The sequence below is a fragment of the Pontibacter sp. GD13 genome, from assembly GCF_058216355.1.
Genome location: NZ_JBYZMQ010000003.1, coordinates 115,344 through 230,686 on the forward strand (window position 1 = coordinate 115,344; position 115,343 = coordinate 230,686).

At 51.4% G+C, this 115,343-nt stretch carries 90 protein-coding genes (1 of these 90 only partly in view); 49 read left to right on the forward strand and 41 right to left on the reverse strand.

Features of this window, described 5'->3' with window-relative positions; genetic code table 11:
* The 5 genes from AC4BAN_RS06960 to AC4BAN_RS06980 form a co-directional block, all read left to right on the forward strand.
* Positions 1 to 2,372, forward strand: partial view of a DUF8696 domain-containing protein gene (locus AC4BAN_RS06960; protein WP_490563665.1) — the 3' portion only. It extends 1,297 nt beyond the left edge of the window; the window shows 2,372 of its 3,669 coding nt (coding positions 1,298-3,669); its start codon lies off the left edge, out of view; its stop codon occupies positions 2,370 to 2,372.
* Positions 2,373 to 2,374: 2 nt separating this feature from the next.
* Complete coding sequence (locus tag AC4BAN_RS06965) at positions 2,375 to 3,334, forward strand: PorP/SprF family type IX secretion system membrane protein (RefSeq protein ID WP_490563666.1); 960 nt, start codon at positions 2,375 to 2,377, stop codon at positions 3,332 to 3,334.
* A 687-nt stretch (positions 3,335 to 4,021) separates the two neighbouring features.
* Positions 4,022 to 9,730, forward strand: coding sequence for a T9SS type B sorting domain-containing protein (locus AC4BAN_RS06970; RefSeq protein WP_490563667.1), 5,709 nt, complete (start codon positions 4,022 to 4,024; stop codon positions 9,728 to 9,730).
* A gap of 5 nt (positions 9,731 to 9,735) precedes the next feature.
* A complete protein-coding gene (locus tag AC4BAN_RS06975) occupies positions 9,736 to 10,698 on the forward strand; it encodes a PorP/SprF family type IX secretion system membrane protein (protein WP_490563668.1) in 963 nt (320 codons plus the stop codon).
* Between the two features lie 91 nt (positions 10,699 to 10,789).
* Positions 10,790 to 12,679, forward strand: a complete 1,890-nt coding sequence (locus AC4BAN_RS06980) for an OmpA family protein (protein WP_490563669.1) — start codon at positions 10,790 to 10,792, stop codon at positions 12,677 to 12,679.
* A 375-nt stretch (positions 12,680 to 13,054) separates the two neighbouring features.
* On the opposite strand, the gene AC4BAN_RS06985 is transcribed toward AC4BAN_RS06980, so the two are convergent.
* The 11 genes from AC4BAN_RS06985 to AC4BAN_RS07035 all read right to left on the reverse strand — a co-directional run bounded on the left by AC4BAN_RS06985 (position 13,055) and on the right by AC4BAN_RS07035 (position 27,126).
* Positions 13,055 to 14,872: a hypothetical protein gene (locus AC4BAN_RS06985; RefSeq protein ID WP_490563670.1), complete on the reverse strand. Its 1,818-nt coding sequence runs from the start codon at positions 14,870 to 14,872 to the stop codon at positions 13,055 to 13,057.
* A 9-nt stretch (positions 14,873 to 14,881) separates the two neighbouring features.
* Positions 14,882 to 15,385 carry a DUF1905 domain-containing protein gene (locus AC4BAN_RS06990; RefSeq protein WP_490563671.1) on the reverse strand — a complete coding sequence of 168 codons (504 nt, stop codon included), beginning with the start codon at positions 15,383 to 15,385 and terminating at the stop codon, positions 14,882 to 14,884.
* 221 nt (positions 15,386 to 15,606) lie between these two features.
* The gene (locus tag AC4BAN_RS06995; protein ID WP_490563672.1) at positions 15,607 to 17,772 is read right to left on the reverse strand and encodes a DUF4175 family protein; all 2,166 of its coding nucleotides are present in this window, start codon (positions 17,770 to 17,772) and stop codon (positions 15,607 to 15,609) included.
* Positions 17,769 to 19,274 carry a BatA domain-containing protein gene (locus tag AC4BAN_RS07000; protein WP_490563673.1) on the reverse strand — a complete coding sequence of 502 codons (1,506 nt, stop codon included), beginning with the start codon at positions 19,272 to 19,274 and terminating at the stop codon, positions 17,769 to 17,771. Before AC4BAN_RS07000 ends, AC4BAN_RS06995 begins: the two co-directional genes overlap by 4 nt.
* Before the next feature lie 30 nt (positions 19,275 to 19,304).
* A complete protein-coding gene (locus AC4BAN_RS07005) occupies positions 19,305 to 20,039 on the reverse strand; it encodes a class I SAM-dependent methyltransferase (protein WP_490563674.1) in 735 nt (244 codons plus the stop codon).
* 60 nt (positions 20,040 to 20,099) lie between these two features.
* The gene (locus AC4BAN_RS07010) at positions 20,100 to 20,993 is read right to left on the reverse strand and encodes a DUF58 domain-containing protein (RefSeq protein ID WP_490563675.1); all 894 of its coding nucleotides are present in this window, start codon (positions 20,991 to 20,993) and stop codon (positions 20,100 to 20,102) included.
* Between the two features lie 34 nt (positions 20,994 to 21,027).
* Positions 21,028 to 22,023, reverse strand: a complete 996-nt coding sequence (locus AC4BAN_RS07015; protein ID WP_490563676.1) for an AAA family ATPase — start codon at positions 22,021 to 22,023, stop codon at positions 21,028 to 21,030.
* Positions 22,024 to 22,435: 412 nt separating this feature from the next.
* Positions 22,436 to 23,053 (reverse strand): DUF4159 domain-containing protein, encoded by a 618-nt coding sequence (locus tag AC4BAN_RS07020; RefSeq protein ID WP_490563677.1) that lies wholly within the window; start codon positions 23,051 to 23,053, stop codon positions 22,436 to 22,438.
* 104 nt (positions 23,054 to 23,157) lie between these two features.
* Positions 23,158 to 24,474 (reverse strand): TldD/PmbA family protein, encoded by a 1,317-nt coding sequence (locus tag AC4BAN_RS07025; protein WP_490563678.1) that lies wholly within the window; start codon positions 24,472 to 24,474, stop codon positions 23,158 to 23,160.
* 147 nt (positions 24,475 to 24,621) lie between these two features.
* Positions 24,622 to 26,268, reverse strand: coding sequence for a TldD/PmbA family protein (locus AC4BAN_RS07030; protein ID WP_490563679.1), 1,647 nt, complete (start codon positions 26,266 to 26,268; stop codon positions 24,622 to 24,624).
* Positions 26,269 to 26,487: 219 nt separating this feature from the next.
* Entirely contained in the window at positions 26,488 to 27,126 is a 639-nt protein-coding gene (locus tag AC4BAN_RS07035) for a septal ring lytic transglycosylase RlpA family protein (protein ID WP_490563680.1), read from the reverse strand.
* 348 nt (positions 27,127 to 27,474) lie between these two features.
* Here AC4BAN_RS07035 and AC4BAN_RS07040 point away from each other — a divergent pair, with 348 nt between their 5' ends.
* Complete coding sequence (locus AC4BAN_RS07040; RefSeq protein WP_490563681.1) at positions 27,475 to 28,383, forward strand: DUF72 domain-containing protein; 909 nt, start codon at positions 27,475 to 27,477, stop codon at positions 28,381 to 28,383.
* Between the two features lie 129 nt (positions 28,384 to 28,512).
* Here AC4BAN_RS07040 and AC4BAN_RS07045 read toward each other — a convergent pair whose 3' ends face one another.
* The 8 genes from AC4BAN_RS07045 to AC4BAN_RS07080 form a co-directional block, all read right to left on the reverse strand.
* Positions 28,513 to 30,597 (reverse strand): M16 family metallopeptidase, encoded by a 2,085-nt coding sequence (locus tag AC4BAN_RS07045; RefSeq protein WP_490563682.1) that lies wholly within the window; start codon positions 30,595 to 30,597, stop codon positions 28,513 to 28,515.
* Positions 30,598 to 30,707: 110 nt separating this feature from the next.
* Entirely contained in the window at positions 30,708 to 32,042 is a 1,335-nt protein-coding gene (locus tag AC4BAN_RS07050; protein ID WP_490563683.1) for a M16 family metallopeptidase, read from the reverse strand.
* Positions 32,043 to 32,236: 194 nt separating this feature from the next.
* On the reverse strand, positions 32,237 to 33,604 hold the full coding sequence (gene dgt / locus AC4BAN_RS07055) for a dGTP triphosphohydrolase (RefSeq protein ID WP_490563684.1): 1,368 nt from the start codon (positions 33,602 to 33,604) through the stop codon (positions 32,237 to 32,239).
* Positions 33,605 to 34,197: 593 nt separating this feature from the next.
* Positions 34,198 to 36,327: an IPT/TIG domain-containing protein gene (locus AC4BAN_RS07060; RefSeq protein WP_490563685.1), complete on the reverse strand. Its 2,130-nt coding sequence runs from the start codon at positions 36,325 to 36,327 to the stop codon at positions 34,198 to 34,200.
* Between the two features lie 195 nt (positions 36,328 to 36,522).
* Entirely contained in the window at positions 36,523 to 38,592 is a 2,070-nt protein-coding gene (locus AC4BAN_RS07065; protein WP_490563686.1) for a M56 family metallopeptidase, read from the reverse strand.
* Positions 38,589 to 38,972 carry a BlaI/MecI/CopY family transcriptional regulator gene (locus tag AC4BAN_RS07070; RefSeq protein ID WP_490563687.1) on the reverse strand — a complete coding sequence of 128 codons (384 nt, stop codon included), beginning with the start codon at positions 38,970 to 38,972 and terminating at the stop codon, positions 38,589 to 38,591. The genes AC4BAN_RS07065 and AC4BAN_RS07070 overlap by 4 nt, the downstream gene beginning before the upstream one ends.
* 213 nt (positions 38,973 to 39,185) lie before the next feature.
* Entirely contained in the window at positions 39,186 to 40,265 is a 1,080-nt protein-coding gene (locus tag AC4BAN_RS07075) for a site-2 protease family protein (RefSeq protein WP_490563688.1), read from the reverse strand.
* A gap of 65 nt (positions 40,266 to 40,330) precedes the next feature.
* Positions 40,331 to 41,992, reverse strand: coding sequence for an alpha-amylase family protein (locus AC4BAN_RS07080; protein ID WP_490563689.1), 1,662 nt, complete (start codon positions 41,990 to 41,992; stop codon positions 40,331 to 40,333).
* Positions 41,993 to 42,101: 109 nt separating this feature from the next.
* On the opposite strand from AC4BAN_RS07080, the gene arfB reads away from it, so the two are divergent.
* Both arfB and AC4BAN_RS07090 read left to right on the forward strand, forming a co-directional pair.
* Positions 42,102 to 42,512 carry an alternative ribosome rescue aminoacyl-tRNA hydrolase ArfB gene (gene arfB / locus AC4BAN_RS07085; RefSeq protein WP_490563690.1) on the forward strand — a complete coding sequence of 137 codons (411 nt, stop codon included), beginning with the start codon at positions 42,102 to 42,104 and terminating at the stop codon, positions 42,510 to 42,512.
* Positions 42,513 to 42,601: 89 nt separating this feature from the next.
* Positions 42,602 to 43,162: a hypothetical protein gene (locus tag AC4BAN_RS07090; protein WP_490563691.1), complete on the forward strand. Its 561-nt coding sequence runs from the start codon at positions 42,602 to 42,604 to the stop codon at positions 43,160 to 43,162.
* Between the two features lie 571 nt (positions 43,163 to 43,733).
* On the opposite strand, the gene AC4BAN_RS07095 is transcribed toward AC4BAN_RS07090, so the two are convergent.
* From AC4BAN_RS07095 to AC4BAN_RS07105, 3 genes are read right to left on the reverse strand one after another with little or no spacing between them, the layout of a single operon-like run.
* Positions 43,734 to 43,877: a hypothetical protein gene (locus tag AC4BAN_RS07095; RefSeq protein ID WP_490563692.1), complete on the reverse strand. Its 144-nt coding sequence runs from the start codon at positions 43,875 to 43,877 to the stop codon at positions 43,734 to 43,736.
* A gap of 32 nt (positions 43,878 to 43,909) precedes the next feature.
* Positions 43,910 to 44,074 (reverse strand): hypothetical protein, encoded by a 165-nt coding sequence (locus tag AC4BAN_RS07100; protein ID WP_490563693.1) that lies wholly within the window; start codon positions 44,072 to 44,074, stop codon positions 43,910 to 43,912.
* A 34-nt stretch (positions 44,075 to 44,108) separates the two neighbouring features.
* Positions 44,109 to 44,294: a hypothetical protein gene (locus AC4BAN_RS07105; RefSeq protein ID WP_490563694.1), complete on the reverse strand. Its 186-nt coding sequence runs from the start codon at positions 44,292 to 44,294 to the stop codon at positions 44,109 to 44,111.
* 341 nt (positions 44,295 to 44,635) lie between these two features.
* On the opposite strand from AC4BAN_RS07105, the gene AC4BAN_RS07110 reads away from it, so the two are divergent.
* Positions 44,636 to 45,502, forward strand: coding sequence for a sterol desaturase family protein (locus AC4BAN_RS07110; RefSeq protein WP_490563695.1), 867 nt, complete (start codon positions 44,636 to 44,638; stop codon positions 45,500 to 45,502).
* A 109-nt stretch (positions 45,503 to 45,611) separates the two neighbouring features.
* Positions 45,612 to 46,469 carry a cyanophycinase gene (locus AC4BAN_RS07115; protein ID WP_490563696.1) on the forward strand — a complete coding sequence of 286 codons (858 nt, stop codon included), beginning with the start codon at positions 45,612 to 45,614 and terminating at the stop codon, positions 46,467 to 46,469.
* A 39-nt stretch (positions 46,470 to 46,508) separates the two neighbouring features.
* On the opposite strand, the gene AC4BAN_RS07120 is transcribed toward AC4BAN_RS07115, so the two are convergent.
* The gene (locus tag AC4BAN_RS07120; protein ID WP_490563697.1) at positions 46,509 to 47,402 is read right to left on the reverse strand and encodes an NAD(P)/FAD-dependent oxidoreductase; all 894 of its coding nucleotides are present in this window, start codon (positions 47,400 to 47,402) and stop codon (positions 46,509 to 46,511) included.
* Between the two features lie 291 nt (positions 47,403 to 47,693).
* Between AC4BAN_RS07120 and AC4BAN_RS07125 the strand changes: the two genes are divergently transcribed.
* Complete coding sequence (locus tag AC4BAN_RS07125) at positions 47,694 to 48,935, forward strand: OmpP1/FadL family transporter (RefSeq protein ID WP_490563698.1); 1,242 nt, start codon at positions 47,694 to 47,696, stop codon at positions 48,933 to 48,935.
* Between the two features lie 15 nt (positions 48,936 to 48,950).
* Positions 48,951 to 50,276 carry an SGNH/GDSL hydrolase family protein gene (locus AC4BAN_RS07130; protein WP_490563699.1) on the forward strand — a complete coding sequence of 442 codons (1,326 nt, stop codon included), beginning with the start codon at positions 48,951 to 48,953 and terminating at the stop codon, positions 50,274 to 50,276.
* A gap of 76 nt (positions 50,277 to 50,352) precedes the next feature.
* Here the strand turns inward: AC4BAN_RS07130 and polA are convergent, their stop codons facing one another.
* A complete protein-coding gene (polA, locus tag AC4BAN_RS07135) occupies positions 50,353 to 53,205 on the reverse strand; it encodes a DNA polymerase I (RefSeq protein ID WP_490563700.1) in 2,853 nt (950 codons plus the stop codon).
* Between the two features lie 626 nt (positions 53,206 to 53,831).
* Here polA and AC4BAN_RS07140 point away from each other — a divergent pair.
* Together AC4BAN_RS07140 and AC4BAN_RS07145 are read left to right on the forward strand one after the other, a co-directional pair.
* Positions 53,832 to 54,050 carry a hypothetical protein gene (locus AC4BAN_RS07140; RefSeq protein WP_490563701.1) on the forward strand — a complete coding sequence of 73 codons (219 nt, stop codon included), beginning with the start codon at positions 53,832 to 53,834 and terminating at the stop codon, positions 54,048 to 54,050.
* A gap of 190 nt (positions 54,051 to 54,240) precedes the next feature.
* Entirely contained in the window at positions 54,241 to 55,611 is a 1,371-nt protein-coding gene (locus AC4BAN_RS07145) for a sigma-54-dependent transcriptional regulator (protein WP_490563702.1), read from the forward strand.
* 5 nt (positions 55,612 to 55,616) lie between these two features.
* Here AC4BAN_RS07145 and AC4BAN_RS07150 read toward each other — a convergent pair whose 3' ends face one another.
* On the reverse strand, positions 55,617 to 58,244 hold the full coding sequence (locus tag AC4BAN_RS07150; protein WP_490563703.1) for a hybrid sensor histidine kinase/response regulator: 2,628 nt from the start codon (positions 58,242 to 58,244) through the stop codon (positions 55,617 to 55,619).
* Positions 58,245 to 58,492: 248 nt separating this feature from the next.
* Here AC4BAN_RS07150 and AC4BAN_RS07155 point away from each other — a divergent pair, with 248 nt between their 5' ends.
* A complete protein-coding gene (locus AC4BAN_RS07155; protein ID WP_490563704.1) occupies positions 58,493 to 59,107 on the forward strand; it encodes a hypothetical protein in 615 nt (204 codons plus the stop codon).
* 8 nt (positions 59,108 to 59,115) lie between these two features.
* Here the strand turns inward: AC4BAN_RS07155 and AC4BAN_RS07160 are convergent, their stop codons facing one another.
* The 3 genes from AC4BAN_RS07160 to AC4BAN_RS07170 form a co-directional block, all read right to left on the reverse strand.
* Positions 59,116 to 59,898 (reverse strand): TPM domain-containing protein, encoded by a 783-nt coding sequence (locus tag AC4BAN_RS07160; RefSeq protein WP_490563705.1) that lies wholly within the window; start codon positions 59,896 to 59,898, stop codon positions 59,116 to 59,118.
* A 7-nt stretch (positions 59,899 to 59,905) separates the two neighbouring features.
* Positions 59,906 to 60,343, reverse strand: a complete 438-nt coding sequence (locus tag AC4BAN_RS07165) for a TPM domain-containing protein (protein ID WP_490563706.1) — start codon at positions 60,341 to 60,343, stop codon at positions 59,906 to 59,908.
* A 71-nt stretch (positions 60,344 to 60,414) separates the two neighbouring features.
* A complete protein-coding gene (locus tag AC4BAN_RS07170) occupies positions 60,415 to 60,993 on the reverse strand; it encodes a LemA family protein (RefSeq protein ID WP_490563707.1) in 579 nt (192 codons plus the stop codon).
* 234 nt (positions 60,994 to 61,227) lie between these two features.
* On the opposite strand from AC4BAN_RS07170, the gene AC4BAN_RS07175 reads away from it, so the two are divergent.
* The 5 genes from AC4BAN_RS07175 to AC4BAN_RS07195 all read left to right on the forward strand — a co-directional run bounded on the left by AC4BAN_RS07175 (position 61,228) and on the right by AC4BAN_RS07195 (position 66,507).
* Positions 61,228 to 62,229 (forward strand): sugar phosphate nucleotidyltransferase, encoded by a 1,002-nt coding sequence (locus tag AC4BAN_RS07175; RefSeq protein ID WP_490563708.1) that lies wholly within the window; start codon positions 61,228 to 61,230, stop codon positions 62,227 to 62,229.
* Between the two features lie 158 nt (positions 62,230 to 62,387).
* The gene (locus tag AC4BAN_RS07180; RefSeq protein ID WP_490563709.1) at positions 62,388 to 64,580 is read left to right on the forward strand and encodes a prolyl oligopeptidase family serine peptidase; all 2,193 of its coding nucleotides are present in this window, start codon (positions 62,388 to 62,390) and stop codon (positions 64,578 to 64,580) included.
* Positions 64,581 to 64,715: 135 nt separating this feature from the next.
* The gene (locus AC4BAN_RS07185; protein WP_490563710.1) at positions 64,716 to 65,183 is read left to right on the forward strand and encodes a DUF5362 family protein; all 468 of its coding nucleotides are present in this window, start codon (positions 64,716 to 64,718) and stop codon (positions 65,181 to 65,183) included.
* 72 nt (positions 65,184 to 65,255) lie between these two features.
* On the forward strand, positions 65,256 to 66,026 hold the full coding sequence (locus AC4BAN_RS07190) for an acyl-[acyl-carrier-protein] thioesterase (protein WP_490563711.1): 771 nt from the start codon (positions 65,256 to 65,258) through the stop codon (positions 66,024 to 66,026).
* A 10-nt stretch (positions 66,027 to 66,036) separates the two neighbouring features.
* Positions 66,037 to 66,507, forward strand: coding sequence for a GNAT family N-acetyltransferase (locus AC4BAN_RS07195; protein ID WP_490563712.1), 471 nt, complete (start codon positions 66,037 to 66,039; stop codon positions 66,505 to 66,507).
* 70 nt (positions 66,508 to 66,577) lie between these two features.
* Here AC4BAN_RS07195 and AC4BAN_RS07200 read toward each other — a convergent pair whose 3' ends face one another.
* The 3 genes from AC4BAN_RS07200 to AC4BAN_RS07210 form a co-directional block, all read right to left on the reverse strand.
* A complete protein-coding gene (locus tag AC4BAN_RS07200) occupies positions 66,578 to 66,910 on the reverse strand; it encodes a DUF4286 family protein (RefSeq protein WP_490563713.1) in 333 nt (110 codons plus the stop codon).
* 153 nt (positions 66,911 to 67,063) lie between these two features.
* The gene (locus AC4BAN_RS07205) at positions 67,064 to 67,573 is read right to left on the reverse strand and encodes a hypothetical protein (protein ID WP_490563714.1); all 510 of its coding nucleotides are present in this window, start codon (positions 67,571 to 67,573) and stop codon (positions 67,064 to 67,066) included.
* A 219-nt stretch (positions 67,574 to 67,792) separates the two neighbouring features.
* Positions 67,793 to 69,037 (reverse strand): MFS transporter, encoded by a 1,245-nt coding sequence (locus AC4BAN_RS07210; RefSeq protein ID WP_490563715.1) that lies wholly within the window; start codon positions 69,035 to 69,037, stop codon positions 67,793 to 67,795.
* A 134-nt stretch (positions 69,038 to 69,171) separates the two neighbouring features.
* Between AC4BAN_RS07210 and AC4BAN_RS07215 the strand changes: the two genes are divergently transcribed.
* A complete protein-coding gene (locus AC4BAN_RS07215) occupies positions 69,172 to 69,798 on the forward strand; it encodes a YdeI/OmpD-associated family protein (protein ID WP_490563716.1) in 627 nt (208 codons plus the stop codon).
* 138 nt (positions 69,799 to 69,936) lie between these two features.
* On the opposite strand, the gene AC4BAN_RS07220 is transcribed toward AC4BAN_RS07215, so the two are convergent.
* Positions 69,937 to 70,500: a hypothetical protein gene (locus tag AC4BAN_RS07220; protein WP_490563717.1), complete on the reverse strand. Its 564-nt coding sequence runs from the start codon at positions 70,498 to 70,500 to the stop codon at positions 69,937 to 69,939.
* 64 nt (positions 70,501 to 70,564) lie between these two features.
* Positions 70,565 to 72,949 (reverse strand): TonB-dependent receptor, encoded by a 2,385-nt coding sequence (locus AC4BAN_RS07225; RefSeq protein WP_490563718.1) that lies wholly within the window; start codon positions 72,947 to 72,949, stop codon positions 70,565 to 70,567.
* 273 nt (positions 72,950 to 73,222) lie between these two features.
* Between AC4BAN_RS07225 and AC4BAN_RS07230 the strand changes: the two genes are divergently transcribed.
* From AC4BAN_RS07230 to AC4BAN_RS07240, 3 genes are all read left to right on the forward strand, one after another.
* Positions 73,223 to 73,513, forward strand: a complete 291-nt coding sequence (locus AC4BAN_RS07230) for a hypothetical protein (protein WP_490563719.1) — start codon at positions 73,223 to 73,225, stop codon at positions 73,511 to 73,513.
* A gap of 215 nt (positions 73,514 to 73,728) precedes the next feature.
* On the forward strand, positions 73,729 to 75,552 hold the full coding sequence (gene htpG / locus AC4BAN_RS07235; RefSeq protein WP_490563720.1) for a molecular chaperone HtpG: 1,824 nt from the start codon (positions 73,729 to 73,731) through the stop codon (positions 75,550 to 75,552).
* 203 nt (positions 75,553 to 75,755) lie between these two features.
* Positions 75,756 to 76,676, forward strand: a complete 921-nt coding sequence (locus AC4BAN_RS07240; RefSeq protein ID WP_490563721.1) for a toxin-antitoxin system YwqK family antitoxin — start codon at positions 75,756 to 75,758, stop codon at positions 76,674 to 76,676.
* Here AC4BAN_RS07240 and AC4BAN_RS07245 read toward each other — a convergent pair.
* Positions 76,673 to 77,035, reverse strand: coding sequence for a YraN family protein (locus AC4BAN_RS07245; protein ID WP_490563722.1), 363 nt, complete (start codon positions 77,033 to 77,035; stop codon positions 76,673 to 76,675). The genes AC4BAN_RS07240 and AC4BAN_RS07245 overlap by 4 nt on opposite strands.
* 61 nt (positions 77,036 to 77,096) lie before the next feature.
* On the opposite strand from AC4BAN_RS07245, the gene AC4BAN_RS07250 reads away from it, so the two are divergent.
* The 11 genes from AC4BAN_RS07250 (at position 77,097) to porN (ending at position 88,250) form a co-directional block, all read left to right on the forward strand.
* Positions 77,097 to 78,092, forward strand: a complete 996-nt coding sequence (locus tag AC4BAN_RS07250) for a bifunctional phosphoglucose/phosphomannose isomerase (protein ID WP_490563723.1) — start codon at positions 77,097 to 77,099, stop codon at positions 78,090 to 78,092.
* A gap of 7 nt (positions 78,093 to 78,099) precedes the next feature.
* Positions 78,100 to 78,822 carry a lipoyl(octanoyl) transferase LipB gene (lipB, locus tag AC4BAN_RS07255; protein ID WP_490563724.1) on the forward strand — a complete coding sequence of 241 codons (723 nt, stop codon included), beginning with the start codon at positions 78,100 to 78,102 and terminating at the stop codon, positions 78,820 to 78,822.
* On the forward strand, positions 78,819 to 79,223 hold the full coding sequence (locus AC4BAN_RS07260) for a hypothetical protein (RefSeq protein WP_490563725.1): 405 nt from the start codon (positions 78,819 to 78,821) through the stop codon (positions 79,221 to 79,223). Before lipB ends, AC4BAN_RS07260 begins: the two co-directional genes overlap by 4 nt.
* Positions 79,224 to 79,401: 178 nt before the next feature.
* A complete protein-coding gene (locus tag AC4BAN_RS07265) occupies positions 79,402 to 80,451 on the forward strand; it encodes an MraY family glycosyltransferase (RefSeq protein WP_490563726.1) in 1,050 nt (349 codons plus the stop codon).
* Positions 80,435 to 81,598 (forward strand): DUF4271 domain-containing protein, encoded by a 1,164-nt coding sequence (locus AC4BAN_RS07270; protein ID WP_490563727.1) that lies wholly within the window; start codon positions 80,435 to 80,437, stop codon positions 81,596 to 81,598. Before AC4BAN_RS07265 ends, AC4BAN_RS07270 begins: the two co-directional genes overlap by 17 nt.
* A gap of 57 nt (positions 81,599 to 81,655) precedes the next feature.
* Complete coding sequence (locus tag AC4BAN_RS07275) at positions 81,656 to 82,459, forward strand: uroporphyrinogen-III synthase (RefSeq protein WP_490563728.1); 804 nt, start codon at positions 81,656 to 81,658, stop codon at positions 82,457 to 82,459.
* A gap of 163 nt (positions 82,460 to 82,622) precedes the next feature.
* On the forward strand, positions 82,623 to 83,582 hold the full coding sequence (locus tag AC4BAN_RS07280; RefSeq protein ID WP_490563729.1) for a PorP/SprF family type IX secretion system membrane protein: 960 nt from the start codon (positions 82,623 to 82,625) through the stop codon (positions 83,580 to 83,582).
* 227 nt (positions 83,583 to 83,809) lie between these two features.
* Positions 83,810 to 84,829 carry a T9SS ring complex lipoprotein PorK/GldK gene (gene porK / locus AC4BAN_RS07285; RefSeq protein ID WP_490563730.1) on the forward strand — a complete coding sequence of 340 codons (1,020 nt, stop codon included), beginning with the start codon at positions 83,810 to 83,812 and terminating at the stop codon, positions 84,827 to 84,829.
* 76 nt (positions 84,830 to 84,905) lie between these two features.
* Complete coding sequence (gene porL, locus AC4BAN_RS07290; RefSeq protein ID WP_490563731.1) at positions 84,906 to 85,706, forward strand: type IX secretion system motor protein PorL/GldL; 801 nt, start codon at positions 84,906 to 84,908, stop codon at positions 85,704 to 85,706.
* A 55-nt stretch (positions 85,707 to 85,761) separates the two neighbouring features.
* Positions 85,762 to 87,360: a type IX secretion system motor protein PorM/GldM gene (gene porM / locus AC4BAN_RS07295; RefSeq protein ID WP_490563732.1), complete on the forward strand. Its 1,599-nt coding sequence runs from the start codon at positions 85,762 to 85,764 to the stop codon at positions 87,358 to 87,360.
* Positions 87,361 to 87,380: 20 nt separating this feature from the next.
* Positions 87,381 to 88,250 (forward strand): type IX secretion system ring subunit PorN/GldN, encoded by an 870-nt coding sequence (porN, locus tag AC4BAN_RS07300; protein ID WP_490563733.1) that lies wholly within the window; start codon positions 87,381 to 87,383, stop codon positions 88,248 to 88,250.
* Positions 88,251 to 88,319: 69 nt separating this feature from the next.
* Here porN and uvrC read toward each other — a convergent pair whose 3' ends face one another.
* From uvrC to porW, 3 genes are read right to left on the reverse strand one after another with little or no spacing between them, the layout of a single operon-like run.
* On the reverse strand, positions 88,320 to 90,131 hold the full coding sequence (uvrC, locus tag AC4BAN_RS07305; protein ID WP_490563734.1) for an excinuclease ABC subunit UvrC: 1,812 nt from the start codon (positions 90,129 to 90,131) through the stop codon (positions 88,320 to 88,322).
* Between the two features lie 12 nt (positions 90,132 to 90,143).
* Positions 90,144 to 92,459, reverse strand: a complete 2,316-nt coding sequence (locus tag AC4BAN_RS07310; protein WP_490563735.1) for a penicillin-binding protein 1A — start codon at positions 92,457 to 92,459, stop codon at positions 90,144 to 90,146.
* A 3-nt stretch (positions 92,460 to 92,462) separates the two neighbouring features.
* Entirely contained in the window at positions 92,463 to 95,342 is a 2,880-nt protein-coding gene (porW, locus tag AC4BAN_RS07315) for a type IX secretion system periplasmic lipoprotein PorW/SprE (protein WP_490563736.1), read from the reverse strand.
* A 313-nt stretch (positions 95,343 to 95,655) separates the two neighbouring features.
* On the opposite strand from porW, the gene AC4BAN_RS07320 reads away from it, so the two are divergent.
* The 11 genes from AC4BAN_RS07320 to AC4BAN_RS07370 all read left to right on the forward strand — a co-directional run bounded on the left by AC4BAN_RS07320 (position 95,656) and on the right by AC4BAN_RS07370 (position 104,978).
* Positions 95,656 to 95,895, forward strand: coding sequence for an AtpZ/AtpI family protein (locus AC4BAN_RS07320; protein ID WP_490563737.1), 240 nt, complete (start codon positions 95,656 to 95,658; stop codon positions 95,893 to 95,895).
* A 5-nt stretch (positions 95,896 to 95,900) separates the two neighbouring features.
* A complete protein-coding gene (locus AC4BAN_RS07325; RefSeq protein ID WP_490563738.1) occupies positions 95,901 to 96,290 on the forward strand; it encodes a hypothetical protein in 390 nt (129 codons plus the stop codon).
* Positions 96,291 to 96,328: 38 nt separating this feature from the next.
* Positions 96,329 to 97,363, forward strand: coding sequence for a F0F1 ATP synthase subunit A (atpB, locus tag AC4BAN_RS07330; RefSeq protein ID WP_490563739.1), 1,035 nt, complete (start codon positions 96,329 to 96,331; stop codon positions 97,361 to 97,363).
* Positions 97,364 to 97,399: 36 nt separating this feature from the next.
* A complete protein-coding gene (atpE, locus tag AC4BAN_RS07335; RefSeq protein WP_490563740.1) occupies positions 97,400 to 97,660 on the forward strand; it encodes an ATP synthase F0 subunit C in 261 nt (86 codons plus the stop codon).
* Between the two features lie 140 nt (positions 97,661 to 97,800).
* Positions 97,801 to 98,295, forward strand: a complete 495-nt coding sequence (locus tag AC4BAN_RS07340; protein WP_490563741.1) for a F0F1 ATP synthase subunit B — start codon at positions 97,801 to 97,803, stop codon at positions 98,293 to 98,295.
* A gap of 50 nt (positions 98,296 to 98,345) precedes the next feature.
* Positions 98,346 to 98,903, forward strand: a complete 558-nt coding sequence (atpH, locus tag AC4BAN_RS07345; RefSeq protein WP_490563742.1) for an ATP synthase F1 subunit delta — start codon at positions 98,346 to 98,348, stop codon at positions 98,901 to 98,903.
* Positions 98,904 to 98,905: 2 nt separating this feature from the next.
* Entirely contained in the window at positions 98,906 to 100,486 is a 1,581-nt protein-coding gene (atpA, locus tag AC4BAN_RS07350; RefSeq protein WP_490563743.1) for a F0F1 ATP synthase subunit alpha, read from the forward strand.
* Between the two features lie 67 nt (positions 100,487 to 100,553).
* Positions 100,554 to 101,441 carry an ATP synthase F1 subunit gamma gene (gene atpG, locus AC4BAN_RS07355; RefSeq protein ID WP_490563744.1) on the forward strand — a complete coding sequence of 296 codons (888 nt, stop codon included), beginning with the start codon at positions 100,554 to 100,556 and terminating at the stop codon, positions 101,439 to 101,441.
* A gap of 172 nt (positions 101,442 to 101,613) precedes the next feature.
* Complete coding sequence (pafA, locus tag AC4BAN_RS07360) at positions 101,614 to 103,329, forward strand: alkaline phosphatase PafA (RefSeq protein WP_490563745.1); 1,716 nt, start codon at positions 101,614 to 101,616, stop codon at positions 103,327 to 103,329.
* Between the two features lie 44 nt (positions 103,330 to 103,373).
* The gene (locus AC4BAN_RS07365; RefSeq protein ID WP_490563746.1) at positions 103,374 to 103,952 is read left to right on the forward strand and encodes an inorganic diphosphatase; all 579 of its coding nucleotides are present in this window, start codon (positions 103,374 to 103,376) and stop codon (positions 103,950 to 103,952) included.
* 117 nt (positions 103,953 to 104,069) lie between these two features.
* A complete protein-coding gene (locus tag AC4BAN_RS07370) occupies positions 104,070 to 104,978 on the forward strand; it encodes a UbiA prenyltransferase family protein (protein ID WP_490563747.1) in 909 nt (302 codons plus the stop codon).
* On the opposite strand, the gene AC4BAN_RS07375 is transcribed toward AC4BAN_RS07370, so the two are convergent.
* The gene (locus AC4BAN_RS07375; protein ID WP_490563748.1) at positions 104,968 to 106,482 is read right to left on the reverse strand and encodes an NAD(P)H-hydrate dehydratase; all 1,515 of its coding nucleotides are present in this window, start codon (positions 106,480 to 106,482) and stop codon (positions 104,968 to 104,970) included. The two genes, AC4BAN_RS07370 and AC4BAN_RS07375, sit on opposite strands and share 11 nt — an antisense overlap.
* Positions 106,483 to 106,661: 179 nt before the next feature.
* Between AC4BAN_RS07375 and AC4BAN_RS07380 the strand changes: the two genes are divergently transcribed.
* Positions 106,662 to 107,573 (forward strand): DUF2167 domain-containing protein, encoded by a 912-nt coding sequence (locus AC4BAN_RS07380; protein ID WP_490563749.1) that lies wholly within the window; start codon positions 106,662 to 106,664, stop codon positions 107,571 to 107,573.
* A 40-nt stretch (positions 107,574 to 107,613) separates the two neighbouring features.
* Here AC4BAN_RS07380 and AC4BAN_RS07385 read toward each other — a convergent pair whose 3' ends face one another.
* From AC4BAN_RS07385 to AC4BAN_RS07395, 3 genes are all read right to left on the reverse strand, one after another.
* The gene (locus tag AC4BAN_RS07385) at positions 107,614 to 110,028 is read right to left on the reverse strand and encodes a DUF5686 and carboxypeptidase-like regulatory domain-containing protein (protein ID WP_490563750.1); all 2,415 of its coding nucleotides are present in this window, start codon (positions 110,026 to 110,028) and stop codon (positions 107,614 to 107,616) included.
* Positions 110,029 to 110,104: 76 nt separating this feature from the next.
* Positions 110,105 to 111,031 (reverse strand): phosphatase PAP2 family protein, encoded by a 927-nt coding sequence (locus AC4BAN_RS07390; protein ID WP_490563751.1) that lies wholly within the window; start codon positions 111,029 to 111,031, stop codon positions 110,105 to 110,107.
* A gap of 86 nt (positions 111,032 to 111,117) precedes the next feature.
* Complete coding sequence (locus AC4BAN_RS07395; RefSeq protein ID WP_490563752.1) at positions 111,118 to 112,323, reverse strand: NADH-quinone oxidoreductase subunit D; 1,206 nt, start codon at positions 112,321 to 112,323, stop codon at positions 111,118 to 111,120.
* 286 nt (positions 112,324 to 112,609) lie between these two features.
* On the opposite strand from AC4BAN_RS07395, the gene AC4BAN_RS07400 reads away from it, so the two are divergent.
* Both AC4BAN_RS07400 and AC4BAN_RS07405 read left to right on the forward strand, forming a co-directional pair.
* The gene (locus AC4BAN_RS07400; protein ID WP_490563753.1) at positions 112,610 to 113,293 is read left to right on the forward strand and encodes a type II restriction-modification system restriction endonuclease; all 684 of its coding nucleotides are present in this window, start codon (positions 112,610 to 112,612) and stop codon (positions 113,291 to 113,293) included.
* The gene (locus AC4BAN_RS07405) at positions 113,293 to 115,062 is read left to right on the forward strand and encodes a hypothetical protein (RefSeq protein ID WP_490563754.1); all 1,770 of its coding nucleotides are present in this window, start codon (positions 113,293 to 113,295) and stop codon (positions 115,060 to 115,062) included. Before AC4BAN_RS07400 ends, AC4BAN_RS07405 begins: the two co-directional genes overlap by 1 nt.
* Positions 115,063 to 115,343: the final 281 nt, after the last annotated feature.

Consider the following 115,343-nt stretch of genomic DNA (forward strand, 5'->3'; position numbering starts at 1 on the left):
TGGTAGATAAAAATTTAGGGGAGAAGGTTACGGTGGCAGTAAGTATAAAAGGCCCGAAAAACTTCTCCCAAACCTTTAGCTCAGAAAGTTTCAACTTCAATTTTAACTTTGATATTCCGGGCCGCTATGTGCTAACCGTGGTCGCGGAAAACGAGTGCGGCAATTCAGACCAGATTACCGGCGGGCAGTCCACACCCATCGAGTACGTGATCCTGAAACAACCCACCACCCCATCGGTGCAACCTCCCGGCATCGTGTGTGCAGGCGATGTAGTAACCTTAACCCCCACAGGAGGAGGTCCGCTTTTTGCCTGGTTTGATACCAACGTGCCCGGCGCACAACCTGTGGCCATAGCCCCCACCTTTACCACACCTGCACTTGCAGGCGGAGAGGTGTTTTACCTAGCCGCCCTCGACACTGCCAACGGGGTAACGTGCCTTAGCCCACTGCGCGAAATACCGATCACGGTAAGAGAGAGAATTGCCAACAATACCATAGAGGGCAACGCTACCCGCAACGTTTGTAAAGGCGGCGTGGTGGCAGAGCTTAAAGGGAGCATGCCGACAGGAGGAGACACCAGCACGCCTTACAACTATACCTGGCTCCAGAGCACCACAGGCCCCGATGCAGGCTTTACAGCTGCCAGCGGCACCAACAACAATCAAAACTATACCCCTGCCCCAATTGCCGCAACCACCTGGTTCAGGCGTGTGGTCAGTTCGGGCAACTGCTCGGCTGATACGAGCAGTGCGGTACAGGTAGTGGCCGTAGACCCCGTGCCGGCTTCGGCCAATACCATTGGTCCGCCACAGGAGATATGCGAGGGCGATACCCCACAGCAGTTAGTGGGCAGTCAGCCTTCAGGGGGGGCTGGGCCACCGTATACTTTTTTATGGGAAATAAGCAGAACAGGGCCGAACACCGGCTTTATTGCTGCCCCGGCGCCAAACAACATGGCAAACTATACCATACAGAACCTACAACCAGGCGAAACCTGGTTCCGGCGACAAATCACATCGGGTGAGTGCACAGCGCCTTCTGCCCCGGTCAAGATCACTGTTTTCCAGCGGCTGGCCAACAATACCATTACACCGCCCAACCAGGAAGTCTGTTCCGGCGGCATTCCTGAGGCCCTTACAGGCTCGGCCCCAACGGGCGGATCAGGCACTTATACGTATGAGTGGCTGAGCAGCAGCACCGGTACGGCAGGGAGCTTTACCCCAGCTGCTAACCCAAACAGCACGCAGAGTTATACCCCGGGGCGCTTAACGCAAACTACTTACTTTAAAAGGGTGGTAACCTCTGCTGCCTGCGGGGCCGATACCAGCGCTACAGCCACCGTGCGAGTCAATCCACCGATTACGGGCAATAGCATTGCCGCCAGTCAGGAGGTATGCTCCGGTGAAACGCCGCAGGCCTTAACAGGAAGTATACTTCCGGGTGGGGTTACGTACCGCTGGGAAAGCAGCATAAGTGGACCAGACGCTGGCTTTACGCCTGCCCCCGGACCCAACACCGGGCCAGTTTATTCGCCTCCGGCCTTAACCCGCGATACCTGGTTCCGGCGAGTTGCTATTCTGCAGAAGTGCGAGAGTGCCTCCGAAGCTGTTAAGATCACGATCCTGCCCTTGCCTACCGCCCCGGTACTCACCGTAAAAGATGCGAGGGCTTGCGTAGGTGGCTCGGCTACCCTAACGGTGACCAATGCGGACGGCAACACCTACCAGTGGTTTACCTCCGCTACAGGAGGGGATCCGATCTTTGTAGGCCCTTCTTTTACCACACCGGAGCTGTTTCAGAACACCACCTACTATGTGGCTGCAGTAAACAACAGGGCCTGTGCCAGCGCTACACGCACAGTGGCCATGGTAACGGTAGTTACCCCCGAAGCGAATGCAGGCGAAGACGTTACCATTATCCAGGGCAGGACTACCGAGTTGCGGGCTACAGGGGGCACAACGTATGTATGGGAACCGGCCGCAGGGCTGAATAACCCGAACATCGCTAACCCGATTGCCCGCCCGGATGAGACGACTACCTACACTGTAACGGTTACGACCGCCGAGGGCTGCGTAGCCACCGACGAAGTGACGGTGGAGGTGATACCCGCACTGTTTATCCCCAATGCTTTTACCCCCAACCGGGATAATGTGAATGAAGTATGGGAACTAGGCAATGTGGAGAACTATCCGGAAGTGCGGGTGGAAATATACAATCGTTGGGGCAACCTGATCTTCACGTCTGAGGGGTATGGCACGCCCTGGGATGGCACCTACAAGGGGGAGAACCTGCCGGTGGCCACCTACTATTACATGATCTACCTCAGCAAGTCAGAGAAGCCGATTGCCGGGAACGTGACCATTATCCGTTAAAAATGAACCGAATACTATTAACCATATTAATCTTTGCGACTTTGGCACTGCAGGCAAATGCCCAGCAGCGCCCGCAATACAGCCAGTACATGCTCAATAATTTCCTGCTTAACCCTGCCATTACCGGCATCGAGGATTACGCGGATGTGCGCGTGAGCAACAGGCGGCAATGGGTCGGTTTGGATGGGGCCCCGGTTACCTATTACCTGACGGCGCATACCCCGCTGAACAAGGGTTCCTTTGGCACTAAATACCACAAAGGCGTCGCGCACCACGGGGTAGGCGTCTCGTTCCATACAGATAAAACGGGGCCTTTGCGCCGCTCCGGCCTCACGGGCTCCTATGCCTACCACCTACCGGTTACGCGCTCCATAAACGTGTCGGCGGGCGCTGCGGCAGGTGTCATCCGGAATAGTATAAACGCAAGTGAGTTACAGCTTACGAACCCAGGCGACCCGCTTTTGGGCGGTGGGAGCATTGGTAACAACGTGCTGGACCTCAACCTGGGGATTTGGGTATACTCTCAAAGCCTTTCGGTTGGTGTGGCCGGCGCGCAACTGCTGGAGGATGCCGGTAGCTTTGGGCCCGAAGGCAGCAGCGAGCCTGCGCTGAATTTGCAGCGGCATTACTTCTTAACAGGCAGCTACCGCTTCTCTCCAACCTCCGAGTTGGATGTGGTCCCGTCTGTGATGGTAAAACTGGCCGCGCCCAGCCCCGCCTCTTTCGATGCAAGCGTGCGGGTGCTGTATAACAAGCAGTTCTGGGTAGGCGGGTCTTATCGCCACAACGACGCGCTGGTGGCTATGGTAGGCGTATATGTGAGCCCGTTGCTGGATGTCTCCTACTCTTATGACGCCACTACCTCTAATTTGAACAGGGTAAGTGCCGGTACGCACGAAGTGGTGGTAGGCTTTAAGCTGCTCAATCCGCGTGGGATTGTCTGTCCACAATGGATCTGGTAATACCCCTTCATCATTAAAGTAGCCTTCCTCTCACATCGGCTCCCTACAAGTATGGCCTAAGGGCCGTCCAAAGTTGTACGCAGGCTACCATAAACAGCTTTTGCCCAGATTGCAGGCTCTTGACAAGTGTGCATTGGCCCTTTTGCATTTATGGCAACCAGCTATTAGTTAAGCCTTTGTGCGCCGATCCAAACAACATCCAGTTAAGTCTATAAACTTCCCCCACCTCTTTTTATATTAAGGATTCAAAATATTATTGCATTCCTTTTGCAAGTGTGCGCCCTTATAGTACCTTTGCGCGCCGCTGCTTTGTGATATTGATAAAATTCTATTTATTCTTTGGCAAGTCTGTTATGGGGCAACAAAAATCAGCGTCTGAAAAAAGGGGATAACTAAAGAAAGCCTTATAAATTCAATTTTCGCTATATTATAGGATTTAATATTTTTAATATAATTTGGATTGTATAAAAAATATGTAAATTTTAGTAGCAAGTTTGTGCTGTAGGCGGTCTACAGTCCACTACTGGATGCATTCAGCCATATTCTTATTTTAAATTGGATCAAAAGCATCAGGCTTGTTCCTGGGCATTGTTAAAACGGCCTTTATAATGCAAACACAATTGCAGGGGCGGCCATATCTTTTTACCTGAAAATTAAATCTTTATAACAAACTTTTACAAAACCCTAATGAGAAGCACTTTTGGAAAAGTTATACTTTTGATAGTATACTTTTGCGCTATTACCACGCTGGCTTTCGCACAGAAGGCTCCCCCACTTGGCGCTGCCCGCGCGTATCATGTACTGGCAGACAAAAAAGTAATCAATAAAAAAAGTAAAGTAGCGAATGCCAGACTGGGCGTAGCCAACGGTGCAGTCAGTGGCTTGTCGCGTGAAAGCGCCGCGCGAACAGCCGATGTGAATAACCTGACATCCAGGCAAGCACTACGCGATGCACGGCTTGCTTACAGCAATGCATTCGGACAGGCACCGGCTATCGTAAAATCCGGGGAAAAAGCATTTGCACCCGGGGTGTTTAAAACTACGGGCGATGCGGTTTTTGGGGGTAATATCGTGTTAAGCGATAGAGGACAGGCAAAGCCGGTCTTTATCTTTCAGGTGCCGGGCAACTTAACGATCACGGAGAACACCGTGTTTTCTTATCCGGCAAGTATAGATCCTGAAAACATCTTCTGGGCAGTGGAGGGTAACCTGACGGTTGGGAAAAACGCCAAGCTGGCGGGTACGTTCCTGGCAAAAGGAGAGGTAAACTTACATGCAGGCGCAAAGCTAACCGGACGGGTTATTTCACTCGAGAACCAGGTGGTGCTCAGCCAGGCGGTATTGGTAACAAGTTCTGATCTGCTGGTAACCATAAGCGTGACCCCAAGTACCTCCGGCACAGAGTCGTACTTGAACGGTGAAGTGGTAACCATCACGCTCCTGGCCACCAACAGAGGGCCCGATAACGAAGATGGTGCCATTATCAGCAACATTTCTTTTACAGGAGATCTCATTAGCAGCACTTCCAGCGTGCAGGGTGCTAACTTTAACGCGCAGAAGGGCGAATGGAACATCCGTAACCTGGCTAGCGGCGAAACGGCTACGCTGGAGTTGCGCGTGCGATTAACTACTGCCGGTCTAGGGGTAGCGAGGGCTATTATAGAAGGCAATAACATAGACGAGAATATTGCCAACAACTCTACCTCCATCACTTACTGTGTGTTGCTTCCTTCTACCGGCTTAATATCCGGCGATACGGAAGTATGCGCAGGTAAAACCTATGACTATAGCATTGAGCCGGTAAACGGAGCTACCCGTTATACCTGGAACGTACCAGTAGGCTGGGATTTCATTCAGTTAACCCCCACCAGCATCCGTGTTACGCCAAAAGGCAATTCCGGAGACATCACGGTACAAACGAATAACCTCTGCGGCCAAAGTCCACCGGTAAAGTTGACGGTAACCGCAACAGACGGCTTACCGGATAAACCGGGCGCTATAGCAGGACCGGTTTCCGTATGCGCCAACACGGCAGGTTTAGTGTACACGATTGCTCCGGTTGCAAACGCGACTTCTTATAAATGGGTACTGCCTGCAGGCTGGAACATTACAAGCGGCAACGGTACCACCCAAATAACTGTAACGGCTGGCACCGACGGGGGCGCTATTACCGTGATGGGTACCAATGTATGTGGCGACGGGGAAGCACAGACACTTGATGTAACAACAACACAGGCAGTTCCGGTGGTAAGCGCCATACGCGGTCCGCAGGACGCCTGCGTGGGCAAAAGCGTAACCTACGAGGTGGACGCCATTGCCGATGCGACAGCTTATAATTGGTCAGTGCCTCAGAACTGGACGATCACGGCTGGCCAGAACACAAATAAAATCACGGTAACTATTGGCAGCGACGCCGCGGATGTGTCGGTTATAGTGACCAATGCCTGCGGCGACAGCCAGCCGGCGACACTGATGGTAACGCCTACGCTGGATGTACCGCCAACACCTGGCGCCATCACGGGCCCATTAAATGTGTGCGCCGGGCAAACAGGGCTTACTTATACCATCGAACCGGTGGCAGGTGCCAAAAGCTATGCCTGGACCCTGCCGAATGGCTGGAGTTATGAATCAGGAAAAGACACCAACACGATTACGGTAACCGCTGGCACATCAGGTGGCGTACTTGGCGTGGCCGCTGTAAACAGCTGTGGTAACAGCACCGAGACAACGTTAACGATCCTGGCTGACCAGGGAGTGCCTGTTGCCCCTGGCACCATCACCGGCATGCAGTTGGTATGTGCAGGCTCCACCAACACCTATAGTATTGCCGCCGTAAGTGGCGCGGTATCTTATGTGTGGTTGGTTAACGGCGACTGGAAAGTAGAATCCGGGAACGGCACTACCTCTGTGGAGGTAACAGCTGGTTCTGGGAGCGCAACCCTTTCAGTTATGGCAGTGAACGCCTGCGGCGAGGGCCCGGCAACACAACTCGCGCTGACCTCACAAAATGCGGTACCAACCGTAAGCGCCATTCGCGGTCCGCTAGACCCGTGTGTAGGCAAGAGCGTGACTTATGAAGTTGATGCCGTTACTGATGCTACCAACTATGCCTGGACAGCACCGGGCAACTGGACAATTACGGCTGGCCAAAACACCAACAAAATTACGGTAACTGTTGGCAGCGACATGGGCGAGGTGCAGGTAATTGTATCCAACACTTGCGGCGACAGCCAGCCCGCTACGTTAAGCGTTACACCTACACTGGATGTGCCGCCAGCACCTGGGGCGATTACGGGTAGCACAGTAGTTTGTGCCAGCCAGCAAGGCGTAACCTATTCCATCGAGCCAATAGCAGGCGCCAAGAGTTATATCTGGACACTGCCAGGTGGCTGGAGTTTCGAGACAGGATCAAGCGAAAACACAAACACTATCACGGTAAACGTAGGAACTGCCGGCGGAACTCTCACAGTGGCAGCGGTAAACAGCTGCGGTGCGGGTCCGGAAACTGCCCTTGCCATTCTGGCTGATCAGGGCGTTCCTGCCGCGCCGGTTGCCATTACCGGAAAGCAAATTGTTTGCACCGGCAGCACAGCCACTTATTCCATAGCCGCCGTAAACGGAGCGGCATCTTATAACTGGTCTGTTAGCGGAGACTGGAAGGTAGAAAGCGGAAACGGTACTACCTCGGTGGTGATAACAGCAGGCACTCAAAACGCAGTAGTATCGGTTAGAGCCGTGAATGCATGCGGCGAAGGAGATGCAGCAATGTTCTCGGTAACACCGCAAGGTGCCGTGCCTGCTGCTCCTGCCTTTACTGCTGCTCCTACAGAAGTATGCGAAGGCAATACAGGCCTTGTTTACAGCGTGAACCCTATAGATGGCGTAACGGCTTACACCTGGACCCTGCCTGCCGGATGGGTTTACGAGAGCGGAGAGGGCACAGCCAGCATTACGGTTACCGCAAGCTCCAGTAGCCTGACACAAGGAACAGTTTCTGTTACAGCTACCAATGAGTGCGGAACAGGAGATGCTGCCAGCATAGATGTGAAAATAACTGCATCAGTGCCGGATCAGCCTGTTGCCATAAGCGGTAAATTATCGGCTTGCAGCAACGAACAGAACATAACCTATACAATAGAACCGGTAACAAACGCTACCTCATACCGCTGGAGGGGCACAAACGGCTGGACCGTTGTTAGCGGCCAAGGTACCACAAGTGCCACTTTCACCGCCGGCACAGCAAACGGCACTATCCTGGTAGAGGCAGTGAACGCCTGTGGTTCTAGCAACGAAACAACCTTAGCCGTTGCAGTTACCAGTGCAGCCCCTGCCACCCCGGGGCCGATAACGGGAATGGCGACACCTTGCGTAGGCAAACAGTACACATACACCATTACCAGCGTGACCGATGCCCTGACCTATGCCTGGACGAAACCAGCAGACTGGACAGTAGTTGGCAACAGCGACGGCATTTCCTTTACAGTGATAGCTGGCAGCGATGCCGGCACCATCAGTGTTACCGCCACAAATAGCTGCGGAACAAGTAACGCGCAATCCTTTGCGGTAACGCCTACAACCGAAGCACCTACCGGAATTACCAACATTGTGGGCGCGACGAGTGCCTGTAAAGATGAGGTGCTTACGTTTAGTGTTAGCCCATCCGCCAATGCCGTATCCTACACCTGGAGCGTGCCTGCCGACTGGACAGAAATGACCGGCCAGGGAACAACAGAAATATCCGTAAAAGTAGGAGCGACCACCGGAACAGTTAGCCTGACGGCCGCCAACGAGTGCGGGCAGGTTACCATCGGTAAAACAGTAAAAGTTTCTACGAGCGTTCCGGTTGCACCGGGTACGATCACCGGACCTACTTTGCTGTGCGAAGGTGCAGTAGCTACCTACTTTATTACAGATGTAACGGATGCCGCTTCTTATATGTGGAACTTCCCAAGCGACTGGGTAAAAATGGGTGCACAAACCGCTTCCACTATCCAGGTAACGGTAGGCAAAGCAGCAGGCGTAGTAACGGTGAAAGCAGTAAATGCCTGCGGCGAAAGCACTGAAAGCGACGCCCTTGCCGTAGCGCCACAGCCAGGCACGCTGGTTATTTCATCGGCCATTGTAGCCTCTAATGCTACCTTCTGCCAAAACGCAACAGGCCTGAGCTACAAAATACAGCCTGTAACCGGTGCCACAAAGTATGAATGGAGCATCCCGACAGGGTGGTCATACCTTTCAGGAGAAGGCACAACAGAAGTAGTCTTGCAAGCCGGTTCAGCAGGCGGCGATGTTACCATAACAGCCAGCAACGAATGCGGTGCCACTGTTAGCAAAACACTCGCGGTGCAGCCTACGGCAGCCCCTGCTCAGCCAGCCACAATTACAGGCCCGCTTACACCGTGCAGCGGAACAAGTGTAACGTACAGCGTAGCCTCGCAGACAGGAGTAACATACACCTGGAACTTCCCAACTGACTGGACAAAAGTCTCAGCGCAGGGTGCCAGTACTTTCACTGTTATCCCGACAGCTACTGCCGGCACGGTTAGCGTTGTTGCCAATAACGAATGCATCACCAACGCACCGGTTACCCTACAGGTGCAGCCAACAGCGGGTATTCCGGCTGCTCCGGCTGCCATTAATGGCGGAACCAAGGTTTGCGCCGGACAAACGCTTACCTATTCCACCACCGGTTCTGCTTCTGCCACATCGTATACCTGGACCCTGCCACAGGGATGGTCCTTTGTGCCGGGCACAAGCACAACCACCGCACAGATTCAGGTAGTTGCCGGAAAGGGAGCTGGAACACTTACAGTAGTGGCGGTAAACAGCTGCGGCAACAGTGGCAGCACGAGCCTAAGTATAGACTCCAGGGAACTGGTAACGCCAACAGCTATCCTCGACAAAAGCTCGCCATGTGTGGGACTGGTGTATGAGGTTGCACCAATTGCCAACGCCACCGCTTATAACTGGACAGTACCAACAGGCTGGACTATTACAGCCGGCGCCGGTACCAACAAGATTGCTGTTACAGCAGCCAATGGTGCCAGTACAGGTACTGTGTCGGTAGTGGTGGATAACGGCAACTGCACCAGCCAGCCAGTAAGCCTAATGGCCAACAGCAGCTTAGCCAACAGCGTGCTGGAAATGCCTAACGTCTTCTCGCCAAACAACGACGGCAACAACGACACCTGGGTGGTGAAGAACCTGGATAATTATCCGGACAACGACCTGACCATTGTGAACCGTTGGGGCAACGAAGTGTACCGCGCCAAGACATACCAGAACGGATGGGCTGGCGACGGCTTAAGCGAAGGCACCTACTTCTACATACTTCGGGTGAAGATGTGCGATGGAGCTGATAAAGTATATAAGGGTTATGTGATGATTGTAAGATAATGGTTATGAAAACAAATAAATGGAGTCTCGTTTTGGTGGTGCTCGGCGTGGCGATATCTCATTTCGCCACTGCCCAGCAGGCACCCCAGTACACACAGTACATATTTAATGAATTGGTAATAAACCCGGCTTACGCAGGCAGCAAAGGCATCCTGAATGTGAATGCAACCTACCGTAACCAGTGGACAGGTTTGGACGGTGCCCCCACTACGCAGTTTTTAAGCGTAGACGGCCCCACCGGCAGATCTAATATGGGTTGGGCCGGCCTTATCGTGCACGATAAAATAGGCGCCCAGAGTCAGACAGGGGTTTACGGCAATGCCTCCGTAGCCCTCGACATGAGCGCAACCACTAAACTATCGTTCGGCCTGTCGTTGGGTGCTGTGCAGTATACCCTGGATGGCACGATGCTAAACGCAGGAAGCGAAACCCCCGATGCGGCCATTCCGCCGGGGCGGGAGTCTAAGGTGCTGCCGGATGCAAAGATTGGTGCCTTTCTGCACTCGGAGCGTTTCTATGCGGGCCTTACTGCAGCAAGCCTGATCTCATTTAAAAGTGAGAACATGTACATCGCCTCCCCGCGCCGGCATTACTTCCTGTCCACAGGGTACACCTTCGACCTGAGCAGCGAGTTGCGCCTGAAGCCAAGCATACTGGTGAAAGACGATTTCAAGAGCCCGATGAACATCGACCTGAATACTTTTCTGGTGTACAACGACCGTTTCTGGTTCGGAGGGTCATACCGTACGTCGGCGCCGGTATTTACCGATGTAGAGACGGAGAACCTGAAGAAGCGTAACGCATTTGCTGTTTTAGCGCAGGTGTATGCCACGCCCAGGTTCCGTGTTGGGTACTCCTACGACATTAGCCTTGGCAAAATGAAGCGCTTTAGCACACATGAGATCTCTGTTGGATACTCGTTCTTTAAATCGGAGAATGGCAGAATCCTCAATCCTAGAAATTTATAATCAGGTACTGATGACAAAGTTACGTTTAAAACTTATCACACTATTGTTGGCAGGGTCCTGCGGAGCGCCATTATGCTTACAGGCGCAAAGCATGGACCAGGCAGACAAGCATTTCAATGACTATGAGTATGCCCAGGCCCTGGATGCATACCAGAGCATGTACCAGAACGGGCGTACCGACCTGGCCGTGGTGCAGCACATAGCAGACAGCTACCGCATGCTGAACAACAGCCAGGAGGCGGAGCAGTGGTATGCTAAGGTGGTAGCGTTTCCGAATGCGGCCCCTATCAATACGTACTATTACGCCAAGGCAGCAAAGCAGAACGGTGACTATGCAAAGGCCAAAAAGCTCTTTTTAGAGTACGGCCAGATGGCCCCGGAGCAAGCGGCGCTGGCAACCAGAATGGCTGCGTCTACGGACACAGCTGCGAACTGGCTGGCAAACCCCCGTGCTTTTGAGGTAAGCAAAGTAGAGAGCCTGAGCTCTTTGGCAGCAGACTACAGCCCTGCAAAAGATAAGGGCGGGGTGTTCTTCGCCTCGAACCGGACGCAGATGCCGGGTGCGGCGCAACAGCCTCAGGCTGGGGAGAGCTACATTAAAATGTACTATGCCAAAGCGAACAACGACAGTACATGGGCTGAGCCTGTTTTATTAGCGGGCGGCGTGAACTCCACTTACCATAATGGCCCGGCCACTTTCTCAGCAGTTGACCAAACGCTGTATTTCACCCGCACGCAGGTGGTAAAGCGCAGCGACAGAAAAGCTGTTTCAGACCCTACCAGCTGGTTGAGAGGGAAAATCGGCAATGTGCACACCAACTTCCATGGCATCTATCTAGCCGACAGAAAAGGGGAAAGCTGGGAGAACGTAAGGCCTTTTAAGTACAATAACACAAAAGAATATTCGCTTGGCCACCCGGCTATTACAGCTGATGGGCAGGTTTTATACTTTGTTTCGGACATGCCAGGCAGCCTGGGCGATACGGATATTTATTATGCTGAACGCCAGGCCGATGGCTCCTGGGGAAAGCCGGTGAATGCCGGAAGTGTAATAAACACAAGTGGCCGCGAAAGTTTTCCTACGATCGGCGAGGATGGCAATTTATACTTCTCCTCTAACGGCCATTTAGGCATGGGCGGCCTCGATATCTTTAAAGCGGTTGGCGGGCACAAAGCCTGGAGCAAGGTAGAGAACATGCGGGCTCCCATCAACTCATCGAACGATGATTTTGGTCTGGCGATAGACGCAGCAGGCCAGCACGGCTTGTTTTCGTCGGCACGCACGGCCCAGGGCGGAACGGATAACATCTACAGCTTTAAACCTATAAAGAAACAGCCGTTTTTACTAAAAGGGCAGGTTATTGCGAAGTCAGACGCTGTGGGTAAAAAGGGCAGCGCCATAGACAGTGTATTGCTGCAGCTATCGGAAAACGAAAGCGGAAAATCTGTAGAACTGTATTCGGATAAGAACGGGGCTTTTGCCTTTGAACTGAAGCCTGGTAAAACCTATACCCTGCGCGGCTCGAAAGCAGATTACCTGTCTCAAAACATTACCTTAACGGCAGATGAGGCTGTATTTACGGGCTCTAAGGCAATGGAGCTCGTACTGGAGCAGAAGAAACGCAACGTACCGGTAACGTTGAACAATATTTACTATGCCTTTGATAAAGCAGAGCTAAAACCAGCCGCAGTAGAGGAGTTGGACAAGCTTGTGAAGATGTTAAACGACAACCCGGATGTAGAGATCGAGCTTAGCGCGCATACCGATAGCCGGGGCCATAGGAAATACAACAGGCAGCTGTCGGAGCGTAGAGCAAAGTCTGTGGTGAGTTACCTGGTGTCGAAAGGGGTTGACCTGAGCCGAGTTACAGCAAAAGGCTACGGGGAGAAATACCCGGTTAATAGCTGCACAGATGGCGTGAAATGCGAGAACGAGGCACATCAGCTAAACCGTCGTACGGAGTTCAAGATCATCAAATAACAGCTTTTATAGCAGAGCATATACAAGCGGGGGCTACAGTAGATCTACTGTAGCCCCCGCTTGTTTAGCTTAAAAAGTATCTTATTTGTCCCGAAAGCCATTTTGTAGTAAAAAGCCTCCGGTACTGCCCTAATAAGCAACTGCACTGCGGCAAGTTTAGCGTAAGCTTAATGTGGCTGTCCATGAGGCCAGTTTGTAAAGGTGGAAATACCCAGCCCTTACATGCTTCTTTACAAGCTTGGTTTACATCCGCCTTTACAAACTGGCCCTATACACAACCCCAGTTCCCGCTGTGCCCAAGCTGACGGTTTAAACGGGATTTTTAGACATGACGAATTCATCAGCGAAACAGCCTTCCCGTTACAAATCTCCCCGCTAAAACTTTTCCTCCAGCCACAGAAAGCCACTGCTCAAGGCAAACAGCAAAAAGAACCAGATAAGCGGTACAGGTTCTTCTTTGTAAGCGACAATGCTTTTTGAAGGACTTATACTTTGCTTTGCCAAGTATTCCATTGTAGCCTGCTGCCTGGCCTGAAAAGCAGCAAAAGGCCAGTCAGGAGCAGCATGAACATAAAAGTAATACGGTGCGGCATCCGTAGTCTGAACCTGGTGCCAACCACTGCTGCGTGGCCAGAAGGTGCCCTTATACTTTTCAGGTTGATGGATGTGTTGGGCCAATGGCAGGTTTACAGTGACAGAGTCGGACAGGCTCGTAATTGTAGCGTTGTCGGGTGTTCCAGGCTTCGCCTCAGAAGTATAATCTGTGTAAACTAACTCCATCGGCTGGTCTGGCTGCGGCACCTGCGGTTGCGCTACCATCCAGAATTTTTCCAGCGTCTGCTCCTTTGCCACCCCGGCTAATAAGTTTGCCCAGTAGCTGGCGTATACTTCGTCTTTGCCTTCCAGCTGCCACGGAAACGTTTGCGGCACGAAACTCATGGCCACTTTTCCCCAACCTGCTTTTTTTGCTCCTGCCAGCAATACGTTGCCCTGCTCCTCTACCAAGTTGTTCACAGCAGTAGTGTTTATAAGTGCATAAGGGGCAGCAGTGGCCGTGGCGTTTGTGTTGCCCGACCAGGAGGCGCGGGCACTGCGGGTATCCTGCTGTGAAAGTCGCCTTGTTTGGAACGAGGTAAAGAAGGCGGTGCTACGGCTGTTAGCAGGTGCCGTGGCAATAGTTAAAACACCTAAACCATCTTCAGAAACGGCTTTTTGCAAAGCAGTTCTTTCGGCAGTACTCAGGTTGTCCAGCGCCTCTGGCTCCGTTACCACAACATCAAAATACTTTAACAGCTTGGGTGTTATCCGGGCAAGCTCAGTTTTAGGCATGTTAAGCCACTCCGTTTGGGTAACAGCTTTGCTGACCGTTGTTCGTAGCGCCACTTTGTGCTGCAGTGCTGCCAGGTGGTTTTTCAGGAATCTGAATTCGAAGTTCGGGGAAGATGCCAGCAGCAGGACTGCCAGTTGTTGCGTTGGCTTTACCTGCACCGGCACCTGGCCAAGCGTGTCTGCCTGGTCTCCTGTTTTAGCCAGCAAAGTATAGGTAAAGCGGCCTGCCTGTTTTGGGTTGTAGCGAAGCCTGAAAGCGAGCGTGCTATCGGGCTGTACAGCAATGGAGTCCTGGGCCTTGCCCGCCGCATACAAATAAAGCTTTGCTTGTGCCTGCTTACCAGGATTATATTTACCGGCTACCTCCACCGCTTCGCCAAGCTGTACACTTTGCGGCCACTGTACCCCTTGCGCACCGGCAGGAGTGGCTGAGAGGTGAGGTTGTAACCGGATGCTCTCTAACTGGTGCAGTTCATTTTCATCCAGGCCATACCCCAAAAGGTGCAGCGTGCGAAGGCCAGGTTGTTGCTGACGAAGGCTCTGTAGTGTTGATAAGGAAACAGCTTCATCTGCCGGGGTTGTTTTGTAAGTATACACCTGCGGCTTTGCCTCCAGCCTTCGCAGCAGCGCAGCCAGTGTATCGGAGTCGTAGCCTTTTGTGAGGAGAATAGCCGTACCCGGGCTTATGGCCTGCTGCGTAGTAGGCGGAAACACCAGCAGCACCAGGCTTACACCTGCCACGGCGCTGGCAAGCAGCCGCCACACCAGCCGCTGCCGGTTGGGCCTGCGCCATGCCAGCCATAGCAACAGCAAAACCACAGCGGCTGCTATTAACCAGGGAAAGTACGTTGGTGCGTTTATCATTTCTTTCGTCTATCTCGGAGGGAGCCCCAGTATCGCTCTGAACTCCTCTTTGCCCTCTGGCAACTGCTTCAGGTTTTCTATGAGGGTAATGGCCCTGTCTACGCGCAGCTGTGTGCTCTTTACCGCCCCTACATGATGGATGATGTAGCGCTGCATGCCTGCTGTCAATAAGCCGAACCGCCTCGCCCCTTCATCGTCCTGGCGTAGCAGCTCTTCGAACTCCTCGGGAACAGCAGTGCCATACTTGCTGTCATCCTTCTCCAGCTTCACCCGGGTCTGGTCGCCGCACTGGAGCCCGAGCGCCTGCATTCTTTTCTTGCTGATGCTGATATAAGCCCTGCCTTGCCCCAAAGCCATTAGCCCGCACTGGAATGTAAGGCTGCCGTTTACGGTGCAGTGCAAACGCAGCTTCAGCTTACCACCTAACTGCTGCACGATCTCCTGCGGCACCTCCAGGTAATGCATGCCCGGCAAGTGTGGCAACAGGTTAATATAGGTGTTGAATTCTAACATACTTTCTTTTCCGGGCTTTTCAAGATTTAGTTTGTAGTCCGACTGGGCCGGAGGCCCACGCTATTGTAATTCGCCCATGCCGCAAGTTTAGCGTCAGCGTAACTTGTGGCTATTATTGGTGCCAGTTTGTAACTGGCGTATTCCATAACCATACATCCACCACTTACAAACTGGCCCTATGTCCACCCACCAGTTCCCGCTTCGCTCAAACTGGCGGGATGTTATTTCTCCAGCCGTTTCATGTACTCTTCTGCCAGCTTGCTGCGCACCGTTTGCTGTGGCTGGGGCGTTTTCTCGGCTTCGGGCAGCAGGTTAACCCACGCCCGCTCCACAGCTAGCAAGCATGAGCTGCACAGCTTCTCTCCGACCTTGATCTCTGTAATAAGCATTCGCAGGTCCTGCAGGGCACGAAGGTTTTGCCCCGGTTTGTTCAAAACCACCTGCGCCAACTCCCGCCCGGCCTTCTCCAGCAAAGCCGCATCCGATGGTTTATACTTTCCGGACTGTTTATACTTTGCCAGCCATTGCAGCGCCGTTTGTGTGTGCGGAAGCTTCTGCTCCTGCTCAATTACTTTTCTTTCGGATGGTGCAGTGATCTTATCCAGCTCTCCTGATAGCCTGAGTTCAGGCTCTTTCAGAGGCGGTGCCTCAAAACCGGTTTTGGCTACATAGGCCCGCTGTGACTGCTGTACCTCTTTCAGCATCCGGAGCGCTTTGTACTCATATGGTAAGGCTTCTTTGGGTTTATGCGTGCGCAGCCTTAATTCTGCCCCCCACATCTGAGCCAAGGCTCCTTTGAGCTTCGCCTTTACAGCAGGTTCAAAAATTGTCGCTTCATCCTCCTGGTCGTGCTTGTGGATGTAAGGGTCGAGCAAGGCTTCGGGGCTGTTAGGGTTTTCCTGTTGCTGTCCGTGGTCGTGGCCATCGTCGTCGTGGTGTTCCGCGCCTTCGGGTATGCCGCCTCCCGGACCGATGCCGCTTTCAAACTCCTCGCCTAAAAACTTGCCGTAGCGCAGGCGCAGTAGCTTCTGGTCTACCCCCAGGTTATTGGCGCGTTCCTCAAATACGGTCCGGCTTATACTTTGCTGCTCTTTTAGGAGCTTTTCGGTGTCGATAATGATCTGGCGCTGGCTCCGGAAATACTCCGGCACCGGGTTCACGCCCATCGACATATCAAAAGATGCCTCTACAATCGTGGTGTCCTCTATCTGCACAAAGTATGTTTCGGAGCGAGTATAGCCCCGGTGATTGTCCCAGGCCTGCAGGAAGAAGTATAGCTCATCGCCATAGGTCATGCCCAGTTTCTGCAGGTCCAGGTTTTGGTTGAGGCTGTAGCTGCGGCGGTTGCCGCTTAAGTTTAGCTTGATCTTCTCTTCCCGGAATTTCACGGCTTCCCCTGTTCCCTTGGCCACAGTGGCGATCATGTTGGCCTCCCGGATGCCGTAATCGTCGGTTAGCCGGGCCTGTAGCTTTACGCGCTGCGGTTCGCCAAAAAGGATTTCCGTGTACTGCTCCGGCTTTTGTAGCTGAATGACTGGAGCATTATCCGGGATGATCTCCAACGTATAAAAAGCGGATTTCTGCCCTTCCAGGTTAATGGTGTACAGTGCCGATGCCGTAAAGCTGCGCGATAAAGTATAACTGTTCCCTTGTGCTTTAAAGGAAAGAGGCTTCTGCTCGTTCAGCTCCAGCTGTATCTGTCTGGCAGGCCTGTTGGTTTCGATGCGCCAGGTAATGGTGGCCCCTTCTTCCACACGCAGGTTTGGATTATCAGCCCGGTAAGGTTGCTTGCCGGTATAGGCGGGGGGATTTACCGTGATTTCGATTCGCTCGATCTTAACTGCTGTATCGGCTACGGCTGTAGGCTGATCGGGGAATTCCAGCTCTACCTTAGCTGGCTCAGTCATACTTGCCAGGGGTGCTGCAGGCAAGTATAAAATACCTGCCGAAACGAGAAGGGCCAGCCCCAGCGCCAGGTAGCTGGCAAGGCCGCGGATACGGAAGGTTTTCTGCTGCTCCGGATGAAGTTCCTGAAGTATAGTTGCTATTTTCTTTTGCTGCAGTCGCTCCAGCAGGTTCCGGGGCTCGTGAAGCAACAGGGAGGTACTGTCTTCCAGCTGGGGATATTGCCTGTTCAGGTGCCGCGCCACCTGTTGCAGATCAGTTTTATAAGTGCTTTTCCAGGCAAGGGCAAAGTATAAAATGCCGCAAAGTATAATCGCCAGCGCCGTGACAACCAGCAGGGGCACTTCCCATTGCCAGCGCCAAAGTATAGCCGCGCCCAAAAGTATAATTGCCGAAGCCTGAAGCGCATACAGCCACATCTTCGCCTGCACGTACTGCCTGCGAATGCGCTGAAGGATATGGATGCTCTCTAACTGGCTCATGACTGTATTTTACTGCGCCGGCTTACAATAAACCGCTCCATTAAAAATAACACAACCGCTGCCAACACTACCCAGGGTAAAAGAGGCTCCCGCTGCGTTTTTTGGGCCTCTGCGGTTGCTACTTTAGTTCTTTGGGTGGGCATCAGTTGCTGCTCGTCCAGTGCCCGCAGGTCATAGGCTGCTGCTGGCGCTGGCAATAGTAGGGGCAGTAATAAGTCGGGTAGCTGTGCGCTTCGGCCCAACTCGCTCCAGGCCGGACTAAAGCCGCTCCTGAAAGTATAAATTCTGCCCAGGCCCATTGGCTGCCAGGAAAGTATAGGTTGGCTGTTGGCAGCTGTCCAAAGTGCAGCAGCTTTAGTATTTTGCTGATTCGCCGCACTGATCTGATGAACCTTAACAGTTGTACCGGCAGCGCCGGCTATACTTGTGTTCAGCTTTGTTGGCTCAGCGCCTTGCTGCACCCATAGCTGCTGTCCCTGCTGTACTTGCTTCTCCAGGCTTACAGGTACTTTGGCGTTGCGCAACCAGAATACCCAATCCGCAGCGGCAGTATCGGTTTTTAAGTGGATCGGGAGCCGGGTATAGTTACTGATTGCCTGTATGGCTGCTTTGAAGTAGCGCGCTTCCTGCTTATGGGCTTCGTCGGGGAGTATGGCAATCTGCAACGGCTCTTTTTGCACTTGTACCTTGCTAATAGTATTGCCAGCAACCGCCTGCAGCGAATCGTTTTGCCTCTGCAGCTGCAGCACCTGCTTACCCGGCAGTTTCAGGCTTGGCGTGGCTTTGCCTATACTGTGGCGGTTATAAGTAATGCCGTCGCGGGTGCTGTGCCCGGTGATCAGCAGCAGGCTGTCTGGAGAGGTTTGCACGGCTGCCTGCAGCCAGGTAGCCGTGGCTTGGGTGGCAACAGGTATCCAGTGTATGTTTTCCGGAAGAGTCTCCGGGCGGTCACCGGGAAAGTAGCGCTGCTGATCCGACGTGAAGAGCCAGACGCTATCCTGCGGCTGATCATACTGCTCCGAAAGTGCAGGCAGCAGGCCCCAGTAGCTTGCGCTAAAGTTCAAGGTGCTGTCTGTGGTTCGTTTACTGATTTGCTGCCACGCTTCCGGTGTTATCTGCCTGAAACCGGAAGTATACGCATACAGTGAATAGCCCTGTTGCAAAAGCGAGTCTATGGCGGGCTTTATAGGTTGCAGGGCAGAAGTATAGAGCAGTTCCTGCCCCACGTAGATGGCTTTCTTTGCCTCGGGTTGTTGTGGCTGGTGTACCAAAACCGGCTGTGCCAGTGCCACGGCCAGCAATATAAGTATGAGGCAACGCAGCAGTAGCAGCCATACATCGTTCAGCTTAATGCTGCTCCAGCGCTTGCTTGCCGAAGCCTCCAGCCAGCGCAGACTGCCCACCTTCACCGTCTTCCCCTGCCGCTTGTTCCAGAGGTGAATGGCGATCGGGACAAGTATAGCCGATGCTGCAAAAAGCCAATATGGTGCGAGGAAAGTCAATTCTGAATTACTGAGTTTTAAATAACTGATCTATACTTTGCCTACCCGGGCGATAATGTCGAATACCACTTCTTGTTGCTGTGCATTTCCCCAGGCCTCACGCAGCTCCTGCTCTACCATGGCAACCGGGTTTTCAGAATGCTCCCGTTCGTAGTGCTTCACCGCCGACCAGGTATTCAGGTAACCAACAAGCTGCCCGAAAGTCCAGGTGGCGTTTATACTGAACTGAGGCACATCCAACTCCACAAAAGGAAAAGGAATGGTTCTGTAGTCTTCGTCGATGTAGCGCCGTTCCGGGTCCCAGTAGCTATTCAGAATCCCATCGTACAGTTTCATGATCACTTCGTCTATAGCTGGATTTATTCTGATCAGGCCATAGCCGATGAGGGCAACCACACCTTCCGGTCTTACAACACGCTTCACTTCCTGGTAAAACAACCCGAACTCAAACCAATGCACTGCCTGCGCCACCACAACCAGGTCTACAAATGCGGCTGGCAAAGACGTGTGCTCCGCAGGCTCTTCCAGGTAACGGATGTTAGGCGCCTGCACCGCGTTTTGCAGCTGCTGCTCACTGATGTCAGTTGCAACGACCTCTGCAAAGAACTTGGCCAGCATAACGGCTACCTGCCCGTTGCCTGTAGCGCAGTCCCAGGCCAGGTGATGCGCAGGAGCCAGAGACACCAGGTACGCAATCAGCTCATGCGGATACGTGGGCCTGTAGGTTGCGTAGTCAGCTGCGTGGCCGGAGAAGTTATCTTTCATGGTTTTTAAACAGACGTCAGTATCAGGATGTAAGACACAAGGTATTCATATAATAGCACATTATCCATACAGCAGTCGCTTTTGCAGGAAGGTGCGGAGCGCTTTGTCCAGCGGCTCGTCGGTTACAAAACGGTCATAGGCGATCTGGTGGTCGCGCATATCTTTTTCTGTTTCCTGCAGCCATTCCGCTTGTTTTTCCAGATAGGCTTTGCGCTGCTCTGCGGTGCTTACCTGCAGCGTTTGCCCTGTCTCCAGATCTTCGAAGGTAAGGGTGCCGCTATAGGAAAAATCCAGTTCGTTTCGGCTCATCAGGTGGCACAAGAGCAGTTCGTGCCGCTGTGCCCCCAGCTTGTAAAGCAGGTCCTTTATCTCGCTTTCGTGCTCATACAGATCTGTCAGGAAAACAGTCAGCTCTTTCTGCCGCCTGTCGGCAAACAGGTTCGCGGCTGTTTGTGCATCCGGGAATTTACCCTGCGGTTTTATTTCTGCCAGTTGGTGCCAGAAACGCTGCAGGTGCATATTATCGGAGCGCGGCGTCAGGTTGATAAGCTGGTTCTCGTGCATTACATACAAGCCCACGGCATCGCCCTGCGTGGTAGCCAGGTAGGCGAGTGAAGCCACTAAAAACCGAGCATAGTCTATTTTGCTGATGCCGTTCACATCCTCATGTGCCATTGAGGCGCTGCCATCCAGTATAAACCGCACCGTGATATTGGTGTCTACTTCGGCCTCACGGATGTAATAGCGGTCGGAGCGGGCAAACATTTTCCAGTCGAGCTGGCGCAGATCGTCGCCGGGTTGGTAGCTGCGGTACTGGCTGAACTCCAGCCCCGCTCCACGGCGCAAACTCTGGTTCTGCCCCGTCAGAAAGCCCTCCACTACCGTTCTGGCCAACAGTGGCAGGGCTTTTATGGTAGCCAGTACCCTCGGGTCGATGAATTTGTGGGTAGTCAAGTCTGGATCAGGATTAAACGTTAGCTATACTTTTTTACACCAGAACCTCCTTCGGTAACTGTATACTTTGCAGCAGCTCATCCACTACCCTGTCTGGCGTTACACCCTCTGCCTCGGCTGTAAAGTTAACCAGTATGCGGTGGCGCAGCACCGGGTAAGCCATGGTTCTGATGTCATCCAGAGTTACAGCAAAGCGGCCGTGCAGCAATGCCCGGGCTTTGGAGGTGAGTATAAGTGCTTGCCCTGCTCTGGGACCGGCTCCCCAGCGGCAGTATTTTCTGATAAATTCGAGGTCGGTGCTGTCGGGGCGGGTGGCGCGTACGAGCTGGTTCACGTAAGTTAGCAGTTCGTCGCTGATGCTGACCTCGCGCACCAGTTGCTGTAGCTGCAGCACTTCTTCGCCGCTTATGCTTGGCTGCACCTGTACCCGGCGTGTGCCGGTGGTGCTGGTAAGGATGTTCAGCTCTTCCTGCGCGGTGGGGTATTTTATTTTGATGTACAGCAGGAAGCGGTCTAGCTGCGCCTCGGGCAGTGGGTAGGTGCCAGCCTGCTCTATCGGGTTCTGCGTGGCCAGCAGGAAAAAGGGCTTGGGCAGGAAGTATGTTTTCCCGGCGTAGGTTACCTCATGCTCCTGCATGGCCTCCAGCAGCGCGGCCTGTGTTTTGGGGGGCGTACGGTTTATCTCGTCGGCCAGCACGATGTTGGAGAAGATCGGCCCTTCGTTAAACTTGAAAAACCGCTTCCCCGTGGCGTGGTCCTCCTCAAGTACCTCGGTTCCCAGAATATCGGTTGGCATCAGGTCGGGGGTGAACTGGATGCGACGGAAACCCAGGTCAACGGCACTAGCCAGGGTGCGCACAAGTAGTGTTTTAGCCAGTCCGGGCACGCCCTCCAGTAAGCCGTGGCCGCCGGCCAGCAAGGTGATTAGCACCTCGTCGAGCACTTCCTCCTGGCCTACAATTACTTTCTGTATCTCCTGCTTTAGCTGTGGTAGTTTGCCCAGCAGGTGGTGAATGTCTTGTTCAGTCATTTTATACATTGACTTATATAGCGTTGTAGTTGAGGTCTCTGTTTGTTCAACTTGAACTATTTCATAGCTCGCCTGTCCGGCGGGGACTTACTTTTCTCCTTGATGAGATAAACCACCCCGCCTTCGGCACCCCTCCTTGAAAAAAGGAGGGGAATGCAAAAAGTCAAGACGATTTTGTTTATCGGGGGCCCCTACCCCCACTCGCTGAACGCTCAAACAAAAAATCGTCATCAGCGCACATGGCAAAGGTTATACTTGCATAGCTATAGTAATTAGATATTTTACTATAGAACTTATACTTTAAAAATTTTTGCCATTGTTGGTGTTTTCACCAACAATCTATACTTCTGCAGCCAAAATGCTTGCTGGTGAAAACACGCAGCAAGGGCGGTTTAAATCCATAGATCAACTGCTAACTCGTCAGCGCATACATTATTATATTCACACCAAACTTCGTATTATCCTCGGCCAGCCAACGCTTGTTTCTAAAGTCGTAATCCCATTCGCAGCCGTAGTCTTTGTTGCTGTAGAGCACGGCTATACGGCCGTTCACTTCTATGGCTTTCAGGTAATCGTGCACCAGGTCGTCGCCCCAGCCGTTGAGCTCGAAACTAGTGGTAGGTGGACCCTCCTCAAACGTGAAGAAGCTGCGGTATAGCTTATGGTTGTTCGGGATATTCTTCAGCGCACCGGCTCCAAATATCTGCCGCATCTGCTCTTCAAAAGAACGTGCAAAAAGCCCGTCTATGTCGTGGTTGCAATCATCTACAAACACAAACCCGCCGTTTTTTACATATGTCTCGAAGTTCTGCCGCTCCTTCTGGTTAAACTGCACCAGCTTGTGCCCACTCAGGTAGCTGAAGGGGTATTTAAACAGCTCCGCGCTCTCTAACGACACTACCTTCTCCTGCTCGGTTACCGGCACCGTGGTGTACTGGATAAGCGAGTGCAGCAGGTTGCTCGGCATCCTGGGGTCCGTATCCCAGTTGCCGGAGCGGTATTGCAGGCGCACGAAAGTGAATGGTTGCACTTAATTAGTTAAGAGTTAAGAGTTATGAGTTTGGAGTTAAGCAGTAAAATGAATGCCGCACACAGCAAGCTGTATACGGCATTCAAAGTATAAATCAGCAGCTTTTATACCGCATCTGATAAACTCGTGAACGTGAAGTCGCGGATCTTCATGGGCGGAATCAGGCTGCCGCTGATGCGCTGCGGCTTGCCTAGCGCCTCCAGGTTATTGAGCATGATCACGGGGCTCTCGTTGAAACGGAAGTTCTTGACAGGGTACATGATCTTGCCGTTCTCGATGTAGAACGTTCCGTCGCGGGTCAGGCCGGTATAGAGCAGGGTTTGCGGATCTACGGCGCGGATGTACCACAGGCGCGTAACCAGTATGCCGCGCTTGGTGCTCTTGATCATTTCCTCCAGGCTCATGTTGCCTCCCTCCATGATCACGTTGCCCGGAGGCGGAATAGAAACAGCACCTTTGTTAGAGGCCCAGAAGCGGGTGTTGTAGAGGTTCTTCACCACACCGTTTTCGATCCAGGTAACTTTCTCCTGCGGACGCCCGTCGCCGGCGAAGGGCGCCGATGGCACTTCTAAGTTATTGGGGTCGGAGTATACGTTGATGCGCTCATCTACCAGTTTTTCGCCTACCTTTGTCTTTCCCCCGGCCTTGCTCAAGAAGCTGCGTCCTTCTTCGGCGGCACGCTGGTCCATGTTAAAGAACATGTTCTGCAGCAGGTCTATCGAGGCGGCGGGCTCCAGGATAACGGTGTACTTGCCAGGCTCCAGGGCTTTGGCATTACGGGAGTTGGCGGCTTTCTCGGCGGCTATCTGCGAGGCTTTGCCCGTGTCTAGTTTGCTGATGTCAGCGAAATCCTGGGTTACATAGCCGGAGCCGGTGCCATCTTCGGTACGCATGGTAACCGAGAAGTCCACTACTGTAGACGGATGGTAGCCGAACAGGCCCTTGTTGTTCATTTTGGCGGTGAAGTTGCTGTAATGCTCCAGAAAACCCGCGGCAGTAAGCCCTTTGGCCGTAGCGGCTGCAATGCTTCTGGCGGCGGCATCGGCGCGGTAAGCAGGGTCTACCTTGTTGGTGCTGTCAAAGAACGCTTTGGTGATGGTGTATTTCTGGGGGCCCAGAAAGGCTACGTACTCCGGACTCTCCGGGGCCAGTCGCGCCGTTTCCTCCGATCTCCGGATCACCTTCTCCAGCGACTTGTCGTCGAACTCGTTGATCGTGGCCACGCCTGAGCGCTTGCCAAACCGTGATTCCACCGACATCGACACGTTCTCTTCCGCCCCGCTGGTAGACACCTCATTGCGGGCGTAGCGGATGTTGCCGCCCTGGTTGCCGTTCAGCGTTATCTCGCACTCGTCGGCTTTGGAGTAGCTCAGGGCTTTTTTAAGTATGGCCTGTGCTTCTTCTTTACTTAATATTGCCATCTTTTGATAGTTAAGAGTTGGGAGTTTTGAGTTAAAAGTTATTTCGGAGAGGTCGGTTTGAAGCCATCTTCTCAACAGTTGTTTTAAGGTAAAGAGCTCTTTATCAGCACTCTTTAATATTAATTTTTAACTCTAAACTAAAAATCATTAGATTTTCCGGGCTGTGTTGATCACGTTTACCCCATTAAAGCGGGTGTGTGCCGAGCCATGCGATACCGCGCTTATCTGGCTTGGCTGCCCCTTTCCGTCGAAGAACGATCCGAACAGGCGGTAATCGCTCTCATCGCAGGAGCCAACGCAGGAGTTCCAGAATTCCTGGGTGTTGCTTTGGTACGCCACATCCTCCAGCGGTCCCACAATTTTCCCGTTCTTGATCTCGTGGAAGGTGGTGCCGCCAAACTGGAAGTTATAGCGCTGCTGGTCGATGGAGTAAGAGCCGCGGCCGGCAATGTAAATGCCTTTGTCCACGCCAGCAATTAGCTGGTCTACGTTCATTTTCTCTTTGCCCGGCGCCAGCGACACGTTAGGCATGCGCTGGAACTGCACTGAGCTCCAGCTGTCGGCGTAGCAGCAGCCATGCGACTCGTCTTCGCCGATGATGTGTGCCTGGTCGCGGATGGCCTCGTAGTTCACCAATACGCCGTTCTTGATCAGGTCCCATTTCTTCGTCTTCACGCCTTCGTCATCCCAGCCTACCAGGCCCAGCGAGCCTTTCTGCGTTTTATCAGCGAAGATGTTTACCTTATCGGAGCCATACTTAAAGTTCTTTGATCTCCATTTATCCAGTGTGGCGAAGGAAGTACCGGCGTAGTTGGCCTCGTAGCCCAGCACGCGGTCCAGCTCCAGGGGGTGGCCCACAGACTCGTGAATGGTAAGGCCCAGGTGGTTCGGGTCCAGCACCAGGTCATACTTGCCGGCTGCTACTGATTTAGCCGTTAGCTTTTCGCGGGCCTGCTGCGCGGCCAGCTTGGCATCCTCCAGCATGTCGTAGGCATAGCGGTAGCCCATCAGGCCGGTGCCCTCGGGGCCTTTTATTTTTTCAGCCGCCTTGGGGTTCATGTACTCGTAGCCCATGCCCATTGGGGCGCTCAGGGCCTCGCGGGTTTTAAACTTGCCAGAGGCCTTGTCCACCACGGTTACGGTAAAGTTTGGCCAGATGCGGTGAATGTCCTGGTCAATGTAGGAGCCCTCGGTAGAGGCAAAGTATTTCTGCTCGTTCACCTGAAACAGGGCTGAGTTCACAAAGCTGGCGCCGTTATCCATGGCGGCGGCATTGGCGGCCAGAAGCAAGTCGGCTTTTTCGCCCACAGGCACTTCAAAAGCGTTCTTCTCAATGGGCGTTTGCCAGCTTACCTCGCCAAAGCCCTTCACCGGGGCCAGCTGCACGGGTTCTTTCTGCAGCTTGGCGTTGGCTTTGGCAATGGCCACGGCTTCCCCGGCAGCTTTGGCAACCCCTCTGTCCGACACGTCGGAAGTGGCGGCAAAGCCCCAGGTGCCGTTCGCCAGCACGCGCACCCCCACACCAAACGACTCGGCGTTCACGATGTTCTGCACCTGTTTCTCTCGGGTAAAAATATACTGTTGCAGGTAGCGGCCAATGCGCACGTCGGCGTAATTGGCCCCTTTGGATTTGGCGGTGTTCAAGGCGACATCTGCGAGGCGCTTTTTCAAGGCCGCATCCACAGGCTCCAGTGCTCTTTCCGGGGATATGATATCGCCGAACACGGGTATGGATGGCAGCATCAAGCCACCGAATCCGAGCGCCGACAGTTCAAGGAAGTTTCGTCTTTTCAAAGTATGGTAAGGTTAGTTAAAATTTAACTGGTTTTGTTTGAGTAAATAATAATAGCCATTCTGTTTCTTAAATCAAAGCATCGCCACTGACTATAAGCTTAAAAGCGCTTTTTTATAGATGAACTAAAGCACTGGCGCTATCAAACTTAAAGTGACAAAACGCAAAAAGCGCAGCACCTGATGCAGGCGCTGCGCTTTTATTCTGGAATCTGTAGCAGACTAGGCTTCTTTTACCAGGCCCGAAAGGCCTTCTTCTTTTAGAAGCTCGTTAAAGGCCTCTGCCTCATGGCGGTTGTCAAAGTGGCCCGCTCTGATGCGGTGCACCTTTTTGCCCTTTACCTGATCTTCCGTTAATTCTATGGTCAGGTTCTTATCAAAAGCCTTCAATCTTTCGGTAAGTTGCTGCACGTTTTTGTAGTTGGTGTAAGCTCCTGTCTGGATAGTGAAGAAACCGGCGTGCTCTGAGTCGTTATCGCCGGGCAGGTCGAGTATCTCGATCTTCACGTTGCCGATGCCCTTGCTGCGGAAAGCAAGCTTGCGTGCTGCGGCTTCGGACACATCAATAATGCGGTCGCCTACAAAAGGGCCTCTGTCGTTGATGCGCACGATAACAGATTCGTCATTGTCGAGGTTGGTGACTTTCACCTTCGTGCCGAAGGGCAGTGTCTTGTGTGCGGCGGTCATGTCGTTTTTGTTATAGCGCTCGCCGCTGCTGGTCTTTCTGCCGTGGTATCTGCTGCCGTACCACGAGGCTTCTCCTTTTTGGATGTCTTGGTTCTGTGCGAAAATTGGTTGGTTAATGCCAATTAATAGAAGAATGATTACTGTTAAGAGGTAGCACTTTCTATTATTTATCATATCAAATTTAAGTTGATGAAGCCGCAAAGATACGGAATATTTTACAAACGAGCCCTTTTGCGGCATTATTGTGCCTGGGATGTGGGGGGATACAGGCTGGCGGGGAGAAATCGCTGTAAGTCAGATTTGATAAAAATAGCTGTTTTTAGAATGTTACGGACGATTTTAGCAGGCTGAGGGTATGGTATATGGCCTATAAAAAATAATTAAAAGTTTTTTGCAACGCAAGTCCTTTTATTACCTAGTTTATTTATTTTTCAGTAAATTTAATTCACCTCGGCCCTCGCACCAGGCGCCTCTTATGGACTTGGTTTAAGCTGTTTCGTATAGGGTTTAGACGCATAGCTCATGGATTTTGGAAAGCTACAAGATATAAGCCGCGTAGACTTTACGCTGCCGCCCGATCACCCCGACACGCTGCGGCTGTTGCGGCAGTCGGGCAGCTACCTGAAACCACAGGTGCACATTGGCCTGCCGGTGTGGGTGAACAAGGCCTGGGTTGGCAAATATTACCCCGCCAAAATGCCCGAGAAGGAGTCGCTTTTGTGGTATGGCAAGCAATTTGAAACCATTGAGCTAAACAGCACCCATTACCATATTCCGAGTCCTGACACGATTGACCGCTGGCGCAACGCGGTGCCAAAGGGTTTTAAGTTCTGCCCCAAGTTTCCGCAGCTCATCAGCCACGAGGCCGCCCTGCGCAGCACACGCGACCTGACAGCGGCGTTTTGCGAGGCCATTGCCGGACTGGAGGAGAAACTGGGAACGGCTTTCCTGCAGCTGCCGCCATACTTTGCGCCCCCTCAACTTCCCGACCTGGAAGCCTTTGTGCAGTTTGTGCCCGAAAGCATACCTTTTACGGTAGAGCTGCGCCACCCCGACTGGTTTGTGGATAATGTTGCCAGCCTGGCGCTTTTCGAGGTGCTGGAGAAGTATAAAGTTGGAACGGTGCTGACCGATGTGGCAGGCCGCCGCGACGTGCTGCACATGCGCCTGACCACGCCCTCTGCCATGATCCGCTTTGTAGGCAACGGCCTGCACCCCACTGATTATTCCCGCATTGATGAGTGGGTGGCGCGCCTGAAAGTATGGTTTGCTAACGGTTTGCGGCAGCTGTACTTTTTTGTGCATGAGCCCGACAACACGCTGGCTCCGGAGCTGGCTACTTACCTGATAGAGCAGTTGAACAACGTATGCGGCTTTGATTTGAAACCGCCCCAAAAGATTGTGCAGCCGGTGCAGGGGGAGTTGTTTTAAAACATCTTACCTGGGCAGGTTAACGAACGCCCAAATAAAAAAGCGGGCTAACCACCTGGGTTAGCCCGCTTTTGTTCGGTAGTAAGTATAAACTTTTGGGCTTATGCCTGTCAGTTAAAATCTAAACATCTACAGTTTAAACGTGTCGTCGCTTAGGTTTTTATTAACCTCAATATTCTGCACCTCCGCTTTGATCACCTGCGGGCCAACACTTGTTTCAACTACGTAAGGGAATTTCACGCCGCTTACTTCTTTGTAGTTGCTGTAGTTCTTGGTTTGTGTAATTACCCCCTGTGGCGACTGCAGGTTAGTTACCTCCTTGATTTTCAGGCCCGAATCTGTGGCGAAGTAGTGCGTTGCTTTCTGGCCGTTTGGCAGCGCAACCTCTACTGCATACGCATCTTTCCCGTCCACTTTCTCCATGCCTTTCAGCTCGGTTTTGATACCCAGCTTGTCGTACTGCAGCGAAGGGAACATGTTAGCATCCAGCTTCTGTCCGGCCAGTTCTTCGGCGGTCATGGCTTTGTTCACTCCCTGCATCGGGGCTTCCATTTTACCCTTGTCGCCGTTTATGATCACGCGCTGCATGGGGTTGTTGTTCATCAGCACCTGCACAGCAAACTTATCGTTGCCTTTCTGCTGGTGGATAAAGGTCAGGGGCATGCCCTGAATAGTGGCGTTGCTGGTAATGGTCACGTCCTTCAGCTTCTCGATGTTTGCCTTGCCGCCGATGGCCTTGATGTAATCCGCGATTACCTGGTTGGCGGTCAGGCCGGCGGGTAGGCTCATGGCCGCTCGCACGGCTTTCTCGCCGGTTGTGGTGTAGTAGCTGATGCTGTTGTCGTCTTTATCGAACTTCTGCAGCTTGTCGGCTATTTCGGAGGCGTTGCCTACGGCAATCACGTACATTTTGTCCGGGTTAATGTATTTCTGCGCCACGCGCTGCACATCCTCGGCCGTTACGGCCTCCACTTTTTTCAGGTAATTGGCGTAGTAATCTTCTGGCAGGCCATAACGTGCCGTGTTGATCGCGTACACGGCTACAGTGGCCGGGTTCTCCAGGCCACGTCCGTAACTACCCATCACGTAGGCTTTGGCATCGCGCAGCTCCTCGGCTGTTACACGCTCGTTGCGCATCTTGTTCAGTTCCGTCATAAACTCTACCACGGCGCTGTCGGTAACGGCATTGCGCACGTTGGCGGAGGCGTTAAAGCGGCCCAGTATCTCATCAGGGCTTACAGCAGAGTAAGCGCCATACGTATAGCCGTGCGTTTCGCGCAGGTTCTTAAACAGGCGCGAGTCCATGCCGCCGCCCAGTATGTTGTTCATCAGCGAGGCAGCCACCGCATCCTCCGCCCCTGGCTTCAGGTTGGCGGGGTTGGTAAGTATAAGCGAGCTTTGCACTGAGCTTGGCCTGTCCACGATCACTACCTGGGTTTGCTCCGGGGCTTTAGGCAAGGCAAAATCAATGTCCTTCACGTCGCCTTTCTCCCACTTGGCAAAAGCTTTTTTCAGGAGCTTCTTCATCTCCTTCGGGGTAACATCGCCTACCACAGCCAGGTAACCGATGTTTGGCTTAAAGTAGCTGTTGTAATAGCTCTGGATGTCCTGCAAGGTAATGTTATCCACAGTTTCCTCGGTCATCACCTCGCCGTACGGGTGGTCCTTGCCATACAGCGCCAGGTTGCGGGTGCGGCTGGCAATGGCGTCGGGGTTATCCTTAGACTGTGCCAGGTTGGCCTTCATCTGCTTCTTTACCTTGTCCAGCTCTTCCTGCGTGAACTTCGGGTGAAGCAGTGCATCCTGTGTCAGGTCTACCAGCGTTGGCAGGTGTTTCTTAAGCGACGAGGCATTGAAGCCACTAGCGGAAAAGCCCAGGTTGGCGCCTATAAAATCCACCTGCTCATCGAACTGGTCTTTGGTGCGGTTCTGCGTGCCGGTGCGCAGCATCTGGCCCGCCGCCTGTACGTATCCTGCTTTGTCGCCTTCCAGAATCGGGTCTCTGTCCAGCACAAGCGACATAGATACTACCGGAAGTTTGTGGTTTTCCACCACGTATACTTTCAGGCCGTTCTTCAGGGTGAAGTGCTCGTAATCGCCCAGCTCAATTTTAGGGGCTGGGCCCGGAGGTGGCGGGGTTTGCTTGGTTTGGGCAGGCGCAACCGAAACGAGTGCCAGTGCCAGGAATAGGGTACTATATAGTTTCTTTATCATGATTACTTTCTTTATAAAAGGACAGTATGAGCGATAAGCAAGGCGCTTCAGGTGTAAGAACTGACCGGAATCCGGTCCATGCTGTACCTGCGCCTGCTGGTGTCCGGGTTTTATTTAGGTTGTGCTGATTTAGGAAGGTAATGCAATACCACGCGGTTGTCTTTTGTTAAATACTCGTTCGCCACGCGCTTGATGTCCTCCTTGGTCACGCTCATGTAGCGCTGCAGCTCGGTGTTGATCAGGTTGGCGTCGCCGAAGTATACGGCATAGTTTGCCAGGCTCTCGGCACGACCTGCCACGGTGCTGTTTTGCTGCACAAAGCTGCTTTCGGTCTGGTTGCGCAGTTTCTGAAACTCACGGTCAGTTAAGGGCTCGGTTTTAACGCGTTCTATTTCAGCGTCAACGGCTTTCTCCAGTTCCCCTACTTCTACGCCCATGTTGGCGATGGCAAAGGTCAGGAACAGGCCCGGATCTTCGGTTGGGAAAGGAATAGAGCCTGCGGCTACGGCTTTCTGCTGTTTGTCTACCAATGCTTTGGTTAAACGCGCGCTTTCACCTCCTGACAGTAACGTAGTCAGCATCGAGAGGGCATAATAATCTTTGGTACCCTGCGCCGGGATGTGGTAAGCCTGGATAACGGCCGGGAGCTGAATGTTGTCGTACACTGTTTTGCGGCGCTCCTCTTTTTGCTTGGGCTCTACCACGTTCGGGCGCGGCACCTCTACGGTTCCTTTTGGAATGCCCGCAAAGTATTGCTCGATCAGCTTTTTGGTGTCGTTAATGTCAATGTCGCCGGCGATGGATAGCGTGGCATTGTTAGGCACATAGAAAGTCTTATAGAAATCGCGGAACTCGTTGATGCCCGCTGCATTCAGGTCTTTGAATGAACCGATCGGCATGGTTTTGTACGGGTGCTGCTCATAAGCCAGGGCAAACACATTCTCCCCCATCGACCCGTAAGGCTGGTTGTCTATGCGCTCGCGCTTCTCCTCCTGCACTACCTTGCGCTGTGTTTCCACGCCTGTCTCATCAATTTTGGCGTGCTTCATACGCTCTGCCTCCAGCCACAGGCCCAGAGCCACCTGGTTCGACGGCAACAGCTCGTAGTAATAGGTGCGGTCAAAAGAAGTGTTGGCGTTCAGGGCGCCGCCGGCCTTTTGTACCAGCGAGCTATACTCGCCACGGTCAATGTTCTGGGTGCCTTCAAACATCAGGTGCTCAAAAAAGTGCGCGAAACCCGAACGGCCCGCAACCTCATTCTTCGAGCCCACATGGTACAGCACCGACACGGCCACATTAGGGGTTGATTTATCCTGATGGAGAATTACATGCAGGCCATTCGGAAGGGTGTATTCCGTAAAATCGATCTTGTTGCCCTTGGTTTGTGCTACTGCCGCAAAGCTGGTAACACCGCATAAAAGGCTAACTAATAACTTGTGTTTCATTGGTATATTTTAGTTTGATATGCATTTTTGCCACCTGCTTTTTACGGCATGAGGACCTGTTAACAAGGTTAAAATTAATGCAATTCCAGGCTGGATACCAATTTAAGTAGCATCAACTCCCCCTGATTCGGCAGAACAGGTATGGATGCAGATGAACCCGGCGATTTTGTAGACGAATCAGCAGCAGGCCAGCCTTAATACATCCTGGGCAACTCAATGCCCTTTATTTTACGGTACAAGCCCAGGGCGGCCTGGTCGGTGAGGCTCGTCACAAAATCGGTGATGTGGAGGATGCGCTCGTAGTCCGTGGCTGTTTCGGGTAGGTGAATGTACTGTGGCGGAATTAGTGCCGCCAGCTTGCGGTGATGCTTGGATTCTGGTCTGAAAGCTGCCTTAATGCCTGCATCGAGCAGACCGCCCAATACCTCAAAGCCTGCTGCCTCAATTTCCAGCACCGGGCGGTTCTGGTAAATTAACCTGACAGAGAGGTCCCGGATCTGGTCAAGCACCGGTTTGCAGGGCAGTTCGTTGATCAGGGGCTTGTCGTAGGCGCCGTGCAGGATCTCTTGCTCGTGCTGCAGAAAAACAGCGGTGGTCTCCTCAATAAGCTTGTTGATAATGCGGGCACGCAGGTACCCGATCTCCTCGCGCCAGTCGTAAAACGTGAGGCTGGAGGTGCGGTCCGGGTTGTCGTTGAGTATCTGGCGGAGCAGGTGCATGCCTTCCTCTTGCGGCACCAGGCCCAGCTTCAGGCCGTCCTCAAAATCAATGATGCGGTAGCAGATGTCGTCAGCGGCCTCCACTAAAAAAGCCAGTGGGTGCCGGTGGTAGAACACAGCCCCGTACTCAGTTTTTTGGAGTAGCCCCAGCTCCTGCGCGATGTTCTGAAACCACTCCTTCTCCGTCTGAAAGAAGCCATACTTCTTCTCGCTGGTATTTTTGGTGCCCGACACTGTTGGCAGCGACTCCTTCGGGTATTTGGTAAAGGTAGCGAGAGTGGTGTAGGTCAGGCTCAGGCCGCCGGGCAGGTTGCAGTGGGTGGGGTAAGTATAGGTAAGCACACGGAAACCAGCCGCGTTGCCCTCGTAACGCTGCAGGTCGGCTTTTTCGGCTTCAGCCAGGTTCCTGAGGTATGGCTGGGCCTCGTCGCTCAGGAAGTAGGAGGAAATGGCGTCTTCGCCGGAGTGGCCGAAGGGTGGGTTGCCGATGTCGTGGGCCAGGCAGGCGGCAGCCACCATGTCTCCGAAATCTGCTTCCTGTATGTTCTTTTCCTGGGCCAGCTCGGGGTGGCGCTCTAAAATGCTTTTGCCCACAATACGGCCCAGCGAGCGGCCCACCACCGATGTTTCCAGGCTGTGGGTGAGGCGGGTATGCACAAAGTCGCTCTCAGGCATGGGCATTACCTGCGTCTTGTTCTGCAACCTCCTGAAAGCCGAGGAGAAAACGATGCGGTCGTAATCGCGCTGGAACTCACCACGCACCGACTCGTTGGAGGTATACTTGGTGGCTGTGGTTTCAAAGCGCTTCTTGGAGATCAGTTTGCCCCAGGTGGTAGGTTGCATGGCGTAGAAATAAGGTGTTGGCTACAAAGGTAGTGCTTTAGCTCATTATTACGCTGACCACTACTGTGCCCAATAAGAAAATGGTTGGTATGATGAGGTAGGCGAAACAAATTAGAATATATGCAAGCAGCACCTGTTTACCTTTATCAAATATAGTTTTACAAGGATAAAAGAACCAGCAAAAGACAGTGAGGTTAATTGAGAAGTAGAAAAATGCAGGCCGCGGCGGGTTGTAGATTATAGTACATGTTACAAATCGACTGGATTTGACAGCTTTAAAAACAGCCAGGGAGCGCCTATGCGGCCTTTAGGGTGAGCTATGTAAGCCATTTCAGGGGAAAAATTATGTTACAAAAGCATGTGAAAACATGTTGTTTTAACCCCATAGAAGCGTGAGTTTTGCAAGGCGCACTGTAACCTTATCCAGGCTACTAAAACTTACTTAAAGCCGAAACCCGGTTTTGGCTAAACTACCTTGATTTTTTTGTGCCAAAGGTATTGAATACGAAATGTTTAAGGTTGGCAAAAGGCAGGTGAATGATCCGCTAAGGGTCTATTTCATCTGCTTTTTTGCTTAATAGCCCCTTGCTGCGTTAGAGCCTGATAATTTTGAACTCACCGCTGTTATTTCGCTCCTGCCACTTCAGGATATAGACACCGGAAGCCAGGCCGCGTAACGGGATATCAATCGGGGTGTTCACATCGGATAGGTTAACGGTGTACTCCCTTACCAATTTTCCTGTGGTGTCGTAGAGGTTTAGTGTTAAAGTAGAACTGGCCGTAACCAGGTATAAAAGCCGGAGCGAGTGCCTGCTTGGAGCAATCGGGTTGGGGAACACACGCAACATGCGCAGCGAGGCAGGGTCTAGTACCCGCACACGAGGCGAGAAGCTAGTAGAGCCATCCACATACATTACCTTTAAGCGGTAATAACTGATGTCGGGAAGTGGTGCGGTGTCGGTGTAAGTGTAGTTAAGCGTGCCTGTGGTAGGGCCTTTCGAATTAACCGTGGTTACGTCCACCCAGTCTAAGCCGTTTTCACTGCGCTGTACCACATAGGCGACGACGGCCACTTCGGCCTTGGTTGTCCATTTAAGCACTACCTGCCCATTCTGAAAGGCGCCTTCAAACGTCAGGATCTCGGGAGCCAAGTTGCAATCTCCTTCCAGCTCCGGTATTATGGGCGATTTCTGACAGAAGTTTGGGCCAACGCTACGCGCCATCACAAAATTCCCGCCTCTTACATCAGCTTCGCTTAGGTCGCGCACCAGAATCTCAAACTCAACAGCATAATGCATAACGGCGCGTGGCAGGATCACGTGCCCCAACTGGTGGGCATGGCCCAGTTCATGGAGGGCCACGGTTTCAAAGTCGAACTGCCTGTTAACAGGTGGTCCAGGGCCATACTGCCAGTCTATGTTGCTGTTTATCTCCATGTCAAACTCTGATACCCAGAAAAGCGTGTCTGTGCTATTGCCACACCCTTCATAACGGCTGATGGTGCGTGCCAGCACTCCTTGCCCTGTTTCAGAGGCAGGTGCGAAGCGGATGATGTTTCTATCGTCCTCAACGGCTTTCTCAATAGTGGTAGGGGTGCCAATTTTCCAGTTGACCTGCGTGTTGCAGACCCAGCTGTTCACCGCCCTGCGGAAGCCTTCCTGCGCAGCGTTGCGGCTCTGCATGCTTGGGGCATACTGCATGGTGTACCCCCCCTGGTTATCGGTGCTAATGAGAATGGGTTTAAAAGCCCGGCCACTCAGGCCTACATTTGAGTAGGCGAATTCGATCGTTATCGTTTGTGAGGTAGTAACAGTGGTGCCATCGTTGGCAGTGATTTTAAGCTGGCCGGAGCCGGCGGTGCCATTGTCCACCCCGGTGGAGGGGATATACATCCGGATCTGTGTGTTGCTCCAGCTGATGTATTCTCTGGGTAGGGGGGTGATGAAAGTTTTGCCCCCATCGTCGGCGTTTTTGTATTCCACCTTGCCATTTCCGCGGGTGCTGCCAAAACCAGATCCGTTAATAGTGATAATGGTGCCGGTACCTGCGCTGGCAACGGTTGGCGAGAAGCTGGTGACAACAGGCACTGCAAGGGCGCTTTGCTCCTGCTTTAGGTTGGCACCGGGCTCCTGGCGCAGGCGATCATTAGCTGCTACGGTTGTAAAAGGCTGCCCAATAGTTGCCTTCAGGCGTTGGTATACTTCCTGCACGGAGGCGTAATCGTTAAAAACATCGGTTACAGAGCGGTTGCCTGCCAGGTGATAATCTATAAAGCCCTGCTGGCTGGCGTATGCCCGTGCCGTAAGGCCGGTGTTGCCCGGCGTGTTCTGAATAGGCTGGTTCCGTTCCAGAAAAAAGATGCCCTGTTCTCCTTTCTGTAAGGATAAGGCAGTAGAGAACACGTGTTTTTTTAGCCCGATGGCGCCTCCTTCGGTTATGAGTTCCACTTGCTGGCCTTTTACCTGCCCTTTAAATACTTTGTATACTTTCAGGATGTTGGAGGTGTAGATGTTCTCGTGCTGGCTGTCCCAGAAAGACTGCTGCGATACCACTTCCCCTTCTACAATAACATCGGCCTTGGCGGTACGCTCTTGCAGTGAAATCGGGAACAGGTGCTGCCTGTCGGCCGCGAATCCGCTTGCTGCAAGCAGGAGCAGGCAGGTGAGGAGGAGAACTTTTTTAAGGTACATGGGGGCAAGGGGTGCGAAGTATAGTTTTATCATGTGGTTTGTTGGTAATGCCGTTTTTCGGGTGCCGCAAATCTGGTTATGGGCAGCAGCGAGTTATACTTACGCAAAAGTACACAGTAAGGGATATACAGATTTTGCGATAAGCATTTTAATCAAACCAAATAAACAAAATAACCTGCTGAATTTATACATTTAGCAGGTTATTTACAGATAGGTGCAAATGGAGGATTAATCGTTGTTAAACTGAAAATTAAAGTTCCCCTTGCCCTCTATCTTCACATTCATCAGGTTTTTATACTTCTCATACAGCTCCTGCGACTGTTTTTCGCCATTCACATAAAAGCTATCCTCGGTAATCCGGATGTTGATCTTATCCGACTCCTTTTTTAACAAGCCGTCTTTTACCATTTCCTTTCTCAGGGTTTCCAGCCGCTTTTGATGTTCCAGGGCCATTCTTTCATGCTCCTTGGCCATCTCGGTGTGGCGCAGTGCCATCTCTTGGCTGTGCTGTGCCTGGTTTGCTGCCATGGCGGCATGGCGCTCTACCTGTTGCTGGAAGCGTTGCCTGTCCACAGTGACAACCTGGTGTTGCCTGGCTGCTTTTTGCTCATAGGCTTTCATCTTCTCGTCGTGCCGCTTTAGCTCCTTTTCATACTGCTTCATAGACTCCTTGTAGCGCTTCTGCTCTTTTTTGTCGTTTGAGAACGGCGCAAGTGGCGGCATGGGCGGCATCGGGGGCATGGGAGGCATTGTCGGGAAAGGCGCTACGGCTGTCATGGGCGGCATGGGTGGCATAGGCGGAACCTCCAGTGAGTCGCCAGGCGCGCTGTTAAAGCCGTAGCTGTAGGTTACGTTAACTTGCTGCCGGGTGGGAGCGTTGGCAGCGGCCCGCTGTGCAGCCTTTATCTCCCGCACTACTTCTGCCCTGGTTGCTTTGGGGGCTTTTTCTATGGCTTTCAAACGCTGGTCAACCAAGGCAGTATAGGCAGGGATGTCCTTATCCGGAATCCGCTTGCCGTTAACGTACAGCTCCGTCACCTTGCCTTTTTTGTTTTTGATGATCACCACATCGCGTTTTTGCCCGGTAGAGTCTTGTGCCGAAAGAACAAAGGCGGTTGTCTCCTCTTTGAGCGCGGGTATGGTAACGGGCACTATTTCATTGGCTGCATCCAAAACAAGGGCAGGTTTAACCTGTTCCGGCACGGGTGAGGCAATCAACAAGGCTTCTACTTTACCAGGCATCCCTGCATCTGTTTTAAAGCTGGCCAGCGCCCCGACAGAGAACACAAACAAGCCAGCCACTAACACCAGACCCGCCGCGAAGCCCTCCGAGAAAGTAGGCCTGAACGCGGGCTGCCCCACAAGCCGTTTGATACGGCTCATCAGCGATCCGCGCCCACCCGTCAGGGCCAAGGCGAAAACAGGGGACGCCGGGAGCCGCATGGCCTCCAGCTGGGCCAGGGCTCGGGCGTAGGTCAACTGGTTGCCGCAAACCGAAACGGCAATATCGTCGCAGCAGTTCTCCCGCTCAGCTCGCACCAGGCCGGATATCCACCACATAGCCGGATGGTAGAAAAAGAGAATATCTATTCCGGTCTGGATGATATTGAACAAGTAATCGCGGCGCAGGATATGGGCGAGCTCATGCGCCAGAATAGCCTCTACCTGCACCTGCGAAAGCCCGCTTACAGCACCCAGCGGCAGCAGTATAACGGGTGTAACGTAGCCGATAGCCACAGGCACCTTCACCAGCCCCGACTCTACCAAACGCACTGCTTTAGACATGCCCAGTTTCTGGCGAAGCTGCGAAAGCGTTTGCTGCCATTTGCCTGAGAGTGGCGTGGTTTTATAATGGCGCAGACGCTGGGTATAGGCCAGGCCTCCCAAAAAGCGGATGGTCATGAACGCAAGGCCCAACAGCCAAAGGGTAACTAAAAGTGGCAAATGCTTTTCAAAATAAACCTGCGTTACTGCCACAGGTGCCTCCCAAAACGAAAAAGTACTTGCCTGGGCCATAGGGCTTGCTTGCGGTAAAACCGCCACTACGTTAGAGGCCGGTTGCTCTTTTGCTGAGAATTGGGCATAGTAATGATCGAAGGTAACGGCTGAGAGCAGTACTTGTGCCAGTAAGGCGCTGGCCGCTACGGTAAACCGAACGATGGATGTGTGGCGGTGCAGGAGCACCATGAGCAGGCCAAGTGCCAGGGCCAGCAGAGCCCCTTGCCACAAAGAGTGTAGCAGGGTCCAGCCCAGGGCTTGCACTACGTTTTCCGAGATCATATTCAGGGCTTGGTTCATTTGGTGCCTCCTTCCAGTTTATCTAATAAGTTTCTGATCTCATCCAGTTCCTCCCTGGATGTGTTGCTGTTACCCAAGGCTTGCATCACCAGTTTGCTGGCCGAGCCCCGGAAGGCTGCATCCAGAAAACGACCCAGCAACTGCTGCTGCGTCTGTTCCTCGCCGAGCAGCGGGCGAAAAATATGGGAACGGCTGGTTTTGTCTACTGCCAGCATGTCCTTTTCGGCCATTATCTGCATGAGCTTAAGCGTGGTGGTATAGCCGGTTTCTTTGGCTTTGCTCATTTCCTCGTGCACAAAGCGCACTGTGTTCGGGCCGTGTTGCCAAAGTACCTGCAGTATCTCAAGCTCAGATTCGGTTGGTTTTAGTATTTTCTCCATAGGTGTAAGAAATAGATGGTTAGCATGAAAGCTGTGTTGCATTACAAGTATATACGAATAGTTTCGTAAAAGGAAATTTTATTTACGATTTATTTCGTATGTCAAAGGGGTAGCCAAATTATCCGGGGTAAAACAGCCGCCAGGAGGGGCATGGCCGCGGGAAGTTAGCAAGTATAAAGTATCGAGCAGCGCCTGTACAATGCAAGTGGGGGGTTAATGCATCGTCGCCGATTTTATCAGGATGAACTCATTGATATTATCTGTGTTGATGACGCCGGCCAAGCGGCCATTTTCCAGTACAGGCAACAAAGGAGCGCGTGTTTTCTGGAGTTCGGTATAAGCCTCCGAGAGCTTATCCTGCACATTAAACGTTTTAAATTCCTGCGACATTACATCCAAAACGGGGGTTGCCATTTGTTCCTCTTTAATTGCCTGTATGAGTTGCGAGCGGGTAAGCGTGCCTACTACATGCCCGTCCAGCTCTACGATAAACTCGTGTTCGGAACCCATCAGCAATTTGTCCAGCGCGTCGCGCACCGTGTCGGTGGGTGCCAGGGTAACGAAGTTCGTCATCATGCCTTCGCGCACGCTGTGGCCACGCAAAAAATCCAGGTGCTGCACCATCATGTTTTCGGCATAGGCCCCAAAAAACACAAAGGCCCCGATCAGGATCAGGAAGGGGTTATAGAAAAACCCGACGAAGATGAAAAGAATAGCCAGCAGCTGGCCCAGGTTTGCAGCTATCTGCGTAGCGCGCACGCGCCCCAGTTTAAAGGCAAGCAGGGCCCGCAGCACCCGTCCGCCATCCATCGGGAAAGCCGGAATGGCATTAAACACCACCAGCACCACATTTACAAATAGCAGCAGGTAGAAAAAGTTGGCCGGCGTGATGCGCAGGAAAAAGTCTTCGGTGGGGGCGCTTGGCAGGGCCGGAAGCACCAGCCAGAGCAGCAGCGCAATCACCACGTTCACAGCCGGCCCGGCCACCGCAATCAGGAGTTCCTGTTTCGGGTTCTCAGGCATTCGCTCCAGGCTCGCAACTCCCCCAATGGGCAGCAGGGTGATCATCTTCGTCTGGATGCCATATTGCCTTGCCGTTAGCGCATGGCCGAGCTCGTGGAGCACTACGCACAGGAAAACGGCAAGTATAAACCCAATGGCCAATAAAGTAGCAGTCAGGTCGCTGCCGCGCTGTGCCTCGGAAAAGGCTATCCAACCCAGTAAAAGCGCAAACGTCCAGTGCACCAGTATCTTGATGCCGGCAATTTTGCCAAGGTTTAAAGACCACTTCATAATAAAGGAGCTTATGCTTCCATAAACGCTTGCGCGACAGGTTTGTTCGCAGGTGCCGCCACTACTCAGTCTCCCTGCTTGCCTGCTTCCTGATCCGGGTCAGCCAGGGCATGCAGCCTGAACCAGCGGTAACCGTAGGGGCCAACTTCCACCTCTCCCTGCTTAGGCGCTTTGTAAGCAGCGTTGCTGAAAATTTCCACGCTGTAGAGGCCCTCCTTTTGGAGTAGATCCTCGATCATTACCTGGCATGTTTCGCTGCTCAGGTTGTGCACTGCCACCAGTTTATACCGCAGCTGGCAACTGTGCGCGAAAATGCGGCTGTCGTCAGTGGAGATCAGCTTGCAGTTGCCGTCTCCGAGCTCGGGGCACTGCCTGCGCACGCGTATCACCCGCTCCATCCAGTTAAGCAGCGAGTCGGTTTGATGTTGCTGTTGCACCACGTTCACTTTTTTATAGGAATAAGCTCCCTCGTTTATCACGGGCCGGATAAGGTCTTCCTGCGCCGACCTGGAGAAGCCGGCGTTCGGTTCATCGGTCCATTGCATGGGGGTGCGCACGCTGTTCCTTTCGGGCAGCGAGAGGTCGTCGCCCATGCCGATCTCTGCGCCGTACTGGATCATGGGTGTGCCGGGCAGGCTGAACAACAGGCTGTAGGCTAACTCTATTCGTGAGCGGTTCCCTTTCAGGATAGGGGCCAGCCGGCGCCTGATGCCACGGCCGTATACTTTCATGTCCTCTTTGGGGGCAAACTGCTTAAACACGATCTCCTGCTCGTCCTGCTCCAGGTCCTCCACGTTCAGTTCATCGTGGTGGCGCAGAAAATTAAGCCACTGCGACGTGTCGCCTTTCTCAGGCAGCATTTTCATGCCCTTGGCGATAGAGCTGCCCATGCCGCGGGCCAGGCCCAGGAAAATGTGCTGGTTGAGCAGGAAATTGAACATCATGTGCATGCGCTCCTTGCCCTTGAAAAAACTCCCGACCACATGGGGCGGACCAGAGGCCTCAGCCAGCAGGATGGCATCCTGGCTGTGGGTGGAGATGTAGTCGCGCATGTCTTCTATCAGACTGTAAAACTCATCGTTGTCTTTCTCCTGGTCGCTTTGCACCAGAATATGGGCGGCGTCAATCCGGAAACCCGACACGCCCAGCGCCAGCCAGAAGCCCATGATGTGGTGGATTTCTCTGCGCACCTCCGGGTTCTGGAAATTCAGGTCGGGCTGGTGGGCGTAAAACCGGTGCAAAAAGTAGGCCTCCGCCTCTTCGTCGTAACTCCAGATGCTTTCCTGGTGGCCGGCAAAGGCCGGTTTGTAGGCGGGGTTCTCGGGTTGTTCTTTGCTCCAGGTATAGTAATCATGGTATTTGGAGTTCTTGTCGCGGCGGGCCTCCTGGAACCAGGGGTGCTGGTCTGAAGTATGGTTCACCACTAAATCTACCAACACCCGCATGCCCCGCTCCCCGGCTTCCTTTACAAAACTGGCAAAATCGCCGAGGGTGCCCAGGCGCTTGTCCACGTTGTAGTAATCCATTACATCGTAGCCGTTGTCGCGGTTGGGCGTGGGGTAAAAAGGGAGCAGCCAGATACAGGTGATGCCCAAAGTGGCCAGGTAGTCGAGGCGGCCCGTAAGCCCCTGAAAATCACCGATGCCATCTCCGTTCGAATCCTGGAATGTCTCCACGTCCAGGGCGTAGATAACGGCTCTTTTGTACCATAGGTCTCTTTCTCTCATAGGGGCGTTTGGTTTAGGGGTATGTGCATTACCTACGGCTATACTTTGCAGGATGGTTGCAAATGGCATCAGGCAGTTGCTTATATTTACTTTTTGAGAGACGTACGAGATGAATTTAAAAGACAGGTTTTTTGAGAAGGAGCTCCAGTTCCAGGCTTCCAGAAGCGGGGGCGCCGGCGGGCAGCATGTGAATAAGGTGGCCACCAAGGTAGAGCTGAAGTTTCAGGTGCGGGACTCTGAGTTGCTTTCGGCCTATGAAAAGGAGCTGGTGCTGGCAAAGTTAGCGAACCGCATTAACAACGAGGGGTTTCTGCAGGTGGTTTGCCAGACCGAGCGGACACAGCTCAGGAACAAGGAACTGTGCGTGGCCCGGTTTTACGCCCTGTTGCAGCAGGCCCTGACAAGGCAGAAGAAGCGCGCCGCCACCAAGCCCTCCAGAGCCTCAGTAAAGCGCAGGCTGGAAGGGAAGAAAAAACAGGCGCAGAAAAAAGCGAACCGGGGGTTTCGGGACGATCAGTGATACACTTTATGCCCGGGCAGGCCGTTGTATAGCCAGGCTGGCCATTCGGCAAGCATTCATTTTTACCAGAAAGATCAAAGCACCTTTATATGATGAAGTATTTCCTCACGATTTGTGTGCTGTGCGCGGCTGTTACCTTAGGGCATGCACAGAAGTATAGAACCGCGGCCGGTGTCCGGATAGAGAGTGATAAGTTTGGGGTAACGCTGCAACAAAAGCTGTATGAGCAAGCTACCCTGGAGGGCATCGTGGCCATTGGCGCCCGCGAATACAGCGGCACAGCCTTGTACGAGTGGCATTTTCCGATACTGGGCAAGCGTTTTAACTATTACCTGGGTGCCGGCGGCCACATCGGCAACCTGAAAGATAAGGGGGTTTTTACGGGCGTAGATGCCATGTTGGGCATAGAGTACAAGGTAAACGGCCTGCCTTTCCTGCTTTCCGCCGATATTAAGCCAGCGGTGCACATCAACCACGAAGACTGGATAAACCTTTCTTCAGGCATATCGGTGCGGTACGTTATCCTACCCGAGAAAAAAGAGAAGAAAAGTTGGTGGCCTTTTGGCAACAAGGAGCAGGATACCAGAAAACGCAAGAAGAAGGACGACAAGGGAGGCCTGCTGGATATCTTTAAAAAGCAGAACGACTAAGCAACTGACGCCGCGCAGCGGCACCAGCTAAAAAGATGAAGCCCGGTGGGGGCCGGGCTTCAATAAGGAGAAAAAGCACTGTTTAGCAAAGCCTGTTTGTCTAACCTGTTTTCTGTTTAAGTTTGTTTATGCTCATCTGCTGTGGCTGGGTAACCACGGCAACGTTTTGCGCTTCACAACTCTAAAAAACTTTACTATACAGCTCAAGTTGGTATTTGGGTTTCTGCTCTTTTTCCTATTCTTTGGTTTACAGTCCGTTTAAAAAGGAGGCGCCTGGCAAAATGCCTGAGCATCATCGCTTTATATGCTGCATTATTCGTGCATGGCTGTAAAAATAGAGCAGAAAAACTATAAAATAAACATCTTTTAAGGCCTTTTTGTAACATGGGTTTTGCTGCCCTACCCACTAAAGGAACGGTGCAAAAGTAACGTAGTAGCCTGATTCTGCACTATTATTCCGTTGAAACCAGGACTGTTTGTAACATGAGGGGTTGAGAAATTTGGTGAATGACTTCTGATAAAGAAAAATTTGATTGCGCTGCCCAGGCTACAAAAGGGGTGAAGCCTGGGTTTACACTACAGGGTGTGTTGGGAGGGAGGTTGTGGATGCCAGTAGTTGCCGGCGCTTTGCCAACAAGTCTTTTGCGTCGAAGGTGTGCTTGCATACCAGGCAGAAGCCAAGCAGTACAAAGCATAAATGAGCTAAGATTTTCATAGTTGTATCCGGAGCAATGGTGCGCTTACTTACTAGCTGCGAACAGCTACGATCTCAACTTCCGGAAGTAAGTTAGGGTACGACTGATAGGCCTTGATCTCAGATCTGGAGCTAACCTCCTTCATGTCGTCAGAGGATTTCTTAACAGTGGCACCGAAGCCGATTACGATAGCGATTAAAAGAATGATGAGCTTCATAGTTCTGGGGATTAATAGGTTCAACTTTTTTTAATTAAAGTACTGCGTCGCTTGTGTCAATTCTGCTGGCGACAATCTCTACTTCAGGCAGCAGGTTAGGGTAAGTTTTGTAAGCGTTGATCTCAGTTCTTTGCTTAATCTCCTTTAAATCATCACTGGATTTTTTAACAGAGGCACCGAAGCCGAAAACAAAGGCGAGAAGAAGAATGATAAGTTTCATGGCATTAGGGTTTAAAGTTTTTATTTTAATGACTTTCTGATTTAATAGATAGCGTCTGGCAGGTAAAGGTTGCTTTAGGCTACTATATTTTTTTTATTCCTGTTAGCCACTAATACATCTCTCATGCCAAATTTTATAACTAATTGATTATAAGTTAATTAACTTTATAAAAAGCATTTTTTAAATTGTTATTTGTGTCCGTTGCCGAACAGTTAATTGTTCAGTATCGAACAATCTAAAGAGAGGCCGTACGGCCTACGGAACCTGCCCGCCTTTCAGGTTCCGATTTTGCGCTAAAGCAGCAGGCAACCAAACGCCAAAAGCCGGGGTAGCTATTCCGTATGAAGTTCATGTTTCCTAAATTCGATAAAGTGGGTATGCCCTTGCTCGGCCTTCTGGCTGGGGTACTGTTAGTAGCAGAGGCGAAGCGGCAACTGCGTAAGCAAACGCGGCCTAAAATAAACAGGCTGCTGGAGAACGGAAGCGTTGCTGCGGTTGCCTTGCCAGCCCTGCGCTTGCTGCTGTTGCCAGGTATACATGCTGCTGCACGTTGGGCAAACAACCGTAACTTTGGTGCCCTGGCCTGGCTTCGGCTTCCGTTGCCCGCACGTTATGCGCTGGGCTTTGTTTTGCTGGATTACTCCAACTACCTGTGGCATGCCTTGCTGCACAAAGCAGGCTGGCTATGGCGATTCCATAATGTGCACCACAGCGACCTGGACATGGACCTCTCCACGGCCTGGCGCTTTCATGTGGGAGAGAACATCGCCTCGCTGCCGTTCCGAGGCGCAGCCGCTGCACTTGCCGGCGTGCCTGCCCCCCTGGTGTTGTTCTATGAGGTTGTTTTTGAGGGTTGTACGGCTTTTCACCATACCAACGTGCGGTTGCCCTTTGAACTGGAGCGCCGGCTGTGCCAGATCATGGTAACTCCGCGCATGCACGGCATCCACCATTCCATCGTGGCCCGCGAAACCAACAGCAATTACTCCGTGGTGCTGTCATGCTGGGATCGCCTGCACCACACGCTGCGCCTGAATGTGCCCCAGAGCGCCATCACGATAGGCGTGCCCGCTTACCGCAATCCGCTGGAGCAAACACCGCAGCATTTGTTCATGCTTCCGTTCCGCAGGCAGCGGGCCTGGCAACTGCCCGACGGTACGGTGCCGGAGCGGGAAGAGCTGCCGGGGCAGACATACTTGTTACCGTAATTTCCTGCCTGCCGGGGATAAATAGGATGGGTTGTCTGCCCGGCAATGGGAACTTAACTTAGGGCAGGTTTCTTGAGTATAAGACAGTACTTTAAGAGCAAAGCACCACATGAAAGAAGTAAAGGGAAAATTGATAGCACTTGGAGGGGGCGATGATGACGGGTTGATCAAGCTCATTCGCTCAGAAATATGCACCATTGCTTCCAATATAGAGGTTATAGCCACGGCTGCCACCACAGCATCAGAAGAATCGGGGCTGGCCTATAAAGAGGCCTTCGAGGAATTGGGCTGCAGCAATGTGCAGTTTATGCGCATAGATGAAACGCATGCGGCTGACACGGCAGAAAACCTGGAGCGGATACAGCAAGCCGATGTGATATTTTTTACCGGCGGCGACCAGGTTCGGCTCACGCGCTTCCTGAACGGGACAAACCTGTTGCGGCTTATGCACAGAAGGTACCAGGAAGAGGACATTATCATTGCCGGCACCAGCGCCGGGGCCGCCATGATGTCGGATAGGATGATCTACGATGGCTATGGCCACTACTCCCTGATCAAAGGCGAGATGAAAACGACGGAGGGGTGTGGGTTTACCAGGCACGTTTACATTGATACGCATTTCGCAGAACGGGGCCGTTTTGGACGCCTGGCGCATGCCGTTGCCCATGATCCCGAATATGTGGGAATCGGATTAAGTGAGGAAACGGGTATCATAATTAAGAAGGGAAACCAGGTGGAGGTCTTTGGCCCAGGCGTGATCACCATCATTGACGGAAGTCAGATAAAGTTCTCTAACACCCGGGAGGTAGCCGACAGTGAGCCGATAGCGGTTGAGAACCTGAAGATGCACATGCTGGTGCATGGCTATCGGTACTGCCTGCAAGAGCACCTCTTTCAACCGGTGCCTGCTACAAAGAAAACTTCCAAAATGCTGGCACGCGCTTCCGATGCCGTTCCGGGGGAATAATATCAAAAGCGCGTAAACAGCGTGCTACAACCGTTAAAATTATAGTCTTTCTTCCTGCTGCAGCTCCATGTTGATGGCCACGCCGGCTTTGGCGCCCTCGGCCGCCGCCACGATTACCAACTGCATGTCGCGGGCGGCATCGCCGGCCACAAATAGGCCTGGTATGTTCGCTTGCTGCAACCTGCGGGTCTTTATCACCCCTTTGCTTGTAAACTCACAACCCAGTTCGGCCCCTAAATCTGACTGCTGCCTGGTGCCTGTTGAGAAAAACAGTGCCCCCTGTTCATGGTTTTTGCCATCCTGGGTTACAATAAATTGAAGTTGCCCGCCTTCTCCCTCAAGTTTTACGATCTTAGAAGTAACCAGCTTTACCTTGTTCCTCTCCAGGGTTTCTATATCCTGTTCACTTAGCTCCTCGGTGCCGTCGGTGTAAAGCGTTACATCGGCGCTCCAGTTTTTGAGCGCCAGCGCCAGCCCAAAGCCATCTTTGCCTTTGCCGTAAGAGGCAATGGCCTTGTCGCGGCTTTCCCAGCCATCGCAGTAAGGGCAGTGGTGCACGCTTTTGCCGTACATCGGCATAATGCCCTCCAAATCAGGCACGTCATCTTTTAAACCCGTGGCCAGCAAAAGCTTTTTTGCATGGTACACTTTCTCGTTTACATCATTTACTACATACTGGCCTTTGCTATAAGTAGCCGTGGCCACCTTCACGTCAATTATCTGCACCTGGTATTTCTCCAGTTCGGCCCTCCCCTTCTGAATAAAATCTCTGGGGTTTACCCCGTCGCTGCTCAGGAAGCCGTTCATGCTTCTGGCCCAGCGATTACGGGGTTCACCGCTGTCGAAGAGCACCACCTTACGACGGGAGCGGCCCAGGATCATGGCGGCATTCAGGCCAGCCGGCCCTCCCCCAATTATGATAACATCATACATATGTGTATTCTAGCTTTATGAATGTATGCTAACGTATGGCAGCTTTTTAAGGTAGCAAACAGGGTAACAAATTATATAGAGCAAACCAGCCGGCAGGCTCAAAAGCAGCGGGAAAGTCCTAAAGCTTGGCTGTTAAGGAGGACTATGCTGGCAGGCGAAAGGACGCTTTTTTGTTTTTTCGACTCGTTTTAAAAAATATTTGAAAAAAGGCGAGATAGTAGGTATGCCGAGGATAAATTATTTATATATTTGTTTAGACGTATTACCACCCTCATTTAAAAATTGCGTTTTATGAAGAGCAAATTAGTAGCCTTATTATTAGGCGGTGCGCTGTTATCGGGCACAGCGATGGCCGGCGGATACCAAGTGAACCTGGCGAGCCAGCGACAAATTGGTATGGGACACACGGGTACCGGTATTCAGACGGGTACTTCCAGTATTTTCTTTAACCCCGGCGCCATGAGCTTCATGCGCGAGAACGGTGTGACCGTAGGTGCCAGCGCAATCAATTCCAGAATTGCCTACCGTGCCCCGGAGCCCTCTAACACCACCACACTGGCCGATAATGGTATTGGTACTCCTTTCCAGGTGTATGGTGTTTATGGTATTAATGAGAAGCTGAAAGTCGGAATGGGCATTTACACTCCTTTCGGCAGTGGCGTAAAGTGGGGCGATGAATGGAACGGACGCTTTGGGTTAAGCGAGATCGATCTGAAGGCTATTTATTTCCAGCCAACGCTTAGTTACCAGATCACGGATAAGATCGGCTTAGGGGTAGGCGTGGTCATTGCCACCGGAGGCGTGAACCTGCAGCGTGTGCTGCCTGTGCAGAACCAGGATGCCTCTGAAGGCAGAATAGAACTGGATGGCGGAGCTAAAACTGCTTTCGGCTTTAACGCCGGTGTTTATTTCCAGCCAACCGAGCAACTATCCATAGGTGTTAACTACCGTTCTAAAGTTGACATTGAAGTAGAAGAAGGTGACGTGACATTCACAAATGTTCCGGCAGCGGCCAAAGGAAACTTCCCGGATGGCACAAAGTTCTCTGCCTCACTGCCAATGCCTTCCACTATCTCGGTGGGTATCGGGTACAAGCCAAGCGAACGCCTTACCTTAGCGGTTGATGTGAGCCGCGTACAGTGGAGTGCATACGATAAACTGCGTTTCGACTTTAGCCAGGCAGTGGCAGGAAACACCTTCTCTGAAAGCGCCAGAAACTACGAAGATGCCATGATCTACCGCATTGGCGGCGAGTACATGGCCACAGAGGCCCTGGCAGTTCGTGCAGGCGCTTACTTTGACAACACGCCGGTACAAGACGGTTACCTGACCCCAGAGACTCCGGACGCTGACTCGCGTGGACTTTCTGTTGGTCTGGGATATACCCTCTCCGAACATTTGGTGATCGACGCTTCTTTCCTGTACATCAACAAGGCAAAGAGAACAGACACGGCAGCGCTGTCTAACGGTGTCGCCGGCACTTTCAAGTCAATCGCTTACATTCCAGGTTTAGGTGTTACTTACAAATTTTAATTTCCCGAAACAGTCATGAAAAAGTTCTTATATAAATCTAGCGTGCTGGCCTTATTTGCCGGTGTGCTTCTTACAAGCTGCGATCCTGAGATTGATGCACCGGCAGCGAGCTCAGGCGAGGCTGATTTTTCAAATTATGTAGCTGTAGGAAACTCGCTTACCGCTGGCTTTGCTGACAATGGCTTGTACCGCGAAGGACAGCTTAACTCCTATCCGGCCATACTGGCGCAACAGTTCTCTGCTGCTGGAGGAGGTGCTTTCGTGCAGCCGCTGTTTACCGAAGCACAGGCAAATGGCTCAGGATATGTTCGATTAACGGGATTTAATGCGGCGGGGCTTCCTATACTTACTCCTGTAACAACAAATCTGGCTGTTCGGGGAGTAGGTGCCGACAACAAGACCCCTTTGTATACGGAGTTCCTGGAGCCCGTTAACAATCTGGGTGTACCCGGTATCCGAATGGCCGATGTGACGACAGCAGGGTATGGTTATAACAATCCCTTAGGTTTCAATCCTTATTATGAGCGTTTACTGGGTAACAATCCAACCCCCACCAGTGCGCTGTTGCCGTATGTTAACAAAGCAGCGGCTACAAACCCTACTTTCTTCACCATGTGGTTGGGCAACAACGACGTGCTGGGTTATGCGACCTCTGGCGGTGTGCTCCCTGTTTCTTCCTCAAGCGCTTTCCAGACAGGCCTGGACGCGATGGTGAATGCATTGGTTGGGCAGAACAACACGAAAGGGGTTATCATCAACATCCCCGATGTAACGGGTATTCCTTTCTTCACGGCTAAATCTACGGCACAACTAAAGCAACTGGCTGCAGCTAACAATGCCAAGCTGTATATCACCGCAGGTGATAACACAGTGCGCGAAGCAACGTTGAGCGACTATGTTCTTTTAACCTCTACGGTAGGTACTCCAGAGCAGGTTCCCGGTATCCCGACTCCTGTGCCGCATGGCTTCACTCCGTTAAACCCATTGAGAAACACCGAGGTGCTTGATAACGCTGAAGTAATCATTGTAAAAGATAAGACGGCTGAGTTTAATACTAAACTGGCCGCTGCTGCACAGGCAAAAAACCTTGCTTTAGTTGATATGAATGCTTTCTTTCAGTCTGTTCAGATGAAAGACAACAAGCCTCAGCTTTCGTTGAACGGGGTAGCGTATACGCCTGCTTATATTTCAGGTAACATCTTCTCTCTGGATGGGGTGCACCTGACGCCGCGCGGTTATGCCATTGTGGCGAACCAAATCATCCGTAACATCAACGCGAAGTACAACTCCAGTGTGCCTTTTGTTGACGAGACAAAGTACAGAGCAGTGCTGCTGCCATAATATGGGCAAAGTATAAAGTATAAAAAAAGCGCCTCCCGCAAGAGAGGCGCTTTTTTTATGTGTGCTGCTGCAGCAATCAATGTGCTTCCAGCCAGTTGTCACCTACGCCCAGGCCTACTTCCATGGGCACGCTCAGGGGCAATGCATTGGTCATGAGCTCCACAATTTTAGGGGTAACGATCTCCACTTCTTCCAGGGGGGCATCAAAAAGCAATTCATCATGCACCTGCAGGATCATGCGCGTTTTAAGCTTCTCCTGGTCCAGGTACTCATGTATGTTGATCATGGCTATTTTGATGATGTCAGCCGCGGTGCCCTGGATTGGGGCGTTGATGGCATTGCGTTCGGCGAAGGCGCGCACGGTTTGGTTGCGTGAGTTAATGTCGCGCAGGTAACGGCGGCGGCCCAGCAGCGTTTCGGCGTACTCAAATTCGCGGGCTTTCTCCACGGTGCTGTCCATGTACTCCTTAATAGCCGGAAACTCCACAAAATAAGCCTCGATAATGTCGGCTGCCTCCCGGCGCGGTATGCGCAGGCGCTCTGCCAGGCCAAAGGCCGAAATGCCGTAAATAATACCGAAGTTTACCATCTTGGCCTTGCGCCGCATCTCGCTGTCCACCTGCTCCAGGGGCACATGAAACACCTTGCTGGCGGTAGAGGCATGGATGTCCTGCCCGTTCCTGAATGCTTCTTTCATGGTGGGGTCACCGCTGAAGTCAGCCATGATGCGCAGCTCGATCTGGGAGTAGTCCGCAGAAATGATCTGGTGTTTGCTGTTGCGCGGCACAAAGGCTTTCCGTATCTCCCGGCCCCGATCGGTGCGGATCGGGATATTCTGGAGGTTCGGGTTGGTGGAGCTCAGGCGGCCCGTGGCGGTAACAGCCTGGTTAAAGGAGGTATGCACGCGGCCATCCAGTTCGCATACCAGTTGCGGCAGCGCATCCACGTAGGTCGATTTTAGCTTGCTTAGCTCGCGGTGGTCCAGTATCAGACCGACCACCTCGTGCTCGCCAGCCATTTTAGACAGGATCTCCTCGCCGGTGGCATATTGGCCTGTCTTGGTTTTCTTGATCTTGGCTTTGCCGTGCAGCTGTAGCTTGTCGAACAGGATCTCGCCCAGTTGTTTCGGCGAGCCGATGTTAAACTGCTCCCCGGCAATCTCAAAAATACGCTTCTCAATACCGATCAGCTCACTCTCCAACTGTGTGGAAAAATCGGCCATGGCTTCGGAGTCTATACTGATCCCTTCCTTCTCGATTGCGGCCAGCACCTGCACCAGCGGGGTCTCTACATCGCGGTAGAGCTTGGTTAGGCCCTGCTCCTGTAGTAAAGGCTCAAAGTATAGCTTTAGCTGCAGCGTAATGTCAGCATCCTCGCAGGCATAATCCTTTACCTCCTGCGGCTCCAGGTCGGCCATGGTTTTCTGGTTCTTCCCTTTCGGACCGATCAGGGCTGTTATGGGCACCGGGCTATAGTTGAGGTAGGTTTCAGCCAGCACGTCCATGTTGTGGCGCATCTCGGGTTCCAGCAGGTAGTGGGCCAGCATGGTGTCGAATATGGGGCCTTGCAGCGTAACGCCATAATTTTTCATCACCAGGATATCATATTTGATATTCTGCCCTACCTTGGCAATAGCCGGATTCTCCAGTACGTCCTTAAACTCGTTTACAATGCGTTGCGCCTCCTCCGGGTTATCCTGGGGCACGGGTACATAGTACGCTTCGCCGGGCCGGTAACAAAACGACATGCCCACGAGGGCAGCCGTGATCGGGTCTATGCTGGTGGTTTCGGTATCGAAGGAGATCTCCTCCTGCCGGAGCAGGTAAGTGAGCAGGCTTTCCCGAAGCGCGGGGGTGTCTATCAGGTGGTAATCCTGCAGCGTGGTTTTCAGGCTGCGCATAAAGGTTGGCACAGCCTCTCCGGTAGCTTGCTCGTTTGGGCCAGCGGAAGGTGCAGCTGCGTCGAACAAGGATGTTTGGTTGGCAGATGGGGCCTTTCCTTTACGGGCGGCAGCCTTGCCGGTGGGGGCCGTGGTGGCAGCGGCCAGGGTTTGCCCGAGCACACGCTGCGCCAGTTGCCTGAACTCCAGCTCAGCGAAAAGCTCGGTTACTTGCTCCTCGTTCGGGCCGTTGTAAAGCAGGGCTTCCTCGCTAAACTGCAGCGGCACGTTCAGGTGTATGGTGGCCAGCTCTTTAGACATCATGCCCTGGTCAGCAAAGTTAACCACGTTCTCCTTTTGCTTTCCCTTCAGCTGGTCTGCGTTGGCGATCAGGTTCTCTACGGAGCCAAAGCGCTGAATAAGTGTCTTGGCTGTTTTCTCGCCTATGCCCGGTATGCCTGGTATGTTATCCACTGCATCGCCTTGCAGGCCCAAAATGTCGATTACCTGCTCTACCCGTTCAATTTCCCATTTATCCAGTATCTTTTGCTTGTCCCACACTTCGATGGCATTGCCCATAAAGGCAGGCTTGTACAAAAAGATGTGGTCGTTTACCAGTTGGCAATAGTCCTTGTCAGGTGTCATCATAAACACGTCGAAACCTTCTTTCTCGGCTTTGCAGGCCAGTGTGCCGATGATGTCGTCGGCCTCGAACCCATCCAGGATCAGGACCGGGATGTTAAAGGCCTCCACAATTTTCTTGCAGTAAGGGATGGCGATCGAAATATCCTCGGGCATGGCCTGCCGGTTGGCCTTGTAAGCGGCAAAATTATCGTGGCGAAATGTTTTCGCCGCTGAGTCGAAAGCTACGCCAATGTGGGTGGGTTGTTCTTTTTGCAACACCTCCACCAGCGTGTTGGTAAAGCCCAGGGCGGCGCCCGTGTTCATCCCTTTTGAATTAATGCGCGGGTTCTTGCTGAAGGCAAAGTGCGCGCGGTATATCAGTGCCAGGGCATCTAGCAGGAACAGTTTTTTGCGTGGTTCACTCATGTGCTAAAGGTAATTAATTTTGATAAACCTTTTTTGGCATACAGGTGGCTAAAAATTGTTTGTCGCAAATCCTTTTCCTCCAAAAGGCTATAAAGCCTCGCACACTTTGGGGCCACATTCCACAATGTGTGGTGTTAATCCCCACATCTTTGTCGTAGCGTTTTATCACTTAAGCTGTAAAATGCTTAAAATTATGCAGTTAAGCCTGGGCGGTGTTTTTGGCATGGTTCTGTCTAATAGGCAAGTAACCTTCAGGTATTACATCTGAATTACGCATTAGTACAAAGCGCACATAAAACATGAAAAAAGCCTTCCTGCCCGTTCTTGCAGAAGCACGACAGGAAAAAACTTTCAACTGAAGCCAAAGTAAGTTCAATACAAAAATTCTACTCAGCAGCCAGCGGTTACCGTGCAGCCAAGCCAAAACAGGCAAACGCGGGTCGAATGGCAGGTTAGTGAAGTTTACGGAGTACCATCGCATGTGCGCGCTGCATAGAGACTGCTAAAGTATACTTCACTAACGCCTGGGAGAATGGCATGATCACCTGCTTGATTAGAATTAGAAGCGGAGAGTAATTTAAAAGTGCATTAAAATATTTTTTATAAAAGCATTAAATAACGAATTCATGAGAAAAATGAATGTTTTAGCTGTCTCTTTTGCGCAATACGGCGTCACGATGGTGACGGACGTGCAGCAACGGAGCACAGCCAGACAAAACGCCCCGCCTGGCATGCACAGACAATTAGCAAAGCATACATCGGAAGAGCAGTGGTTCTGTTTTAGCGCCCTGGTCCGTACCGATAAAGACCCAGGCAGCATGCTTTATCCGGGTCTTAACTGCTGAAGCTGATTTGTGGCGTTAGCCGTTATATATAAGTTATAAAGAGGAAGCTTCCGTTGGCGCGGGGGCTTTTTCTGTTTTCAGACAGGCGCCTAAATGCACTTCTGCTACCCAAGTTAGTGCCAGAACGAACAAATAAGCATGTAAAGTCGTTACAAGGTAGCTCTAACAGGCTGAAAGTATAAAATGTACTATGCCAAAGATACTACTGATAGATGATGACCCAGCCTTCTGCATGATGCTTCGGGCCTTTTTACAAAGGCAGGCATATGAAGTGGAAATGGCCTTTACTGCCAGTGAAGGGTTAAAAAAGGTGAAGGAAGCCTCCTTCGATCTCATATTAACGGATTTTAGACTACCCGACAAGAACGGCCTGGAGTTGATGATGCAGATAAAGGTGCTCACCAAAACGGTGCCCGTGATTCTGATGACCCATTATGCCGATATCCAGACCGCTGTGAAGGCCATCAAGATGGGTGCGCTGGAGTACATCACCAAGCCCATCAACCCCGACGAAACCCTGCTGCTCATCCAGAGTGCCCTGCAAAAGAAAGCCGCACAGGAGCCTGCCGAATCTGCCGTAACCCAATCACAGTTTGTGCATGGGCAAAGCCCTGAGGCCGCCCGTATCGACGAGTTTATCGCTTTGGTTGCCCCTACCAATCTATCGGTAATTATAGAGGGGGAGAGTGGCACCGGGAAAGAGTATGTGGCCCGCACGATACACCAGCACAGCAAGCGTTTCAACAAAGCCTTTGTAGCCATAGATTGCGGGGCGCTCTCGAAAGAGTTAGCCGGCAGCGAGCTGTTCGGGTATGTGAAAGGGGCGTTTACAGGTGCTGACAGAGACAAGCAGGGCCAGTTTGAGGCGGCAGAAGGGGGCACGCTTTTCCTGGATGAGATCGGCAACCTGCCTTACGAGATCCAGATGAAGCTGCTAAGAGCACTGCAGGAGCGCAAAGTTCGGAAAATTGGCAGCACCACCGATCTGGAAGTGGATGTGCGCGTGATCGTGGCTACCAACGAAGACCTGGCCCAGGCCGTAAGCAATGGCCTGTTCCGGGAGGACCTGTACCATCGGTTAAATGAGTTTAAGATGCACATTCCGCCCTTACGGGAGCGGGATGGCGACATTGTGCTTTTTGCCCGGCATTTTTTGCAGGAGGCGAATATAGAATTAGAGAAGCATGTACAAGGTTTTGATGCCGCTGCCGAGGAGGCCATGTTGCGGTATAGCTGGCCCGGTAACCTGCGCGAACTTAAGAATGTGGTGAAGCGTGCAGTTCTTTTAACCACCTCGGCCTATGTTTTGCCAAGTGCACTTCCTGCGGAGGTGTTAACACATAGCCCACGGCCTGAAACTGTTGCTGCTCATAAAACAACCCAGGCGCATGCATCTGGTGGAGATACAGATCTTAGGCGAATTAATGAACGGAACGAAAGGGAGATGATCCTGTCTATGTTACAGAAGGTGAAGTATAACAAGGCCAAAGCGGCGCGCTTGCTCAACATCGATCGCAAGACCCTGTATAACAAACTCAGGCTTTACAACATAGAGGCGTAGCACTGTTAAACCGCAGCCTGCTCGGCCTGCTCCCGAATGCTTTCAAACTCCGCCTGCAGCGCGCGCAGCACTTTTGCCGCCTCGGCCAATGTATTCTCCGCTGTTTTAACTAACCCGCCTTTTTCGGTTACCGGTGCATGCAACGCCTGCTCCAGCTTTTCAAGGCCCGGCGTAACAGCACGTGCCTGCAGGTGCTTAAATGCTGTGAGCATCTTGTGTGCCACATTGCCTGCCTGTTGCCAGTCTTTGGCTGCCGTTGCTTCCTGCAGGTATTCCAGGTTCTTATACTGATCCTCCAATAGTACTTCCAGCACGGTGGCTAACGTATAATTGTCATCGCCGGTAAAGAGGCGCATTTCGTGCAGGCTGTACAATTGGTCTGGTGCCCCGGCCGCGGGTGCTGTTTCAAAAGCGCTTTCCGGGCCTGTTTTGTTTTGAGCCTTTCTGGAAATGGGTAAAACCTCCTGCAGTTTTTGATACAGCTCCATCTCTGAGAATGGCTTTAGCAGATGCCCGGCAATGGCGGAGCCCTTAAAAAATCCCACATCGTTGCTCAGCACATTGGCCGTAATAGCTAATATCGGCACATCCTTATCATGCTTCCGAATAGCCCGCGACACCGTTTTGCCGCTTACCCCCGGCAACTGTATATCTGTCAGTACCACATCAAACTTTTGCTTTTTCACCTGGTCCAGCGCTTCCTGCCCATCGTTGGCCAGGCTCACTTGCATACCCCACCTGCTCAGCATCAGCTCAGCGAGTATACGGCTAAAGGCATCATCATCTATAACCAGGGCTCGGAAACCCTTGAACGACTTGTCTTGTTTTGCCACAACCTCCAATGGGGCCTGCACAGCCGCCGTGGACTTTAGCAGCGGCAACACCAGCGTAAAGGCGGTGCCTTCTCCGGGCTCACTGGCCACCTTTAGCGTGCCTCCCTGCATCTCTACCAGTTTTTTACTGATGGATAACCCAAGGCCCGTGCCGCCATACTTGCGCAGGATAGAGTCGTCGGCCTGGTTAAACTCCCCAAACACATGCTGCAGTTTGTTGGCGGGTATGCCGATGCCGGTGTCGGATACCGTGATGCTGGTCACTACCCGGGTCCGGCGCTGGCTCAGGAGTTTTACATGCACGCGCACCTGCCCCTGGTACGTGAACTTGATGGCGTTATCGATCAGGTTGAAAAGCACCTGCTTGATGCGCAGCACATCACCTTCTAAGGCATCAGGCATATCTTCATCGGCTTGGCAAACGAAATCAATATGCTTACCCGAGGCTTTTAAGGCAAACGCCTGCTGTACCTCCCTCAGCAACTGGTGCATGCTGAAAGAAACACTGTTGATGCTGAGTTTGCCCGCCTCAATCTTAGACAGGTCCAGCACATCGTTAACGATATGCAGCAGGTGCTGGCCAGCCCCATGTATGGCCTGCACGTGTTCGTGCTGTTGTTCCTTTAAAGGGGTGTGGTGCATCTGTTGTGTAAAACCCAGTATCACGTTCAGGGGCGTGCGCATCTCATGGCTCATGTTAGCCACGAAAGCCTCCTTGGCGCGGGCCAGCTGCACGGCCTCCTTCTGGGCATTGATCAGCTTGGAGCGGTAGTTGTTGCTGCGGGTAATGTCGCGCAGAATAAGCAGGATAAAGGCCAGTCCGCCGCCCAAACCGCTTATTCCTATTAGCAGCAATACCATCGAAGTATCCTTGGCCACTACCCGGGCTCGGGCTGAGTTCTCTACTGTCTGCTCGAGTTCGTTGTGCTCCATTTCGTACATCATGTGCCTGATCTGGTCCATGATCAGTTTGTCCTGCTGCAGCAGCGCCAGTTCCTTTGCCTGCAGCTGCTCTGTTTTTTGCTCAGCCTCGCGCTGCACATTGTGCAAGATGCGGCGCACTTTAGCCAGGGGCGCCACCGGCGAGGTGGTTCTGTTGGTGTCTACCTCTACCTCGCGGGTAACGTTTATCTCCGGTATAATTACTTTCGGGGGCTCCTGCTGTTCCGGTTCCAATTTTTCTTTCCTGGAAAACAATTTACTCAGAAAGCCCCTCTTATCCTGCTTTGGCTGATCCGTCTCTTGCGGATACTGCTGCTCCACTTCTTCTTTATCCAGGGTGAGCCTGTCGGAGATGGTGGTGGTGGTATGTTGTTTGATAACCGTGGAAAGTGGTTTCTCTTCTGCTGAGGAAGCGATCTGGCGCATGGCTTTGCCTGACAGGTCGAGGGTTTTCTGCTCCTTCTTAAGGGCAATAAAACGCTGCATGCTTTCCTGTTTCTCTTGTAGGAGCTTAGAAATTGATGCAACCCGCGCCAGTTCGCCAGGGTCGTCCCCGATCAGCGCATTCAACGTATCCAGCTGTACTTCAATAGAATCGAGGTGGTTGATGTAATCCTTGAAATAGAGATCTTTGGTGGTAAGGGTATAAGCCCTGATCGAGCTCTCTGCCGCAGAAATGGTGGCCAGGGTGTGCTGCAGGCTGGAAAGCTTCAGGTTAGGCTCCGAGAGCACATCAACAGAGTCGAGTAATTTGGTGAAGCTGGTGTAGGTCAGGTAAATGGCAAATACCACCAAACCGAGCGCCAGGCTGAACCCTACCACTACCTTGGCCTTTATGCTATCTCCTAATACCCTCATTAATGTTTCCCCTTTGTGCTGCGCCTGTCTTGGTAAAAGATAAAATATTACAACGCCAATTATTTTAAAATGATTGCAAAAACTAAAAATCAGCAATTGTTTATTTGAAAAAATATATAGTAATAAAACAATATTTAAAATTGTATATCCATAATTTTTCTATTTACGTTTAAACATTTCGAAGATAAGAACGGCTTATTTCATGTCTTAAAAATTTAAATGGTGCTACGTAAATGAGGATACAGTATGTGAGAAATCTACTATTAGCGATGCTGTGTTTCAGCCTGAGTGCCGCATGGGCGCAGGATGTGATCGTCAAGCGGAACGGGGACCAGATAGTAGGCAGAATAATCAACTTAAGCCCTGACTCGATCCATTACCGCTATTTCAACGACCAGGCGGGGCCACTGCTGGCACTGTCGCGGCAGGAAGTGGCGCACCTGAAGCTGACAGTGAGCGAAGAGGAACCCGCTTCCCCCGAAAACCAGGCAGAAGCCAAAAGCTATACGTTTGTTGATGAAAAGACCAGCGTGGCCCAGGCTGCTGAGCTGCGGCTACAGGCAAAGCTCGATGCCAACGCGTATTACAAAGGGCGGGGCGTTTTCTGGACGACCATGGGCTCCACGATCATGCACCCGGCGGCGGGCCTGGTAACGGGAACGGTGCTAGCGGCAGTTACCCCGAACATTGACACGGACTACAACCCCAACCGGCACCTGCTTAAAGAACCTGTTTACCGGGAAACTTACCAGAAGCAGGCGCGGAAGCGCAAAATCGGAAAGGCCGCGGCAGGGTTTGGGGCAGGCGCCGCCGTGATCAGCGTGGTTTACATGGCAGTTATCATTAGCATCATGGGGGGCTAAGGCAGCTATTACCAGCTGCTGCTGGCCCCACCGCCGCCAAAGCCACCTCCTCCGAAGCCGCCAAAGCCGCCGCCGCCGCCACCCCCTCCGAACATACCGCCGCCAGAGCGGAACGAACCGAAACCACCAGGCACGATAACCGGGCCCCCGAAGGTGCGCGAGTACCCTCTGCGGCCACCACGGCCTCCGCCGCCTCCCATTTTAGAGAGCAGAACCACCACCAGGATCACGATCACGATGATGAACAGCAAAGAAGGACTTTCTTTTTCCCCATTGCCACCTAGCTCGTTCGGGTCTCCCTGGTAGGCGCCACTGGCCAGATCGATGATGAGGCTCGTAGCACGGTCCAGGCCCTGGTAAAACTCTCCCTTTGCGAAGGCAGGTTTCAGGGTGCGTTCGGTAATGCGTTTTGCCAGGGCATCCGGCACGTAGGCTTCCATGCCATAGCCCGTTTGTATGGTAACTTTACGCTCGTCCTTTGCAACAAGTATGATCAGGCCATTGTCGTTCTTGCTGGTGCCCACTCCCCAGCGTTGCCCCAACTCAGCTGCGTACTGGTTGGGGTCGTAGCCCCCGATAGAGGTTAGCGTCACAATCGTGATCTGTGTGGAAGTGGTGTCGCTGTAGTTTTTCAGCTTCTGCTCCAAAGCGGCTTCCTCCTGGGCAGAAAGCATATCCGCCATATCGTTGACCAGGCGCGGCGGGTTTGGCTTTGCCGGAAAATCACTTTTCTGCCCTAAGGCCACAAGGCTCAGGCAGCAGAAGTATAAAAATAAGATGGAGTGCTTCATACGTAACTTATTCACCGAACGAGATCTCGTCGTCCAGCTCGTTTATATCCCCGTGGCGATCATATGGGAAATGAGCCTTTAGCTGCTCGCCAGCCATCAGGATGCCTTTTTTTAAGCCCTCGGCGTACTCCTTTGCTTTAAAGTGCGCGATGACTGCTGCCGTAATGTCTTCCCAGAAATTATCCGGCACAATGGCGTTGATCCCCGCATCGCCCAGCACGGCAAACTGGTGGTTTGTCAGCGCCACATAAAACAACACGCCGTTTCGTAGTTCTGTTTTGTGCATTTGCAGGTCCGCGAACACTTCTGTGGCCCGGTCCAGCACATCGCCCTGACAGGTGCTTTCGATGTGTACCCGTATCTCGCCGGATGTGTTTGTTTCAGCCTCTTTTATGGCAGCCGTTATCAGCTCCTCATCCCCGGGGCTTATCATGTCTTTTGGCATCACTATTACTTTAGATGGAAAAGTAGCCCTCCCCGTTTTCTGGCTGGTGAGGGCGGCTAATATGGTAGGTTTTAAAACTCGACTTTAGGGGCAGACTGGGCACCCGCGTCCGCTTCAAAGTAGCCTTTCTTTTCAAAATCGAACATGCCGGCGATCAGGTTGCGCGGGAAAGAGCGGATATAGGAGTTGTAGTCCTGCACGGCCTCGTTGAACTTGCGCCTTTCTACGGCGATGCGGTTCTCGGTGCCCTCGAGCTGCGCCTGCAGTTCCAGGAAGTTTTGGTTCGCCTTAAGTTCCGGGTACCGCTCCACAGATACCAACAGCCTGCTTAGCGCGCCGCTTAGTTCGCCTTGCGCCTGCTGAAAACGCTGGATGTTTTCGGGAGTCAGGTTATCCGGGCTGATGTTAACGCTGGTGGCCTTAGCCCGGGCCTCTATCACGGCGGTAAGCGTTTCCTTCTCAAAATTAGCGGCGCCTTTTACGGTGTTTACCAGGTTAGGCACCAGGTCGGCGCGGCGTTGGTAAGCATTCTGCACATTGGCCCACTGACTCTCCACGTTTTCATCTTTGGCCACCATGGTGTTGTAGCCGCAAGAGGACTGGGAGGCTAGAATTACGAAGCCGATAAGGTAAAAGAACAGTTTTTTCATGTTTTTGGGTATGTGATGGAAGTATAGGTTTCTGTTAAGCCAACAGGGCCATATCAGTACGAATTTAGTAAACTCATGTTAGGAAAAGCGTATAAACATTGAAAAATTACCGGAGCGCTATATCTGAGGCGAAATAAAGAGGAGGCCGGTTTACCCCTGTTTGTATCATTTAAAGGCAGAGAGACGGTTTAAAAGTTGGCGAAAAATCAATATATTGCATAAAAAGTATAGTATATGAAAGCAATTATACCCGTTGCAGGAGTCGGATCGAAACTGAGGCCGCACACGCACACGCAGCCCAAATCGCTGGTGCCTGTGGCGGATAATACTATACTTGGCCACATCATAGAAAAGTTGCTGGAGGTAGGTGTCGATGACTTTGTCTTCATTATCGGGTACCTGGGAGAGAAAGTGGAGCGTTACGTGCGGCAGAAGTACCCTGCCATTAAGGTAGAGTTTGTGGTGCAGGAGCCACGTGAGGGGCTGGGCCACGCCCTTTGGATAGCGCGCCATACCTATGCGCACTGCGAAAGTATTCTGATCATACTGGGCGATGCCATCGTGGACGTTGACCTGAAGGCGGTGATCGAGGCCCCTACCTCAGTGCTTGGCGTAAAGAAAGTATCGAAGCCCTCTCTGTTTGGCGTGACGGAAGTAGGCAACGACGAGTACATCGTGAAAGTGGTGGAGAAGCCCATGATCCCGAAATCAAACTTTGCCCTGGTTGGCCTCTACAAGATCATCAACCCCGATAAACTGATAGCCTCTTTGGGGCATATTATTAACGAGGACATCCGAACGCAGGGAGAATATCACCTAACGGACGCCCTGATGCACATGATCAAGAACGGGGAGAAAATGGTGACCTGGAGCGTGGACCACTGGTTTGACTGCGGTAAAAAAGACACCCTGCTGGAGGCCAATGCTACTTTGCTGGCCCGGCCCCTGTTCCGGAGCAGAGATTACAGCAAGCTATGTCCCGGCTGTATCATCATTCCGCCGGTCAGCATCGGCGAAGACTGCACCATCACCAACTCCATCATCGGGCCCAACGTGGCCATCGGCGACAATACCACCATCACCAACTGCGTGCTCAGCAACTCCATCATCGGTTCCTTCTCTGAACTCCGCTTTGCGGTCATGCAGGACTCCATCATCGGCAGCGACGCTACGTTTAAAGGTTTCAGCCACAGCCTGAACATCGGCGACAGTACCGAGATCAATTTCGGGCAGTAGCCTTAGGTTGCATGGCGGTGAATAAATTCTATTTTAATAATCTTTTTCCCAAGCAAAATTAGCCTTGGTGCCAGTACCGGGTTTATATAAAAAGAGTCAATTTTCGTATCTTGTTTGTCTTATGTAATTATACCTTAGAATAATCAGGCTTAGCCATTATGAAAAAAGCAACCGTATTCTTACTGGTCGGCAGCCTAACAGCTGTGTCGGCGTGTAAATCAACCCAAAACGATACAACTGCCACCGGCATGACAACAGAACCCAACACAGCCACAGTAGAGGCTGGTAAAGATTTAGCTTTAGATTACCCCGATACCAAAAAAACAGGCCAGACAGACGATTACTTCGGTACCCAGGTTGCCGACCCCTATCGCTGGCTCGAAACCCATACCGGCGAAGTGGACGAATGGATTGAGGAGCAGAACGAGGTAACCCAGCAATACCTGAACGACATCGACTTCAGGGACCAGATCAAAAGCCGCCTGACCGAGATATGGAACTACCCGAAGTATGGCGCCCCGTTTAAAGAAGGCGGTAAATACTATTTCTATAAGAACGACGGACTGCAGAACCAAAGCGTGCTGTACGTGCAGGAGACGCTGGAAGCCGAACCCAAAGTATTCTTCGACCCAAACAAACTGTCGGATGACGGCACCGTGGCGCTTTCAGCCTTCAGCTTCTCCAAAGACGGCAAACATGTAGCCGTGGGTACCTCAAGCGGGGGCTCCGACTGGAACACCTACCAGATAATGGATGTGGCTACCGGTAAAATGCTGGACGATAAACTGGAGTGGGTGAAATTCTCGGGCCCGAGCTGGTACAAGGATGGTTTTTACTACAGCCGCTACGATGCCCCCACCGAAGGCAACAAGCTGGCCAATAAGAATGAATTTCACAAAGTATATTACCACAAAATAGGCACGCCGCAGAGCCAGGACAAGCTGGTTTATGAAGATAAGGCCCATGCGCTGCGCAACTTCTACGGCCAGACAACGGACGACGAGCGCTTCCTGGTGCTCAATGCATCGGAAGGTGCCAGCGGGGCCAATGCGCTATACTACAAAGACCTGGCCGACCCGAAATCAACCATCAAGCCGATCTTTGATAACTTTGAGAGCGAGTACAACGTGGTGGATAACTTTGGCGACAAGCTGCTGGTGATGACCAACAAAAACGCACCCCGCTACCGCCTGGTCCTGATCGACCCAAAGAAACCGCAGGAGGCCAACTGGAAAACGATCGTGCCGGAATCTGCTGATGTTATGCAGAGCGTGTCTACGGTAGGTGGCCGCATCATTGCCTCTTACATGAAAGACGCCACCAGTCAGGTAGTGGTATATGATAAAACCGGCAAGCAACTGAACACGGTAGAGCTGCCAACGCTGGGAACGGTAAGCGGCTTTGGGGGCGACCAGAAAGACATGGAAACGTTCTTTACCTTTACCTCTTTTACCTATCCGCCTACCATTTACCGTTACGATGTTGCCAACAACAAAGTAACGCAGTTCCGCAGAACCGAGGTGAACGTAGACACCGATGCCTTTGAAACCAAGCAGGTGTTCTATACTTCGAAGGATGGTACCAGGGTGCCCATGTTCATTGTGCACAAAAAAGGGCTAAAGCTGGATGGCAACAACCCCACCTACCTGTATGCCTATGGTGGCTTTAACATCTCGATGACGCCAAGCTTTAGCATTGCCAACATGCTGTGGCTGGAGAACGGCGGGGTTTACGCAATGCCTAACCTCCGTGGCGGTGGCGAGTACGGCGAGGAGTGGCACAAGGCCGGCATGACACCGAACAAGCAAAACGTGTTCGACGACTTTATCGGGGCTGCCGAATACCTGATCGACCAAAAGTATACTTCCTCTGAAAAACTGGCAGTGGCAGGCGGCTCTAACGGTGGCCTGCTGGTGGGCGCCTTCATGACGCAGCGTCCCGAGCTGGCCAAGGTGGCCATACCGGCTGTGGGCGTGATGGACATGCTGCGCTTCCACAAATTTACCATTGGCTGGGCGTGGGTACCCGAGTATGGCTCTTCTGATGAGGCTGCGCAGTTTGCCAACCTGTATGCCTTCTCGCCGCTGCATAATATAAAAGAAGGCGTTAAATACCCAGCCACCCTGGTTAAAACCGCTGACCACGACGATCGCGTGGTGCCTGCGCACTCGTTTAAATTTATTTCAGAGCTGCAGCAGAAGGGTGCTCCGGGCAACCCCTACCTGATTCGGGTTGATGTGCGGGCCGGCCACGGTGCGGGCAAACCCACCTCACTGGTTATACAGGAGTATGCTGATACCTATGCCTTTATTTACAAGAACATGGGCATAAACCCGTATCAGAATAAATAACTACAAGTATAGATCTGCCATTTATACTTCAGCCGCGCTGCCTGCTTCAGGTGGCGCGGCTTTTTTGTTAGCCTGATCTTGTAGGTTATATATTATAAATTATATATTTTAGGGCTTCTATTAAAAGAATAAGCCATGGAAACTGAAATTTACGACAACATGCCTTCTGCCCAGGTATTGGGAATTAACCCGGAATCTGCCGCTTTTCTGGGTAGTGTGGCAAAATGGGGGAAATTCTTAGCCATTGTGGGCTTTGTGACTATCGGGCTGATGGTGCTCTTTGCTTTTTTTGCCGGCTCTTTCTTCTCTCCCATGATGGAAGGCTCGGTAAGTGGCGCCAACTTTATGGGAAGTACTTTCTTCGCTGTTTTTTACCTGCTCTTTGCGCTGCTCTACTTTTTTCCGGTGCTGTACCTGTATAAATTTTCGGCTAACATGCAGCATGCCCTGCGCCTGAAGAGCGATGCCAAAGCAACCGAGGCATTCCGGAACCTGAAATCGCTTTTTAAATTCCTGGGTATACTCACCATTGTGGTGTTCGCCTTTTATGCCCTGGCCCTGGTTTTTATGTTTGTGGGTATGGGCATTGGCTCTATGATGTAACAGTTGCTGAAGGCAAAGCAAAAGGCGCACCCCAGAAAGGTGTGCCTTTTGCTTTTTTTTCTTTTTAACTTAGTGCCCCACAACCGAAAGGCGATGCAGGCAAAAATAGGAACCACGGCATTTAAGATACGTTCCAGCGAAATCGACTACAAAGGGCAGGCAACTTTGCCTACGCTGGTCGGTTATTTGCAGGAAGCAGCCTGGGAGAACACCAATGAACTGGGCATTTCGCTGTATGATTTGCTGGAACGCGGCCTGACCTGGGTGCTGCAGCGCATGCGCGTGGAAATGTTCCGCTACCCCAGGCACGGGGATCGGATAAACGTGACGACATGGGCATCGGGGACCGAAAGAGTGCTGCTTCACCGTGATTTCAGGGTATACGATTCGGAAGGGGCATTACTGGGGCAAGCCACCAGCGTATGGCTGGTGATGGATGTGGTGAAGCGCCAACTGGTGTCGGTGCCGGATTTTATCGCTGCATTAGAAGTGCTGCCCGGGCAGGAGGCCCTGCCTTACGCCAAGGGGAAATTGCCGCCACTGCAACAGGCCCGCTTTGAGCAGCAGGTGCCCGTGCGCTGGCACGACATCGACCTGAACCGGCACGTGACCAATACCCGCTACCTGCAATGGGCCCTGGATACGCTGCCAACCGAAGTGCTGGAGCAGCAGCTGCAGCAAGTGGATATCCTGTTCAGGGCCGAAAGTATGCTGGGCGATGTGGTGCTGTCAGCGGCAGGTGCCGGCGAGGAGGAGAATACCCTGCTGCACCGGCTCACCAGCCAGGATACGGGCAAGGAACTGGTGCAGGCCAAAACGGTGTGGACGAGAGGCAATAATTAATTCATTTAAGATGATAGCGATACGAAAAGGAATCATAGACGACTTGCCGCAGGTGTTGCGGCTGATACAGGAGCTGGCCGAGTATGAGCGGGCACCGCTGGAGGTAACCAACACCCTGGAAGAGATGCAGCGTGACGGATTCGGCGAAAACCCGATCTTCAAGTTCTTTGTGGCCGAGAACCCGGAAGGCATTGTGGGCATCGCCCTCTACTACACGGCTTACTCTACCTGGAAAGGGAAAACCATGTACCTCGAAGACCTGGTGGTGACTGAGTCGCTTCGCCGTGCCGGCATTGGCAGAAAGCTGTTTAATGCGGTGGCGCACGAGGCCAAAGAAACTGGGGCCAAACGCTTCAGGTGGCAGGTGCTGGACTGGAACGAACCGGCCATCGCCTTTTACCGAAGCATCGGTGCCGAGCTGGACGGCCAATGGCTTACATGCACCCTGACAGAGCAGCAGATACAGGACGACAGCGCTTAACGTCGGATAAAAAAAGCCGCCGGCCCTCCAATAGCATTGGTGGGCCGGCGGCTTTTTAGGCTAAACAGCGTTATTTCTCGTCGGGGCGCTCCACGTTCACACCCACTACTTCTAGCATAGTTCTAAAAGAAGCATACTTGCCGGCATAGCGTTCGTTAACTTTTTGCTGTAGTGCCGGAGAGTGCTCGCGTTGGTACTCCTGCAGGTCTGCTACGCTGCGGCAACTGTACTGCACCGCGTAGGTCATGCCGCCGGTGTCCTCGTCGCCCATCACACGGCAGATCTGGTTGCCCAGAAAATAGCCCGTGCCCATCACTTCGGGTATGTGCACCTCTTTCATCCACTGCAGCCAGTCTGCGGCTGCATCGGTGTCAATACTTACCGTTACGTTGTATAGAATCATACCCGAAAGTACGCAATTCAAGTTATTGTATAAAGCGGCCCGGCAATTTTTTCAATTGCTCTGGAAGGGGAAAAGCACGTGTCAAGGACCAGACAAGTTGTTTTGAAAAGAAAACGGATTGCCAGGGTGGGGCAATCCGTTTTAAAATGGGGTTTAGTTACAGCTCCACCGGCCAAGGTTGCCATCGTAGTAGGCTCCATCCGGATTCGTTTGATAAGCAAGCACAACAGGCGTAGCGCCGGGGTACGATTTAAGCTGTATTTTCCCTTCGCTAAGCTGGAGGTAGATCACGCCTGAATCGTCGTACGTAGCACGAATGGCCCCGTTGATGTTATTCAGGAGGTAATTGTTGTTGGTGTTAAGCCCGGTGGCCGTTAGTTCTGTTACCCGGTACACCTTGGTTTTAGAGATGGCTCCTGATTTGCTCAGCTTTACATTGTCAGAGCTTGTTAGCTTGCCCCCGAGCCAAAGGTCTTCACCAAGGCAAGAGGAGGTATTGGCAATCAGGTCGAAATATTCCTCGTTGGCTGGCTGCTCGATGGCAGCCACCGTTACAGCGGCACTTTCTGTAGCCACCGGGTTTTCCGGCTCCGCAGCCTTTACTTCCTGCTCAACATGGGTGGAGCAGGAGAACAAAGCGAGTGCAAAGAAAAGGAAAGCCAAAAAGGAACAATCGGAAATTTTTAGAGTAGAGTTTTTATCCATAAGCAAGTAAAATATTTATAGTTAAACTGTATATAGTATATACTTGCTGTATAAGGGTTAGGTTGTGTTAGCGAGGCATGTTCTGTAACTTATTGTAAATACATACGGGTTGATATTCAGTGTATTATAGCTTTCGATGATTTAGAGATGCTGTTCAGGTCGCCTAGAGCCACTATATTAAAGCGGCTCCATGTAATCCAGGTCTTTGGCATAGGTTTCGTCCAGCGAGAGGATGGAGAGCAGGGCCAGTGCCAGGCTAATGCCTCCCAGCACCAAAGCACCCGGTACCAGTCCAATTCCATCTTTCAAATAACTAAACGAGAGGGTAAGCGGCACCACTGCCCCCCGCACAAAGTTAGGAACGGTGGTGGTGACGGTGGCGCGGATGTTGGTGCCAAACTGCTCGGCGGCAATCGTCACGAACACCGCCCAGTAGCCGCTGGCAAACCCCAGCAGCACACAAATGGTGTAGAAGCTGTTCAGGCTGAAAGCGTGGCCGAATAGGTAAACCCCAATGATAACGGTTGCCAGCAGCAGAAAGGCCACCACAATGTAGCGCCTGCTTTTGAAGCGCTGGCTTAGGTAACCGCTGCCAAAATCACCGAAAACAAGGCCCAGGTAACAGAACGACACCGCTTTGGCCGCCGATACTGTTTCGGACATGCCCAGCGCGATGCCAAACTCCGGCGAGAACGTGATCAGGATACCCACCACGTACCAGATGGGCACCCCAATCAGGATGCACTTAAAATACTTCCGGAAACGACGCCAGTTGGTGAACAGGCTCATGAAGTTTCCACGTGTAACCTCCCCGGCTTTCTTCAGGTTGTTAAACATCCCGGACTCAAACGCACTCACCCGCAGGAACAGCAGTAGCAGTCCCAAGCCGCCACCGATGAAGTATGCGGTGCGCCAACCGGCATACTCGCCCACCACGCCAGCCAGTATAGCCCCCGATATACCGATAGTGGCCACCACCATGGTGCCATAGCCGCGCTTTTCTTTGGGTAGTATCTCAGAGACCAGCGTAATGCCCGCCCCCAGCTCACCTGCCAGCCCGATGCCCGCTATCAAGCGCAGAAAGGCGTACATTGGGATGCTGGTCACAAAGCCATTCATGATGTTGGCAACAGAGTAGATAAAGATGGAGCCAAACAAAACCGAGACCCTGCCCCGCTTATCGCCCAGTATGCCCCAGCCAATGCCCCCGATCAGCATCCCCAGCATTTGCAGGTTCAGCAGCAGCACACCCTGGTCCAGCAGTGCCGCCTGGCCCGAAACACCCAGGTCCTTTAAACTCGGGATGCGCACAATACTGAACAGCACCAGGTCGTAGATGTCAACGAAATAGCCTAAGGCGGCCACTATTACGGAGGCGTTAAACAGGTAGTGCTTTTGCTTTGATTCTGATAAGAGCGGCATAGTGGGTGTGGTATAGCTACCTTAAATATAGCTTTTGTTACATAAATTACAAAAAGAGCGCTGAGCACCTGCGGGTAAATTTTTTTCAGTAGTTTTAGGGTATACCCAACCCTATCACTTTTACACCGAAAGACATGCCGGAAACAGGTAAAAAGCTACAGCTTAAACCCAACCATACGCTCCTGCTGCTGCATGCCCCGGCATCTTTTGCAGATGCCCTGCAGGCCGAGGGCTATTCCTTTACGAACACTGATGAGGCGCCTGCTGGAGGTATTTACGATGCGGTACAGCTGTTTGTGCGCAACCGGGAGGAGCTGGATCATTTTGCCCCGCTGGCTGTACCGCTCTTAAAGCCAGGCGCATTGCTATGGATCGCCTACCCTAAAAAATCGTCGGGCATAAAGTCTGATCTAACCCGCGATGCAGGGTGGAAAACATTGACAGAGCTGGGATATGGGGTGGTACGGCAGGTGGCCCTGGATGACACCTGGTCTGCGCTGCGATTCAAGCCGGCCTCAGAGCGAAACGAAGCGTCCAGGTTTGGGGTGGACCTGCCCGGAATTGATCGGAAGTCCAAAACGGTAACACCCCCCCAGGACCTACAGCATGCGCTGGAGCAGGCCGGTTTGATGGAGAAATTTAATAAGCTGGCTTTTACTCACCGAAAGGAATACGTAGTGGCTGTTTTGGATGCCAAAAGGCCTGAAACGCGTGCTAAACGGATACAGAAAACACTGGATACGTTAAGTGCTGGGAGTTGAAAATTCTAGAAAGTATAAAACACAAGTTGCGCTAGATAAGGTACTCTGTAGGGGTGGGTTAATCGCAACGTGGGCTATAAATTAAAAAGAGAAGCCCTTGCAGCAAGGGCTTCTCTTTTTAATTTATAGCTGGTAGAGTTACTGAATCACAACCGGGAAGTTGGCTTCAGCGTCCGTTTCTCCTTTGGTCATGTCGCTGGGGCTACCTTTTAAACCATTTGGCTGGTGCTTGAGCGTAACTTTTAGCGTGCCGGAACTGGCGGCTCCCGTTACCACTGTCGCTTTTAAGCCAATTGGGCGGTTGTTCTTGTCCAGGTCTGTTTTCGAAACCGTGAGGTTAAGACCCGAAAGTATGGAATAAAACACCTCGTGCTCATCCCCTTCCGCCAGTACTTCAGGGGTGATGTCGCCTTTGCCGGTGGGGCTGTCGTCGCGGAACGTGACGGTGGCCTCGTAGGTAGTGCCCGGGGCCAGGTTTAAAGTGCCGATGGTAGGGGCGTTTCCTCCCGCGCCATCCGGGTCGCTAAAGGTGGCCGATACAGACTGGCCCTTTCCTTCCGGCACCAGGTCAATCGTCATGGTGGTGATCAGCTCCTGCTCTTCCACAGCAGGGGTAGGGTCGTCGGAGCCACACGAAGAGGCCGCAAGGGCCAGTGAGCCCATCATCAAAAATGCGAAGTAAGGTCTAAATAACTTTTTCATATATAGGGTAATCGTTTTAAATGATTCAACAATACGTTTTATGTAGCAATTGGATTTTAAAAAACTATGATTTGTGAAAGTCCAGCGGAATCTTCACCCGGAACATCAGCAAGCGCCCCATTTCATCGGCAAAGTAACGGAACCGGTTCAGGTAATCGCGGTAGCTGGTGTTAAGCAGGTTATTGCCCGTTAAGCCAACCTCCAGCGGCTGGTTGCCCAGGCGCAGCGTGGTGCCAGCCTCGGCGTTCAGCAGGAAGTAGGCGGCAGGGGCCGGGGCAAAATCCTCCTCTGTTTTAACAGGCGTACGCGTTTGCCTGGCCATGTATACCCCCCCGATGCTAAGATAGCTGTTACGAACCAAAGATGAACTCGCTGTTTGGTTGAAAGCATAGCGCAGGCTGTTCTCAAACCTGTCCGGCGGTATGTTGATCAAATAGTCGTCTGTGCTGGTATTGTTGGCCCGTACGATAGACGTTTTAGAGCTAAGCTCCAGGTTAGGCATCAGGTTGTACTGCAGGCTCAGGTCCATGCCCTTAAACGTAGCATTAGTCTGCTTATACGAGAACGCCGGGAAGGCGCCGCGCACGGTAAGCACCGGCTCCGCCATGGGCGCCAGGTAAATGTAATTGTTGATAAAGTTGTTATAGAGGCTAAGCTTTCCGTTCAGGCGGGTATTGCCATAGTAATCCGCAGACACTTCAAAGTTATAGGCCTGTTCCGAGCCCAGGTCCGGGTTGCCCTGCTCGTAAGCGGCGGCACTGTGGTGCACCCCATTGCTGAACAGCTCGTTCACACCCGGTGCGCGCCAGGCGGAAGTGGCGCTTAAGCCAAACGTGAGGTGATAGCCCACATCGTACAACGCCCCCAAAGTGCCAGACACGTTGTTGAAGTTATACTCCGGCTTAACCAGGTCCCTGTTCTGCTCCAGCTTCTTTACCTGCAGGTACTTGTAATCGTACCGCAGGCCAGCCTCGAGTTGCAGCCTGTCTTTGCGCCACTTCTCTGTGGCAAAAGCGCCGGCGGTTACACCGGTAAAATAGGGCAGAAAATCGCTGTATTTCCAAGTGTTGGTTTGATAGATGGTGCTAACGCCCACCGAACCAGAGAAATTACCCACCGGGGCATGTTCCCAGATCGCTTCTGTGGTATGGGTGATCAGGTTAAGGTAGAGCGCAGGCAAGGAGGTGGAAACCCGCTGGATATCGTACTCCTTGCGCCGGTTCTGCTGCAAGCCGTAAATAAACTCCAGCCTGCCGGCCTGCCCGGTTTTCAGATACCCCTTTGCTTTTAGCAGCTGGTGCTGCACATCCTGGTAAGGCCTGCCGATGTCATACGTAAAATCGACAGCGTCGGCGTTGGCGGGCTCCCCCCTCTCCAGGGCAAAGTTCAGGTCGGTCAGGTTGCCGATGTGTGCGGCCCGCAGTATGCCGAGCGTGGTGTTAAACTGGCTGTAGAATAGCTCGGCCCCGAAGCGCGGCCTACGATAGCCCAGGCCTGCCGAGAAGTTCTGTTCGGTAAACCCGGTGTTCTCCAGGTAATAGCCTGGCGCATGGGCGTTGCCCGCTTTTTTGAGTGTGCCCTGCAGGCGCCAGCTAAGGGGCAATATGCCCAGCTTTCCCTCGGCGGTGGCAGATACGGCCATTTGGCGGTTGTTGGTGGTGCCCAGCAGGTTTACCTCGCCGCCCACGCCGGCCGAATCCGGAAGCGGCTTCGGCTCCACGATCACCACGCCGCCAATTGCATCGGCCCCGTAACGCACGCCAGCCGCGCCTTTTACAACCTTTACCTCCGTAGCCACAAAGGGGTCTATCTCCGGGGCATGCTCAGAGCCCCACTGCTGGCCCTCCTGCCGCACCCCGTTGTTGAGCAACAGCACGCGGCTGCTGTGCAGGCCATGTATCACGGGCTTGGAGATGGTGGGGCCCGTTTGCAGCGTGGTAACCCCGGTGAGCCCTTTCAGGGACTCCGCCAGCGATAGGCCGCGTGTCTGCTCCAGCTCACGGCCCGAGAGTGTCTGCGAGATTTGGGCCTGTTCTTTGATGCGGCTTCCCGTAACCTCCACGGTGCTTAGGGTTTTGGCGTCTACGTGCAGTGGCAGGTCGCGGGTAACGGACGAGGAAAGCTTGACCGTGAACGCTTCTGGCTCATAGCCCACATAGGTTACCTTTAAAGTATAAGTGCCCTGGCAAAGGTGATGGAAATGGTAATTGCCGTACTCATCTGCTGCTGTTGCCCGGTCCAGTTGCGGGATATAGACTGTGGCGCCCACCAAGGTGGCGCGTGAGTCGTGGTCCAGCACCTTTCCTGAAACGGTGAGGCCGCAGTCCTGGGCACCGGCAGTGTTGGTGGCGTCGGGCGTGTCGGCGTTTTGTGCCAGTACCGGCTGCATGCCGAGCGTGGCAGCCACAGAGGCCAGCACCGCGGTTAACTGTATTTTCTTTATGAACATGTAGACTTCGCTATGCTAAAAAAGCAACTATAAGCAGCCGGCAAGCCAAATGACACACCTGCTGCAGGCAGCAGAGGCAGGCTTAGGTCCGGCTGATAAAACAAATTGAAAGGTTGGGCCAGGTGCCGGTGTTCCTATTAAGTGAGTGAACACAGAACCAGGCGCTGTCGCGAAAAATCAGGCAACAGGAGGCCCGCGAAGAGAGGCGGTCTGAAGTGCGGTGCGGTGCCAGCGGCTGCTGTACGGCATCGTATAAACAGGGGTGGGAGTGGTTTGCCGGAAAGAAAGAAGGGTCTGGCTACCCTGGTAGGGTGCGCCAAACAGGTCTTCTACCGGGCAATGTGTGTGCTTCTGCCCCAGTTGGGCATGTTTTGTATCAGTGTGGTCGGCGTGAACGGTATGGGTGTGGGCGTGCACCTCAAGCAATACCGCATCCGGCACCATTGCTCTACAGAAGAGCAGGAGCAAGAACAGGGCGATATGTCGGAGGTGGCTTTCCACTGTTTTTATACCTTTAACCTAAACAAAGATACTATAAATTCCACAAAGTTGTTTTTCCGGTAAAATACGTAAACCTAATACTGTCCTTGTTGCCATAGGCGTGCAGCCATAAAGTATAGGTTACGACCTAAACGGCATGTTTTGCGGCTGCTTCCTGTTTTTTTTCTGACAACCTGTCACAGAATGAAGTGCACAGGCGCTATGGAACAGGTTTTGAAAGCGTATGAGCTGGTAAGATAACCAGCAAGCATAGATTCATAAATTAATAAAGTATAAACATGGAAGAAAGAGGTAGTATCTCCATTCACACCGAGAATATTTTCCCGATCATTAAGAAATTTTTATACTCAGATCACGAGATCTTCATACGTGAGCTGGTAAGTAACGCCGTAGACGCTACGCAGAAGATAAAGCGTTTGGCTGCTATTGGCGAGTTTAAAGGTGACCTGGGTGAGCTGACCGTGAAAGTGGCCGTGGACAAAGAGGCCCGCACCATCACCATTTTGGATCATGGAATCGGCATGACAGCCGAGGAAATAAAGAAATACATCAACCAGATCGCTTTTTCTGGCGCTACTGAGTTTGTGGAGCGTTACAAAGAGTCCGGGGATACAAGCCAGATCATCGGCCAGTTCGGTCTGGGTTTCTATTCGGCTTTTATGGTTTCGGAGCGTGTCGAGATCATCACCAAATCTTATAAAGACGACACTGAGGCCGCCCACTGGACCTGCGACGGCAGTACGGAATTTACGATTGCCCCTGCCCACAAAGAAACCAGGGGTACCAATATCATCCTGAACGTGGCCCAGGACTCGGAGGAGTTCCTGGAGCCGGCGCGCATCAAAAACATCCTGGAGAAATATTGCAAGTTCCTGCCGGTGCCCGTGGAGTTTGAGGGCGAGGTGATTAACAACCCGAACCCGATCTGGACCAAGCAGCCTGCCGACCTGACGGACGAAGACTACAAAGCCTTTTACAAAGAACTGTACCCGTTCTCGGAGGCGCCTCTGTTCTGGATACACCTGAACGTGGACTATCCGTTCAACCTGACCGGTATTCTATACTTCCCTAAGATCAAGAACGATTTTGAGATGCAGCGCAATAAAATACAGCTGTACTCCCGCCAGGTGTTCATCACCGACGAGGTGAAGGACGTGGTGCCGGAGTTCCTCATGCTGCTGCACGGCGTGATCGACTCCCCGGACATCCCGCTCAACGTAAGCCGCTCTTTCCTGCAGGCCGACTCCAGCGTGAAAAAGATTAACACCTACATTACCAAGAAGGTGGCCGACAAGCTGAACGAGATCTTCAAAAAAGACCGCACGGCCTTCGAAACCAGCTGGGATGATATCAGCGTGTTTGTAAAGTATGGCATGCTCAGCGACGATAAGTTCTATGAGAAAGCCAAGGAATTTGTGCTGCTTCAGAGCGTGGATAACAAGTACTACACGCTGGATGAGTACAAGGCGCATGCCCAGGCGAACCAAACCGACAAGAATGAGCAGTTGGTGCTGCTTTACACCACCGACCAGGACAAGCAACATGCCTTTGTGGAGGCGGCCAGGAACCGGGGCTACGATGTGCTGAAGCTGGACTCGATGATTGACAGCCATTTTATCGGCATGCTGGAGCAGAAACTGGAGAAAACCACCCTGAAGCGCGTGGACTCCGAGACAGTGGACAAGCTGATTGAGCGCGACGAGACCAAGGAAAGCGTGCTGACCGACAAGGAGCAGGAAGAGCTGAAGGGCGTTTACGAGAAAGCCATCGACAATAAGAACATGATGGTGGAAGTAGCGCCTATGTCACCGGATGACGCCCCGGTGGTAATTACCCTGCCCGAGTTTATGCGCCGCATGAAGGACATGAGCAAGTCCGGGGGTGGCGGTATGATGTTTATGGGTGATATGCCAGACACTTATAACGTAACCATTAATGCCAACCACAGCCTGAACCAGCGCGTGCTGAACGCAAAAGAAGAAAACAGGGCGCGTATTGCCCGCCAGGCATACGATTTGGCGCTGCTTTCGCAGAACATGCTTTCCGGGGCCTCGCTAACGGCTTTTGTGAAGCGCAGCTTCGAGCTGATCGACAAAGAATAGTTTCGATTACGTTTATACCTACAGCAAAAGGCAGCATCCCATTTGGGGGCTGCCTTTTTGTATGAAGCAGGCCCCAGGTACATGAAACTATCCTTTTGCACACAGAGTTATAGGGGCAATTAACCTATTGGTGCTTATATGATAATTGCGCATCTTTACGTTATAGTGGTTCACTTATGCAACATTCAGTCATTCAAAATTATATGAGGCATTCGCTGCGGTTGGTGTTTTTGTTTGTGGCAGGCACAGGTCTTTTAGGCTTGGGTGGCTGCGGTCAGCCTAAGTGGAACAGCGATTACAATCTGAACCAGGCACGCCAGAAAGACGGCGTGCCGGCAAATGCCGTTGCCTCTGCCGACAGCACCGCCCCCGAGGCCGGTATCAAGAACTCGCTTGACGAGGAAGTGGACGAGAAGAAGAATAAGCGCAAGAAAAAACGCAACAAGCGCTACTTTATGGGTTATAAGGTAAAGCGCGGCTTCATTAAGTCGGGGCGGGGCAGCCGGGAAACGCTGGAGACCTTCAGCTACCTTGATACCTACGAGGAACCCAACCCCTATGCGCCGCTCAAGTACTATTATGATGTTAAAAAGCGCGTATTGCACCGCTCTAACAGCGAAGAGAAGGAGCCGGGAAGGTACAAAGTGCTGCATGGGCCTTACGAGAAGAGAATAGACGGACAGGTAGTAGAGGAAGGGTATTATTACGTGGGCACGAAGCATTTACGCTGGGAGCGCTACCGGAAAGGCGATGATGGCATTCTGCTGGATAAAAGCCATTTCGAGAAGGGTTTTCCCCGCGACGCAGCGGTTACCTACTACGGCGACACCAAAAAGATTAAGGAGGTCATTCCGTACCAGTACGGCGAGGCGCAGGGCGAATACTACCGTTTTTATGAGAATGGCGAGGTAGAGTGGATCGGGAAATATGAGAAAGGCCGTAAAGTTGGCGTCTGGGTGAAGCACTACGACTTCAGGGGCCGCAGGCACTACGAGTACCAGTACCCCGAAACAGCCTACGATAAACCCTTTGCCCCCTACCTGATCAAGGAGTATGACCGCCATGGCACCCTTATCTATGAGAAGGATAAATTCGACAAGCGCGCCGATGCGGCGCAGCGTTAGTGAAAGGCATCCTCTATGTGGTGGATGGTAACAGGGCTGTTGAGTGTGATCGAGATAATGTCGAACCTGACCTCGTGCTGCCATTGGGTGGCGTGAATGTAGTGGTCGGCGGCAGTTAGCAGCCTCCTCTCCTTCTTGAAATTAACCGCCTCCTCCGGATATCCGTACCCATCTGTAGCTCTGGTTTTCACCTCCACAAACACCAGCACCCGGTTTTTGCGGGCGATGATATCCACCTCTATCCGCCTGTACCTGTAGTTCCTGTGCAGCAGCGTATAACCTTCCTGTGCCAGGTAGGCTGCCGCCGCGCGTTCCCCGTACTGCCCCGTATCTATGTGTGAATGGGTTTGAGAAGCCATCTAAAACGTGTAATTTGCAACAAAACAAGACTGTTAGAGAGTCTTACGGAATAAAAAAACTATGAAACAACTTGTAGAAGAATTTGTGCAGCAGCTCCGGCATGCCATCGAGCTCAGCGAAAAAGCGGCCGTAAGGTTTCCGAAACTAAAGTATAAGGATGTGGTGCTGGCGGGCATGGGCGGCTCAGGCATTGCGGCTTCCCTGGTTCAGGCCTATGTCGCCAATAAGCTGGCGGTGCCCCTGGTCGTGAATAAGGGCTATAGCCTGCCGGCCTTTGTGAGTGCCGATACCCTGTTTATCGCCTGCTCGTTTTCGGGTAACACCGAAGAGACCATAGCAGGCATCCGGGCTGCCATGGAAAGCGGTGCTACGGTTTGTTTTGTGACATCTGGTGGCGAGGCCATGCGCATTGCCCAGGAAAACGATTTGCCGCACCTGCTTGTGCCTGCTGCTATGAAATATGGCCGCGCCAGCTTTGGCTATGGCCTGGTGCAGGCATTGTATGTGCTGCACTACGCCGGGTTACTGCACGAGGATTTTAAAACTGAACTACAGCAAAGTATACACCTGTTGGAAAAACAGGCAGGAAGCATAAAGTTACAGGCAAGTGCCCTGGCATCGGCCTTTAAAGGAAAGCTACCCGTGGTGTACACCAGCGATACCTTTGCGCCGGTAGCGCTTCGGTTGCAGCAGCAACTCAACCAGAACGCCAAGCAGCTCTGCCACATCGGCGCTTTTCCGGAAGCGGGCCATAACGAGGTAGAGGGTTGGCTTAACCCGCCGCAACTTTTTGAACAAGTGGTTTTGTTACTGGTTAAATCAACCTACGACCACCCCAGGGCGCAGCTGCGCCTGGAATTCAGCAAAAAGGTGTTGGCCGGCAAAGCGCAGGATGTGCTGGAAATTGAAGCGCTTGGCGCCACCTTTCTGGAGCAGGCCTTGTACCTGGTGCATATCTTTGACTGGGTTTCGGTATTGCTGGCCGACCTGAATGAGGTGAGTCCCGGGCAAACGGATAACATTGATTATCTGAAAGAAGAACTCTCCAAAGTATAAGCGATACGTGTTACAGAACAAAGAAATTAAATTTGAGCACCTGGGGCTGATAGACTACAAGGCGGCCTGGGATTACCAGGACCAGCTTTTTACCAGTGTGCTGGACCAAAAGGTGCAGAACCGCAATGCTAGCCCCGAAGCACAGCGCATGACAACCAACTACCTGCTGTTTTGCTCACACCCTCATGTATACACTTTGGGCAAAAGCGGGCACGAGGAGCATCTGCTGTTAAACGAGGCAGGCCTCAAAGCCAGGGGAGCCACCTATTATAAGATCAACCGTGGGGGCGATATAACCTACCATGGCCCAGGGCAATTGGTGGGTTACCCCATCCTCGACCTGGATAATTTCTTTACGGACATCCACAAATACCTGCGCTACCTGGAAGAGGCGGTGATACTTACGCTGGCCGAGTATGGCATAGCAGCAGGCAGGATTCAGGGGCTAACCGGGGTGTGGCTGGACTTTGAAAGGCAGCTGAACCCCAGGAAAATATGCGCTTTGGGCGTAAAGTGCAGCCGTTGGGTAACCATGCACGGGTTTGCCTTTAATGTGAACACCGACCTGGACTATTTTAACAACATCGTGCCGTGCGGTATTTCGGATAAACAGGTAACTTCGCTGGCCAAAGAGCTGGGGCATGCGGTGGCGCTGCCCGAAGTAGAGGAAAAACTAAAGAAACACATCGCCGGCCTGTTTGAAGGCCATATCACAGAAAGTGCAATATGAAGAAGGATATCGATTTCGGCGCGGTAGAGGGCATATCGGTGGCCATCGCCAGGCAAATGAATGAACAGGGAGAACCCCTCTGGAACGTGTACCTGCTTAACACTAACCCCTTCCCCCTCGAAAACGTGCTCGTCACCTCAAAAGGCTATGGCGTATGGAAAGAGCAGGAAGTGAAAACATCGGTGCTGCGGCACATGTTTGAGCAGGTGGAGGCAAAAAGCTTCGTGCAGATAGAACCCATTGATCCCGCTATTTTTCACATCAATAACGAGTACTGGGTAAGCTATTATATCGGCAAAAAGATTTTCGACAAAAAATTCGTGTTTGTGCCAGAAGCCATCACAGAAGAGCACCTGATCGAGATAAGCATGCTGCAGATGCAGGGGGTGCTGCACTCGTAAAGCCCTGTGTTTTCTATTTTTAGGCAGCAATAGTTTGTGCGTTTAATAATCTGTGTATATTAGAGGCTGTGGAAATCCTGTTTTTGCAGACCGGGACTGAATTTAACACAGGCTCTATAAGAGAGTTTAAACGGTGAAGTTGTTGGTGATCGGCCAAAGTGCCTTGCTGGAGTAATTTATGGATAAAAACTTTCTACCCCTTTTTCTCGCATCCTGCTGGGCGTTTCTGATCGCGATATTTGCGGTGCCCTCCATTATCCGGGTGGCACACATCAAGAATATACTGGATCAGCCTAACCTGCGCACCGTACACGAACAACTGACCCCGCGGCTCGGCGGCGGTGCCATATTTGCCGGCTTTATGTCTGCGCTCACCATATTCACGGAGCTAAACAACGGCGTGCAGCAGCTGTTGGCAGCCTGCGTCATGCTGTTCTTTATTGGCCTGAAAGACGACCTGATCAATATATCCGCTTTAAAGAAGTTTTCTATGCAGCTGCTGGCCACGGGCATCGTCATGTTTATGGCGGATATCCGGATAACCAGCTTTCAGGGCATTTTCGGGATTGAGGTACTGGAGATAGGCACCAGCTACGCGTTTACGTTCCTGTTGATCATTGGGGTAACCAACTCCATTAACCTGATAGATGGCTTAGACGGATTAGCGGGCACCGTCGTCCTGATCGCTACCTGTACGTTTGGCGTTTATTTCTTCCTGTATGGCGGCGCTTCGTATGGCAACTACGCTGCAGTGGCCTTTTGCCTGGTAGGGGGCATTGCCGGGTTTCTGAGGTATAACTTTCATAAGGCGTCCATATTTATGGGCGACACCGGCTCGCTGCTTTGCGGGTTTATTTTGTCGGTGCTGGCCATACAGTTCATCGAAATGCGGCAGGTGCCTGCAGCCCCATCTTTGGCCATTGGGATACTGTTCGTGCCGCTCTTCGATACCATACGCGTGCTGCTGATCAGGGTGCTACAGGGCAAATCTCCTTTTCTGCCAGACAAGAAGCACGTGCACCACAGGCTGCTGGCCATGGGTTTCTCTCAAATAACCACGGTTCTGATGCTGGCCTCCTTAAACGTGCTGATCATCTTGTTTGTGGTTGCTTTCGGGGATTGGGGGAATGGCAATATCTTACTTTTTCTACTGGTGCTAGCGGTAGCGCTGAGTGTCTTTTTAGGTGTTTATAAAATTCGCAGTGCGCAAAGTGTTTCAAAAGCTTAAAGCTGGCTGGCTTCCTTTCTTTTTCTTTACCATCCTCACAACGGCTCAGGTGCGGGCCCAGGTGCTGCCCCTCGACCAGAACAACAGCCTGACGGGTGAGTGGCTAGTGTACCAGGAGCAGTCTAAACAACTGGTTCCTTATGTGGCAAACGTTCACTCCGGCGAGAAGGCCCTGCATCAGTGGGTGTCTGTTTCTGCCTCGCAACCTTTCCTGATCGGACTCTCAGCGCCAAAGGATCTATGCCTTTTTTTGAATAACCGCCTGGTGTTTAAAGCTGATTCCTCTGCCACTTACTCCCTTGATCTGTCTGGGTTAAGCGCCGGAGCTAATGTGCACGAGGGGAAATACCTGCTAACGGTGTGGCACCCTACCCAGCAGCCCAATGTGAAGGGCATTTACAATGAGGTGCGCACGGCTACGAAAGGAACCGCGGTGGGCCAGCGGGCATTTACCATCCAGTTGCGAAACTATGTCAACCAAAACGCATTCATTCTCTTCCTGCTCCTAATCGGGCTGATCTATGGCTGGCTGCGCTTCAATTACCCCACTGACTTCCATAGCCTGTTCAACTCCGGTTTTTTTAGCACAACCAACAGACTGGATGAGAGCTTCCTGAGTAAGCCCATCAGTTCCTGGTCCAGCATCCTGTTTATACTGGCCTTCTCTTTGTCGCTGGCGCTCCTGATCGCCGCTATCCATACCAATGTGCAGCACATCTTGCTGTTCAACCGCATTTTGCCCGTATCTGAGGCAGATATTACCACCAGGATCCTGATCTACGCGCTGGTTATTTTCGGGTTTATCCTGTTAAAGTACCTTTTCCTGCGGGTGATGTCATTAATTTTTGGTTTGGAGGAGGTGGTGCAAGTGCAATATCGGGAGTTTATCAAAACGATACTTTTTCTTGGCATCATTCTGCCTTTCGTCCTGCTGCTGTATTTAGCGATGAATGCCGCTATACCTGAAATCATTTTACAGGTTTCAAATGCGTTGGTTTCTTTCCTGCTGGTTCTCACCACAGTTATGGTGTTTGCAGCCGTAAATAAAAAGGCCCCTGTACTAAATTTGCATTTATTTTCATACCTTTGCGCCACAGAAGTAATTCCGCTTGCAATAGTACTCAAGTTGATTGTGTTTAGCTTTTAAAAACACAATTGCTCGCAGTGGCGGCCGCAAGTGAAAACTTAACAACCGCGTATTTATATGGCTGAAAGCAAAGCAACGGGAAGCGCAAACCCGGAAAGACACAAATTACCCATCAAGACTATTCTGGTTACACAGCCACAGCCTACTACAGATAATTCCCCATATTTATCTATCGCTGACAAGTATGACATTAAGGTAGACTTCAGGGCGTTTATTGAGGTGGAGCCGGTTCCGTTCAAGGAGTTCCGAAAAGATAAAGTAGATATCCTGTCGCACACAGCAGTTATTTTTACCAGCCGCAACGCAGTAGACCACTTCTTTAGAATCTGCCAGGAGAGTAAGATCGAGATGCCGGCCGATATGAAGTACTTCTGTATATCGGACCAAACGGCTTACTACCTGCAAAAATACATCACACTGCGCAAGCGCAAGCTTTTTGTCGGCGAAAAAACGGCGAAGGACCTTTTTGAGGTTATTAAAAAGCACAAAGGAGAGAAGTTCCTGTTCCCGTGCTCCAATATCCGCAAAGAGGATATCCCGGAGTTTCTGGAGTCTAACAAGATCAAGCACTCAGAAGCCATTATTTATAAAACTGTGGCAGCCGACCTTTCTGACCTGGATGATGTAACTTACGACTGCATCGCCTTTTTTAGTCCGTCGGGCATCAGTTCACTTTTTATCAACTTCCCCGATTTTAAGCAGAAAAACACGCGCATAGCCGCATTTGGGCCCACCACCGCAAAGGCAGTACGCGATGCAGGCCTGGAACTGGACGTAGAGGCGCCGCTTCCGAATGCCCCGTCCATGACGGGAGCTATAGAGGTGTATATACAGAATCATAAGGCCGGGCTAAAAAAATAAGCGCCTAACGTAACTTTTCCGGCTGCTTTACTTACTTATAAACGCAAAAGCTAGTATGCAATCTTTTGATACTAGCTTTTGCGTTTTCACGTTAAAAAGCTATATTTGATGGAGTCGTTCTCTTAATCTTATTATAGTTAATCTTGGCTTTTTACAGCGCTTCATGAGAAAGCTTCTACCTATAGTGGTGTTGATGTTCCTTTGCACCTCGTTTAGCTGGGCACAGCAACAGCCACAGTTCACCCATTATGGTTTTAACGGCATGCAGATCAGTCCTGCCTATGCCGGTATAACTAACAGGCCTGAGCTGTTGTCTATCTACCGCTACCAGTGGCTGGGCTACAACGCTACGTTCGATGACGGCGGCTCGCCGCAGACCTTGCTGCTAACGGCACACACGCCCGTTAGGCTTTTGCATGGCGGGGTGGGGCTTAACCTGATGCGCGACCGGATTGCCAACACCACTTTTTTGTCTGCCGCGCTTTCTTATTCTTTCCATATCAAAATCGGAGAGAATAAACTGGGGTTAGGCGTGCAGACCAATATCAACAACATAAAAAAGGGCAGTTACAGGGCAAACGACGATGGAGACCCGAGTGTGCCCTATAACAGTTCTGACACCAAGTATGATGTAGGGGCGGGCGTATGGTACGAGTCAGCTACTTTTTATGCAGGCGGCGGGGTAACAAATTTGCTGCAGGCAGAGTATGAGTTTGCAGATTCGGCGAGAACAGGCAACGGAAGGTTTCTGGGGGAGAACCATATTTACGTTACAGGCGGCTACCACCTGCCGCTGTCCAGAGACCTGGTGGCAACGCCAACGGTGCTTTTAAAGCATGACACGGAAACTTTTTCGTTTGATGCCGGCGCGCGCCTTACGTATGCAGAAAAATATTGGGCCGGCGTGAATTATCGGTACCAGGAAGCTGTTAGTGCGCTAGTGGGGGTTGCTTTGTTGCAGGATAATGCCCTGCGCGTGGGCTATGCCTTAGACCTGACTACATTTAACAAGGATGCGAAAGCACCCACCTCGCATGAGGTGATGCTGAGCTATAGATTGCCGGAGCCTGTCGTAAGGTTCCGTCCGCCGGTAAAAACGCCGCGCTATAATTTTACCAAATAAACAACATTCAAGCCAATGCCCCGTTTTTAAGTGCTTCCCCTTTGTGTAGCACTTAAAAAAATTTGAATTATTAGGATAATAATCAGGGTGTTATGCCGTTGGGAAATAATAAGCCAGAACTGTATTGAATACTTTTTTTATTTGGTGCTAAATCTTATATATTTGCTACACTCATAATAGTGTGCTAGAAGAAATATTACTAAAAAATTTACTTTTTACTACTCATCATGAACAAACTAATTAAGCTGTCTTCCTTCGCCTTGGCGGTAGTAGTACTGGCAGGCTGTGGATTGAGGAGGGGGCCCCAGGGTGACCTTGTGGGTGCTGAGGACCGTCCGGAATACAATTCACAGGAAGTACCTTATGGCATGGTGCCCTGCCCGGGCGGAACATTCCACATGGGGCAGGCTGATCAGGATATTGCGGCTTCTATGGCCAACTTAAATAAGCAGGTTACCATCAGTGGTTTCTACATGGACGAAACCGAGATCACCAACAACGAGTACCGTCAGTTCATTGATGTGATGAAAGAGGACTCGCTGGACGTTTTGGGCGAAGAATATGTGATGTCGGAACTTTACCCGGATACCACCGTGTGGGTGAAGGACTTCGCGTACCACATGGGTGACCCGTTGATGGAGTATTATTTCACGCACCCCGCTTTTGATGATTACCCTGTAGTAGGGGTAGATTGGTTTGCGGCGAAGTATTTCAGCGAGTGGCGTACCAAGCTAAAAAACCAGGCCCGTACCGAAAACGGCCAGGCGCCTATGCCGGAATTCCGTTTGCCATCGGAGGCAGAGTGGGAGTATGCAGCAAGAGGAGGCCGGGATATGTCGGTTTTCCCGTGGGGCGGCCCCTATTTAAGAAACGCCAAAGGCTGCTTGCTGGCTAACTTTAAGCCAGGCCGCGGCGATTACTACAGCGATGGTTTCTCTTACACGGCACCTGTAGCGCAATACTTTCCTAACGACTTCGGCCTTTACGACATGGCCGGTAACGTAGCAGAGTGGTGCGAGGATGCTTATTTCGATGCCTCTGTGCCAGTTGTATGGGATTTAAACCCGGTTTACAACGATGATAACGAACCCCGCAAAGTAGTAAGAGGCGGTTCCTGGAAAGATATTGCTTATTTCCTGGAGACAGGCACGCGTAATTTCGAATATCAGGATTCAGCCAGGTCATTTGTTGGTTTCCGTAATGCCATGGTATACTTAGGGAGATCTTCCGGAAGAGAATTCAGATAAGCTTCAAATAAAATCATACCCGTAACACTAGTCCAACCTCTAATATCCAATCGTTCACAACTTAATCGGAAACAACATGAGCAAAGCAAATAGTCGCAATGTTTTATTTGATGTGATAATGCCCAAAGTATACGGCATTGGCGCAGCTGTCGTAATTGTAGGTGCCCTGTTCAAAATACAGCACTGGGAGGGAGCAGACCTCATGCTAATCCTGGGTTTGAGCACAGAAGCCGTTATTTTCTTTTTGAGTGCTTTCCAGCCACAGTCGCACGAGCCGGATTGGGCAAGAGTATACCCACAGTTGGCTGATGACTATGCCGGAGAGGGGCTGATGCCAGCAACAGCAACATCAGGAGGCACTTCGCTTACCCGTAAGCTGGATGATATGATGCGTGACGCGGACATCACACCGGAAACGATAAACAGCCTGGGCATGGGCCTGAACAGATTCAGCGAGTCTGCTGCACAGATGGCTGACATGAGCAAAGCAACTGCCGCCACAGAAGATTACACCCTGCGCGTGAGAGCCGCAGCCGACCAGTTGGATAACATGAACAAGGCATATGCTACAACAGCCGAGGCCCTGTCTCATATGGCTGGCTCTACGGTAGATGCCCAGGAGTATCATGGCCAGATACAGAACATGACCCGTAACCTGGGTGCCCTGAATGCAGTGTATGAAATGGAACTGCAGGACGCAAACAACCACCTGAAGGCGATGAACAAGTTCTATGGCAACCTGAGCATGGCCATGGAGAACCTGACCGATGCCAGCAAAGACACAGAGCAGTTTAAGAACGAAGTATCCCGCTTAACGCAGAACCTGCACTCGCTTAACACCGTGTACGGCAACATGCTGACAGCCATGAAAGGATAATTTTTTCAAGTTCATTTTCATATCATTAAGAAAACAACTGTTAAGATAGTATAAAATGGCTGGAGGAAAAGAGACACCACGGCAGAAGATGATCGGTATGATGTACTTGGTACTGACCGCTCTTCTTGCCCTACAAGTGAGCTCGGCGATCCTGTTGAAGTTTCAGTTTTTGGACGAAAGTTTAAAAAGTGTGAACGATAAAACAGTAACGGATAACGCCGGGGTTGTATCAAATATCAGGTCTGCGGTGGCAGAGAACAAAACCCCATCGGCAAATGACAAGCGTGTGCTGGAAAATGCGCAGAAGGTGCGTCAGGAAACCTCTAACATGATCAGCTACATCCGCGGCCTGCGTCAGATGTTAGTGGATAAAACAGGAGGAACAAATCCTGAGAATCCGGATCAGTATGCTAACCCGAGTGCTGAGGATGTGGTGGCTATTAACATGATCGGTGCCGCTAACAAGAACAATGGCGCTGCCTATGAGCTGGAGGATAAGTTAAATAACTATGCGAAGTTCATGCGGCAGTACAACCCGAACATGCCTGCTAAACTTGCGCTGAGCAGTAGCGAGGACCCAGTGGCAAAAGGCGATAAAGCACAGAAGAACAAAGATTTTGCCCAGTTAAACTTTGAAGCAACACCTTTGGTAGCCGCTTTGGCAGTGCTTTCGCAAAAGGAAAGCGAGATTTTGAAGTATGAATCAGATGCACTGCAAAAGCTAGCACAGCAGGTTGGTGCAGATATCATCAAGTTCGAGAAGATATTTGCCATGGCTCGTGCCGAGTCGAAAACAGTGGCTGCCGGTACCAAGTACAAGGCAGATATGTTTATTGCAGCCTCTTCTGATAACATCGTTCCGAAGATGTCCTTCCAAGGCAAAACGGTAAAGGTAGTGGACGGTAAAGGCCAGGTAGAATTCGTGGCCGCAGCATCTAATTACGATGCGGATGGCAACTCGAAGCAGACCTGGAAAGGCCAGATCACTATAAACCAGAACGGGCGCGACACAACATTTAATGTAGTAGAAGAATATGTAGTGGCCAAACCTGTAATTCAGGTGCAGTCGGCTGCGGTGCAGGCTTTGTACTTCCAGTGCGCGAACGAACTGAATATACAGGTGCCGGCTTTAGGCGCGGTATACGATCCGAGTTTCTCAGCGAATGGCGGTTCTGCTATTAAAGGAGCCAAAAAAGGAGAAGTTACCATTATTCCGAATGCTACACAAGTTACGATTAACGTGAGCAGCGGCGGCAACTCCATCGGTTCCGAAACCTTTAAAGTGCGCCCGATACCTAAGCCCGAACTGGTTGCACTGGTAAACGGCAAACCCCTTGACTTTAAACGCGGTGTGCAGGCAGCCTCTTTAAGAGCAGTAGAAATACAAGCCGTAGCAGATGAAGGGTTTAAGCAATTATTACCCAACGAAGCACGTTATAGAGTTACGAAGTGGAGAGCATACCTCATCAGAAACAACCAGTTGGTAGACCAGCAGGAAATTAATGGCCCTACCGGTAACCTGACAAGCTTTGCAGCGAAGGCAAACAAGGGAGACAGAGTGGTAATGGAAATTCTGGACGTGAAGCGCCTGAACTATAGGGGCACCGCGGTTGATGTGAACATAGAGGATAACTTCTCTCTTCCATTAAATTAACCAACAAGCTTACAAGGCATATGAAATTAGTTAAAGTTATAGGAGTAGCAGCAGGTTTACTGCTATCTGCAGGTGCCATGGCACAGCAGGTACCCACTACGGCTGCCGCTACAAATCCATCAGCAAGGCCAATACCAGAACAAGATGTGCTGTTTAAAAAAACGGTATGGCGTAAGATAGATTTGCGGGAGAAGCAGAACAAACCAATGTTCTCGGAAAACAGGGAAATTACAAAGATCATTATCAATGCTGTAAAAAGCGGAGAACTGACAGCGTATAAAACAGATTCTGTAAACACTCCCCTCACACGCGAGGAGTTCATTGGCAACATGACACCCAAAGATAAAGGTGCCGGACTTAGCGACGAGGAAATAGCAGCTGGATTTGGGAAGGCCGAAAAAGAGGAAGCAGACGATGCCTGGGGCAATGCGCTTGGCGAAGATGCGGTGCAAACCACTACTGGGCCGATCAGCAACGAGTACTTCCCAAAACAACTTTACCTGTTAGAGCTAAAGGAGAACGTGGTATTCGATAAAAAGCGCTCGCGCATGTATCACGATATCCATACGATCAGTATTAAGGTGCCCGCCACGTTAAATCCGCTGGGTTTTGAGCAAACCGTAGGCTCTTTTAAAATGAGCGACCTAGTTAAAGTGTTCCGCAATAACCCTGAACTGGCCATTTGGTACAACGCGCAAAACGATGCACAGCACAAAAACCTGGCCGATGCATTCGACCTGTGGTTGTTCAGTTCATACATCACGAAAATCTCGAACCCAGGCGACAGAGCCCTGGCCGATATTTACGGTGGTGGTAAAAAAGGACTTCTGGCTGCTCAGGATGCTATGGAGGCGCTGATCGAGTATGAGTATAGCCTTTGGAGCTATTAATTTTAAAGAAATTCCATAAAACAAGAGAGGCGACCTTTGCGGGTCGCCTCTCTTGTTTTTAAACATTAGTTAATTTTCGGAGGGATGCAAGTGTTTATAGACAATGGCCGCTTTGGCCTTTCCTACCTCCAGATCCAACTCCTGTAAACTGAGCTCCTTAAGTTTTTTCACGGATTTATACTTAAGCAACAAAGCTTCTGCCGTTGTCGGACCAATCCCTTTAATGTCCGTCAATTCCGTTTTAAGGGTGCCGGCATCGCGCTTGCTTCTATGGAAGGTAATGGCAAAGCGGTGCGCCTCATTTCGCAAACGCTGGATCAGTTTAAGCGATTCCGATTTTTTGTCGATATAAAGCGGGTGCGAGTCACCTGGGTAAAAGATCTCCTCCAGCCGTTTGGCAATACCCACCACAGCCACCTTGCCATAAATGTCCAGGTCTTTCAAGGCCTTTACAGCCATACTTAGCTGCCCTTTACCACCATCAATTATAATGAGTTGGGGCAAGGGCTGGTTCTCGTTCAGCAGCCGGCGGTAGCGGCGCGTTACAATCTCATACATCGACTCAAAGTCGTTTGCCCCCACTACCGTTTTGATGTTGTAATGGCGGTAATCTTTCTTGCTGGGCCTGCCATTCTTAAAGCAAACCATCGAGGCAACCGGGTTATCGCCCTGAAAATTGGAGTTATCGAAACACTCTATCTGGCGCGGAAGCTCTGTCAGACGCAAATCTTTTTTCATGGTTTCCAGCACACGCAGCTCCCGTTGCTCGCTTAGATCTTTGTTCTTCTCCTGCCTGCCTTCGCGCTCCTTGCGCAGGTAGAGCGCATTCTTTAAAGAGAGACTGAGCAATTTGCGCTTATCCCCAATCTGGGGCTGCGAAACCGTAACGTTATCCAGAGGCAAGGTCAGGTCTATGTTGACGATCACATCGCGGGAAGTACTTTCAAACTCCTGCCGAAGTTGCACGATAACAGAAGCTAGGATGTCGGTATCTTCCTCATCCAGCTTCTTCTGCACCTCCAGAGACTGCGTGAGAATAATGGAGCCGTTCATTACCTTCAGATAATTGATAAAGGCGCAGTTGTCGTTGCTGGTGATCGTGAAAACATCAATGTTGGTAAGGGTATGGCTTACTACCGTAGACTTGGCCTGGAAATCCTCGAGCATGTCCAGCTTTTGCTTGAACTGATGCGCGAGCTCATACTGGAAATCGGCGGCGGCGGCGGCCATGCGCTCCTTAAAATAGTTCTTGGCAATGGTTAAGTTACCCGAAAGTATACTTTTGATCTGTGAGATATAATGATTGTAAGCAGTCTCGTCCTCAAAAGCCTCGCACGGGCCCTTGCAGTTGCCGATATGGTACTCCAGGCATACTTTAAACTTGCCAGCAGCAATGTTCTCCGGCGATAAGTTATAGGTGCAGGTCCGCAGCGGATAAAGCGTCCGGATCAGGTCCAGCACAATGTTCATGGTGGTTCCGCTTGGATAAGGGCCAAAATAACGGGAACCGTCCTTCAACTTGTTCCGGGTGCTGATCACACGCGGAAAGCGCTCGTTGATGATACAGATGTACGGATAGGTCTTGCCGTCCTTCAACAGGATGTTATACTTGGGCTGGTACTGCTTGATGAGGTTATTCTCGAGAAGAAACGCGTCTGTCTCCGTGTCTACGATGGTAAACTCAATGTCCTTTATCTGCGAGACAAGCTTAAGTGTTTTTTTGTTGTGCTGCGCCGAACGGTTAAAATAAGAACTGACCCGCTTCCGGATGTCAATGGCTTTGCCAACGTAGATGATACCGTTGTCGTCAAAAAATTTATAGATGCCGGGCTTATGGGGCAGGTGCGAAATTTTCTCTTTAAACTTATCGTTTGCAGGCATACACTCAAAGCATTAGATGTCTGCGTCTAAGTCTATCTCTGTAGGCAGGTGCAGAAACTCATCTTGCTGGGCAGAATCTACCTGGATGCCCTGGTTATACTTAGCGCAGTCTAATTCTACAGATAACGGGGCCAAAGGTTTAGGGAAAGCATCTTTTGAGACATCCAACGATTTATCGGCGTACACTTTCTGCATGAAGGCCCCATAGATCGGCATGGCAAGCTTATTACCCTGACCCAGGGCTATCGTTCGGAAGTGAATAGAACGATCTTCACCGCCTACCCAGGTGCCGCACACCAGGTTCGGGGTGAGGCCCATGAACCAGGCATCCGACTGATTTTGCGTGGTACCCGTTTTAGCGCCTATCTCATTCTTTAAGCCGTTGCGGTGTCGCAGGCCATAGTATGCTGTGCCGCCGGGCTCTGCAGCCGCTTTAAGCATGTGCACCATCAGGTAAGCCGTTTCTTCGCTCAGGGCTTCAATCTTTTTAGGGGCGAAGTCCGCTATCACGTTTCCGTGCTTGTCCTCGATGCGGGTAACAAAATTAGGCTCGATCCAGGTACCCCCGTTTACAAAAGTGCCGTATGCGCCCACCATGTCATAAAGTGTAACGTCACTGGTGCCAAGGGCCAAAGAAGGCGTTGGGTCCAGCGGGGTGGAAATACCCATGCGCTTTGCCGTCTTCACCAAAGTCTCAGGTCCCAGTTTGTTCACCAGGAAAGCAGAAACAGAGTTAACCGACTCTGCGAGGGCCTTGCGTAATGTGAATTTCTGACCGCTGTACTTATTGTCCGAATTGTTTGGGCACCACATGTTGCCGTCGGGCAGCGGGATGCAAACTTTCGTGTCGATTACCTCATAGCAGGGGTAATAGCCGTTTTCCATGGCCGCGGTATACAGGAAAGGCTTAAAGGTGGAGCCGGGTTGCCGGGCCGCCTGCTTGACGTGGTCATACTTAAAGTGCTTGTAGTTGATGCCGCCCACCCAGGCTTTGATATGCCCTGTTTGGGGTTCCATGGCCATAAAGCCAGCCTGCAGGAAGTGTTTATAGTGTTTCAGGGAATCCAGGGGGCTCATCATTACTTCCTTCTCGCCATCCCAGGTGAAGATGGTCATCGGGATCTTCTTGTTGAGGTAAAAGTTAATGGAGTCCTGGTTGCCATCGAAGCGGGCATTCAGCCTGCGGTAGCGGTCTGTGCGTTTGATGGCTACCTCCGGGAAGTTCTTGATTTCCCGGTTGTCTCTGTCTACCCAGGGGTTACGGCCTTTCCAGTGCTCTAGAAAAGCCTTCTGGCGGTCCTGCATGTGCGCCTCCATGGCTTGCTCCGCATATTTTTGCATGCGCGAGTCGATGGTGGTGTAGATCTTCAGGCCATCGGCGTATAAATCGTAGCCGTTCTCGCGGCACCACTGCAGCAGGAACTTGCTGGCCTCTGTCCGGAAGTACGGGGCCAGGCCCACGTTCTGATTCTCCACCCGGTAATCCAGGTCAATATCCTTGTCTTTCAGCTTCGCAAACTCTTCCTCAGGCAAAAAGCCATACTTCACCATCTGCTGCAACACCACGTTGCGGCGCTGCTTGGCGTTATCGGGGTTAAATTTGGGGCTGTAATAGGTCGGATTCTTAAACAAACCGACCAGCACCGCTGATTCCTCCACGTTCAGGTTTTGAACATCCTTGTTAAAAAAAGTTTTGGCTGCCGATTTAATGCCGAAGGCGTTACTGCCAAACTCGAAGATGTTCAGGTACATGACCATGATCTCCCTTTTGGTGTAAGACTGCTCTAGCTTCACGGACATAATCCACTCCTTGGTCTTGTGAATAAGGGTGCGAAGGCCGGGCACGTTGTTGAGCACACCGGTGTTCAATTCATCGCCGCGCGTGCGGAAAAGGTTTTTAGCCACCTGCTGCGTTAGGGTACTGCCCCCGCCCTTAGACTGGCCAGTAAGAATGGCAGCCGCCACACGGGCCATGGCCTCCGGGTCGATGCCCGAGTGCTCCTCAAAGCGGATGTCTTCAGTGGCAACCAGGGCGTTCACCAGGTTATCCGGCAGCTCCTCGTAATCAGCGGGCGTGCGGTTTTCGCGAAAGTATTTGCCCAGCACCTTGTTGTCGGCAGAATAGAGCTCCGAGGCTAAGGCGCTTTTAGGGTTCTCGAGGGTGCGCAGGTTCGGCAACTCTCCGAACAGGTTCAGAAAGTTGATGCTAACCGCGTAGATATACAGTATAAATACGGCAAGTCCACCTAAAAACAGTATCCAGAGAACCGAAACTGCTTTTGGTAAAAAGGATTTTTTGGGTTCAACAGTTTTTTGACGCGTAGTCATGTATCAATAATTGTTTTTAAAGAAAGTCAGGTATGAGTCCAGGTCTCTCTTCTGTAGCAACTTGCGGTAGTTAGCAGAAGAGATAACAAAGGTAGCGAATTCTATGCCTCTTATTCTTCCAACCGGAGACTGCGGCGCTTTTTGTTTGATATTAAATGACTGGGCAAGCTTAGGGTCATCAAAGCGTTGCATCACCAGCATGGTTTTGCCGTTTGCAAAGGCAACAGAATCGATTGTTAATCGCTGTTTCTGATAGTAGGTGTTGTTATACTTTTCATACTTGGCCTGGACATCCTTAAAAGCAGCCTCTTTGGAAGGGTATACCAAAACAAAATAATAGGCCGAATCTGCTTCCAGGTTATAGGCCAGCGGGTCTGCCGGAGGCGTGGCGGGTGCTGCTGTAGCGATGCTGGCAGAGTCGGTGGGCTGGCCCTTTGCTACAGGGGGCTCCGGCTGATTGGCAACGGGCTGTTTTTCGGTAGCAGCTTTTGCCACCGAAGCCGTGTCAGTAGTTGGCGTGGCTGGCTTTGGCTCCTGGGGCAGCGTAGGGGGCACAGGAGGTAAGGCAGCCTTCTCCGGGGCGGCAGAAGCCGTAGCAGACGCGATGGTGGCATTTACCTTTTCCTCGGGACTCAAGGCAGAAACTGACTTTAGTTTAACTGCCTGCGTGGCCGGTGCTTCGCTGCGCAACTGGTTCGTTTGCTCCAGCTGCTGGTAAGTGGCCAGCAGTTGGTTCGCCTGCGGCTGTAAGGCACTGCCCGGGTAAGCAGACACAAAGCGCGTTAGTTTGGAGCGCAAAGCATCGGGCTTCTGCGTCCGGGCTGTCACCAGCACATCCAGATAGGCCACTTTGTCCTGGATATCGTTCAGCGGATACTGGCTGATCAGCTCGTTAACAAGAGCCGTGGCTTTCTTATACTCCTGGTTCTCATACAGCGAGTAGGCCGAATCGTACAGTTCGTGCGCTTTCAGGTTATCAGCCGCGTTTTTAGACATAAAATCGGAGTCATCCACTAAACGTGCATAGGTGGTGTTGGGGAACTGTTGCTTGATTTTACTGTAGTACAGTTGCTGCTTGGCAGCGTCCTCTGCTTTTCCATATAATAAGTACAGGCTGTAATACGCATCAGCGGCATGCTCTGTATTCGGAAAGCGACGCAGAAGCTCCTCAAAAGCCTGGGTTGCCTTGGCAGGGTCTTTTAAATTCTGGCTGTAAATATTGGCTAACCTAAAGAAAGCGTCCTCCACTTGCTTCTCCGATTGGGCCATCGCCACGTTCGTTAAAGGAATGTCTTTCTCATATTGCTGCATCAGCGACTGCGCGCGCTCCTCTGGGGTCATTTGGGTTTCAGGGGCAATAACCGGTGCCCGCGACACTTGGGCCTCGTTGCCTGTCTCGCCCCTGCTCCGGATGCGCCAGAAGTCTTGCAGCGGCCTGTCGCCCCAGCGGCGCAGGAACTCGGCCCGCGCCGAAGCCATGGCCACCGGGTTGTCGAAGTACCACACGCCTCCTGCATTCGTGTCAGCACGGCCCTGGTTCTGCCCCTTTCTGCCAAAGGAAGTAGCAGCGTCCTGTCCTTTACCCTGGCGTTCTGTCAGTCTGTTTTCGGCGAGTAACCGTTCCTCCTCCTGTTGCTGGGCAAGTTGCTGCAAATACACGTTTCGCTCTGCCCCGCTCATGCGGGCCAAACGCTGCAGGCTGTCCTGCGTTTGAATGGTGTTGTACTGCCGGGCAAAATCGGCTAAGATATCCCGGCGCTCGGTCACAGCCTCATATTCGGGGGCAAGCTGGGGGTACGCCTGTGCCGCGCTGTCGTAATAGGCGGCCGCCAGGTTATACTTGCTCAGGTTATCGAAGTATATTTTGCCAGCCGATACATAGGTGTAGGCTTTTTGGTTCTCGATAGCGCCTGGGTTGCGCAACGACTGCTCCAGGTACTCCAGGGCCTTGTCGTAGTTTTGCTGGCGCAGTTCAAACTGCGCCATCTCGTAATAGATCTTGTCGCGGTATTCCTTGTTCTTTTCGTCTTTCAGTAGCTTTTGGAAGTATCCGGCGATGCGCTCCTTGTCGCGCTCATCGGTTAACTCCGATACCTGGCCCAGGTTTAGCCTGCTGAAAAAGCCCAGGTCGTAAGGCGGGTTATGGCGCAGGATTTTGCTGTACTGCGTATAGGCCTCTTTTGGCTGATTGGTTAATTGGTAAAGCTGCGCAAGGGTAAACCGCACCCGCGACTGGTCGTCCTTCGCTTTAAAATTGGAGAGCGAAAGCTCCAGGTTCTCAATCACCGCGCTGGTATCCTGCAGCAAAGTATGGTACTGGGCCCGGGCCAGGTAAAGTTCACGGGCATTGTCGCGGTTCAGGCGCTCTTTACGCAGGTATTCCGACACTTGCTGGGCATTGTCCAGCTCCCCCATTTTCAGGAAGGTGCGCATCAGCCATACTAGGGCCTCATGCCTGTCGTCGGCATTCTTGCTGATGGAGTTCACGTATTTGAACGTGCGGGCAGCTTCGGCAAACTTCATCTGGTAATAGTTGGCCTCCCCAATCAGGATGTAACTGTTATCGATCCACTTGCTGTTTTTGTGATACTGGATAGGAAACGACGCTTTTTTAAGCACATCCTCAAGCTCGGGCGCAAGGGCTTTGGCGGCGCTGGAGTCCAGGGTGGGGTAAAGGGGCAGCACCTGGTTATAGTCGTACTGCATTTTCTCCTGCAACCCGGCCTCAATGGCCTGCATTTTCTCTTTGGCAAGAAAGTAGCCGTTGTAGCGGGCCGTTGTGTTGTGGTAGGTTTTACTCACAGGGTTGTTACGCTCCGCCGAACAGGCCGTCAGAAACAGCCCTGCCATCACACAAAGTAGGTACAGTAGTCTATTGTTCAAGTTATAACTGGTGCAAGGGTTCAAACACTTTCTATATAAGTATAAACGGCCGGGCCTTCCTGTAAAGTATAAGGGAACCGTGCCAGGGGCAGCGCCTATAAAACAGAAGCCTCCAGGTAAGGATATTGCCTCATACAAAAATACAATAATCTGTCAATAATCAGGCAACAGATACAAGAAGGGTCCGCTATTGAACTAAATAATAGGCTATTTGGTTTCAGGCGCAGCTTTGCTTTACAAGCCCCGGCGTATTTAAAAACCCATGTGCAGGTAACATCATAAAAAGGAGTAACTTTGTGCACTTCTGAATAACATGACAGCGAAACCAGAGCAGGAAAAACCCGGCAACAAGCGGGAAGACAACATTAAGCCGTATGTGAAATACTCTGGAATGGCCTTCCAGATGATCGGGGCGATGGTGTTGGCAGCCTTTGCCGGCATGAAACTGGACGAGTACGCGGGAAATAAGCAACCCTGGTTTACGGTGGTGCTCCTGTTGGTGGCCGTTATCACCACCATGGTGGTGGTCATCATTTCAATCACAAAAAAATAATTCACGTGAAGTTCTTTCAAAATCTAAGCATCCTGACGGTGATACTTGCTGTCGCGATCGGCGTGCTTCTGCACTACAGCGGCTATTCCCTGGTGCATCCGCTGATCTGGTATACCCTGGGCTTCTTTGTCTTTATCACCGGGTTTACCTTTTTTATCACGCAAATGGGGTACAAAAACGACCCTGACAACTTTCAGGTGTACTATTTCGCCTCTATGGGATTCCGGTTTATCCTGAGCATCGGGGTTATCTCGCTGTACATTTTCTTTTATAAAGAGGGCCGCCTGCAGTTCGTGTTCAATTTCTTTGCATTATATTTTCTATTTACCGGGTTTGAAATCTACGGTTTGTTGGCTAACTTGCGCCCTCATTTGAAAAGGCAGGATGACTTATAGGGTTTTGCTTTATAAAGTGTGTTTCTAAATATCTCTTAATGAAGAAGTTATTAGTTTTATTGGTTACTTTTTTCACGATCGCGGCGCAAGCTAACGCATCGGAGGAAGGCGGCGAGTTCAGGCCAGGCGACATGATCACGCATCACATCGCAGATGATTATTCCTGGCATTTTGCAGACGGGGTAGTGCTTTACTTGCCGGTAATACTGATAGATAACGGCGATGTGCAGGTGTTCTCCTCGCATAATTTCTACAACGAGCACCACGAAATTGTGCCTTACAAGGGCTATGTGATGGAGCACGGCCATATTTACAAGGCCAATGCCGAGGGCGAGCCAACAGCCCAGTATGCGGGCTTGTATGACTTCTCTATTACTAAGAACGTTGCCTCCATGTTTTTAAGTGTGGCGCTGCTGTTTTTTGTGTTCTTCAGCATCGCGGGCTCTTATAAAAGGAATCCGGGCAAGGCACCGAAGGGCATGCAGTCTTTCTTCGAGCCGATCATCATCTTTATCCGCGATGAAATCGCCAAGGCGAACATCGGTCCGAAGTATGAGCGCTACATGCCGTACCTGCTCACCATCTTCTTCTTTATCTGGTTCAACAACCTGCTGGGCTTGATGCCGGGTGGCGCTAACCTGACGGGTAACATAGCAGTTACCATTGTGCTGGCCGCCCTTACGCTGTTAATAACCGTTTTCAGCGGCAACAAGAGCTATTGGGGTCACATTTTTGCCACGCCCGGCGTGCCGAAGTGGTTGCTTCCGATCATGATCCCGGTAGAACTGATCGGTATCTTTACAAAGCCTTTCTCGCTGATGGTGCGACTTTTTGCAAACATCACGGCAGGCCACATCATCATTCTGTCGCTGTTCAGCTTGATCTTTATTTTCGAGAGCATAGCGGTGGGGCCTTTGAGCGTGGCGTTTGCAACGTTCATGAACTTCCTGGAGCTGTTTGTGGCGCTGTTGCAGGCTTACATCTTTACGCTGCTCTCTGCGATGTACTTCGGAGGCGCCGTGGAGGAGCACGACCATGTGGATGACATGGGTTTTGGCGACGGCGGACATTAATTTGAATACTTTTTTTAACTCTATATAACTACTATTATGTTATTAGCAATTTTGCTGCAAGCAGTGACTACTGATTTTGGTTTAGCTATCATGGGTGCCGGTATCGGTGCTGGTCTAGTAGCCCTAGGCGCTGGTTTGGGTATTGGTAGAATCGGTGGCTCTGCCATGGAATCTATCGCACGTCAGCCAGAGGCTGGTGGAAAAATCCAGACTGCCATGATTATCGCGGCTGCCCTTATCGAAGGTGTTGCACTTTTCGGTGTGGTGGTTTGCTTGCTTATTTCATTCAAAGGCTAGTCAGTCTTTTGCTGGTCTCACGTCCGGGCGAATGGCCCGGACGATGAGATCAAAAAGTAGTGAGAGTTTAAAAAAACATTGATCCTGCTGTGTTGGAACAGCGGATATTAAAATCGAAATTATTTTCAAATTCATATAAAATGGAATTAGTAACCCCTGGTATTGGTCTGATTTTCTGGCAACTCGTAACGTTCCTGATCGTGCTGTTCCTTCTGGCAAAGTTTGCCTGGAAGCCGATCATGAACTCGCTTCACGAGCGTGAGGCTTCTATCGAGCATGCACTGAGCGCCGCTGAAAAAGCAAAGCTGGAGATGCAGTCGCTGAAGGCTGACAACGAGAAGCTGCTGGCTGAGGCCCGCATGGAGCGTGATAAGATCTTGAAGGAAGCCACAGAGGCTGGCAACGCACTGGTAGAATCTGCCAGAACGAAGGCTAACGAAGAAGGTGCCCGTATGATTGTGCAGGCGCGCGAGGCCATCGAAAATGAAAAAATGGCTGCCATCACCGAGGTGAAGAACATGGCTGCAAGCCTGTCCCTTGAGATCGCTGAGCGCATCCTGAAAAAAGAACTTAGCAACCCGGATGCACAGCAGGAGCTGGCCGCAGCCTACATCCGCGAAGTAACGCTTAACTAAAAGAAACGGGTATAACCCTGATATCAGGGTTATCTATCATAAAAAAGCATATGTCAGAATTAAGAGTTGCTTCAAGGTATGCGAAGTCACTGATTGAGCTAGCCCATGAGCGCGGTGAACTGGAGCAGGTGCACAAAGACATGCAGCTGTTTGCCAAAACGGCTACGCAGAACCGGGACTTTCAGCTGATGCTCAAAAACCCGGTGATAAAGCCGGATAAAAAGCTGGCGATACTAAAGCAGGTATTTACGGGAAAGGTGCAGGAGCTGACATTGGCTTTCTTCGGCATCGTAACCCGCAAGCACCGCGAAATAGGGCTAGAGGACATGGCGGAGGCTTTTGACAAGCAGTACAACGAGCTGAAAGGCATTCAAAGAGCACAGGTAACCTCTGCAATCCCGCTTTCTGCAACAATGCGCCAGGAGCTGGGCCTGAAACTGGCGGCCGAGTCTGGCAAGCAGATCCTGCTGGAGGAGTTTGTAGACCCCTCCCTGATCGGTGGCCTTGTGCTGCGCATAGGAGACAAGCAAATAGACAGCTCTGTGAAAAACAGCCTTCGCAAGCTGAGGAAAGAATTTAACGACAACACATACATCAATAAAATATAATCATGGCAGAAGTAAGACCTGACGAAGTATCAGCCATATTAAGGGAGCAGTTATCAAACTTCCGCTCTGAGGCAGAACTGGAAGAAGTTGGTACTGTACTACAAGTGGGAGACGGTGTCGCTCGAATCTATGGCCTTTCCAAAGCACAGTCTGGAGAGCTTTTAGAGTTTGAGAACGGACTGCAGGCACTTGTGCTGAACCTGGAAGAAGACAATGTAGGAGCCGTATTGCTTGGCGACTATAGCGAGATAAAAGAAGGTGCTACCGTAAAAAGAACGAACCGCATCGCCTCCATTAAGGCAGGTGAAGGCGTGATCGGACGTGTAGTGAATACCCTGGGCCAGCCAATTGACGGCAAAGGCCCCATTACAGGCGAACTGTATGAGATGCCGTTGGAGCGTAAAGCACCAGGCGTTATCTTCCGTCAGCCGGTAAACGAGCCGCTTCAAACCGGTATCAAGGCGATCGACTCCATGATTCCGATTGGCCGTGGGCAGCGTGAGCTGATCATCGGTGACCGCCAGACAGGAAAGACTGCCGTTGCCATTGATGCGATCCTGAACCAGCGTGAGTTCTTCGAAAGAGGCGAGCCTGTATTCTGTATCTATGTGGCCATTGGCCAGAAAGCATCTACAGTGGCACAGGTGGTGAAAGCGCTTGAGCAGGGCGGTGCCATGGATTATACGGTTGTTGTTGCTGCATCTGCATCTGACCCGGCTCCAATGCAGTTCTTCGCGCCATTTACAGGTGCTGCCATCGGGGAGTTCTTCCGCGATACCGGCCGTCCTGCACTGGTAGTGTACGATGACCTTTCGAAGCAGGCAGTAGCTTACCGCGAGGTGTCTCTTCTGCTAAGAAGACCTCCGGGCCGCGAAGCATACCCAGGTGACGTTTTCTACCTGCACTCCCGTTTACTGGAGCGTGCGGCCAAGATCAACGCATCTGACGAGATCGCTAAAAACATGAACGACTTGCCGGACTCCCTTCGTCCGTTGGTAAAAGGCGGCGGCTCATTAACTGCCTTGCCAATTATCGAAACGCAGGCAGGTGACGTTTCGGCTTATATTCCGACAAACGTGATCTCGATCACAGACGGGCAGATCTTCCTGGAGACGAACCTGTTCAACTCCGGTATCCGTCCGGCGATTAACGTAGGTATTTCGGTATCGCGTGTGGGTGGTAACGCCCAGATCAAATCCATGAAGAAAGTAGCAGGTACCCTCAAGCTGGATCAGGCGCAGTTCCGTGAACTGGAGGCCTTCTCCAAATTCGGCTCTGACCTGGATGCAGCCACCAAGCTTACTATTGAGCGTGGTCGCCGTAACCTGGAGATCCTGAAGCAGCCGCAGTACTCGCCGGTATCGGTGGAGGAGCAGGTAGCCATTATCTATTGCGCCACTAACGGCCTGATGGACAACGTGCCGGTTTCTGAAGTGAAGACCTTTGAGAAAGACTTCCTGCGCACCATGCGCGCGCAGCACAATGATACGCTGAACGCCCTGAAAGCAGGTAAACTAGATGATGCAGCTACGGAAACCCTGAAGCAGGTAGCCCGAGAAGTATCCGGTAAGTATAAGAAATAGTCTAAGTTAAGAACCAGGGGCAAGGCCGAGGCCTTTGCCCCTGGTTTTATGCTCATAGCAAAACAATATGGCAAGTTTAAAAGAGGTTAGAGGCCGCATCGTTTCCATCTCATCAACTCAGCAGATCACGAAAGCCATGAAAATGGTGGCGGCTGCTAAGCTTCGACGTGCACAGGATAACATCCTGCGTATGCGCCCTTACGCTCAACGCCTTAGTGGTATTCTGGCTAATCTGTCGTCCATGACGGAGGATGCCGGAGAGAACCTGTATGCTGAGAAGCGCGAAGTAAATAAAGTGCTGATCATTGCCGTATCTTCTGATCGTGGCCTGGCTGGAGCCTTCAACTCAAATATCATTAAAGGGGTAATGGCCTTGATAAATGAGAAGTATAGCGCCCAGGAAGCTGCCGGCAACATTACCATCCTCACCATCGGGCGTAAAGCTTTTGAAGCCTTTACCAAGAGAGGGTATAATGTGGTAGGCGATTATACAGGCATCTTTACGAACCTGTCGTTTGACACGGTGCGCGGCGCTGCCGAGTTTGCCATGGAAGGTTTTGCAAAAGGCGCTTACGATCAGATAGACCTGGTTTACAACGAATTTAAAAACGTGGCAACGCAGTATGTCAGAAAAGAGCAGTTCCTGCCGCTGGAAGAAAACCCGGTAGAGACCAACGCTTCTGCCATGCTGGTGGATTATACCTTTGAGCCCTCTAAAGAGGAGATCATAGAAGAGTTAATTCCGAAGTCGCTCAAGATTCAGGTGTACAAAGCGGTACTGGAGTCCAATGCCTCCGAGCACGGGGCACGTATGACGGCCATGGACAAAGCAACGGAGAATGCCGGTGAACTGCTGAAAGAACTGAAGCTGACCTATAACAGAACACGCCAGGCAGCGATCACCAAAGAGATTCTGGAGATCGTGGGTGGCGCAGAGGCTCTGGCTTCAAAATAACAAGAAGAACCTTAATATGAGCAGCGCCCATCACCACGGTGGGCGCTGCTTCTTGTTTAAGGGTATTTGCGCTGCAAACATACATTAAAAAACGGCAAAATTTGGCAAGCTGCTTCTTTAAGCATGAAAATAGAAGAGGTACTTGTTATCTTTGTGAACAGAAGACAAATGCATGATCAGATCATATAAATTCATTCCCCTGAACCAGGTATCCGGAGTTGCCCTTGCCCTGTTGTTTTTTATCAGTGCCTGTGCCACGCCTTCACAAACAGCACAAGCCACACGGGCTACCAGCGCCATGCAAGCCATAGGAGCCCCCCTTAACAGGCCGAAACTGGTGGTGGGCATTGTGATAGACCAAATGCGCTACGATTACCTGTACCGCTACTGGGATAAGTATGGCAACGAGGGTTTTAAGAAACTGGTGAGCCAGGGTTTTAGCTTCCGGAACAACCATTACAGCTATGTGCCGACCTATACCGGGCCGGGCCATGCCTCCATCTATACCGGAAGTGAGCCGGCCCTGAACGGCATCATCGGTAACAACTGGTACGACCGAGCCTCGCAGCAGGTGGTGTATTGCGTGGATGACAAATCGGTGCAAACCGTGGGCAGCACTTCCACAGCCGGGCAGATGTCGCCGGCGAACCTCCTGACCACCACCATCACCGATGAGCTTCGCCTGGGTTCTAACATGGCTTCTAAAGTGATCGGCGTGGCTTTGAAAGACCGGGGTTCCATACTTCCGGCAGGGCATCTGGGCAACGGCGCCTACTGGTTCGACTCGCCTAGTGGCAACTGGATAACAAGCACCTATTACCAGGAAAGCCTGCCGGATTGGGTGCAGGCGTTTAACAGCCAAAAGTACCCTGATCAATATCTGAACCAGGTATGGAACACGCTGCTGCCTTTGGAGCAGTATACCGAGAGCACCCCAGACCTTGCAGCCTGGGAAGGCACCCTGCGTGGCGAGAAACAGCCGGTTTTCCCGCATAACCTGCCCGCCATTAAAGGGAACGACTATGAACTCATCCGCTCGGTTCCGGCTGGGAATACTCTGACAAAAGATTTCGCGCTGGCCGCCTTAAAAGGCGAACAGCTAGGGAAAGGCAAGGCGACCGACTTCCTGGCGGTAAGTTTCTCCACCCCAGATTACATAGGCCACACCTTCGGACCAAACTCGGTGGAAGCTGAAGACGTTTTCCTGCGCCTGGACCAGGAACTGGCCGAGTTGATAAAGGAGATAGAAGCTGAAGTTGGCGCAGGGAACGTACTGTTCTTCCTGACCGCAGACCATGGTGCGGCGCACGTACCCGCCTTCTTAACGGATAAAAAAGTGCCTGCAGGTGTTTCCAGCTCCAGCGCAGTTAAAGACTCTGTGGAAGCGTTCCTGAATAAGTCCTATGGAAAAGGCAAATGGGTGGAGAGCTACATCAACCAGCAGATCTACTTAAACAGGAGCCTGATCGATAGCAAGAAACTGAGCCTGGCAGAGGTGCAGCAACGGGTGGCCAACTATGTGGTTCGTTTTGAGCAGGTAGTAAGAGCCGTTACGGGCACTAACCTGCTGGCTACCAATTGGTCTAACGGCATGATGGAACGGGTAGAACGCGGCTTTTTCCCGTCCCGGTCAGGAGATGTGATGTTGGTACTAAGAACCGGATGGTTTGAGGGCTATGGCAGTGGAGAGCCGAAGGGCACCACCCACGGCTCCTACTCCAACTACGATACCCACGTGCCTCTGATCTGGTATGGCTGGCAGGTAAAACCAGGAGAGAGTACCGTAGAGACAAAGATAGTGGACATTGCCCCTACCATTGCCGCCTGGCTTTACTTACAGGAGCCAAACGGCAGCGTAGGGCAGCCCTTGCAACAATACATGAAATAAATAGAGCGCCTGATGCAGAAGTATTTGACGGCGAAAATTAAAAAATGAATACAATGGAGAATATGGAGAACAACAATCCATGGCATAGTGTGAGCTACGGAGAAGAAGCTCCCAATGTGGTGACAGCTATTATTGAGATCCCGAAAGGATCGAAGGCGAAGTATGAACTGGATAAGGATAGCGGCATGCTGAAGCTGGACCGTGTGCTTTTCTCATCGGTGAATTACCCGGCTAATTACGGTTTCATCCCGCAGACGTACTGCGACGACAAGGACCCGCTGGATATCCTGGTGATCTGCTCGATTGATGTGCAGCCCATGTGCCTGATAGACGCGAAAGTGATCGGGGTGATGCAGATGATCGACAACAACGAAGAGGACGACAAGATCATTGCTGTGGCCCACAACGACATGTCGGTGCGTCACATCAACGATATTTCGGAGCTGCCGCCGCACACCCTGCTGGAAATGCGCCGTTTCTTTGAAGATTATAAGAAGCTGGAACACAAGGAGGTAATCGTGGAGCAGTTCCTGGGTCGCGAGCACGCCTATAAGATCATTCACGACAGCATAGAACTTTACAACGCTACTTTCGGGGAGCCTAAAAAAGCAAAGGCGATTTAACAATTTTACTTTTCCTGTAAAGCCTGGCCATGGATTTTCCTGCGTCAGGCTTTTTGCTTTTACCCGTAAATCAACCGGGGTTTGACAGGCATCAGAATTGTTGCGTAATTGCAGAAGATGGAGCAGGACCAGAAGATAAGGATAAGCACAAGCCAGGCCGGGCACCCACAGTTTCGGGTGGCAAGGCAACTGCTGCACGGCGTGCTGTACAGCAGCGTGTTCATTTCCTGCTGTGCCTTCAGCCTGACCATCGAAACGTATAAGCTGGCGGGCATACCCGCTTCGGGCCCCATGGCGCTGTTCATCTTTCTGGCCACACTCTTTACCTACAACCTGAGCAGCGTGTACAGCGTGTTGCGCAAACCAGATCAGGCAATACGAGCCGATGCACCCTGGCCACAAAGGCACAAAAAGGCACTGGCTATGCTTGGGTTGGGAAGTATAGTGGCAGGCGCCGGGGTATACTTTCTGTTCAACCTGCATATAAACGGCTGGATCATGCTCCACCTGGCGGTCATCTCGGTAGGCTATACAGTGCCCATCGTGTATAAGTCCAGCAGTGTGCGGCCCCTGCGCAGGGTGCCCTTGCTAAAGGTTTTCCTGATCGCGTATGTGTGGGCAGTGGTCACGGCGCTGTTCCCGTTGCTGGATGCCGGTGTGCAGGTATGGGAAAGCGCCGCGTGGCTGCTTTTCTTACGACGCTTCCTGTTTATACTTGCGCTGGCGCTATTGTTTGATATCCGCGATTTTTCCTATGACCGCTCCATGAACACCATCACCATCCCGGGCCTGATCGGGGTGCGTAACACCAGGCTCGTGTCGCTGGCGCTGTTGCTCACGTATGTGGTGGTTTCGCTGCAGTCGGAGGTTGGCCGGGTGCAGGTGGCCTTGGTGGCCAGTGCCGTGGCTGCGGCGTTGGTGGTCATGTTCGCTTCCGAGGACAAGCCGCGGCTGTATTACCTGGTGCTGGCCGATGGGGCTATGCTCCTGCATGCCGGTTTGGTGTACCTGGCCTTTAGCGCGTAGCCTGCAGCTGCATAAAGGCCTGGGGCAAGTGCGCGATCACATCCGAAGCAGTCATGGAGATCTCTCCCACGGTTTTCAGGGCAAGATCGCCAGCCAGGCCGTGCACATACACCCCCAGCAAACAAGCATCGGCTAAACTGTAGTGCTGCGCTACCAGGGCGGTGATGATCCCTGTCAGCACATCGCCGGTTCCGCCGGTGGCCATGCCCGGGTTGCCCGTGGTGTTGAAGTATAAATCGCCGTCTGGGGTACCTATTACCGTATTGCTGCCTTTTAACACGACGTAGCAGTCATACTCCCTACAAAACTCCAGTAGGTCATTTAGCCGGTCATAGTCGTTGTTGCTCTTGCCTGCCAGGCGCTCGAATTCTTTGGGGTGCGGCGTGAAAATGATATTGTTACGTTTTAGCTGTGCCTTTAGCTTCTCGCTGCTGCTGATGATGTTGATGGCATCGGCATCGATGACGAGCGGATGCGGACTGGTGGCCAGCAGTTGCCCGATAACCGATTTTGTCACGCGTTCCGTGCCCATTCCCGGCCCTGTCCCGATCACGTTGAACTTGGCTATGTCGTGCGGCAACTCCGACAGGTGCTTCCTGTTTTTATCAGCCAGAGTCATGGCTTCGGGCACCGCAGTTTGCAAAACCGTATACCCTGCCGCCGGAGCCTGAATCGTGAGCAGGCCAATGCCCGCGCGCAGGCAGGCACGGGCAGCCAGCACGGCCGCTCCCATTTTGCCAAAACCCCCGCAAAACAGCAAGGCATGCCCGTAAAGTCCTTTATGCGAGAATTTTTTCCGGGCTTGCAGTAGGTGGCTGATATCGCTAGCGTTAATAAAGTATAAGTTCGTCTTTACCTCAGCGATAAAATCCTCGCTTAACCCGATGGGCACCACGTGCCACTCCCCCACACAGGCCTCATGCTGCGGTAGCAGAAACGCTAGTTTCGGCAACTGAAAGCTAATGGTGTAGTCAGCCTTCACAATAGCGCCTCCCTCGGGTGTCTGGCTGTCGGCATACAGGCCGGAGGGCATATCGATGGAGGTGACGGTACGGCTGCTTTCGTTAAGCTGCGCGATCAGCTTGGCGTAAATACCCGTTACCGGCCGGTTAAGGCCGGTGCCGAACAGGGCATCGATTACGCAGGCGCTGGCAGACAGGTAGGGCAGGTCGGTTTCTTTCCTGATCTGCTGCCGGGGTATTGCTTTTGGCAGCTGCGCAAGGTTTGCCCGGAAGTCTGGAGAAGCGGTGGCCTTATCCCCGACCAGGAATACCTGCACCTTATACTTGCGTTGGTGCAGCAGGCGGGCCACTGCAAGGCCGTCACCGCCGTTATTGCCGGGTCCGCAAAAAACAGACACCTCCTCCGAAGGCGTAAACTTGTTCTCAAACCAACCGGCAAAGGCTTTGGCTGCCCGCTCCATGAGGTCTGTAGAAGAAATGCCTTCTTGTTTGATGGTATAGGCGTCTGCTTGGCGTGTTTGGGCGGCAGTGAGGAGTTTCATAAACAATAGTTTATATATATAATAAACACAGGATGTGTTTATATTTAGAATTGATATATTTACTTTAAATATTGTTTACTTGTTGCCAGTGAAGGTTTGACGCTCACTGGATTATTCAAACTCTTAAGAAAATCATTTAACCAATTTATTAGAATTGAAAACAACTTAATTAAATGTTTATGAAGCAGCTTTACTTCCTGATTATTCTTTTATTCACAGGATTTACATCTTTTGCGCAAGCAGACTCTCTGAGCTTACAGATACAAGAGATTGAAAAATCACTTAAATATCAGTACGGAGAAATTTCCTTAGGTGAAGGCATGGCAAAAATTAAAGTACCCAAAGGTTTCAAATACCTGGATGCGGAACAATCTGAATACGTGTTAACACAGCTATGGGGCAATCCTGAATCTGGCACTACGCTTGGTATGCTGGTGCCTGAAGATAAAGGAGTGCTGGACGATAATACTTGGGTTTTCGACATTGAATATGAAGAAATGGGCTATGTTAAAGATACTGATGCCGCAGACATAGATTATACTGAGTTACTACAGACGATGCAGGAGGACATGCTGGAAGAGAACAGGGAGAGATCAAAGAATGGGTACGAAGAAATTGAGCTAGTTGGCTGGGCTTCGAAACCATACTATGATAACGACAAAAAGATACTGCACTGGGCTAAAGAACTTAACTTTGGTGGCGCTGACTTTAACACGCTAAATTATAATGTTCGGGTATTAGGGCGTAAAGGTGTACTAATGCTAAATGCTATTGCAGGAATGAACAGCTTACCTGAAGTAAAGCAAAACATACCTCTAATTGTGAACAGCGTTACGTTTGAGCAAGGCCACAGCTATTTCGACTTTGACCCAGATGTAGACGACGTTGCAGCTTGGACAATCGGTGGTTTGGTTGCTGGAAAGATACTTACAAAGCTTGGCTTCTTTGCCCTTTTATTGAAGTTCTGGAAAGTGATTGCCGTTGCCGTTGCAAGTGGTGGTGGTGCGCTGATCAGATGGCTGAAAGGCAGGAAAAAAGAAGAAGTTATACTTGAACCAGAAGAGCAGGAACTGGAAAAAGTAAATAACTAAAACCAAGACCACAACTCTACAACAGTTGTGGGGTTGTGGTTTAAAAAGCCAAGGTCAATGTCAGCTTCACGCGCAGGTTGTCCTTGGCTTCATTAAAAGCATAAGGGCCGTAACGGTAAAAGGCGCCAACGCCAATGCCGGAGAAAGTGGAGCTGATCACGTTGTTCAGCAGCAGGCCGGACTCGTAAAAGCCTTTTTCTAAGGTGCGGTACTGCTCTTGTGGGATGTCTTGTAGCGGTTGCCGGAGCGTGCCGAAACCAATGTTGGTAACAGCCACCACGTCGGGTTTAAAGAAGTTGGTGCGCAGAAAGCGTTTCCCGAAGTTCTGTGAAAAGAAAAAAGCCGCGTACCGGTCAGAGAAGAACTCATAAGGGCGCATCGTTTCAAAGCCCTCGCCAATGTAAACCTGGTAATCCGGGTTGTTGCTGCCGAAGCCGTTGAAAAGACTCACAAAAGGCGCCTGGCCCTGTACCAGGCCTCCCGCCAGGGTCAGGCTGCTTTCGCCCAGGGAACGGTGGCGCAGGTTGCCCTGCAGTTTTGCCTCATACTTGTTGTACCCGTAGTCGCCTTGCAGCACCCCATCTAGCCCGCGGGCATATTGCAGCCAGAGCACCGGAAAATCGTTGGCCATGGGCATGAGCTGGTTGAACTGGCGCATAAACTGTTCGCCGTAGGCATACCGAAGCCCCACTACTGCCTCTGTTACATGATAGGTAAGTGGCGGTGCATCGGTAACGGCGCCTAAAGTTGCGCGGTGCCGCTCCTGCCGCAGCTGCGTTTGTGCCTGCAGGTAGCGCATCGGCCTGCCCGAGAGCGCGATGCTTTTGTGCCTCACATACGACAGGCCTGGAAGTATGGCCGGCCGGTAATCGCTAAGTAAACCTGTCTGCTGAAACGGAAAGCGACTGCCCCCGGGCTCCCTCACATCCTCAAAGTATACAGCCTTTACCTGTAGCTCCGATGGCTTGTGAAGGATAAGCGCAGCATCGGCGCCATACTTGGTTTCCTCATCTTTAAAGCCATAGCCCCAGTAGCCGCCAAGTATAAACCGCTCTGAGAGCAGGGCGTTGGTGTGCAGGCCAAGGCCCAACCGAACGCCCTCAAAGGCGCTCACCTTAAACAGGCGGGGAATATCTATACTGACAGGGCCAAGCGGTACCTGTTTCGCGAGCAGGTACTCCATTATCCGGATGGTGCGGTCCAGCTTGTCGGCTTTGCCCACGCTATCCAAGCGCTGGTAGGTGCGCTGTTCCAGGGCGTTGAGCGAGTCGGGGCGGAACTGCTGGTAATAGCTGTCGGGTTGCAGGTAGGCATCGGCTTTCTGCTGCAGGGCCACCACCCCAAAATCTGACTTGCGCAATTGCGGGTTTAGATTGATGTTGGTGATGTAGGTGCGCAGGTGCCCGTAAGGTTGGTGCCCTTTTAAAGATACCTGCGGAATGGTGATCTCCACATCGAGCTCAGTGGGGAACCACTGTTGCTGCGCGCCTACCTGCTCGTAGCGCTGCTGCAGCTTAATGCCGCGCTTGTCGTCGTTGGCCCCCGACTGGGCCAGCACGTTCTGTACGGCCCAGCCCTTGCTGCTGATGTAGAGCAAGCCCTGCAAGCCGTCAAAGTTCTTGCCGGGCTCGGGTTTAAAGGAGATGACAAAAGTAGTGTCTTGGTTAATTACGTTTGCCTCCTGCAGCACAAAGTCATACTTGCGCGTGCTGCCCGGGCTTAGCGGACTCAGGTAGCGCTTGCCAAAGAACACGGGCATCTCCTCGTACACCGAAAAGTCGCGGGCTTCGGCGGCCACCACGCCAAAGCTGGGCTGCTGCAACCCCGACACGCGTGTGGCCAGGATGGTTTCTTTGGTTTTGTCCGGTTTTAGGTAGGCGTAGTCGGTGATGCTCTCCATCAGGAAAAGGTGCTGCTTGTTGAGGAGCTGGCGCATGCGGAGGTAGGCCGAATCCTGTGGCGATAGGGTCAGGGTGTCGGTCAGGTTCAGTTCCCGGACATCGGTGGCGGTCAGGATAAGCTTGTTGTAAGTGCGGTATGTATAGGCAGCCAGGTTTTCGGGCCGGTGCCGCTCCTTGTTCTGTATGGCCAGCCTGATGATGCGGTGCGCCGGGTTTTGGCCGGAGCCGCGCACAATCACCTCCTGCAGCTGCGCCGAGGCAGATTGCAGGTACACATCTATCGTTTTAGCGGAATCAGGATAAATAATTTGGGGCGTGTAGCCCACATAGCTGAAGCGCAGGCTGCGGATAGGCTTGTTGTGGCGCAACTGGTACTGCCCCTCCAGGTTGGTGGTGGTGCCGGTTTCGCCATTGTTGGCGGCAATGCTCACAAAGGCCAGCTTCTCCCGGGTTTGGGCATCGCGCACCACGCCCTGTACCTGCTGTAGCTGTGCAAGGGTAGTAGAGGAGAGAAGCAGTAAGTATAAAACCGGGAGCAGTAGTTTTGGCAGCATGGTGTAAAGGTAAAAAGAATGGCGCTTCCTCCTGTAACAGAGAGAGCGCCATCCGGTTTATTTTATGGGGGTAGCTTTAAAACTTCACGGTCATCCCTAAACCTGCGTTGCCGGTAGGCAGCACCGTGGGGCCCAGCGTGGTGTTCAGTCCTTTATCTTTCAGCTTCTGGTTGTTTACCAGCTTGGCGTGCAGCCAATACACCGTGTTCACCGACAGGATACCAACCCCGGCGCCTGCCAGCACATCGGCCATCCAGTGCTCGTTGTTCAGCACCCGCAGCACCCCTGTGGCTCCTGCCACACTGTAACTGGCTACACTGATCCAGGGGCTCTTGTGGCGAAACTCCTTATCCATGAACGTGGCGATGGTAAAGGCGTAGGCGGTGTGCCCCGATGGGAAAGCTGTGGGATCTCCGTTAGGGCGATCAATGTTGGTGAGTTTCTTGGTAGGCCAAACAATGGCCGAGGTAAGCCCGCCGGCAGCGAACAGTAAAGCCGTTTGGCGGGGCAGCTCGTGCCGGTTCTGCGACGAGATCAGGTTAAAGCCATACATGGCCACCAAAGGGGCAAACATGATGAAGTCGTCTGTTTTGGTGCTGAAGTTAGGGAGGCCTTCGTTCCGGGCATCGCGGGCATCGAAACTGCTGTAAATGCCATTTCCCTGTATGGTATAAATGCCGGCGCCGATGAGGGCGGCGGCAGGCAACACGGCCCTTTTCAGGAAGCGCTTGTTGTCGCCTTCGTTAACCTGCGACTCGGTGAACGGCTTTTTCTGGCCCGGGTAGATGGTGTCGGTCTCCAGCACCACCAGGCTCTTTTGCGGAAGCGTATCGGCTGGGGCCAGTGTAAAGTCAGCGGTGCTAAAGGCTGGAGCAGCGGTAGCCGAAAGAACGGCGGTGCGCACGCCATCAGGTGGTGTTGGGCCAGGCTGCTGCGCCAGCACCGGACTGGCCAGGAAACTCATCCACAGCAATTGGGAGGCAATTATTTTAGGGTATTTCAATGTATCGTTTGTTTAGAGGTGAAGGATGTATTACAAACCACGCGGGCTTAGAAATCGTGCCATAGACACCATGCTTTTAAGCGTTTTTACCTGTCAACTTCGCCCAGCACGATGTCTATGGAGCCTATGATAGCGATCAGGTCGGCTACCATGCAGCCACGGCTAATTTCAGGCAACACCGACAGGTTCACAAAGCTTGGCGCTCTTCCCTTTGCCCTGAACGGCACATCGCTGCGGTCTGTGGTCCGGTAAAAGAAGCCGAGCTCCCCCCGTGGTGTTTCGCCCCGGAAGTATAGCTCCTGCGATCCGGTCATACGCATTTTCTTCGGGCAGGCTGCCTGCGGGTCAAAATCAGGGGTGCGTTTGTGGTCGCCGGTTAACTGGTCGAGGCACTGGCGGATGATCTTAACCGATTCACGGCATTCCAGGGCACGTACGTAATTACGGTCATAGCAGTCGCCGGTTGTGCCTGCCAGCCCCTGGCCAATGGGCACATCAAACTCCAGTTCGGGGTACACGCTGTAGCCATCCACGCGCCGCAGGTCGTGGCGCAGGCCGGAGCCGCGCAGCATGGGGCCCGAGCAGCCATAGTTGATCGCCACATCCAGCGGCAAAACCCCCACGTTGGCCGTGCGGGCGATAAAGATCTTGTTTTCGAGCAGAATGGTGTCTATCTCGTCCAGTTTAGGCAGCAGGTAGTCGATAAACTCGCGGCAACGCGCCTCAAAGCCGATGGGAAGGTCATAGTACAAGCCGCCCACCCAGATGTAGTTATACAGCATGCGCGCACCACTGGCCCACTCGAGCAGGCGCTGAATGTGTTCCCGGTCGCGCAGCATCCACAAAAATGGGGTGAAAGCCCCAATGTCGATGGCGTAAGTGCCAATGGCCACAAAATGAGAGGCAATGCGGTTGAGCTCCGCTACCAATACGCGGATGTACTCCACCCGTTTCGGGATCTGGTCGGTAATGCCCAGCAGCTTCTCCACTCCCATGCACCACACATGCTCTGAGTTCATGGCGGCCAGGTAGTCCATGCGGTCTACGTAGGGGATGGTCTGGTTATAGGCCATGTGCTCGGCGTGCTTCTCGAAGCAGCGGTGCAGGTAGCCGATGTGCGGCACTACTTCTTGAATGATCTCCCCGTCTGTAATCACCTCCAGGCGCAGTACCCCGTGTGTGCTGGGGTGTTGCGGCCCCATGTTCACGATCATCTCACCAGCCTTCAGGTTATCCAGGCTGAACTTGTTCGGCTCCGATTGCAGCAGGTAGTCTTGGTAGATAGTGGACAAGGGAACGGGCTATTTAAAGGTTAAGCGATAGACAAAGTTCGGAAAAAACGAGCACTAAAGCAGCAGATAAATTGCAGTTGGATAATCTGGTAAATTTTATATATATTGTGTAATATATAGTATATTTGTTGGTTCGGTGTAGCTTAGCTACCGGATTTGGGTGTATAGCAGGAGTAGGTACTCCTGCTCGCCAGTAGTTATGCCTAATGAATTAAATAAAAGTGTCAATTATTAAAAAGCTCCTATACAGCTAAGAAAGAAGACTTGCTAGTAGTAATTTTACCAAATGGAAATAAAAGAAAAATTAACTATTGCCAAATTAGTTGAAGAAGCCCAACTTTTTTGTATTGCAGAATCAACATTTAAGCATAAAGAACTTTACGGAGTTACTGATGGAAAGGCTGTTGGCACCTTAATTGAACAAAAATTCCAAAAACACTTAAACGAAAAATATGAAGTTAGTATTGGTTCATCAGCAAGGGGGATAGACTTACCCTCTGACGACATATTGACTGACATAAAAGTAACATCATTTATAAAGCCCCAATCTTCCTGCCCATTCAAAGATGCCAAACAAAAAATTTTCGGGCTTGGGTATAATCTTCTCGTCTTTGTTTATAAAAAGACCGATGATTCAGATAGCCAAACTGCCATTTTAAATTTTGTCAGCTGTTCTTTTGTTCGCAAAGAGCAAACAGGAGACTATACAACAACATTTCGATTAAGAGAAATGGTAAATGATGGAGCCAACGAAGCTGACATAATCGCTTATCTACAAGACAAAAACATACCTGCTGACGAAATAACCTTATCCAAATTAGCAAAGCAAATTTTACAAAATCCACCCTTACAAGGTTATGTAACTATTTCAAACGCTCTGCAATGGCGATTGGACTATCAAAGGATAGTTGCCCTAACAGATGATATACCTGGAATTGAAAAAATTATCAGTTACAATAAGCCAAAGTAATGAAAGTATTTGAAGCAAATATTACTAATCAGGTGTCGTACTTTTTACATGAAAACCTGAATAGAATTACATCTTTTGAATTAGCAAACAAAAAAATCTATGATGCTTTTAGAATCATAGGTTTTTTTGTCAACAATGAAGAACTAAAATCATTAAGAGAAGTACTTGCAAATACCACTAGCACTGTTGAAGAACCTGATAGGGCGGAGTATGGGGATTTTCAAACAAATTCTAACTTAGCCAATAAGGTAACTTTATACCTTTCATCAAAGAATATTTCTCCTGAAATTGTAATTGAGCCAACTTGCGGGAAAGGTAATTTTATTATAGCATCTTTAAGGAATTTTAAAGACATCAAAATCATTTTCGGTATTGAAATCTACAAGCCTTATGTTTGGGAAACAAAATTTAGCATACTAGATTATTTTTTAACAAATCCAGCAGCCAACAAACCTGAAACTTCAATCATTCACTGCAATGTCTTTGACTTTGACTTTAATGATATTGCGAAAAAGCACTCAACTCAAAATGTACTGGTGGTTGGAAACCCACCTTGGGTAACTAACTCCAAATTAGGTAGCCTTGACTCAACGAACTTACCTAAAAAAACAAATTTTAAAAATCATAATGGGTTAGATGCAATTACAGGTAAAGGCAATTTTGATATTGCTGAATTCATAACCTTAATGATGATTAAAACCTTTCAAAACATGAAAGGCACAATAATGTTGTTAGTTAAGAATTCTGTAATAAAGAACATTGTTTCAGACCAAAGGCAGAATCAATATAAAATCTCATCAATAGAAAAACTCTGTATTGATAGTAAAAAAGAATTTAATGTATCAGTTGAAGCAGCTCTGTTTTACTGTAAGTTAAATTCTAATCCAGCTCATATCTGCACTGAAAGCAATTTTTACAATAATCAATTTCCTTACTTAAAATTTGGATGGTTTGGCGATAAATATGCCTCAAACATTGATAAATACATACATACACAAGAAATAGACGGTGAATGCCCATTTGTTTGGAGACAAGGTTTGAAACACGATTGTTCTAAAATCATGGAATTAGACAAAGTAAATGAACACTATATTAATGGATTGAATGAAGAAGTAAAATTAGAAGAAGGGCTGGTTTATGGTTTGCTAAAAAGTTCTGACTTAAAAAACACTGTTATAGACAAACCACGAAAATATACGATTGTTACTCAGAAGAAAGTCGGGCAGGAAACAAATTATATTAAACAAGATTACCCAAGTACTTATAAATACTTGACACAACATCAAGCATATTTTGATAATAGAAAATCGAGTATCTATAATGGGAAGCCTTTGTTTTCAATATTCGGAATTGGCGACTATTCTTTTAAACCTTTTAAAGTGGCTATTTCAGGGCTTTATAAAACTTTTCACTTTACATTAATTCTTCCACAAGGTAAAAAACCTGTAATGCTTGATGACACTTGCTATTTGATAGGCTTTGATAATATTGAGTTTGCTATATACTCATTAATATTGTTAAACTCTGACACAACTGTTCAGTTTTTACAATCAATAACTTTTTCAGACGCTAAAAGAACTTTCACAAAAGATGTTTTAATGCGAATTGATCTACTAAAATTAGCTAAACAATTTGATAAGACTAATTTACAAAACGAACTCGAAACACTAAATAAAAAGTATAATCTCAACTTAACTTTAAAACTTTGGGACAATTTCGTCATGGGAATGGCACCTGTTTCTACTGGGCAAATGAATATGTTCGCATAAGTTTTAAAAAAATTACTAAGGCATAACCACACCTATACGGCAGTTACGCCGCCGCATAGCCAAGTCCGTTACACTCAAAAAAACCAGATCAATAAATAACCCGATGTCGCTTAACAGATTAAGGTACATGTAGGAATTGTATTATCTGTGTTGTCAGGTTGCAAATAGGTCAGTCAAAACCGATTTTAGATGTCTGTGTAGGCCAATTTAAATAGCCGTATCTTAAATGCTTACTGAGGGGCAGTAGGTGCGCAGGCTCAGCGGCCGCCAATTCAGACATT

Coding starts and splice junctions, on each gene's coding strand:
- AC4BAN_RS07380 (WP_490563749.1), top strand. CDS start 106,662: ATGAAGCAGCTTTACTTCCTGATTATTCTTTTATTCACAGGATTTACA.
- AC4BAN_RS07045 (WP_490563682.1), bottom strand. CDS start 30,597: ATGATAAAGAAACTATATAGTACCCTATTCCTGGCACTGGCACTCGTT.
- AC4BAN_RS06970 (WP_490563667.1), top strand. CDS start 4,022: ATGAGAAGCACTTTTGGAAAAGTTATACTTTTGATAGTATACTTTTGC.
- AC4BAN_RS07165 (WP_490563706.1), bottom strand. CDS start 60,343: ATGCCAAAAGACATGATAAGCCCCGGGGATGAGGAGCTGATAACGGCT.
- AC4BAN_RS07280 (WP_490563729.1), top strand. CDS start 82,623: ATGAGAAAGCTTCTACCTATAGTGGTGTTGATGTTCCTTTGCACCTCG.
- AC4BAN_RS07400 (WP_490563753.1), top strand. CDS start 112,610: ATGGAAATAAAAGAAAAATTAACTATTGCCAAATTAGTTGAAGAAGCC.
- AC4BAN_RS07150 (WP_490563703.1), bottom strand. CDS start 58,244: ATGAGGGTATTAGGAGATAGCATAAAGGCCAAGGTAGTGGTAGGGTTC.
- AC4BAN_RS07110 (WP_490563695.1), top strand. CDS start 44,636: ATGAAGTTCATGTTTCCTAAATTCGATAAAGTGGGTATGCCCTTGCTC.
- pafA (WP_490563745.1), top strand. CDS start 101,614: ATGATCAGATCATATAAATTCATTCCCCTGAACCAGGTATCCGGAGTT.
- AC4BAN_RS07160 (WP_490563705.1), bottom strand. CDS start 59,898: ATGAAGCACTCCATCTTATTTTTATACTTCTGCTGCCTGAGCCTTGTG.
- AC4BAN_RS07195 (WP_490563712.1), top strand. CDS start 66,037: ATGATAGCGATACGAAAAGGAATCATAGACGACTTGCCGCAGGTGTTG.
- AC4BAN_RS07130 (WP_490563699.1), top strand. CDS start 48,951: ATGAAAAAGTTCTTATATAAATCTAGCGTGCTGGCCTTATTTGCCGGT.
- AC4BAN_RS07240 (WP_490563721.1), top strand. CDS start 75,756: ATGAGGCATTCGCTGCGGTTGGTGTTTTTGTTTGTGGCAGGCACAGGT.
- AC4BAN_RS07060 (WP_490563685.1), bottom strand. CDS start 36,327: ATGATAAAACTATACTTCGCACCCCTTGCCCCCATGTACCTTAAAAAA.
- AC4BAN_RS07125 (WP_490563698.1), top strand. CDS start 47,694: ATGAAGAGCAAATTAGTAGCCTTATTATTAGGCGGTGCGCTGTTATCG.
- AC4BAN_RS07225 (WP_490563718.1), bottom strand. CDS start 72,949: ATGTTCATAAAGAAAATACAGTTAACCGCGGTGCTGGCCTCTGTGGCT.
- AC4BAN_RS07365 (WP_490563746.1), top strand. CDS start 103,374: ATGAATACAATGGAGAATATGGAGAACAACAATCCATGGCATAGTGTG.
- AC4BAN_RS07385 (WP_490563750.1), bottom strand. CDS start 110,028: ATGCTGCCAAAACTACTGCTCCCGGTTTTATACTTACTGCTTCTCTCC.
- AC4BAN_RS07200 (WP_490563713.1), bottom strand. CDS start 66,910: ATGATTCTATACAACGTAACGGTAAGTATTGACACCGATGCAGCCGCA.
- htpG (WP_490563720.1), top strand. CDS start 73,729: ATGGAAGAAAGAGGTAGTATCTCCATTCACACCGAGAATATTTTCCCG.
- AC4BAN_RS07005 (WP_490563674.1), bottom strand. CDS start 20,039: ATGAAAGATAACTTCTCCGGCCACGCAGCTGACTACGCAACCTACAGG.
- AC4BAN_RS07320 (WP_490563737.1), top strand. CDS start 95,656: ATGACAGCGAAACCAGAGCAGGAAAAACCCGGCAACAAGCGGGAAGAC.
- porN (WP_490563733.1), top strand. CDS start 87,381: ATGAAATTAGTTAAAGTTATAGGAGTAGCAGCAGGTTTACTGCTATCT.
- AC4BAN_RS07040 (WP_490563681.1), top strand. CDS start 27,475: ATGGATTTTGGAAAGCTACAAGATATAAGCCGCGTAGACTTTACGCTG.
- AC4BAN_RS07170 (WP_490563707.1), bottom strand. CDS start 60,993: ATGAAAAAACTGTTCTTTTACCTTATCGGCTTCGTAATTCTAGCCTCC.
- atpG (WP_490563744.1), top strand. CDS start 100,554: ATGGCAAGTTTAAAAGAGGTTAGAGGCCGCATCGTTTCCATCTCATCA.
- AC4BAN_RS07180 (WP_490563709.1), top strand. CDS start 62,388: ATGAAAAAAGCAACCGTATTCTTACTGGTCGGCAGCCTAACAGCTGTG.
- AC4BAN_RS06985 (WP_490563670.1), bottom strand. CDS start 14,872: ATGATAAACGCACCAACGTACTTTCCCTGGTTAATAGCAGCCGCTGTG.
- AC4BAN_RS07050 (WP_490563683.1), bottom strand. CDS start 32,042: ATGAAACACAAGTTATTAGTTAGCCTTTTATGCGGTGTTACCAGCTTT.
- AC4BAN_RS07095 (WP_490563692.1), bottom strand. CDS start 43,877: ATGAAAATCTTAGCTCATTTATGCTTTGTACTGCTTGGCTTCTGCCTG.
- AC4BAN_RS06980 (WP_490563669.1), top strand. CDS start 10,790: ATGGACCAGGCAGACAAGCATTTCAATGACTATGAGTATGCCCAGGCC.
- AC4BAN_RS06965 (WP_490563666.1), top strand. CDS start 2,375: ATGAACCGAATACTATTAACCATATTAATCTTTGCGACTTTGGCACTG.
- AC4BAN_RS07065 (WP_490563686.1), bottom strand. CDS start 38,592: ATGAACCAAGCCCTGAATATGATCTCGGAAAACGTAGTGCAAGCCCTG.
- porL (WP_490563731.1), top strand. CDS start 84,906: ATGAGCAAAGCAAATAGTCGCAATGTTTTATTTGATGTGATAATGCCC.
- AC4BAN_RS07265 (WP_490563726.1), top strand. CDS start 79,402: ATGGATAAAAACTTTCTACCCCTTTTTCTCGCATCCTGCTGGGCGTTT.
- AC4BAN_RS07215 (WP_490563716.1), top strand. CDS start 69,172: ATGCCGGAAACAGGTAAAAAGCTACAGCTTAAACCCAACCATACGCTC.
- AC4BAN_RS07185 (WP_490563710.1), top strand. CDS start 64,716: ATGGAAACTGAAATTTACGACAACATGCCTTCTGCCCAGGTATTGGGA.
- AC4BAN_RS07120 (WP_490563697.1), bottom strand. CDS start 47,402: ATGTATGATGTTATCATAATTGGGGGAGGGCCGGCTGGCCTGAATGCC.
- AC4BAN_RS07145 (WP_490563702.1), top strand. CDS start 54,241: ATGCCAAAGATACTACTGATAGATGATGACCCAGCCTTCTGCATGATG.
- atpH (WP_490563742.1), top strand. CDS start 98,346: ATGTCAGAATTAAGAGTTGCTTCAAGGTATGCGAAGTCACTGATTGAG.
- uvrC (WP_490563734.1), bottom strand. CDS start 90,131: ATGCCTGCAAACGATAAGTTTAAAGAGAAAATTTCGCACCTGCCCCAT.
- porK (WP_490563730.1), top strand. CDS start 83,810: ATGAACAAACTAATTAAGCTGTCTTCCTTCGCCTTGGCGGTAGTAGTA.
- AC4BAN_RS07275 (WP_490563728.1), top strand. CDS start 81,656: ATGGCTGAAAGCAAAGCAACGGGAAGCGCAAACCCGGAAAGACACAAA.
- dgt (WP_490563684.1), bottom strand. CDS start 33,604: ATGCAACCTACCACCTGGGGCAAACTGATCTCCAAGAAGCGCTTTGAA.
- AC4BAN_RS07370 (WP_490563747.1), top strand. CDS start 104,070: ATGGAGCAGGACCAGAAGATAAGGATAAGCACAAGCCAGGCCGGGCAC.
- AC4BAN_RS07140 (WP_490563701.1), top strand. CDS start 53,832: ATGAGAAAAATGAATGTTTTAGCTGTCTCTTTTGCGCAATACGGCGTC.
- AC4BAN_RS07245 (WP_490563722.1), bottom strand. CDS start 77,035: ATGGCTTCTCAAACCCATTCACACATAGATACGGGGCAGTACGGGGAA.
- porM (WP_490563732.1), top strand. CDS start 85,762: ATGGCTGGAGGAAAAGAGACACCACGGCAGAAGATGATCGGTATGATG.
- AC4BAN_RS06990 (WP_490563671.1), bottom strand. CDS start 15,385: ATGTTAGAATTCAACACCTATATTAACCTGTTGCCACACTTGCCGGGC.
- AC4BAN_RS07405 (WP_490563754.1), top strand. CDS start 113,293: ATGAAAGTATTTGAAGCAAATATTACTAATCAGGTGTCGTACTTTTTA.
- AC4BAN_RS07015 (WP_490563676.1), bottom strand. CDS start 22,023: ATGACTGAACAAGACATTCACCACCTGCTGGGCAAACTACCACAGCTA.
- AC4BAN_RS07375 (WP_490563748.1), bottom strand. CDS start 106,482: ATGAAACTCCTCACTGCCGCCCAAACACGCCAAGCAGACGCCTATACC.
- AC4BAN_RS07100 (WP_490563693.1), bottom strand. CDS start 44,074: ATGAAGCTCATCATTCTTTTAATCGCTATCGTAATCGGCTTCGGTGCC.
- AC4BAN_RS07025 (WP_490563678.1), bottom strand. CDS start 24,474: ATGGCAATATTAAGTAAAGAAGAAGCACAGGCCATACTTAAAAAAGCC.
- atpB (WP_490563739.1), top strand. CDS start 96,329: ATGAAGAAGTTATTAGTTTTATTGGTTACTTTTTTCACGATCGCGGCG.
- AC4BAN_RS07210 (WP_490563715.1), bottom strand. CDS start 69,037: ATGCCGCTCTTATCAGAATCAAAGCAAAAGCACTACCTGTTTAACGCC.
- AC4BAN_RS07105 (WP_490563694.1), bottom strand. CDS start 44,294: ATGAAACTTATCATTCTTCTTCTCGCCTTTGTTTTCGGCTTCGGTGCC.
- AC4BAN_RS06975 (WP_490563668.1), top strand. CDS start 9,736: ATGAAAACAAATAAATGGAGTCTCGTTTTGGTGGTGCTCGGCGTGGCG.
- AC4BAN_RS07175 (WP_490563708.1), top strand. CDS start 61,228: ATGAAAGCAATTATACCCGTTGCAGGAGTCGGATCGAAACTGAGGCCG.
- AC4BAN_RS07090 (WP_490563691.1), top strand. CDS start 42,602: ATGATGAAGTATTTCCTCACGATTTGTGTGCTGTGCGCGGCTGTTACC.
- AC4BAN_RS07115 (WP_490563696.1), top strand. CDS start 45,612: ATGAAAGAAGTAAAGGGAAAATTGATAGCACTTGGAGGGGGCGATGAT.
- AC4BAN_RS07340 (WP_490563741.1), top strand. CDS start 97,801: ATGGAATTAGTAACCCCTGGTATTGGTCTGATTTTCTGGCAACTCGTA.
- atpA (WP_490563743.1), top strand. CDS start 98,906: ATGGCAGAAGTAAGACCTGACGAAGTATCAGCCATATTAAGGGAGCAG.
- AC4BAN_RS07070 (WP_490563687.1), bottom strand. CDS start 38,972: ATGGAGAAAATACTAAAACCAACCGAATCTGAGCTTGAGATACTGCAG.
- AC4BAN_RS07220 (WP_490563717.1), bottom strand. CDS start 70,500: ATGAAAAAGTTATTTAGACCTTACTTCGCATTTTTGATGATGGGCTCA.
- arfB (WP_490563690.1), top strand. CDS start 42,102: ATGAATTTAAAAGACAGGTTTTTTGAGAAGGAGCTCCAGTTCCAGGCT.
- AC4BAN_RS07310 (WP_490563735.1), bottom strand. CDS start 92,459: ATGACTACGCGTCAAAAAACTGTTGAACCCAAAAAATCCTTTTTACCA.
- polA (WP_490563700.1), bottom strand. CDS start 53,205: ATGAGTGAACCACGCAAAAAACTGTTCCTGCTAGATGCCCTGGCACTG.
- AC4BAN_RS07075 (WP_490563688.1), bottom strand. CDS start 40,265: ATGAAGTGGTCTTTAAACCTTGGCAAAATTGCCGGCATCAAGATACTG.
- AC4BAN_RS07080 (WP_490563689.1), bottom strand. CDS start 41,992: ATGAGAGAAAGAGACCTATGGTACAAAAGAGCCGTTATCTACGCCCTG.
- AC4BAN_RS07035 (WP_490563680.1), bottom strand. CDS start 27,126: ATGATAAATAATAGAAAGTGCTACCTCTTAACAGTAATCATTCTTCTA.
- AC4BAN_RS07250 (WP_490563723.1), top strand. CDS start 77,097: ATGAAACAACTTGTAGAAGAATTTGTGCAGCAGCTCCGGCATGCCATC.
- atpE (WP_490563740.1), top strand. CDS start 97,400: ATGTTATTAGCAATTTTGCTGCAAGCAGTGACTACTGATTTTGGTTTA.
- AC4BAN_RS06995 (WP_490563672.1), bottom strand. CDS start 17,772: ATGAGCCAGTTAGAGAGCATCCATATCCTTCAGCGCATTCGCAGGCAG.
- AC4BAN_RS07260 (WP_490563725.1), top strand. CDS start 78,819: ATGAAGAAGGATATCGATTTCGGCGCGGTAGAGGGCATATCGGTGGCC.